This window comes from Vibrio sp. F13, assembly GCF_020806305.2.
Lineage (GTDB): Bacteria > Pseudomonadota > Gammaproteobacteria > Enterobacterales > Vibrionaceae > Vibrio > Vibrio crassostreae_C.
The window spans coordinates 576,142-691,484 of sequence record NZ_CP170176.1 but is presented as its reverse complement, the minus strand read 5'-3'; the positions used below and the strand labels follow the sequence as shown (position 1 = coordinate 691,484).

General features: G+C 45.5%; 102 protein-coding genes and 3 pseudogenes (1 of these 105 running past the window's edge). 48 read left to right on the top strand and 57 right to left on the bottom strand.

Translation table 11 applies throughout. The annotated features are described in order from the left end of the window. Positions 1 to 168: 168 nt before the first annotated feature. Positions 169 to 396 (bottom strand): annotated as a pseudogene (locus tag LMH68_RS18045) (hypothetical protein); the annotation flags it as partial. A 57-nt stretch (positions 397 to 453) separates the two neighbouring features. Between LMH68_RS18045 and LMH68_RS18040 the strand changes: the two are divergent. The 4 genes from LMH68_RS18040 to LMH68_RS18025 all read left to right on the top strand — a co-directional run bounded on the left by LMH68_RS18040 (position 454) and on the right by LMH68_RS18025 (position 2,668). Continuing rightward, positions 454 to 711, top strand: coding sequence for a hypothetical protein (locus LMH68_RS18040; protein WP_229648214.1), 258 nt, complete (start codon positions 454 to 456; stop codon positions 709 to 711). Between the two features lie 337 nt (positions 712 to 1,048). Next, on the top strand, positions 1,049 to 1,405 hold the full coding sequence (hpf, locus tag LMH68_RS18035) for a ribosome hibernation-promoting factor, HPF/YfiA family (RefSeq protein ID WP_017061680.1): 357 nt from the start codon (positions 1,049 to 1,051) through the stop codon (positions 1,403 to 1,405). Between the two features lie 240 nt (positions 1,406 to 1,645). Further along, the gene (locus LMH68_RS18030) at positions 1,646 to 1,801 is read left to right on the top strand and encodes a DUF3012 domain-containing protein (protein WP_017061679.1); all 156 of its coding nucleotides are present in this window, start codon (positions 1,646 to 1,648) and stop codon (positions 1,799 to 1,801) included. A gap of 78 nt (positions 1,802 to 1,879) precedes the next feature. Beyond that, on the top strand, positions 1,880 to 2,668 hold the full coding sequence (locus LMH68_RS18025; RefSeq protein WP_102393449.1) for an HAD-IIB family hydrolase: 789 nt from the start codon (positions 1,880 to 1,882) through the stop codon (positions 2,666 to 2,668). Between the two features lie 94 nt (positions 2,669 to 2,762). Here the strand turns inward: LMH68_RS18025 and dgcA are convergent, their stop codons facing one another. The 5 genes from dgcA to LMH68_RS18000 form a co-directional block, all read right to left on the bottom strand. Then, positions 2,763 to 3,749, bottom strand: a complete 987-nt coding sequence (gene dgcA / locus LMH68_RS18020; protein WP_229648213.1) for an N-acetyl-D-Glu racemase DgcA — start codon at positions 3,747 to 3,749, stop codon at positions 2,763 to 2,765. 57 nt (positions 3,750 to 3,806) lie between these two features. Then, on the bottom strand, positions 3,807 to 4,814 hold the full coding sequence (gene dgcN / locus LMH68_RS18015; RefSeq protein ID WP_229648212.1) for an N-acetyltransferase DgcN: 1,008 nt from the start codon (positions 4,812 to 4,814) through the stop codon (positions 3,807 to 3,809). Positions 4,815 to 4,905: 91 nt separating this feature from the next. Further along, the gene (locus LMH68_RS18010; protein ID WP_229648211.1) at positions 4,906 to 5,796 is read right to left on the bottom strand and encodes a LysR family transcriptional regulator; all 891 of its coding nucleotides are present in this window, start codon (positions 5,794 to 5,796) and stop codon (positions 4,906 to 4,908) included. 95 nt (positions 5,797 to 5,891) lie between these two features. Then, a complete protein-coding gene (locus LMH68_RS18005) occupies positions 5,892 to 6,728 on the bottom strand; it encodes an SGNH/GDSL hydrolase family protein (protein ID WP_065584089.1) in 837 nt (278 codons plus the stop codon). Positions 6,729 to 6,815: 87 nt separating this feature from the next. Further along, positions 6,816 to 7,328 (bottom strand): RNA methyltransferase, encoded by a 513-nt coding sequence (locus tag LMH68_RS18000; RefSeq protein WP_017061674.1) that lies wholly within the window; start codon positions 7,326 to 7,328, stop codon positions 6,816 to 6,818. A gap of 275 nt (positions 7,329 to 7,603) precedes the next feature. On the opposite strand from LMH68_RS18000, the gene LMH68_RS17995 reads away from it, so the two are divergent. After that, positions 7,604 to 9,265 (top strand): methyl-accepting chemotaxis protein, encoded by a 1,662-nt coding sequence (locus LMH68_RS17995; RefSeq protein WP_102332211.1) that lies wholly within the window; start codon positions 7,604 to 7,606, stop codon positions 9,263 to 9,265. Between the two features lie 114 nt (positions 9,266 to 9,379). Here the strand turns inward: LMH68_RS17995 and LMH68_RS17990 are convergent, their stop codons facing one another. After that, positions 9,380 to 10,249, bottom strand: a complete 870-nt coding sequence (locus LMH68_RS17990; protein ID WP_229648210.1) for a LysR family transcriptional regulator — start codon at positions 10,247 to 10,249, stop codon at positions 9,380 to 9,382. Between the two features lie 209 nt (positions 10,250 to 10,458). On the opposite strand from LMH68_RS17990, the gene LMH68_RS17985 reads away from it, so the two are divergent. Beyond that, positions 10,459 to 10,806, top strand: a complete 348-nt coding sequence (locus tag LMH68_RS17985; RefSeq protein ID WP_229648209.1) for a DUF3316 domain-containing protein — start codon at positions 10,459 to 10,461, stop codon at positions 10,804 to 10,806. 174 nt (positions 10,807 to 10,980) lie between these two features. Here the strand turns inward: LMH68_RS17985 and LMH68_RS17980 are convergent. Next, positions 10,981 to 12,619, bottom strand: a pseudogene (locus LMH68_RS17980) (methyl-accepting chemotaxis protein). Between the two features lie 259 nt (positions 12,620 to 12,878). On the opposite strand from LMH68_RS17980, the gene LMH68_RS17975 reads away from it, so the two are divergent. After that, positions 12,879 to 13,304: a DUF3010 family protein gene (locus tag LMH68_RS17975; RefSeq protein ID WP_017061669.1), complete on the top strand. Its 426-nt coding sequence runs from the start codon at positions 12,879 to 12,881 to the stop codon at positions 13,302 to 13,304. 103 nt (positions 13,305 to 13,407) lie between these two features. Here the strand turns inward: LMH68_RS17975 and LMH68_RS17970 are convergent, their stop codons facing one another. Next, a complete protein-coding gene (locus LMH68_RS17970; RefSeq protein WP_102429238.1) occupies positions 13,408 to 14,307 on the bottom strand; it encodes a DMT family transporter in 900 nt (299 codons plus the stop codon). A gap of 124 nt (positions 14,308 to 14,431) precedes the next feature. On the opposite strand from LMH68_RS17970, the gene LMH68_RS17965 reads away from it, so the two are divergent. After that, the gene (locus LMH68_RS17965; RefSeq protein WP_017064936.1) at positions 14,432 to 15,859 is read left to right on the top strand and encodes a PLP-dependent aminotransferase family protein; all 1,428 of its coding nucleotides are present in this window, start codon (positions 14,432 to 14,434) and stop codon (positions 15,857 to 15,859) included. A 114-nt stretch (positions 15,860 to 15,973) separates the two neighbouring features. Here LMH68_RS17965 and LMH68_RS17960 read toward each other — a convergent pair whose 3' ends face one another. The 3 genes from LMH68_RS17960 to LMH68_RS17950 form a co-directional block, all read right to left on the bottom strand. Beyond that, positions 15,974 to 16,522, bottom strand: a complete 549-nt coding sequence (locus LMH68_RS17960; protein ID WP_017061666.1) for a carboxymuconolactone decarboxylase family protein — start codon at positions 16,520 to 16,522, stop codon at positions 15,974 to 15,976. Between the two features lie 236 nt (positions 16,523 to 16,758). Beyond that, positions 16,759 to 17,328 carry a GNAT family N-acetyltransferase gene (locus LMH68_RS17955; protein ID WP_102332217.1) on the bottom strand — a complete coding sequence of 190 codons (570 nt, stop codon included), beginning with the start codon at positions 17,326 to 17,328 and terminating at the stop codon, positions 16,759 to 16,761. Continuing rightward, positions 17,329 to 18,564, bottom strand: coding sequence for a MerR family transcriptional regulator (locus tag LMH68_RS17950; protein ID WP_102332218.1), 1,236 nt, complete (start codon positions 18,562 to 18,564; stop codon positions 17,329 to 17,331). A gap of 490 nt (positions 18,565 to 19,054) precedes the next feature. On the opposite strand from LMH68_RS17950, the gene LMH68_RS17945 reads away from it, so the two are divergent. Next, the gene (locus LMH68_RS17945; protein WP_017061663.1) at positions 19,055 to 20,218 is read left to right on the top strand and encodes an amino acid permease; all 1,164 of its coding nucleotides are present in this window, start codon (positions 19,055 to 19,057) and stop codon (positions 20,216 to 20,218) included. A 121-nt stretch (positions 20,219 to 20,339) separates the two neighbouring features. Here LMH68_RS17945 and LMH68_RS17940 read toward each other — a convergent pair whose 3' ends face one another. Further along, the gene (locus LMH68_RS17940; protein WP_229648208.1) at positions 20,340 to 22,319 is read right to left on the bottom strand and encodes a methyl-accepting chemotaxis protein; all 1,980 of its coding nucleotides are present in this window, start codon (positions 22,317 to 22,319) and stop codon (positions 20,340 to 20,342) included. 495 nt (positions 22,320 to 22,814) lie between these two features. On the opposite strand from LMH68_RS17940, the gene LMH68_RS17935 reads away from it, so the two are divergent. Next, on the top strand, positions 22,815 to 22,988 hold the full coding sequence (locus LMH68_RS17935; protein ID WP_017061661.1) for a hypothetical protein: 174 nt from the start codon (positions 22,815 to 22,817) through the stop codon (positions 22,986 to 22,988). A 139-nt stretch (positions 22,989 to 23,127) separates the two neighbouring features. Beyond that, positions 23,128 to 23,712: a TetR/AcrR family transcriptional regulator gene (locus LMH68_RS17930; protein WP_017061660.1), complete on the top strand. Its 585-nt coding sequence runs from the start codon at positions 23,128 to 23,130 to the stop codon at positions 23,710 to 23,712. Between the two features lie 126 nt (positions 23,713 to 23,838). Here LMH68_RS17930 and LMH68_RS17925 read toward each other — a convergent pair whose 3' ends face one another. Continuing rightward, the gene (locus tag LMH68_RS17925) at positions 23,839 to 25,665 is read right to left on the bottom strand and encodes a fructose-specific PTS transporter subunit EIIC (RefSeq protein ID WP_229648207.1); all 1,827 of its coding nucleotides are present in this window, start codon (positions 25,663 to 25,665) and stop codon (positions 23,839 to 23,841) included. A gap of 338 nt (positions 25,666 to 26,003) precedes the next feature. On the opposite strand from LMH68_RS17925, the gene LMH68_RS17920 reads away from it, so the two are divergent. Further along, positions 26,004 to 26,306, top strand: a complete 303-nt coding sequence (locus LMH68_RS17920) for a PTS fructose transporter subunit IIB (protein WP_136979973.1) — start codon at positions 26,004 to 26,006, stop codon at positions 26,304 to 26,306. A 7-nt stretch (positions 26,307 to 26,313) separates the two neighbouring features. Beyond that, positions 26,314 to 27,087: a PTS sugar transporter subunit IIA gene (locus LMH68_RS17915; RefSeq protein WP_229648222.1), complete on the top strand. Its 774-nt coding sequence runs from the start codon at positions 26,314 to 26,316 to the stop codon at positions 27,085 to 27,087. Positions 27,088 to 27,104: 17 nt separating this feature from the next. On the opposite strand, the gene LMH68_RS17910 is transcribed toward LMH68_RS17915, so the two are convergent. After that, positions 27,105 to 27,944 (bottom strand): helix-turn-helix transcriptional regulator, encoded by an 840-nt coding sequence (locus LMH68_RS17910; protein ID WP_229648206.1) that lies wholly within the window; start codon positions 27,942 to 27,944, stop codon positions 27,105 to 27,107. 379 nt (positions 27,945 to 28,323) lie between these two features. On the opposite strand from LMH68_RS17910, the gene LMH68_RS17905 reads away from it, so the two are divergent. From LMH68_RS17905 to LMH68_RS17890, 4 genes are all read left to right on the top strand, one after another. Then, positions 28,324 to 30,228, top strand: coding sequence for a fructose-specific PTS transporter subunit EIIC (locus LMH68_RS17905; RefSeq protein ID WP_229648205.1), 1,905 nt, complete (start codon positions 28,324 to 28,326; stop codon positions 30,226 to 30,228). 94 nt (positions 30,229 to 30,322) lie between these two features. Next, a complete protein-coding gene (manA, locus tag LMH68_RS17900) occupies positions 30,323 to 31,540 on the top strand; it encodes a mannose-6-phosphate isomerase, class I (RefSeq protein ID WP_229648204.1) in 1,218 nt (405 codons plus the stop codon). Positions 31,541 to 31,799: 259 nt separating this feature from the next. Then, complete coding sequence (locus LMH68_RS17895) at positions 31,800 to 32,240, top strand: PTS sugar transporter subunit IIA (protein WP_102421523.1); 441 nt, start codon at positions 31,800 to 31,802, stop codon at positions 32,238 to 32,240. A gap of 13 nt (positions 32,241 to 32,253) precedes the next feature. Then, the gene (locus tag LMH68_RS17890) at positions 32,254 to 33,678 is read left to right on the top strand and encodes a fructose-specific PTS transporter subunit EIIC (protein WP_229648203.1); all 1,425 of its coding nucleotides are present in this window, start codon (positions 32,254 to 32,256) and stop codon (positions 33,676 to 33,678) included. Between the two features lie 114 nt (positions 33,679 to 33,792). On the opposite strand, the gene LMH68_RS17885 is transcribed toward LMH68_RS17890, so the two are convergent. From LMH68_RS17885 to LMH68_RS17850, 8 genes are all read right to left on the bottom strand, one after another. Beyond that, entirely contained in the window at positions 33,793 to 34,929 is a 1,137-nt protein-coding gene (locus LMH68_RS17885) for an ABC transporter ATP-binding protein (RefSeq protein ID WP_017064948.1), read from the bottom strand. A gap of 56 nt (positions 34,930 to 34,985) precedes the next feature. Continuing rightward, positions 34,986 to 35,720, bottom strand: coding sequence for an HAD family hydrolase (locus LMH68_RS17880; RefSeq protein ID WP_102332227.1), 735 nt, complete (start codon positions 35,718 to 35,720; stop codon positions 34,986 to 34,988). After that, entirely contained in the window at positions 35,710 to 37,197 is a 1,488-nt protein-coding gene (locus LMH68_RS17875; RefSeq protein ID WP_229648202.1) for a CehA/McbA family metallohydrolase, read from the bottom strand. The genes LMH68_RS17880 and LMH68_RS17875 overlap by 11 nt, the downstream gene beginning before the upstream one ends. Positions 37,198 to 37,366: 169 nt before the next feature. After that, positions 37,367 to 38,647, bottom strand: coding sequence for an extracellular solute-binding protein (locus LMH68_RS17870; protein ID WP_229648201.1), 1,281 nt, complete (start codon positions 38,645 to 38,647; stop codon positions 37,367 to 37,369). A gap of 6 nt (positions 38,648 to 38,653) precedes the next feature. After that, on the bottom strand, positions 38,654 to 39,601 hold the full coding sequence (locus LMH68_RS17865) for a carbohydrate ABC transporter permease (protein WP_102428702.1): 948 nt from the start codon (positions 39,599 to 39,601) through the stop codon (positions 38,654 to 38,656). Positions 39,602 to 39,624: 23 nt separating this feature from the next. Further along, positions 39,625 to 40,509 carry a carbohydrate ABC transporter permease gene (locus LMH68_RS17860; protein ID WP_017074494.1) on the bottom strand — a complete coding sequence of 295 codons (885 nt, stop codon included), beginning with the start codon at positions 40,507 to 40,509 and terminating at the stop codon, positions 39,625 to 39,627. Between the two features lie 102 nt (positions 40,510 to 40,611). After that, positions 40,612 to 41,496, bottom strand: a complete 885-nt coding sequence (locus LMH68_RS17855) for a LysR substrate-binding domain-containing protein (RefSeq protein ID WP_229648200.1) — start codon at positions 41,494 to 41,496, stop codon at positions 40,612 to 40,614. A gap of 172 nt (positions 41,497 to 41,668) precedes the next feature. After that, positions 41,669 to 43,294: an ABC transporter substrate-binding protein gene (locus LMH68_RS17850; RefSeq protein ID WP_229648199.1), complete on the bottom strand. Its 1,626-nt coding sequence runs from the start codon at positions 43,292 to 43,294 to the stop codon at positions 41,669 to 41,671. A gap of 144 nt (positions 43,295 to 43,438) precedes the next feature. Between LMH68_RS17850 and mpaA the strand changes: the two genes are divergently transcribed. Then, on the top strand, positions 43,439 to 44,146 hold the full coding sequence (mpaA, locus tag LMH68_RS17845; protein WP_137001686.1) for a murein tripeptide amidase MpaA: 708 nt from the start codon (positions 43,439 to 43,441) through the stop codon (positions 44,144 to 44,146). 219 nt (positions 44,147 to 44,365) lie between these two features. Here mpaA and LMH68_RS17840 read toward each other — a convergent pair whose 3' ends face one another. Beyond that, a complete protein-coding gene (locus LMH68_RS17840; RefSeq protein WP_229648198.1) occupies positions 44,366 to 44,734 on the bottom strand; it encodes a hypothetical protein in 369 nt (122 codons plus the stop codon). 201 nt (positions 44,735 to 44,935) lie between these two features. Next, complete coding sequence (locus LMH68_RS17835) at positions 44,936 to 45,289, bottom strand: DUF2513 domain-containing protein (protein ID WP_229648197.1); 354 nt, start codon at positions 45,287 to 45,289, stop codon at positions 44,936 to 44,938. Between the two features lie 497 nt (positions 45,290 to 45,786). Between LMH68_RS17835 and LMH68_RS17830 the strand changes: the two genes are divergently transcribed. Beyond that, entirely contained in the window at positions 45,787 to 46,917 is a 1,131-nt protein-coding gene (locus tag LMH68_RS17830; protein WP_413756141.1) for an ISAs1 family transposase, read from the top strand. Between the two features lie 470 nt (positions 46,918 to 47,387). On the opposite strand, the gene LMH68_RS17825 is transcribed toward LMH68_RS17830, so the two are convergent. The 4 genes from LMH68_RS17825 to LMH68_RS17810 form a co-directional block, all read right to left on the bottom strand. Continuing rightward, entirely contained in the window at positions 47,388 to 48,356 is a 969-nt protein-coding gene (locus LMH68_RS17825) for a glycosyltransferase (RefSeq protein WP_017065029.1), read from the bottom strand. Further along, the gene (locus tag LMH68_RS17820; RefSeq protein ID WP_017065030.1) at positions 48,349 to 48,603 is read right to left on the bottom strand and encodes a hypothetical protein; all 255 of its coding nucleotides are present in this window, start codon (positions 48,601 to 48,603) and stop codon (positions 48,349 to 48,351) included. Before LMH68_RS17820 ends, LMH68_RS17825 begins: the two co-directional genes overlap by 8 nt. A 745-nt stretch (positions 48,604 to 49,348) precedes the next feature. Further along, complete coding sequence (locus LMH68_RS17815) at positions 49,349 to 49,693, bottom strand: DMT family transporter (protein ID WP_065584843.1); 345 nt, start codon at positions 49,691 to 49,693, stop codon at positions 49,349 to 49,351. Positions 49,694 to 49,910: 217 nt separating this feature from the next. Further along, complete coding sequence (locus tag LMH68_RS17810; RefSeq protein ID WP_229647952.1) at positions 49,911 to 52,079, bottom strand: metallophosphoesterase; 2,169 nt, start codon at positions 52,077 to 52,079, stop codon at positions 49,911 to 49,913. A gap of 508 nt (positions 52,080 to 52,587) precedes the next feature. Between LMH68_RS17810 and LMH68_RS17805 the strand changes: the two genes are divergently transcribed. Continuing rightward, entirely contained in the window at positions 52,588 to 53,736 is a 1,149-nt protein-coding gene (locus LMH68_RS17805; RefSeq protein WP_229647951.1) for an S-(hydroxymethyl)glutathione dehydrogenase/class III alcohol dehydrogenase, read from the top strand. 154 nt (positions 53,737 to 53,890) lie between these two features. After that, positions 53,891 to 54,730 (top strand): S-formylglutathione hydrolase, encoded by an 840-nt coding sequence (fghA, locus tag LMH68_RS17800; protein ID WP_017061633.1) that lies wholly within the window; start codon positions 53,891 to 53,893, stop codon positions 54,728 to 54,730. Between the two features lie 77 nt (positions 54,731 to 54,807). On the opposite strand, the gene LMH68_RS17795 is transcribed toward fghA, so the two are convergent. Further along, a complete protein-coding gene (locus tag LMH68_RS17795; RefSeq protein ID WP_017061632.1) occupies positions 54,808 to 55,890 on the bottom strand; it encodes an aminotransferase class I/II-fold pyridoxal phosphate-dependent enzyme in 1,083 nt (360 codons plus the stop codon). A gap of 306 nt (positions 55,891 to 56,196) precedes the next feature. On the opposite strand from LMH68_RS17795, the gene LMH68_RS17790 reads away from it, so the two are divergent. Together LMH68_RS17790 and LMH68_RS17785 are read left to right on the top strand one after the other, a co-directional pair. Next, entirely contained in the window at positions 56,197 to 56,598 is a 402-nt protein-coding gene (locus LMH68_RS17790; protein ID WP_229647950.1) for a hypothetical protein, read from the top strand. A gap of 224 nt (positions 56,599 to 56,822) precedes the next feature. Further along, positions 56,823 to 57,560 carry an NUDIX hydrolase gene (locus tag LMH68_RS17785; protein ID WP_229647949.1) on the top strand — a complete coding sequence of 246 codons (738 nt, stop codon included), beginning with the start codon at positions 56,823 to 56,825 and terminating at the stop codon, positions 57,558 to 57,560. Between the two features lie 85 nt (positions 57,561 to 57,645). On the opposite strand, the gene LMH68_RS17780 is transcribed toward LMH68_RS17785, so the two are convergent. From LMH68_RS17780 to LMH68_RS17770, 3 genes are all read right to left on the bottom strand, one after another. Beyond that, positions 57,646 to 58,347 carry a DUF1028 domain-containing protein gene (locus LMH68_RS17780; RefSeq protein WP_065584839.1) on the bottom strand — a complete coding sequence of 234 codons (702 nt, stop codon included), beginning with the start codon at positions 58,345 to 58,347 and terminating at the stop codon, positions 57,646 to 57,648. A 21-nt stretch (positions 58,348 to 58,368) separates the two neighbouring features. Next, positions 58,369 to 59,760: a YfcC family protein gene (locus tag LMH68_RS17775; protein ID WP_065584838.1), complete on the bottom strand. Its 1,392-nt coding sequence runs from the start codon at positions 59,758 to 59,760 to the stop codon at positions 58,369 to 58,371. A gap of 121 nt (positions 59,761 to 59,881) precedes the next feature. Then, positions 59,882 to 61,135 (bottom strand): M20 family metallo-hydrolase, encoded by a 1,254-nt coding sequence (locus LMH68_RS17770; RefSeq protein ID WP_229647948.1) that lies wholly within the window; start codon positions 61,133 to 61,135, stop codon positions 59,882 to 59,884. Positions 61,136 to 61,371: 236 nt separating this feature from the next. On the opposite strand from LMH68_RS17770, the gene LMH68_RS17765 reads away from it, so the two are divergent. Next, positions 61,372 to 62,118, top strand: coding sequence for a FadR/GntR family transcriptional regulator (locus LMH68_RS17765; protein ID WP_229647947.1), 747 nt, complete (start codon positions 61,372 to 61,374; stop codon positions 62,116 to 62,118). Positions 62,119 to 62,272: 154 nt separating this feature from the next. Here the strand turns inward: LMH68_RS17765 and LMH68_RS17760 are convergent, their stop codons facing one another. Then, positions 62,273 to 63,793 carry an aldehyde dehydrogenase family protein gene (locus tag LMH68_RS17760; protein WP_229647946.1) on the bottom strand — a complete coding sequence of 507 codons (1,521 nt, stop codon included), beginning with the start codon at positions 63,791 to 63,793 and terminating at the stop codon, positions 62,273 to 62,275. A 324-nt stretch (positions 63,794 to 64,117) separates the two neighbouring features. On the opposite strand from LMH68_RS17760, the gene LMH68_RS17755 reads away from it, so the two are divergent. Together LMH68_RS17755 and LMH68_RS17750 are read left to right on the top strand one after the other, a co-directional pair. Next, on the top strand, positions 64,118 to 65,908 hold the full coding sequence (locus LMH68_RS17755) for a sigma-54-dependent Fis family transcriptional regulator (RefSeq protein WP_229647945.1): 1,791 nt from the start codon (positions 64,118 to 64,120) through the stop codon (positions 65,906 to 65,908). Between the two features lie 109 nt (positions 65,909 to 66,017). Beyond that, positions 66,018 to 67,520, top strand: a complete 1,503-nt coding sequence (locus tag LMH68_RS17750; protein ID WP_229647944.1) for an FAD-binding domain-containing protein — start codon at positions 66,018 to 66,020, stop codon at positions 67,518 to 67,520. On the opposite strand, the gene LMH68_RS17745 is transcribed toward LMH68_RS17750, so the two are convergent. Next, positions 67,489 to 68,340: a LysR family transcriptional regulator gene (locus LMH68_RS17745; protein WP_065584832.1), complete on the bottom strand. Its 852-nt coding sequence runs from the start codon at positions 68,338 to 68,340 to the stop codon at positions 67,489 to 67,491. The genes LMH68_RS17750 and LMH68_RS17745 overlap by 32 nt on opposite strands. Before the next feature lie 98 nt (positions 68,341 to 68,438). Between LMH68_RS17745 and LMH68_RS17740 the strand changes: the two genes are divergently transcribed. Together LMH68_RS17740 and LMH68_RS17735 are read left to right on the top strand one after the other, a co-directional pair. Beyond that, on the top strand, positions 68,439 to 69,086 hold the full coding sequence (locus tag LMH68_RS17740; RefSeq protein ID WP_017069761.1) for a glutathione S-transferase family protein: 648 nt from the start codon (positions 68,439 to 68,441) through the stop codon (positions 69,084 to 69,086). Between the two features lie 143 nt (positions 69,087 to 69,229). Next, positions 69,230 to 70,672 (top strand): N-acylglucosamine 2-epimerase, encoded by a 1,443-nt coding sequence (locus tag LMH68_RS17735; protein ID WP_229647943.1) that lies wholly within the window; start codon positions 69,230 to 69,232, stop codon positions 70,670 to 70,672. Between the two features lie 142 nt (positions 70,673 to 70,814). On the opposite strand, the gene LMH68_RS17730 is transcribed toward LMH68_RS17735, so the two are convergent. The 3 genes from LMH68_RS17730 to LMH68_RS17720 all read right to left on the bottom strand — a co-directional run bounded on the left by LMH68_RS17730 (position 70,815) and on the right by LMH68_RS17720 (position 74,829). Further along, entirely contained in the window at positions 70,815 to 72,260 is a 1,446-nt protein-coding gene (locus LMH68_RS17730) for a sucrose-6-phosphate hydrolase (protein WP_017069759.1), read from the bottom strand. After that, positions 72,257 to 73,216: an aminoimidazole riboside kinase gene (locus tag LMH68_RS17725; RefSeq protein ID WP_229647942.1), complete on the bottom strand. Its 960-nt coding sequence runs from the start codon at positions 73,214 to 73,216 to the stop codon at positions 72,257 to 72,259. The genes LMH68_RS17730 and LMH68_RS17725 overlap by 4 nt, the downstream gene beginning before the upstream one ends. A 173-nt stretch (positions 73,217 to 73,389) precedes the next feature. After that, positions 73,390 to 74,829: a sucrose-specific PTS transporter subunit IIBC gene (locus LMH68_RS17720; RefSeq protein ID WP_229647941.1), complete on the bottom strand. Its 1,440-nt coding sequence runs from the start codon at positions 74,827 to 74,829 to the stop codon at positions 73,390 to 73,392. Positions 74,830 to 75,063: 234 nt separating this feature from the next. Here LMH68_RS17720 and LMH68_RS17715 point away from each other — a divergent pair, with 234 nt between their 5' ends. Continuing rightward, positions 75,064 to 76,050, top strand: coding sequence for a LacI family DNA-binding transcriptional regulator (locus LMH68_RS17715; protein ID WP_229647940.1), 987 nt, complete (start codon positions 75,064 to 75,066; stop codon positions 76,048 to 76,050). Between the two features lie 134 nt (positions 76,051 to 76,184). On the opposite strand, the gene LMH68_RS17710 is transcribed toward LMH68_RS17715, so the two are convergent. From LMH68_RS17710 to LMH68_RS17685, 6 genes are all read right to left on the bottom strand, one after another. Further along, positions 76,185 to 77,558 carry a carbohydrate porin gene (locus LMH68_RS17710; RefSeq protein WP_102320859.1) on the bottom strand — a complete coding sequence of 458 codons (1,374 nt, stop codon included), beginning with the start codon at positions 77,556 to 77,558 and terminating at the stop codon, positions 76,185 to 76,187. A 551-nt stretch (positions 77,559 to 78,109) separates the two neighbouring features. Further along, on the bottom strand, positions 78,110 to 79,024 hold the full coding sequence (locus LMH68_RS17705) for an alpha/beta hydrolase (RefSeq protein WP_229647939.1): 915 nt from the start codon (positions 79,022 to 79,024) through the stop codon (positions 78,110 to 78,112). 14 nt (positions 79,025 to 79,038) lie between these two features. Further along, a complete protein-coding gene (locus LMH68_RS17700; protein WP_372127458.1) occupies positions 79,039 to 80,919 on the bottom strand; it encodes a TonB-dependent receptor domain-containing protein in 1,881 nt (626 codons plus the stop codon). Positions 80,920 to 81,217: 298 nt separating this feature from the next. Further along, positions 81,218 to 82,156: a LysR family transcriptional regulator gene (locus LMH68_RS17695; protein WP_229647937.1), complete on the bottom strand. Its 939-nt coding sequence runs from the start codon at positions 82,154 to 82,156 to the stop codon at positions 81,218 to 81,220. Positions 82,157 to 82,324: 168 nt separating this feature from the next. Beyond that, positions 82,325 to 82,732, bottom strand: a complete 408-nt coding sequence (locus LMH68_RS17690) for a hypothetical protein (RefSeq protein WP_017054885.1) — start codon at positions 82,730 to 82,732, stop codon at positions 82,325 to 82,327. Positions 82,733 to 82,871: 139 nt separating this feature from the next. Next, entirely contained in the window at positions 82,872 to 84,203 is a 1,332-nt protein-coding gene (locus LMH68_RS17685) for a ferric reductase-like transmembrane domain-containing protein (RefSeq protein WP_229647936.1), read from the bottom strand. A gap of 233 nt (positions 84,204 to 84,436) precedes the next feature. Between LMH68_RS17685 and LMH68_RS17680 the strand changes: the two genes are divergently transcribed. The 5 genes from LMH68_RS17680 to LMH68_RS17660 all read left to right on the top strand — a co-directional run bounded on the left by LMH68_RS17680 (position 84,437) and on the right by LMH68_RS17660 (position 87,093). Beyond that, on the top strand, positions 84,437 to 85,126 hold the full coding sequence (locus tag LMH68_RS17680) for a flavin reductase family protein (protein WP_017061618.1): 690 nt from the start codon (positions 84,437 to 84,439) through the stop codon (positions 85,124 to 85,126). 120 nt (positions 85,127 to 85,246) lie between these two features. Beyond that, positions 85,247 to 86,038, top strand: a complete 792-nt coding sequence (locus tag LMH68_RS17675) for a CLCA_X family protein (protein ID WP_017061617.1) — start codon at positions 85,247 to 85,249, stop codon at positions 86,036 to 86,038. Positions 86,039 to 86,224: 186 nt separating this feature from the next. Next, positions 86,225 to 86,482: a type II toxin-antitoxin system Phd/YefM family antitoxin gene (locus LMH68_RS17670; RefSeq protein WP_017061616.1), complete on the top strand. Its 258-nt coding sequence runs from the start codon at positions 86,225 to 86,227 to the stop codon at positions 86,480 to 86,482. Beyond that, on the top strand, positions 86,472 to 86,738 hold the full coding sequence (locus tag LMH68_RS17665) for a Txe/YoeB family addiction module toxin (protein WP_017061615.1): 267 nt from the start codon (positions 86,472 to 86,474) through the stop codon (positions 86,736 to 86,738). The genes LMH68_RS17670 and LMH68_RS17665 overlap by 11 nt, the downstream gene beginning before the upstream one ends. 31 nt (positions 86,739 to 86,769) lie before the next feature. Further along, positions 86,770 to 87,093, top strand: a complete 324-nt coding sequence (locus LMH68_RS17660) for a DUF4144 domain-containing protein (protein WP_229647935.1) — start codon at positions 86,770 to 86,772, stop codon at positions 87,091 to 87,093. Between the two features lie 115 nt (positions 87,094 to 87,208). Here the strand turns inward: LMH68_RS17660 and LMH68_RS17655 are convergent, their stop codons facing one another. Continuing rightward, positions 87,209 to 88,537, bottom strand: coding sequence for an anaerobic C4-dicarboxylate transporter (locus LMH68_RS17655; protein ID WP_010432780.1), 1,329 nt, complete (start codon positions 88,535 to 88,537; stop codon positions 87,209 to 87,211). A gap of 411 nt (positions 88,538 to 88,948) precedes the next feature. Here LMH68_RS17655 and LMH68_RS17650 point away from each other — a divergent pair, with 411 nt between their 5' ends. The 10 genes from LMH68_RS17650 to LMH68_RS17605 all read left to right on the top strand — a co-directional run bounded on the left by LMH68_RS17650 (position 88,949) and on the right by LMH68_RS17605 (position 100,494). Beyond that, complete coding sequence (locus LMH68_RS17650) at positions 88,949 to 89,608, top strand: HAD family hydrolase (protein WP_017069081.1); 660 nt, start codon at positions 88,949 to 88,951, stop codon at positions 89,606 to 89,608. A gap of 196 nt (positions 89,609 to 89,804) precedes the next feature. Next, entirely contained in the window at positions 89,805 to 90,431 is a 627-nt protein-coding gene (locus LMH68_RS17645; protein WP_229647933.1) for an HD domain-containing protein, read from the top strand. Between the two features lie 42 nt (positions 90,432 to 90,473). Continuing rightward, complete coding sequence (locus LMH68_RS17640; RefSeq protein ID WP_229647925.1) at positions 90,474 to 90,971, top strand: GNAT family N-acetyltransferase; 498 nt, start codon at positions 90,474 to 90,476, stop codon at positions 90,969 to 90,971. An 83-nt stretch (positions 90,972 to 91,054) separates the two neighbouring features. Continuing rightward, positions 91,055 to 91,741: a DNA-3-methyladenine glycosylase I gene (locus LMH68_RS17635; RefSeq protein WP_017067459.1), complete on the top strand. Its 687-nt coding sequence runs from the start codon at positions 91,055 to 91,057 to the stop codon at positions 91,739 to 91,741. A gap of 194 nt (positions 91,742 to 91,935) precedes the next feature. After that, positions 91,936 to 92,670, top strand: a complete 735-nt coding sequence (locus LMH68_RS17630; RefSeq protein ID WP_017071662.1) for a GntR family transcriptional regulator — start codon at positions 91,936 to 91,938, stop codon at positions 92,668 to 92,670. A gap of 525 nt (positions 92,671 to 93,195) precedes the next feature. Next, positions 93,196 to 94,584, top strand: a complete 1,389-nt coding sequence (gene xdhA, locus LMH68_RS17625) for a xanthine dehydrogenase small subunit (protein ID WP_017071663.1) — start codon at positions 93,196 to 93,198, stop codon at positions 94,582 to 94,584. Continuing rightward, a complete protein-coding gene (gene xdhB, locus LMH68_RS17620) occupies positions 94,577 to 96,982 on the top strand; it encodes a xanthine dehydrogenase molybdopterin binding subunit (protein ID WP_229647924.1) in 2,406 nt (801 codons plus the stop codon). Before xdhA ends, xdhB begins: the two co-directional genes overlap by 8 nt. A 67-nt stretch (positions 96,983 to 97,049) precedes the next feature. Further along, complete coding sequence (gene xdhC / locus LMH68_RS17615) at positions 97,050 to 97,931, top strand: xanthine dehydrogenase accessory protein XdhC (RefSeq protein ID WP_229647922.1); 882 nt, start codon at positions 97,050 to 97,052, stop codon at positions 97,929 to 97,931. A gap of 59 nt (positions 97,932 to 97,990) precedes the next feature. Beyond that, positions 97,991 to 99,325 carry a guanine deaminase gene (guaD, locus tag LMH68_RS17610; protein ID WP_004732870.1) on the top strand — a complete coding sequence of 445 codons (1,335 nt, stop codon included), beginning with the start codon at positions 97,991 to 97,993 and terminating at the stop codon, positions 99,323 to 99,325. Positions 99,326 to 99,612: 287 nt separating this feature from the next. Next, positions 99,613 to 100,494, top strand: coding sequence for an AEC family transporter (locus LMH68_RS17605; protein ID WP_229647921.1), 882 nt, complete (start codon positions 99,613 to 99,615; stop codon positions 100,492 to 100,494). On the opposite strand, the gene LMH68_RS17600 is transcribed toward LMH68_RS17605, so the two are convergent. The 10 genes and pseudogenes from LMH68_RS17600 to puuE form a co-directional block, all read right to left on the bottom strand. Beyond that, positions 100,491 to 101,015, bottom strand: coding sequence for a hypothetical protein (locus tag LMH68_RS17600; protein ID WP_050632517.1), 525 nt, complete (start codon positions 101,013 to 101,015; stop codon positions 100,491 to 100,493). The genes LMH68_RS17605 and LMH68_RS17600 overlap by 4 nt on opposite strands. Positions 101,016 to 101,352: 337 nt before the next feature. Continuing rightward, positions 101,353 to 101,754 carry a hypothetical protein gene (locus LMH68_RS17595; protein WP_017067014.1) on the bottom strand — a complete coding sequence of 134 codons (402 nt, stop codon included), beginning with the start codon at positions 101,752 to 101,754 and terminating at the stop codon, positions 101,353 to 101,355. A 21-nt stretch (positions 101,755 to 101,775) separates the two neighbouring features. Beyond that, on the bottom strand, positions 101,776 to 102,015 hold the full coding sequence (locus tag LMH68_RS17590; RefSeq protein ID WP_017067013.1) for a hypothetical protein: 240 nt from the start codon (positions 102,013 to 102,015) through the stop codon (positions 101,776 to 101,778). Between the two features lie 97 nt (positions 102,016 to 102,112). After that, a pseudogene (locus LMH68_RS17585) lies at positions 102,113 to 102,202 on the bottom strand (AraC family transcriptional regulator); the annotation flags it as partial. A 47-nt stretch (positions 102,203 to 102,249) separates the two neighbouring features. Next, the gene (locus LMH68_RS17580; RefSeq protein ID WP_017064999.1) at positions 102,250 to 102,522 is read right to left on the bottom strand and encodes a DUF4282 domain-containing protein; all 273 of its coding nucleotides are present in this window, start codon (positions 102,520 to 102,522) and stop codon (positions 102,250 to 102,252) included. Between the two features lie 412 nt (positions 102,523 to 102,934). Beyond that, positions 102,935 to 104,251, bottom strand: coding sequence for a urate hydroxylase PuuD (locus tag LMH68_RS17575; RefSeq protein ID WP_229647919.1), 1,317 nt, complete (start codon positions 104,249 to 104,251; stop codon positions 102,935 to 102,937). A gap of 14 nt (positions 104,252 to 104,265) precedes the next feature. Continuing rightward, complete coding sequence (locus LMH68_RS17570) at positions 104,266 to 104,826, bottom strand: ureidoglycolate lyase (RefSeq protein WP_108192411.1); 561 nt, start codon at positions 104,824 to 104,826, stop codon at positions 104,266 to 104,268. Between the two features lie 14 nt (positions 104,827 to 104,840). Continuing rightward, positions 104,841 to 105,827 carry an allantoicase gene (gene alc, locus LMH68_RS17565; RefSeq protein WP_017086623.1) on the bottom strand — a complete coding sequence of 329 codons (987 nt, stop codon included), beginning with the start codon at positions 105,825 to 105,827 and terminating at the stop codon, positions 104,841 to 104,843. 115 nt (positions 105,828 to 105,942) lie between these two features. Beyond that, positions 105,943 to 106,458, bottom strand: a complete 516-nt coding sequence (gene uraD, locus LMH68_RS17560) for a 2-oxo-4-hydroxy-4-carboxy-5-ureidoimidazoline decarboxylase (protein WP_017067791.1) — start codon at positions 106,456 to 106,458, stop codon at positions 105,943 to 105,945. 21 nt (positions 106,459 to 106,479) lie between these two features. Continuing rightward, complete coding sequence (gene puuE / locus LMH68_RS17555; RefSeq protein WP_229647916.1) at positions 106,480 to 107,418, bottom strand: allantoinase PuuE; 939 nt, start codon at positions 107,416 to 107,418, stop codon at positions 106,480 to 106,482. Between the two features lie 411 nt (positions 107,419 to 107,829). On the opposite strand from puuE, the gene uraH reads away from it, so the two are divergent. The 4 genes from uraH to LMH68_RS17535 all read left to right on the top strand — a co-directional run bounded on the left by uraH (position 107,830) and on the right by LMH68_RS17535 (position 113,228). Next, a complete protein-coding gene (uraH, locus tag LMH68_RS17550) occupies positions 107,830 to 108,183 on the top strand; it encodes a hydroxyisourate hydrolase (RefSeq protein ID WP_017069064.1) in 354 nt (117 codons plus the stop codon). A gap of 513 nt (positions 108,184 to 108,696) precedes the next feature. Continuing rightward, the gene (locus LMH68_RS17545; protein WP_102320845.1) at positions 108,697 to 110,040 is read left to right on the top strand and encodes an NCS2 family permease; all 1,344 of its coding nucleotides are present in this window, start codon (positions 108,697 to 108,699) and stop codon (positions 110,038 to 110,040) included. Positions 110,041 to 110,257: 217 nt separating this feature from the next. Continuing rightward, positions 110,258 to 111,709 (top strand): nucleobase:cation symporter-2 family protein, encoded by a 1,452-nt coding sequence (locus LMH68_RS17540; RefSeq protein WP_017083061.1) that lies wholly within the window; start codon positions 110,258 to 110,260, stop codon positions 111,707 to 111,709. 157 nt (positions 111,710 to 111,866) lie between these two features. Next, on the top strand, positions 111,867 to 113,228 hold the full coding sequence (locus LMH68_RS17535; protein WP_229647914.1) for an 8-oxoguanine deaminase: 1,362 nt from the start codon (positions 111,867 to 111,869) through the stop codon (positions 113,226 to 113,228). Positions 113,229 to 113,314: 86 nt separating this feature from the next. Here the strand turns inward: LMH68_RS17535 and LMH68_RS17530 are convergent, their stop codons facing one another. After that, the gene (locus LMH68_RS17530; RefSeq protein ID WP_229647913.1) at positions 113,315 to 114,751 is read right to left on the bottom strand and encodes an amidohydrolase; all 1,437 of its coding nucleotides are present in this window, start codon (positions 114,749 to 114,751) and stop codon (positions 113,315 to 113,317) included. A 269-nt stretch (positions 114,752 to 115,020) separates the two neighbouring features. Next, positions 115,021 to 115,343: the 3' portion of a TetR/AcrR family transcriptional regulator gene (locus LMH68_RS17525; protein WP_019826185.1), read on the bottom strand. Its footprint extends 286 nt past the window's final position; the window shows 323 of its 609 coding nt (coding positions 287-609); the start codon falls outside the window, past its right edge; the stop codon is at positions 115,021 to 115,023.

Here is a 115,343-nt window from a genome sequence, read left to right as displayed (position 1 = left end):
AGAAAAGTCTGTTTTGGTAATGCGTTTTTTATCAATTACAAAGACAAGCGGCGCATACTAGCACAACGAGTCATTAATTGTCAGAAAAGAGTGAGTTTCGTCATGCTTTGGTGAGCAAAAGAAAAGCGCCCACTAATAAGTAAGGCGCTTTTCTGCAATCGAATCGAGTTACTTAGGTGCTAATTCGTAGTTTTCTTGCATCTCATGAGGGGCAATCCCGTACTCATAATCCGCTAAGTAGCCATCCTTATAGACCTTCATTCCCTTCTCATCCCAGCTCACTTTGATCATCGCCGTGTTGCCATCTTCACTGCCTAACAGCTCCAGCATTTCTGCATCAATCTTAATGGCTTTGATGGTTTTAATACGCTTAAACGGCTTAAATTCAGTGGCCGAGAATACGATGGCCGAGCGATAACGCTTAAGCTTGAGTCCAATCGCAAAGATTCTCGATTGTTGCTCAAACTGCAACATATTGATCTAGGCTCAATTGATGAGTCTCGCATTTCAGAACTTGTGCGATTCAAAGTCGAAACGCCGGTTCGCTATGAAGGTGACATTAATTATTGGCGTCAGGGCGTCGAATTTCCTGTCGATCAACTGGCATCCAATAAAGAAGTCGATATTCGAGCACGCATTACCATACCCGAGTCTCAACTCACAGCAGGAGAGTTTCACTTCAATATGGAGTGGGCAGTTGAGTGTCTATAAATTAGTAACTTAAGCTGAGTTTTTAATCAAAGAAGAAAAAGTGAGTGAGCTGGAAAGAAAATCAATGGAGTGACAAGTTCGGAATTATAAAACCGATAAAGAGAGATTCACTGGGAATTCGCTGTAGGTTAGCGCAAATTATCAAGGATGGAGTTTTTTTGAACACGTCTTTAAAACACGAAACATAATATGCGATCAGTTCATCGGACTTTCAAGGGAGTAACAAGAGAATATTTGATAACACTGAAGTCAATCACACATGTGCTAATTCTCAGTTGGTTAATCTATGCGATGTTTGCTACGTTTAAATGACACAGTCATTGGAAAGGTATGATTTATGAAAATAAATGTTCAAACACATCATGTATCAATTAACGACGAGTCACGCAAAGACATCGAAGGTAAATTCGAGAAGATATCTAACCATTTCCCATCACTGATCAGTTGCGACATCATCATTACTAAAGAACACGGTCAACATCAGGTTGAAGTATTCACCAACTACGAAGGTGTACGAGTAACAGCAAAATCGACAGACGATGTTATGTACCCAGCTATCGCTGCAGCACTTAAGAAACTTGAAGCGGGCCTAAGTAACCGTAAGGGACAATTGAAAGCCGACCTACACGAGAAACCAACAAGCACGAAGCCAGAGATTGCTTCGGACATCATCCAAGAGATGAAATTGGTATAAATCGATAAGTAGTTAAAGCGAAATAACGAATAGAAACTTATTAAGAATTTCAAAGCCAGCATACGTTGCTGGCTTTTTCGATCTTAAAGCCAAGCAAACCTTCGCTTCTTTACCGTCCCTCGAATTCAGCTCAACCCCACATCATTATTAACGCCCTTAAGTTCTTAGCAGCTATAACAATCACTTGTGGGATTTGATACAGTTATAAGCAGAAATTTAGACCACAACGGAATGTTTATTATGAAGAAAATCGCGTTGATACTTTTCCTTGCTACTCAATTAATGGCTTGTACCGAGGTTGGCAGTGAAGCTTGGTGTGCGGATATGAAAGAAAAGCCTAAAGGTGACTGGACGGCTAATGAAGCGGGCGATTTTGCTAAACACTGTATTTTCTAATCACGTTAGCTTCTAATTCTACATTGGGCTGAATTAATACGCTCTGTGTAAAACAATCCATGGAATAAGTGAGTTTTAATGGAACACCAACTAGACAACAACTGGAAGCACATCGAATGGGTATTAACCGACGTCGATGACACGCTCACTTGGCAAGGTTCACTCCCTCCAGAAACCCTGATTGTGTTACAAAAGCTGAGAGACAATGGAATCAAAGTGGTCGCTGTAACGGGAGCCTGTGCTGGTTGGTGTGACCATATTGCGCAGCTCTGGCCTGTCGATGCCGTGCTTGGAGAAAACGGCGCCTTCTTACTAGAGAAGCAAGATGATGCATTACAACTCTCATCTGAAACACCGCTAGAACAAGTGCGTAAGAACCAAGCTAAGCTAAAACAAGAAGTTGAAGCGATCTTGTTGAGTTACCCCGACCTATCGCTAACTTTGGATCAATCTTACCGCTTGTGTGAGGTCGCGATTGATATCGGCCAAAACCGTAAGCCTGTTGATCCTGAAACTGTTCAAGCGGTACTCGAAAGAATACACGCTTTAGGCGCACACGCGACGGCAAGTTCGATTCATATCAACGCTTGGTACGGCGAACACTCAAAGAAAAACGCCGTGCACCGTTTCCTGGCTAATAAAGGCTTATCGCTTGAGCAAATCCACAATCAAGCCTGCTATGTCGGCGATTCAATGAATGATCAGCAGATGTTCGAATCACTTCCACTTACCGTTGGCGTGGCAAACATTCAACATTATTGGGATAAGCTAGAGCATCATCCAAGCAGGGTCATGTCGCAGCCTGGTGGCTATGGGTTTGCAGAATTTGTGGATGCGCTGCTGAGGCTTAAAAGTGAAGTAATTTAGATAATCGCTCAGACTTTGAAGCAAAAATCGCACAAGTTTTCACTCATACGATTTCATTCATGTCATGTCCATCGATTAAACGGGCTCAACGAACTTAGAGAATAATCATCCCATCTCGATAAGTCAGTGATGGTGCTACATCTTGACCAAGTAAGACTGGGCCATCGAGGTCGACGATTTCAGATTGAACGGCGATAGGCAGAGCTGCACGCATCGCCAGCGATGTACCGAGCATACAACCCGACATCAGCGTAAATCCTAGCCTTTGAGCTTCTTCAGCAAGTACCAATGCTTCGGTCAAACCACCTGTTTTATCGAGCTTGATGTTGACCATTTCATATTTGCCTAACAAAGATGAAAGTTGCGAAGTGGTATGACAGCTTTCATCAGCACACAGTGGTATCGGGTGCTTGATGTGCGCCAATGAGGCATCGTGCTGTTGGGGTAACGGCTGCTCGATCATCGCAATATCAAATTCTACCAGTTGATTGAACAACTCTTCGAGATTCAATCCTGTCCACGCTTCATTCGCATCCAATACAATTTGAACATCTGCCGCAGCTTCTCGTACCGCGCGAACACGCTCTACCACCTGCTCGCCGTCAAGCTTCACTTTCAGAAGTTTCGCACCATTCGCGACATAGTCTCGAGCCTGAGTCGCCATGCCTTCTGCCGTGCCAATCGAGACTGTCATTGCAGTCACGATTTGAGCAGGCAACTCAAACAAGCTATTCGGAAACGTCTGGTCGTTCTGCTGAGCTTCAAAATCCCAAAGCGCACAATCGACCGCATTGCGCGCTGCCCCTCCGGTCAATAAAGACTGAAGATGATCTCTTAGCTCTGCCGGATCAGTAACGCCTCGTTCAAACATAGCTTCAAGTGCGCTAGACGCTTGTTGGATTTGCGCTAACACAGACTCCGATGACTCGCCGTATCGTGGGTAAGGCGTGCATTCGCCCTGAGCTCGTTTGCCACCATGTTCAATGTAAACACGAACAACGTGACACTCAGTTCGACTGCCACGAGAGATGCGAAAAGGCGTTTGCATCGCGATAATAATGGGTTCAGCTGTAATCTTCATAATTTCACTCGGTTGATGTTCACTTTAACAAATGGAAACGTAGAAATGATGAAGTCGTTAAAGTGAATGTCGCAAATGATCAGTAATGTGTTGTACACCAAAGCGCACTGGGTCCGTCACTGGCACTTGATAGAGTGTGGTCCATTCTTGGCACAATGTCTCAGCCTCTTCAATGCTAATCGCCGACGTGTTCAAGCAGATACCCACCAGCTTCGCGTCTGGATTAGTCAGTCGCGCCGCTTGCAAGTTGACTTCAATCGTCTGTTCTATGCTTGGTAATTTAGCATGAGGAAGGTTACGAATATGTGGTCGCCCAACTTCATGACACAGCACTAAGGCATCAGCTTGTGCGCCATGTAAAAGACCCAAACTCACGCCTGCAAACGAAGGGTTGAACAAAGAGCCTTGCCCTTCAATGATGTCCCAATCGTGGTCGGTAAAATCAGGGCTAATCGCTTCAACTGCGCCAGAAATAAAATCCGCAACCACCGCATCAATCGAAATACCGCTGCCTTCAATCAAAATACCTGTCTGCCCTGTCGCTTTAAACTGAGCGGATGTTCCCGCTTGTTTAAGCGACTTTTCAATCGCTAATGCCGAGAACATTTTGCCTACTGAGCAATCAGTTCCGACAGTAAGCAGGCGCTTACCTTGACGAAGCTTACCGTTACCAACATTAAGAACACCGTCAAAATGGCGTACATCATGAAGCTTAGTCAATCCTTGTTGCTGCATGTCAGCAAGCGGTAAAAATTCACTCAATCGTTGGTGCATGCCAGATGCAATCTCATATCCCATTTCTGCAGCGGCCATAATGGTTGACTGCCAAGAATCAGGAATAACACCACCCGGATTTGCGGTACCAATCACTAGCGTCTTCGCGCCCTGCGCTTGCGCCTCTTGCAGGGTCATATCCGTTAAGCCCAGTGAAACGGTATCACCCGTTAAACGCAGTTGACCTAGGCAGATTTCTGGTCGCCATTGATGAATACCGCGAGCTGTTTTTGCAGCGAGTGGGTCAGTAACATCCCCAAGAAAAAGAAGGTAAGGTTGAGCGATCGACATGAGTATTCCTAATTAATAAGCCCTTGTATGGGTTTACTTTAATTAAGAACTTCGAAGCTGCCGAATGCCTATTTATGGCGAGCCTATAACCTTAAGTTATAGGGTGGGTATGGCTCTTCAATGAAGCGATAAATTGCTTAACGGAAATCGACTGAGGGGTGTGCTCTGCGCAAAGCATCGATACCGAAAATTGGATGTCTGGTTGAAGCGGCAACACACAGACCGCATCGTCATTTTGATATTGCTCTGCCGTCCACGGATCAACAATCGCAAACCCCGCTTGGTGCTTGACCAGTTCCGCAGCGGCGCTATACCCACGTACAGATATCGGGTGGTGATAATGCTGCTCACGTGCAATAAGGCGTTGATGTAACAGGAGGCCTAATGGATCGCGGCTATCGAGCCCGATGATTGGCAGCGGATAATTGATCAGATCATCTAACGTTAATTCCGCGGGGAAATGATCAACCGTATTGGAAGGAACCAAAACCTTTAGTGATTCGGTTAATAGCGTTTCACTTAATATCGCAGGCGGTGCTTCATCGCCAAACGCGATAGCAATATCAAGCTCATGCTTTAATAACCCAGCACACAGCTCATCACGGTTTGCAGTCAGCAACTCAAAAGAGAGCTCTTGTTCCCGAGACATTTGGGCTATTACCTGAGTTAGTAATTTAGTCGCCAGTATCGGCGGCGCACCAATGCGTAAATGCTGATGGCCTTGCTTCACTTTGTTGGTCAGAGATCGAAATTGCCCCAATTGCTGATACACCTTTTCCGCTTCTGGCAGTAAGGTTTTTGCCTCAACCGTTGGCACCAACCGCCCTTTAACTCGTTCGAATAAGCCAAACCCAAGTTGTTGCTCCGTGTGCGCCAAAATACGGGTCACGTTTGGTTGCGACACATGCAAGCTGCGCGCGGCTCCAGATACGGTTCCGGTCTGCATAATGGCGTAAAAGACTTCCAATTGTCTTAGGTTCACATTGATGTCCTTATGGTTCGCGAAACAAATCTAGGGTTTGGCTTTTCTTGTATTAGCTAAGCTGTTTATCGGTCTAGCTAGCGTTTTGCGTGAGTCTATTTTAGTAGCTCAGCTATCGTAGGTTGAAGTATCTCAGCCCAAGTTTGATAAGCCTTCGCATTCAAATGCAGATCATCACACGAGTACTCGTTCGACAACAGCTTATTAGGTGACAATACTGAATTCACATCTAAGAACGCAATGCCTTGCTGTGTACAGTACTCGCTTAGCTTGCTATTGAGCAGTTCAACCGACGGATTTAAACCTTGCAGTTTAGAGCCAACATAAAGCGTTGATTGCACCAATATGCGAATCTCATTTTCTTGCCACACCTTAAGCATATCAATGTAGTTCTGGTAGATATGGTCGACATCATAACCCTGAGCTAAATCGTTTATCCCTGCCATAAAACACACCAGCTTTGGCTTCACATTCAACGTGGTATCAATACGGCGCAACATGCCAGTTGTGGTGTCACCCGCTAAGCCACGGTTGACCATCGAAACATCGCGAAAGATATCCGCCCACGGGGCCCATTCGGTGATCGAATCACCAAACATGACTAGGTCTGCACTTGGGGAAAAATGGCGATGGTTATCTGATGTCATGATGTAACGGCTCATGCTGTGGCCTCGTTGTTGAATCTCAGACTGAAGAGCAACCGCTTTGAGAATGTCACTATCTGGCGTGGTACTATCAAATTGAGCCAACAACCCTTCGATATGCGGTTTAAAAGGACTAAGACGTGTGCTCAGTTGATGATGTTCTTTAAGGGAAGATAACCTCTCTAGTAATGCATACAGAGAGCAGTTTTGACCAACTTCTTGGAATAACTGATACAGATCGAGGACAGGGTGTTGTTGCAGCGCGGCAAGTAATTGCTTGTCTTCCATGGTGTTATCTAACCCTTCAATTATCTGGTGATGAACTCAAGATAATATCCGATTGCGTACGGGATAGATAACACTAGAAGCAGAGAATTACTTTTCTTTGATTAGCAGATGGTTACGGTTATCACGGCTTTTCTTAATCAGTTCGTTGCTCTCATCCATTTCATCAGATTTAGCAAGACGATCGTAAAGCAGCACATTCACTGTCGCTGCCAAGTTCATGCAGCCAACTGTTGGTACGTACACAACATGATCGGCTCTGTCGGCGACATCTTGAGAAATAGAGCCGTCTTCAGGGCCAAAGATATAAATGGCATTTTCTGGGTGTTTAAAACGCGGTAGTGGTGTTGCACCTTCTGCGAGTTCTACGCAAACGATCTTAGTTTCTGGATCAAGATTGTCTAAAAACGACTCAACACCAGTCAACGGGATAGTACGCGCAGCACTCTTAGTATCGGTGTGGAATTTTGCGGCTTTTTCGTAGCGTTGCCCTGTGTATTTAACTTCGTCGACTTGGTAACAACCAGCCGCACGCATAACAGCACCAACGTTTGTCGGGCTCTTTGGGTTAGTTAAACCAATAGTCACATGGCTTTTGTTCATGAATCTTTCTCACTTAACGAATAGACATAGCAGGGTGCTACAAAGCGTCGCATTCTAACAAAGCAGCGTCGAATTCAAAAGCATCGATACAAACTCACTTTTTCGCGCTTAAGCCTCTAGTTGCAAGGCTTCTCACCCCAAAAACCTAACCGTCATCATATTTATAAAACAAAAACACTCTAGGATAACAATTAAACAACAAGCCCATTTACATTTTGAAACCACATTAATAATGTGTTGAAAATTGCATGAGACAATCACACAGGAAGCGTGACATGACCCTAACCATCAAAAACCGCCTTTATATTCTCTCTTTTATTCCACTGCTACTGATGGCAATTGGGATGATGAGCGTGACGTATATGAAGAGCACCGAGCTAACCGCACAACAAGTAGAATCGACGCGTAGCAATATGATGGCGATGAAAGAAAAGGAACTTAAAGCGTATCTGCAAATGGCTCAATCTTCTATTAGCCCGTTCTTGGAAAGAGGTGCAACATTAGAAGAAGCCTTACCGACATTAAGAACTCTCGAATATGGCGAGTCTGGCTACATCTTTGGCTACGACTCTAAAGGCGTTCGAGTAGTTGTTGGGCAAAATAACGATGGCATTGGTAAAAACTACTACGACCTGCAAGACAAAAAAGGCAACTACCTGATTCGTGACTTGATCAAGAACTCAAAGCTTGGTGAGTTCACCACCTACTACTTTCCAAAACTTGGTCAATCAGAAGCTCTACCGAAACTGAGCTACTCGATATTCGTTCCCCAGTGGGACTTGATGCTAGGCACAGGTTTCTATACTGACGACATCGATGCTGTAATCGCAGAGATGAAAGAGAGCTCGAATGTCGCGTTACAAAGCTCATTGACGGCGATCGCTATATTCTGTGGTTTGATTGCCCTAGTAGTTGCTGCGTTTGCCGTTGCCGTCAACCGCACAATCATGCGACCACTCGAGCAGTTTGATCGTTCAATCAACGCATTCGCGAGTGGCGAAGCCGATTTAACCGCTCGAATGGAAACATTTAAAGCGCCTGAGTTCACTAAGCTCAGCGAGAACTTCAACGCCTTCGTGGCAAGCCTTCAAACCATCATTCGCAGCGTAAGCGATGTCGGTCAGCAAGTCGTAGCCGAGACATCTAGCATGTCTTCTCGCGCTGCGCAGGTCGACGAGATTGCCACTGGTCAGCGTGAAGAGACTGAACAAGTTGCAACGGCGATGACTGAAATGACCACAACGGCGCAAGAGATCTCGAGCAACGCTAGCCAAGCGGCGGATTCCGCTAAACTTGCAGAGGGCAATGCCAAAGAAGCGCAACAGATAGTAAACGCCGCTGCAGATTCGGTGGCAGGCCTAGCGAGCGAAGTATCAGAAGCCAACACTGTCGTGTCTCGTTTAGAAGGTGATGTGCAGAATATCTCCTCTTCGTTGGCGGTCATCCAAGACATTGCCGAGCAAACTAACCTACTCGCGTTGAATGCCGCGATTGAAGCTGCACGTGCAGGCGAACAAGGTCGTGGGTTTGCTGTGGTTGCCGATGAGGTTCGTAAACTGGCAAGCCGTACTCAAGAAAGCACTGGCGACATTCACAAGATGATTGAGCAACTTAAAGCTGCCTCAGATGCTGCTGTGAAAGCGATGGATTCAAGTCAAAACCGAAGTGCGCAAACCGTGGAAGAAGCGAATGCCGCAGCCAAAGCACTGGCGAAGATCCAAGCGTCGATTGATACCATCATGGACATGAACTCGCTTATTGCGACAGCCACTGAACAGCAAAATATTGTAGGACAAGAAATATCTCAACGCATCGTGGTGATTTCTGACCAAAGCTCACAATCGGCAGAACTCGCGAATCAAAACCGTACAGGTAGCCAAAACCTCAACAGTCGTGCAAATGAGCTGTATCACTTGGTGGATCGCTTCACCGTCTAATACATTTTCGGTCTAGTAAGCCGTAATCAAACGATAATTAATCCTAAAACACGCCGGGCTTCAGAATCTCTATTCTGAAGCCCGTTTTTATCGGTGGAGGTTTTAAGCCATACACTAATCCAATTGCTCAGAAAGGAAGTCCACCAGCAGGCGAACCTTTGAAGATAAGTTGCGGTTCTGAGGATAAAGCGCCCAGATCCCTTCTTTGTCATCTCGATAATCGGACAGCACCTCAACCAACTCACCAGAATCAAGGTCTTCACTCACATAGTATTCAGGCAACTGCACCAAGCCAATGCTCTGCTTAGCTGCGTCTAACAAGGCTAAACCACTGTTGCACTTAATGCGTCCGTTAACACGAACTGAGCGAGGGCGTCTATTTTCTTTGAAACGCCAATGTTCAAATCCACCGACTAAACATTGGTGATTATTTAATTCTGATAATGTATGCGGCTCGCCATAACGTTCAATATATTCAGGGCTTGCACATACATAAAGTTGGCGTTGAGACAGCCTCTTTGCCACAAGGCTTGAGTCTTCCAAGCGGCCAAGACGAATCGCAACATCAACACCCGAATCGATAAGATCGAGCTTTTGATTGGTCAGCATCAGATCAAGCTCTACTTGCGGGTGAAGCTTTAAGAATTGATGCAGTATTGGGGCGAGTTGGCGCTCACCATAAGTCACAGGCGCGGTGACTTTCAGTAAGCCTTTGGGTGTTGATTGCATCTGCGTGACCGCAAGCTCAGCAATTTCTAAACCTTCGACCAACAACTTACATTGTTGGTAATAGAGTTGCCCAGCCTCTGTAAGAGACACCTTTCGAGTCGTTCGATTGAGCAGTTTCACTGCGAGTCGTTCTTCGAGGTTTGCTACTCTACGACTGATTTGAGCCACCGACGTAGCGAGCTTCTGCGCCGCACCAGTAAAGCTTTCACGCTCTGCCACTGCAACAAACTCACTTACCCCTTCCCAATTGGCCATGCCTTTACCTTATGCTGAACTTTGGTTACCCATACAGTGTATTGAAGTTAGATATCAGTGTCACCTTGCTTGATATGCGCTGTGCATTAATCTTCGGCACCTATAGTCATTCCCTTACAGAACCATATTTTTGTCCTAACATTAACCTCATCCCCTATTGCTAGGGTGAGAATCTCTAAAACACTGGTACAACAAAGTAAGGTATCCCTTTGAAGAAGTTAATCATACTTGCATCAACTCTTGTACTCAGCACCACTGCGTTTGCAGCAACTAAAACAACAATTCAAGAAACAACGCTAAAATCTGACACATATGCTAGTGAAGTCGAAGCATACGATGCAGGCACCAACCTTATGGATGAGTTACGCGCAAAAACACCTTTTGAGCTTTCAAGAGAACTGCCACAGTTCCAACAGACAACCAAATACGATTCGTTCAAGATTGATGATGTAAATATGGAAGTGAAAAAGATCACTAACATGAACGGCGACATTCATTACCAAGCGAACGTAAAAGTTGACTACCGTTACACATACAAAGACGGTCTTAGCAGCTAACACTGAGTGATTGATCAGGTCTAAAAACTGATCACCTAGTCAAAAGACTGATCACCTAGTCAAAAAGAAAGCCCGCACTCATAGAGTGCGGGCTTTTTGTCGTTCACCGCTGATTAATGGGACTCAATACGAGCAACCATTATCAGCTCATATTCGTCTGTCTAATTTTGAAAATTACACTTCAAACTGAGACACAAGGCTATCTAGCGCTTCACACTGTTCAGCCAATGCCATACATGCATTTTCTGCGCTGCTTGCCATCTCAACCATTTGCATGGTGCTTTCAGCGATGCGTTGAACATTCTTATTCACTTCTTCAGACACTTGAGACTGTTGCGAAGCCGCCGTAGCAATTTGTGTGTTCATGTCATTCATCTTGCCAATTGAGTTACGAATCTCACTCAATGAAGATGCTGCAGTTCCTGCTTGAACAATGGTTTTCTCGCCACTCACTTTGCTTTCAGTCATCACACCAACCGCGTGTTTAGCACCCATTTCTAAGCGTTCAATCATTGATTGGATTTCGCCAGTGCTGTCTTGAGTTTTACTCGCAAGCGCTCGAACTTCATCAGCCACAACCGCAAAGCCACGGCCTTGTTCACCCGCTCGTGCCGCTTCAATAGCCGCATTCAAAGCAAGTAGGTTGGTTTGTTCTGCAATACCTTTGATCACGCCAAGGATTGAGGCGATGTTCTTCACGTCTGTATCTAGTTCTTGAACCACACCACCCGCGTTCTCGATATCTTGCGCAAGGCGTTCAATCGAAGTAACAGTTAAGCCAAGCGTAGTATCGGCCGATTCCACTTCATGGTTTGCAACTTTACTTGCGGTTGCCGCATCTAATGCGTTACCACTCACCACTTCACTGGTTGCTTGCATTTCATGAACTGCAGCCGCGACCACTTCACTTTCTCGCTGTTGATTAGACGAGAATTCAGCAACACTTTGCGTGAGTGATTTGATGTTTTCCATCTCGCCACGTACTGCGTTCGATGTGAGAATAACTTGCTCCACGGTGACATGGATCTTGCCAACAAACTGGTTGAAAGCAGAACTTAAACGAGCGATCTCATCATTACCTTCGACCTTCATACGTTGAGACAAGTTACCGTCGCCCGATGCGATCTCATTCATCGCTTTCTCTACGTTCTGGATTGGCTGAACGATAAAGCGATTCGATAACCACATAGCAAAAAGCGCGGCAAAAACAGCAACTGCCATACCCACTTCAATGATCAACTTGCTTGATTCAATAGAGTCATCGGCTTGCTGGCGAAGCTCTTTCTGTTTCAATTCGATCAGAGTTCGGATATCGCGCAATTGAGTACGAATGATCGCAAACTCTGCGTCAAGCGCTGGTGAGTAATCAATATTGTATTGGTCTGCGTTTGCCGGATCAGCGAACATTGGCTCGTGCAGTGCCACCCACTTGCTCATCGCGTTAACAAGCTTTGATAACTCGCCACGTGAAGATGGATCCAACACGCCCGCTTGATAACAAGGTTTCGACACTTTCAAAACGAGGAACCGCTTTGTAAGCGTTGTCTTTAAATTCAAATTTTTGGTACTCAATCGCCGCTTGGTCTTTCGAGAGTAATAGACCTTGAGCAGAAGCGATAACTTGATAAATGTCACGATACCCATCTTCCAAATTGTCTAACACGGGCTGAACCACATTATTGAGCTCATTATTAATCGCAGCTTGAGCATTTGATCTGATAACGTTGAGCACAGTAACGGTAGAAAAAACAATCACAATCACCAACAGCGGGATCGCGATTTTACTCTTAATCGAAAGATTATTGATATTCATTGGGATTAATAACCACACTTCAAATAGGGATGCGTGCGCAATATACAGCACACATATAAAATCCCGCTAAGCTTTTGTGAGCTTCATCTCATAGAAAACGATACCGTAAATTCGTGTGATGTTTTTTCAATCAAAGGTTAACTTTCGGCGACTAAAATACTCTCTGATTTAGACTTATTTGCTGCTGATACGCGCAAATACTGGAGAAGTGTTAGAAATAACACCATAATGTAGGGCTCTAAAATAAGTAGGTAAGAACATGAAAATTTGTGGTGTTGAAATCAAAGGTAACGATGCAGTCATCTGTCTTCTTTCTCTGTCAGACGGCGTATTTAACATTCCTGATTGCCGAGTTTCTAAGGTTGCGATTAGCGACGCAAACGACACACAGAATATGAAAGACTTTCAATTCTCTTTTGCAAAGTTAATGGAAGATTACCAAGTAGAAAAAGTTGTAATTCGCCAACGTCAGACTAAAGGCAAATTTGCTGGCGGTGGTTTCGGCTTCAAACTTGAAGCAGCAATTCAGCTAATCGACGGCCTAGATGTAACCGTTGTGTCTCCAGCTGAAATCAAAGAAAGCCTTAAGCGCAACCCTCTTATGATGAAGTTCAAAGAGACCGGCCTTAAGCAATACCAAGAAGCACCGTTTACAACGGCTTACGCTTGTTTGATGAAACGCTAATCAAAAGTCGCTAGCCAATATTTTATATAGAAAGAGCCTGAATATTCAGGCTCTTTTTTGTTTCTAGTCATCGATTTTTAGTAGGATGAGTTTGGTATACAAACTACCGCTCTAACACTGTTCGCCTACGAGCCTTAATTAACTCAGGCTTTTTCACCACCAAATAAACCGCCGCAGCAGACAAAGCAAAGCCCATCGCGCCATACATGTCGAACGACTCACCGAAAATAAGCCACGCTTGGATTGCTGTCGTCGGTGGCACCAAGTAAAAGACCGAAGCCACACTTGAAGATGCACCGTGCTCTACCATGTAAAGCAACAATAGGATGGCAACACAAGACAGAACGACCACCAGCCAAATTAGAGTCAACGTGAATTCTATCGTCCAGTTTACTTGCATAGTTTCGTAACGCATTGCGAACGGCAGAAACAACGCGGCAGAAGCCAAATATTGCACCATCGCACCGCCGACCATATCTGTCCCCTGACAGAAGCGCTTCTGATACAAAGTGCCGCAGGTAATACCCACCAAAGAAACCAAACACAATAACGTTGCCAAGCCTTTTTGGTCGTCTGACTGCCATTCAATATTGCCCATCAACACCAAACTAATACCCGCAAAACCAAGCGCTAACCCCAACCACTGTGCAAAATTAAAACGCTGCGAAGTACAGCTGATCATAATCAATGCGGTAAGAATCGGTTGTAAGCCAACAAGTAGAGAACTCAACCCGGCGGGCATACCTATATCAATCGCCAGATAGGTGCCACCAAGGTAGAAACCATGAATCAAGATGCCAACCACACTTGCGTGGAAGAATGCTCGACCACGAGGAATACGACGCTTAAGGATTGCAATCAAAACCAAGAACAGCGCCACGTTGGCTACCATCCTCAATGAAAGTAATGTTGCGGGTTCGGCATATTCAACACCAAGACGTGCGCCGACAAAACCTGACGACCACAATATTACAAACACAAACGGAATCATTTTAATCAGCATTACAAACCTCTGGTCAACTCTTCATCAATGCTGTTACCTTAGTTGGGTACAGATAACTAATAAAGATACAGATATAACACTTTAAATGGTTACAGATTGAGAGTGTACAACGAGGGAGAAACACGTGGAAGCAGAACTCAGCGGCAATAAATACCTTGCTACCGAACAACATATTAAGGCTCAGATCGATAAAGGACTTTTTCATCCAGACGATCGCCTTCCCTCGATCCGCCAGTTAAGCGAACAGCTTGGCGTAAGCAAAAATACCGTAATTCGAGCCTATCAAGAACTCGAAGCAACGGGTTGGGTTTACTCGGTACCTAAATCTGGCTATCGCGTAAAGACACCGAACACCACCTGCTGGGATACACCAAGCCAACCTCAAAAAGTGGACCTCTTATCTGTCACCAAATCGGTACTCTCTCGCCCGAAAGGCCGCCTGAAACTGTTGGCAGGTTCTGCGCACCCGAACATAAACAACCCTGCGATTCGTAGCTTGTATGCCGAGATTGGTCGCCACAGTCGATTACAAACTCAATTGCCTGGGTATTACCAATTACCTCCCGGCGACGAGCAATTAGTAAAGCAATTGTTAAAGATCACCCATGATCTAGGCGTACCTGCGGGATCCAAAGAGATTGCGATTACTCATGGTGCTCAACAGGCGATCAGTTTGGCACTACGTGCGCTCACCAAACCGGGTGACATCGTGGCAGTCGAGTCACCTTGTTACTTCGGTAATTTATTGTTGCTCGAATCACTTGGCTTGCAAGCTTTAGAAATCCCGAGCAGTGTTAGCCATGGCATTGACATTCCATCACTGCAGAGCGCGTTGGACAAATGGGAAGTAAAAACCTTACTGCTAACGCCAAACTTTACTAACCCAACCGGCTCAAGAATGCCATTGGCGAATCGAAAAGCATTACTGGAGATCACCGGATCTTTACCAATTATCGAAGACGATGTGTTCGGTAGCTTGGCGTTCGATACACCAATCGCTAGCCTCAAAGAGCTTGATGACCAAGATAGAGTCATCTACGTCAACTCACTGTCTAAAACCTTAGACTCACGCTTGCGAATCGGTTGGTTATTGTCGGGACGCTACCAACCTTTAGTCGAAAAGTACCTTTTATGCGACAACATGGGCAGCTCAAACCTGATGCAATCCGCGGTAGGGCAATTCCTCACTACCGGTAAATATCGCAGCCACTTATCCAAAATGAAACGGCTCTACCAAACCAACCAAAAGCAATTCCAAAGCCTGTTAATACAAGCACTAGATAGCCACCCACACCTTGTCGGGCAATACCACCTATCAAAACCGGAAGGCTCTTTTTTAAACTGGATAACACTGCCTGAATCGGTCGATAGCTACGCGGTCTATCAAGACTGTTTAAAGCATAAGTTGGGGATTTTACCCGGAACAGTATTTGGCACCAACGACCAATATAAACACTGCTTGCGCTTTACTGTTGCCAACATTGAAGAGAGCAAAGAGTGGAAAGAAGGGGTTGTGACACTAGCGAAAATAATCGCTAAGCACGTGCGTTAGGTTACCTTTCTAATTACCATTTAGACCAAAACAACAAAGCCCCATTCAACTGAGTGGGGCTTTCATCATTATAATATCTTGAGTTGCTTAAATACGATGGTTAGTTAAATACGATTACCCTTGCCAAGCGAACTGTTCAAAAACTTTGTCGACTGGCGTTTTAGCAACGTGGTTTACGTAATTACTGATCACTTTCTGAGACAGGCCAAGAATCACTTCTAGCACTTGTTGCTGACCGTAGCCCGCTTCGAAAAATGCTGCCATTTCACTTTCAGGCACATTGCCGCGGTTACGTACCATGCTCAGCGTAAAATCATGCAGGGCTTGCAGCTTTTCAGTGGGTAAAGCTGTGCGATTACGCAGTGCTTCGGTGATTGCAGGATCAACCTTCATTGAATGTGCAATGCCAGTGTGTGCAGGAACGCAGTAGTGGCATTCGTGTTCAACGTTGATGGTTTGCCAAACAACCGTTAGCTCTTCAGCATCGAAAGATGAGTCACTAAACGCCTGATGAAGCTGAGTGTAAGCCTTAAGTGTGTTTGGAGATTCAGCCAACACACCAAACAAGCCCGGCACTCTGCCCATCTGCTTTTTAGCGCCCTCAAGAATAGGTTGGCTTTGCTCTGGCGCGGATTCTACTGAGTGAATTTTGAAGTTGCTCATTGCTCTATCCCTATCAATTTTCGGTTCTAAAGTTATTCAATCACGGAGCAATTAATGAATGTTCTCCGTTGGTGTAAAAACAATATAGATCAAACAAGAACGATCGTTCAAGTGTTATTTTGAACAGTTGTTCAATTTATACATTGAAGCCAGAAGAATGTCTTCGTTCATAACAAGAAAGCCCAACAGGCAACACCTGATGGGCTTTCTCTTTTTCTCAATTTTTTTGCAAGCGGCTACCAATATTCTGCGTGGGCCAAGCCTTTAACACAGCTCGACTTGCCACTTGTTACTTTAATTTCACCACCAGTCAACGATTGAGCCAACCAACCGTGAGAGAAACTCAATTCAAAGGGCGCAGGGACTTGCTCAACGGTAATTTGCTCAAAGCCCACTTTTGAATAGTAGTTAGGATCACCGTACGTCACTGCAAGCTCAATACCCTGCTCTTTTAGGAGCTGCAAACCGGAGTTAATCAGGCGCTGACCAATACCACGCTTTTGCACCTGAGTGCTCGCCGCGACTGGCGAAAGCAAATATGCCTTGGTTTCATCGTCAAATGAAAGCGACGTAAAAATAATCGAGCCTACAATCGTACTATCCGCATCCGACTCACTAGAATCATCTTCAACAACAAAGCAAAATAGCTCTGTCGGAGCTGTGGTCGTTAAAAGATCGTTGGCAAGCTCACCCAAAGTTTTACCTTCGTTCTCACCTTCTGAATCCGTAAAGGTTTGAGTGAAAACTTGAGTGATCGTTTCGATTTCATTTGAATTATATTGCCTAAATTTCATGGTGTTACTCATTTACTTTAATTTCTTGAGCACAAAGAACTGATAATCAAAATCACGTTGTTCAGAACCTTTCGAAGGCTCTTGACCCAAACCGTTCTTTGATGTGCTGCTATCGAAAAATTGTTTAACTTCATTGTCGCAATCGACGAGCGCTTTTGAGTTCGGCATCGTTGCTTTAAGCGCTTCTATTCGCTTTTGAAAGGGCTGGTAATACGCAAGCCAACCAGCGTCACTCATTGCAAAGTGATCCAAAATTTCATAACCCGCTGCTTTTGCCTGTTTAATACGCTCGGAAACCGTCGTCATGTCCGGGTACTCTTTCTGCCAGAACGCTTTGCTCGATTCGTTAGGTTGTTCGGTATTCCACACCAAATCATTAACGACCAATATGCCGTCATCACTGAGTAAATTTCGCCACTGCTTTAGCGCCTTTTCAACACCCATGATGTAAGCGCTGCCTTCCGACCAAATTAGGTCAAACGACTTAGCTTCAAACGGCAGATCCATCATGCTCGCGCATACGGTTTTGACGTTGCTTTCTAAGCCAAGAACCCGTGCTTGCTGAGTCAGAACATCTAAACTCGGTTGATCATTATCTACCGCCGTTATTTGCACATCCACTTGATATTCTACTAAGGCTTTCGCTAACACAGAGGTGGCAATACCTTTACCACAACCGATCTCAAGCACACGTTTAGGAGAAACCGAAACGTGTACCAACGCCGCTAAAGTATCTTCCGCTGTTCCTGGCCCTAAACGCTGTAAACCCTCAAAGATCACCTCAAAATCCGCCATGTACTGGTCATGATCGTTCATGTCTTTTGAAAGCCATTTCAGTCGCAGTACTTGCTTCTCATCAAAGCCTTGCTTAATGAGCCAATCGAGATGCGCATCAGGCGCCACCTTGTCCATCGATTCATGCCAATCTTGCAAACCACTCTCGCCTAACAAGGCCGATAAAAGATCTCTCGAACGCTGTTTCTGAGCGATCTCTTCGTCCAATTGTTCGAGTCGGTTTTGTAACAAGGAGCGGTCAACCTTGGCATCCAAACACGCCTGACACTCTTTCAACGTCAGTCCACCCGCTTGTAACTGCTGCAACAATTTCACACGCTGCAAGTCGCGTTCGGAATAACTTCGATAACCATTATTGGTGCGTTGAGCTTCTATCAAACCCAACTTTCCATAGTACAAAAGCGTTGAACGGCTCAGGCCAACGAGCTCCGCTAATTCAGATATGCGATACATCCACTTCTCCCTCATTTCAGTAGTAAAGATAAACTATGAAGTTGTAGTCAGGTCAACAGAATTTTCGACACTTTTCTCGTTCTTTACCTATTTACCTTCAAATTGATAAAGCGATCTGAGCGTGTCTTTTACCCATAGAACGGTTAGTCATCGACATTGCCTGAACGGGATTCAGGAAAGGAGAAGTATTAAACTTGATGAATTGAAAACAATTAGCTCATAAACATACTTCTTTTTAACTGAATTTTGCCAATTTCTAAATCATTCAATAATGGACGAACGTTAACTAAACGATAAATAAACTCACCGAGTGAATACTTAAATCAACCACACATATACACCAGAAATTCCTGCTTAAATTTTTTAGAAAAATTCAAAATTTATTAGAAATTAACCCCTAACTTTACTGAGTATTTTGTTAGTCTTGGAAACAATTATTTACAATCCAAACAAAATTTAATTGGATCGCTTGAGGTTGTTTTTCTTGAATATGAAATTATTCGGCAGTTCTTTGATTCTGTCAGGAACTGCATTAGGGGCTGGCATGCTCGCTATTCCCATGGTGTTGGCCCAATTTGGCTTCATGATCAGCTCAGTGCTGATGCTACTTATCTTTATCGGCACCACATACTCTGCACTCCTCCTGGCAGAAGCATGCACTAAAACTAAAGACAACAGTGGCATGAGCAGTGTTGCTTACCTCACTCTGGGCAGCAAAGGTAAACACTTTATCAATGCACTCTTTTACCTGTTGCTAGTATGCATGTTGATCGCTTATATCTTGGGTGTCGGTGACATCATTCATAAGCTACTGCTCGACGTTGGTGTCGATGTATCAGCATCCGTTGCGTATACCATTTTCAGCCTATTGATGGGTGCTATCGTCGTCTCGGGCAAGTCTTATATCGACAAACTGAATCGCGGGCTATTCATCTTGATGGTCGTGATGCTGTTTATCGTTATCGCGTCATTATTTAGCAACATTCGCCTTGATTACCTAACTCAAACCAGCCAATACACGGCCAACGACGTGGTGCAATACAGCGCAGTTATCTTTACTAGCTTTGCCTCTATGGTGGTGATCCCGTCACTGGTTATCTACAACCGTGAAGCAACTCAAAAGCAGATCCGCAATATGATTCTGCTAGGCTCAGTGATTCCATTAATTTGCTACCTAACTTGGTTATTCGCGATTATCGGCAACCTTGGCACAGACGCGATAAGCCAGTTCCACAATATCTCTGAGTTGATCTCTGCGTTCAGCGGCCAATCTGCTTGGTTGAAAGTGGTGATCGCTCTGTTCTCTGCTCTGGCCTTGGTGACTTCTTTCCTCGGCGTGTCGATGGCGCTTTACGACCAAAACAAAGATGCGGTGACCAACAACAAAGCGTTGGCTTATGCGCTAACCTTCATCTTACCTTTGGTATTAGCTGAGCTGTTCGCTAGCCAGTTTGTAAGCATGCTGGACTATGCAGGCATGGTCCTGGTGTTCCTAGCTATCTGGGGCCCACTCGCAATGGTAGTTAAGGTTCGCAGACCTGACTTCCCTCACCTACAAACCGAAGGCAGCTACACAGCAGCCGGTGGCGACACGGCATTAATGGCGACATTTGGTTTTGGTGCGTTGATTTTCGTGTCTTGGTTTATGGGGTAGATCCCCATTGAATGGACTATCTGTTGCCATTTAGAAGACAGCAGATACAAATAGCCCGTTAGTCCTGCTATTAAAAGTAGAGACTAACGGGCATTTTACTTCTTATTGGAGTGCTTGCTAGTTAGCTCTTAAACGTACTCGCAATATCTTTCAATGAAGCTGCTAACTGAGCTTGTTCTTTGGCTGTTGCAGCTATTTGCGTTGCACCTGTCGTAGATTCTGTCGACTTCTGCTCTACTGCCATGACGTTTTGAGCAATATCTTGAGTCACTACCGCTTGCTCTTCGGTAGCGGTTGCGATCTGCTCAGTCATGCTAAAGATCTCGCTCACCGATGCTGAGATACCTTGTAAGGTGTGTTCCACCTCTTTTGAATCCTCAACCGCTTTAGACGACATCTTCTGACTGTTATCAATTACATTAAACGCGGTTTGCACATCAGACTGTAACGAGCTGATGAAACCTTCAATTTCAGCTGTCGACTGCTGAGTACGCTGTGCTAACGTGCGAACTTCATCAGCCACTACCGCAAATCCACGACCTTGCTCACCCGCTCTTGCCGCTTCAATTGCCGCGTTCAATGCTAACAAGTTAGTCTGTTCAGCGACGGACTTAATCACATCAATCACACTGTTGATGTTATTACTGCTCTCGTGTAAGTGCGTGATCTTTTCCGCTAGATCATTAATTTCAGATGCCAGTTTTTCGATAGAGTGGTAAGAGTTTTGAACCGTACTCAAACCTTCTTGAGACTGCTCATCGACCAGTTTAGCGGAACTTGCTGTCTGCTGAGTTTTAGCCGCCACCTCATTTACCGTTGCTGATAACTCTTCTGTCGCCGTCGCAACCAAGCCAATTTGGTCTTGTTGTTGCACTAGCGTGTTCGAATTGTAGTGACAGGTTTGTGAGGTTTCTTCAGCGGCTGAAGCTAAGGTCAGACTCGACTGAGACAGGTTGTCGATAACGTTTGAAAACTTCTCTAGCGTTTCGTTGAGTGCCGAAGAGATCTGTCCAAGCTCGCTGTTGCCAACGAACTTAGCGCGAACTGTTAAGTCGTTGTCATTACGAACCTTAGACAACATCACTGTAAGATCTTTTACTCTCATCGTCAGGTCGCTGATCGCCTTATAGCTCACGAAGGTCGCGAACAAGGTTATCAAAGCAAACAGACCAATACTCATCATCATCGCAGACTGCGCCTCTGACATTTTTTTCTCTGTCAGTGCGATAAGCGACTCTGCTAGGTGGTTTTCTGTTTTCTTTAGCTGAACAATACGAGCGGTAGATTGCGAGAACCAGTACACAGGATCAACATCAAAACCGCTCATCTTAGATTCAGCCAAACCACGAAGCTTTTCTACTTCTGCCACCGAACGATCATTCAATTGCTGTTCAAAGAAACGAACGTTAGCTGGGTTACTCAATACCTCAAAGTTTGAGAAATAGGTATTTTGCTCAGTCACCAAAGAGATGAATTTAACCAACATGCCTGGGCCAAATTCATTTTTAGAGAAGGTATTATTTAGGACAGCACGCTCGATACCCGCTCGCTCTTTACCTTGTAAAAAGTTGTAGTAAGCGATGGTTTCAGTGGTGATGGCAGCATCAGAGCTAAGCTCAGCAATTAACGCCGATACGCTCAGCAGCTTTGCATTAAGTTGGGTGTAGTAACCCAAAGCTTCAGACAGAGGAATCGATTGAGAATCCACTCGATTACGAATAGAAGTGATTTGATTTAGGCTTTGGCTTATTTCAGTGTTCAGCCGAGTGATCTGCGGTAAATCGATTTCAGCAGATTGCCAGTATTCGGTTTTCAGATTACGTCTATTATCTGCACTGGCTCTTTGTGCACGTAGTTCACTGACAAACTTAGTGCCCTGTGAGCCGATAAACCCAGCCGTCATTCCACGCTCTTTTTGTAACTCATGCACAAGTTCACTGTACACAACCGACAAACGGGTAAGTTGGTTTAATGAAGACAATTCACTGGTGGTTTCTACGCCTTTTGAAATCGCAGAAACGCTAAGCCATAGAAATCCCAAGATCGGTAAAATAAGCAAAGCGATGATTTTTTGCTTAAAAGACATATCGGTTAATTTCATTATCATTTCCCTAGCAGCTAACAAATCTTTTCAGTCATCTAACTCGCACACCCTTAATAAGATGCGCCTCAATTGTGACTGTATAATTATTCAACTTGATCAATGTGCATCAATTACCGTGCCACACAGATCGCGATGCGATGAAGGTAACATTTAACCTTACAAAATTCATTGATTTACCGATAAAACTGTTAGCTAAGCGACCTAACGATACCCAAAACACATGCGACAACATTTTATTGACGTAAGCGACTGAAATCTGACACACTTTAACTACCCAAAAGGTGTAGGCCTGCACCAATTATGTGCTCAGAGAAAACGATATATTCAGAACTAACTATAGATTCAACGCTCACCAGCGATTGATTCACAACTAATCAACTCCCTATTCTGCGCTGATTAACTGTCTATTCCTCGTTAACTAAATATGTATAATGCCGAATTATCAAAGTAGAGATTCGCAATAAATATGCGACAACAACTTAGAGATATTGTATGGATTGTCCCGCTTGCGAAGAACATATCGGTTGGGAATGGGTAGAAGAAGCGGCTATTGAACCCAATGAGGAATTCGATTGTCCAGAGTGCGAAGCAACATTGATGTACACCATCGATGAAGGCACCTACTACGGCGCTCAGCACAAGACCGTAGAAGTTATTGATGATTAAGATTATTTCCTGATGATCTGGATGTTTTATTAACTCTTTGATGTTCTAAGCCTGCGCAAAGCAGCTAAACACACCTTTACTAGAACGGGCGTTCAGCATAAAATATTGAACATATGTTCAGATTAATGAAGTAGATGTTATGGCTAAGACCGCTAAGTTCGATAGACAAGACGTAGTAGATAAAGCAACGAACCTGTATTGGGAAAAGGGCTTTCATGCGACTTCTATGCGCAACCTGCAAGACGTGATTGATATGCGTCCGGGCAGCATCTACGCGACGTTCGGCAGCAAAGAAGGTTTGTTTAAAGAGACGCTTGCTCGCTATACCGAACTTGGCATCCTGAATCTGAACCGCTTCCGCAGTGAAACCGAATCGCCTATCAAAGCGTTGGAAAACTTCGTAAAACGTGCGGTTGTCGAATCGAAACAGAGCGCACCAAACGGCATGTGTATGTTGGCTAAAACGGTCGCAGAACTGACTGATGAACACGCAGAACTGTTAGCAGAAGCGAAGAAGTCACTCAAGATAATGGAAGGTGAGTTCGCCAAGCTGATTTCAGAATCACAAGAATTGGGTGAGATCAGCAAAGAGCGCGATCCGACTCAACTTGCTCGTCATGTTCAGGTTCAAATCGCAGGCCTGCGTACTTACGCCAAAACCTGTGACGATATCGATTTGCTCAACTCAATGGTTGAAGACGTATTTAAGTACCACCCTTTTTAAGGGCTGAACTTATACATTAGAAAGCGATACAAAAAGACTCCACTTTCACCTTAACCGGCCTGAGCGGAGTCTTTTTAGTTTTGATCTAGTTAACTTTATAGATGATAAACTTTGCGGTTTAAAGAGTTACACCTTTCTCATGATCAACGCCTGAGCATTAAGCATCGCTTCCTTAGTACTGACATCTAACGTTTTCACGTTCGCAAAGCGTTCTACTTCTTTAATCGCCACGTCGTGAGCAAAGATCACCAGCCTCGCCCTTTCAATATCTTTCTGCGTGATACGATTGCCTATTCCGTTGGCACCCTGCGTTTCGACTTTAATCCGAACCCCAAGATGATGCGCCGCCTTTTCTAAGGATTTCGCTGCTAAGAATGTGTGGGCAACGCCTGACGGACAAGAAGTAATCGCCAATACCTCCGCTTGCCCTTCTTCCGTTACCGAGCCACCCGTGAACTGATTAGAATTCGCTTCGCCTTCGACCACGTTCTTTTTCAGCAGTATTACAATTAAAGCCGTGGTAAGAGCCCCTGCGAGTGTGCCAATGATGTAGCCAATCTTGCCATCCACCACCGGCAGCACAATCCAGCCGACCACGTTACCAACTACGCCACCAGCAACAACAGCAGGCAGAACGCGCGCAGGATCGGCGGCTGCAAAAGGAATCGCGCCTTCACTGATGCCAATCATTCCCATGATGCCTGCGGCTTTTCCGGCTTCGCGTTCGTCGCGTTTGAATTTCTTCGGTGATATGAAAGTCGCCAATGCCATGCCGAGTGGCGGTGTACAAATTGCTATCCCGACACCGCCCATCAACCATGGCTGAGTATTCACCTGCGTTTGAGCAAACAGCGTGGCTACTTTGTTGATCGGGCCGCCCATATCAAAGGCCGTCATCGCACCCAAAATGCTACCCAACACCACTTTCCCTGAACCTGCCATGCCAGTCAGCATCTGGTTCATCTCTAGCATCACTTGGGCAATAGGAGAACCAATCACCCACATCACAGCGCCACAGGTAACAAAGGTGCCGACTAGTGGATAGATGAAGATCGAGCTCAGCGAGATCATGCTATCTGGCAGTTTGATCTTCTTGAGCAGATTCACCACAAAACCCGCAAAGAAGCCGACCACAATTGCACCGAGAAAACCGGTGTTGTATTGATTGACCGCGACCCAAGAACCAATCATACCGGGCGCTAAACCCGGTTTGTCGGCCATTGAATACGCGATGTAACCACCCAGCACGGCGGTAAACAGGGTTAACCCTGCGATGCCCATTTGTGCGATGTCAGCCAAAACGCCACTCTCAGGCACTGCGCCATGACCCGACATCATTACCGACAAAGACAAAAGCACACCACCCGCGACCACGAATGGAATCATGTGTGAGGTGCCGTATAACAAGTGTTCTTTAAGACGATTAAGAGATTGTGCCCAAGGGCTTAATGGTTCGACATAAACTTCATGATGGCTAGAGGCGTAACTATCGAAAGGTTCAAAATTGGCTTCGAGAAACAGCTCTTGAGCTTCTTCGACCGACTCCACCGCCTTTAATTTTGTAACAAAGCCATCTTCGATAAGTCTGGTCGAAATCTGAGCTAGTACCTCGATATGGTGGTCGTCGTGGTTGTTTGGTGAAGCGAGCATAAAGAACACGTCCGACAGCTCGCCGCCGTCTGCGCCATAATCGATGCCAGATCGGCTGATACCTACCGCCACAGCTGGTTTAGCTACGGCAGTACTTTTCGCGTGTGGAATCGCAATACCATCGTCAAAGCCTGTATTACCGATGGCTTCACGCTTCCAGATATCATCAAGGAATTCACGTTTATTGGAGAGCTTACCGGCACGGTCGAGCAGTTCAACAAGCTCTTCAAATACCGCCTGTTTTGAGTCTGCTTGTAAATCTAAGCAGATGATCTCGGGCTCGATAATGTTGGTGATATCCATATGCTGCTCTGCCTCGCCTGATTTCAGACTGAAGTAATTAGTATCTGTTAACCTAGAGATAAGGTTAATAAGATGAAAAGATTAACGGTGTGAAGGCACTCAATATATAGGACGAAAGGTGCATTAACTGGATTATTGTAACCAAGAACTCAGAGTGTGACTTTCACCTTGGAATAAAAAACGCCAATCCATAAAATCCACAGAACCCATAACAATATCGCCCCTCCCTTATGCGAGCTTTCTATACTGGATTTTCCATGCAAGATAGCTTTTCCAAGGTAGCTTCTGAAAGGTAGCTTTTGTAACGTAACAGGGACGAGATTAAGCCGAGAATAATAATGAGAATTGTAGCGGTAACTGCGTGCCCTACAGGCATTGCGCACACCTATATGGCAGCTGATGCTCTAAATAAAACAGCCCCTAAGTTCAACGTTTCAATCAAGGTTGAGACGCAAGGCGCTATGGGTATTGAAAACTTACTGACAGCCCAAGATATTACCCTCGCAGACAAGGTGTTGATCGTCTCTGATATCGACATCGGACAACTAAGCCGATTTGACCCAGCTAAAACCGTATTTGTTCCAATGGAAGAGGTGTTGTTGAGTGTCGATAAAGTTTTTATTAAGCATTGTCGAACTTAAGCTTTTGATGAACGAATACCAGATCACCTTCTTCGTTAACGATCCTGCCGCGAACTCACATGTCGCACAGCCGCTGACTCGCTTAGCGAAGAAGTTCAAAAGCAACATCCGCATTATCAACATCACTCAAAATCGAACCGCTGATCTCTCCAAATCCGTTGCGATGCTGCAAGTAGGTTTACTTCGTGGTGATTTGTGTCAGATAACCGCGGTTGGGATTGATGCGGAGCTGGCCTGTTTCGTTCTCAAAGATGTCATTGCTGAGCATTACGACATGGTTGGCTCACAAGTGAACCATGAATTCTCTAAAGATTTAATCCAGCGAATGCCACAAATATGCCCGCCTTGTGACATCAAATGGCACCACGCTAAGGCGCAAACCCAACTGACCAAATTTGAGTGCTTAAAAGGGCTCGCTCACCTTGTTTATCCAGAAGACCCAGATGAGTTGATTCTGACATTTATTAAGCGGGAGGAACGCTCTTCAACCTGCGTGTCACCAGGTATCGCACTGCCGCATGTGATGTTTGAATCGACTCAAGATCTCTCGATTGCGGTTATCGTCAGTGACGACCCGATTGACTGGGCATCACGTATCGGCGAAGTGCACGTTGCTATTGCACTCGTTCTGCCAACTAAACCACAACGAGAACATATTATTGCGGCGACCAACCTAACTCGAAACCTGCTTCACGATCAGGTCAATGAGCGTCTGCAAAAGACCCGAAGCAGTGTCGACCTGCAAGCCTTGTTGATGTACATCTCGTCACGCCTGATTTGATTACCAGCTCGTTAGTTCTAGATGGATCCTCGATATTCGGTCGGCGTTCTTCCGGTGCGATTCTTAAACACTCGACAGAAGTAGTTCACATCCTTAAAGCCACAACGCACTGCCACTTCATTGAGCTTGAAGTTGTACTTTTTGAGCATGAACTTAGCGCGATCGACCCGCACGCGGGTAATGTACTCTGCTAGCGTCATGTGGCCTTGCTGACGGAACATTCGCGACAAGTGATTGGATGAAATGCTAAAGCGTGAGGCAATGCTGTCTCGGGTGATTTGGCGGTGGAAGTTCTCTTGAATGTAGATACAAATCCCCTGATACACATCCTGTACTCGGCTATGAGATTTTTCTACGGGCGCTTCCAGCATGATTTTACTGTATTGCAGTAGAGCTTGCAGCAATAACTCATCCATCGGCTGCTTGTTACTCTCTCTCGCTAACGAGCTGAGCGCCTCCAAGATGTTATCAATCGCAAACCCAGAGCGAGTCTGAATACTGTGCTTTTGAATATCGTAAAAGCTCTCTTCCCCTTTGCGCTTACTCACCAAACTTAAACCCAGCTGACGACGACCAAACAACATACTCAACACTGAGCAGTCAGTATCCCAGTTAGGTTTATTCCAACAGTTAGGCGAGATGAAAATAGCGTCTCCGGCTTTGGCAATAACGTTAGTGATCTTGCGATCATGACTCTCCATTTCATTAATATACTCTCCGTCTAGCACCAGCTCTAAACGCGGAAAGTTCACCTGATAACTGAATGCTGAAGGCGTGTGAAAATCTCCCGCAAACCAGATGTTATGAAACGGTTCTCGCTCGTTTAATACCGACGAGATTAGGTCATGAAATATCATTGTTTCGAACTCTTATAAGCAGCAATAAGGCTACGGGAATAGATATACTCCTTAGTGAAACATAGCGCTATTGAGCAAAATCACAATTTGAGATCTAGGTTACAAAAATCCAGTAGTGGAAATAAATCTCCAGTCTAAGGCCAGATTTAGAACACTGTTATCATGATAGAAAAATCAATCTAAGCCCTTATCAATAAAAGCGTTATAACCTCATAAAAGCTGTCAACACTCCCCCAAACAGGCACTCCTAACCGATCAAAATCACACTCCATTTATAAGGCAACAATCATCCAGTAAATGCATTTTTTCTTCACTACAGAAGGCAAGCCGTAGATTCCAGAATACCCCTAACAAAATAAAAACAGAGTAGGGGTTCATTATGATCACGACATTGATCAATCAAGATTTGATTAAGCTTTCGCTTAGCGCTAATTCAAAAGAAGACGTATTTAAAGAGCTGATAGACGTGCTTTACGCACAAGGCAGAATCTCAGACAAAGCACAGTTTCTTACCGACATTAAGGCTCGTGAAGAACAAGGTAATACCGGATTTGAAGAAGGTATTGCTCTGCCACACGCGAAAAGCGCTGCGGTGATTAAACCCGCGGTTGTTATCGGTGTCCATCAACAGGGTATCGAGTACGGCGCAGATGACGGCCAGCCATCAAAATTATTCTTCATGATTGCCTCTCCTGATGGCGGCGATAATCACCACATCGAAGTACTGGCAGAACTTTCTTCAAAACTGATTGAAGAAGGCTTTATCGAAAGCTTCATGAATGCTCAATCTGAACAAGAAGCATTAGAACTACTGCTTAGCAAACCTGAGCCTTCAGAAACGGAAAACAACGTTGAGAAACAAGGCTTCATCATTGGTGTGACAGGCTGCCCAGCTGGCGTTGCACACACTTATTTGGCAGCTGAAGCGCTAGAGAAAGGCGCAGCGGCTCTTGGCTATGACATCAAGGTCGAAACCAACGGCTCGATAGGCGTTAAAAACAGCCCGACTCAAGAAGAGATCGAACGCGCAGATGCGATTGTGGTGGCTTGTGATAAACAGGTCGACATGGCTCGTTTTGCTGGCAAACGCGTTGTCTGCACTAACGTAAAAGCACCAATCAAAAACGCACAAGGCTTGATTCAGCAAGCGCTCAATGCACCTAGCTACCAAGCTGAACAAGCACCGACCAACCAATCTGTTGTAGAAAAAGCCTCACAAGCGCGTTCGGACCTTTATCGTTACTTGATGAGTGGCGTATCTCACATGATCCCATTCGTGGTGACTGGCGGTCTTTTGATTGCCCTAGCACTAGCTATTGGTGGTGAGCCGAGTGAATCTGGCATGGCAATTCCTGCTGGCAGCATGTGGAACCAAATCCTAGAGGTCGGTGTGGTTGCGTTCACGCTGATGATCCCAATCTTGGCTGGCTACATTGCTTACGCGATTGCTGACCGCCCTGCCCTAACTCCTGGCCTTATCGGTGGTTGGATTGCTAACAACGGCTCTTTCTATGGCGCTGACGCGGGTACAGGCTTCATTGGTGCAATCATCGCTGGCCTATTAGTCGGCTACTTCGTTAAATGGATTACCTCGTTTAACTACCACAAATTCGTTCAACCACTTGTGCCTATCATGATCGCTCCGATCACTGGATCTCTATTCATCGCGGGTCTATTCATCTTTGTTATCGGTGCACCTATCGCCGGGCTGATGGATGCTCTTACAGCACTGCTAACCAGCATGAGTACAGGCAACGTGGTTCTGCTTGGTATTGTACTGGGTGGCATGGCCGGTTTCGATATGGGCGGTCCATTCAACAAGGTGGCGTTCCTATTCTCGGTCGGCATGATTGCCAGCGGCCAAACTCAATTCATGGGTGCAATGGCGTGCGCAATTCCTGTGGCTCCACTGGGCATGGCTATCGCGACCAGACTTGGCCGTAAATTCGACCTGTTTGAATCTTCTGAAATTGAAGCAGGCAAAGCAGCAGGTGCGATGGGCTTAGTAGGTATCTCTGAGGGTGCGATTCCTTTCGCAGCGCAAGATCCAATGTCGGTTATCCCTGCCAACGTGCTTGGCTCAATGACTGCAGCTGTTATGGCGTTCTCATTTGGTATCACCAACAGCGTTGCTCACGGTGGCCCTGTTGTGGCTCTGCTCGGCGCAATGAACTACCCAATGCTGGCACTGCTGTGCATGGCATCAGGTGCAGGTGTGACTGCGGTTACTTGTATCGCGCTTAAAAATCTACGCAAAGCCAAGCTAGCAACAGCAGCGGCTTAAGCCATTTCAACTCCAATGGCTTGAGCCCACTCTAGTCTCGTATTTTAGTAAATCGAGTAGAGCTCAAGCCATGTTTCCCTTCATGGTGATCTCGATGTCTGATTTTTCTTTAGCGAACGACTCGTTCGTACAACGCTTTTTCTACCCTATGACCAACGTGATTCAAAACTACGCATGGGGTAGCCCGTCTTCGTTTAGCCAACTGTTTGGTATTGATAACCAATCTGGTGAGCCACAAGCGGAGATTTGGATGGGCGCACACCCCAATGGTTGCTCAATGGTGACTGATAACGGGCAACAGACCACATTGTCGAGCTTGATTTCTAAGAACCTAAACTTGTTTCTAAGCGAGAAAGTGGCGAGTCGCTTTGGCGAGTTACCTTATCTTTTCAAGGTATTAGCGGCTGAGAAAGCGCTGTCTGTTCAAGTACATCCAAACAAACAGCAAGCGGAATCTGGCTATGCTCTTGAAGAGCAGCAAGGCATTCCAATGACAGCTGGCAATCGTAACTACAAGGATCCTAATCATAAGCCAGAACTGGTGTATGCCCTAACGGACTACACGGCGATGAATGGCTTTAGGTCGATCAGCGAGATCCTTGAGCACTTCCATTACCTCGATATTCCTGAGCTGCACTCGATGGTTAACGACCTCGCGGGCGATCAAACGCCTAATGGATTAGCCAGCTTCTTCGCGAGCTTATTGTCTTTGCAAGGTGAACAAAAAGGCATGGCGCTGACCATGTTGTTGATGAAGGCGAAGCTTTCTGATGCCCCTGTGTTCCAGTTGATTTCAGAGCTAGAACAACAATATCCGGGTGATGTAGGCCTGTTTGCTCCGCTACTGTTGAACGTGATCACCTTAAAGCCGGGGCAAGCCATGTATCTGGATGCCGAGACACCCCACGCTTACATCAAAGGTACGGGCTTAGAAGTGATGGCGAATTCAGACAACGTACTCCGCGCAGGGTTGACGCCTAAGTACATGGATATCAATGAATTAGTCTCTTGTACTCAATTCAATGAAAAGCCTGCGGATAGGTTACTGCTCAGCCCGATAGAGCAAGGTGATGTGATGGAATACCAAATTCCAGTCGAGGATTTTAAGTTCTCTATCGTGCAAAACTCACATCAGCGACGGATCACTACCGAAGGTGCCGAGATCCTACTACCTCTCGACGAATCTATGGTGCTTACTCACCAGTGCGGCGAAACCTGCGTGATAGAGAAAGGCCAATCGGTATTCATTCCTGCTTATGCTGAGAGCTACAAACTGGACTGCGTTGGCCGAGTAGCGCGTGCTTACAGCTAGCTCCCTTAGAACTCAGTACAAAGTCTTACTGCCCTGCTCATGCGGGGCATTTTTGTTGCTGATGAGGCCGCTCGGCGTGTCAAAAACATAATCAAAAACACCATCAAATATGACCCATCTCACACTGGATGAATGATGCAAATCACACTTAATTTTGCTTGGTACAAATGTACAGTGAAGGGCCTTTATTTGCTATTTCGCGAATGCCGTTAATCCATTAATTTTAATTCAAGAACTTCAATAGTGAATGAGTTAATAAATGGTCACACAGCTAACTAACGTCAACTTAATTAATAACAACCTTCAAGCGAATAATAAAAAAGAACTGTTTGAAGAATTGGCAAGCATGTTATTTGAAAACAACCGAATCAGTAATAAAGAAGCCTTCTTGGCAGACATTGAAATTCGTGAATCTCAAAGCATTACCTCAATGGACGGCATCGCTTACCCACACTCAAAAAGCAAGGCGGTAACTGAGCCAGCAATCGCTGTCGGTGTTAAGCGTAAAGGTATTGATTATGGCGATGAAGACGACATCAATCCAACCGTATTTTTTATGATTGCCTCACCCGACAACGGTGCTGACCATCATATTTATGTACTACAAGAACTATTTGGAAAGTTCAGTGATGAATTTATTCAAAATATCCATAACGCAAAAGATGAACATCAAATCCTTAATATTTTAATTAATTCATAAGGCGTAGAAAATTATGAGCAGCCTAGCAAATCAAGCTACGAATACCAGTAGCAATTCTAATAATAAGAATAGTAGTAGCGACTATAAAAAAATCCTTAGTACCATGAAAGGTCACCTGCTTTTCGGAACCTCACACATGCTACCTTTTATCGTAGCCGGTGGTGTTCTGCTGGCTTTAGCGGTCATGGCATCAGGCAAAGGTGCGGTTCCGGCCGACGGCCTGCTGGCAGACATCTCTAATATCGGTATCAAGGGCCTTGTTCTTTTCCCAATCATTCTTGGCGGCTTTATTGGTTACTCAATTGCAGACAAACCAGCACTAGCGCCAGCGATGATCTCTTCTGGCATCATGGCTGACATGGGCGGCGGCTTCCTTGGCTGTATCGTGGCGGGCTTTATCGCCGGTGGCGTGGTGTTCCAGCTTAAGAAGATCCCGCTTTCTGCGAACATGACAGCGCTAGGTGCTTACTTCATCTACCCGCTTCTAGGCACGTTAATCTCTGCAGGTATCGTATTGTGGGGCATCGGTGAACCAATCAAACTGTTCATGTCTTCTATGAACGAGTTCCTAGCTTCAATGGCTGGCGCATCTAAGATGGTTCTGGGTACAATCCTTGGCGGTATGACGGCGTTTGATATGGGCGGCCCTATAAACAAAGTAGCGACCCTATTCGCTCAAACTCAAGTAGATACGCAACCTTGGCTAATGGGTGGCGTAGGCATCGCGATTTGTACACCACCTCTAGGTATGGCTCTAGCAACGTTCCTATTCAAAAACAAGTTCTCTAAACAAGAGCAAGAAGCAGGTAAAGCGGCTGCAATCATGGGCTCAATCGGTATCTCTGAGGGTGCGATCCCATTTGCAGCGAACGACCCAATGCGCGTACTTCCTTCAATCGTTGCCGGTGGTATCGTGGGCTGTGTATTCGGCTTCATGACAGACGTTCTACTGCACGCACCGTGGGGCGGCCTAATCACTGCGCCAGTATCAAGCAACATTCCAATGTACGTCGTCGGTATTGCGCTTGGCTCGCTAACCACAGCCGTTATCGTAGGCTTCTGGAAACCGGTAGCGGTAGAAACAGAAGAAGACATGGTTGAAGCGCCAGTACAAGCTCAAGCCGCTCCTGCAGCAGGCGAAGGCGAGTACGACATCGTAGCTGTAACATGTTGCCCTTCTGGTGTTGCACACACCTTCATGGCGGCGAAAGCACTAGAAAAAGCAGGTGCGGCAGCGGGTCTGAAAATCAAAGTAGAAACTCAAGGTCAAAACGGTATTCAGAACCGCATCACCGACCTAGATGTGGCGAACGCGAAGCTGGTTATCTTGGCTCACGATATTCAAGTGAAAGACGCTCACCGCTTTGCTAACGCGAACGTGATTGAGTGTTCAACCAAGGAAGCAATGAAGAAAGCCGCGACTATGGTGGCTATCTAAAACCTGAAACAAGTTAAAAGATAAAATTACTACCCCCTAGTAACTAAAATCCCCATTCGCCTAGTCAACGAATGGGGATTTCTTTTTACAGAATAACTCGTAGGAGCAATAGAATCAGCTCTTAGGATCAAGCGTCTCTTCGGTTTCTAAATCGAATAAGTGACATTGGCTGGTGTTGAAATGCAGCACCGTTTCTTCACCACTGTTTGCCGTGCGATCCGCATCAAAAGGCACGCGAGCCACCAGCTTATCTGCACCGAGTTTAAAGTAGAGATACAGCTCATTACCCATCGACTCAACCACATCAAGCCTGTGCGTTTGAGTATTCACTTCCGCCAGCGGCGCATCGTGATTAGCCAGTTGAATGTGCTCTGGACGAACACCAAACCATACCCACTCACCCATCTTTTCACGAGCGATAATCTGCTTGTCTTGTGGCAGTGTCCAACGAGTCCCACTTTCAGAGACCACGTTCATCACGCCATCAATCTCATCCAATCTCACCTTGAGAAGATTCATCGCTGGCGAACCAATAAAGCCTGCGACAAACTTGTTTGCTGGGTACTGATAAAGGTTCATTGGCGTATCGACTTGCATAATCTCACCTTGATTCAACACACAGATGCGATCGCCAAGGGTCATGGCTTCCACCTGATCGTGTGTCACATAGATCATGGTGGCGTTCTGCCCTTCTTGCTTCAGGTTATTGTGCAGCTGTGCAATGCTGACACGAGTCGAAACACGCAGCTTTGCATCCAAGTTAGACAAGGGCTCGTCAAACAAAAACACATCTGGCTTACGCACCATCGCACGGCCAAGCGCCACACGCTGCCTTTGACCACCCGACATTTCACCCGGCTTATTATTTAGCAGATGTTCAATATCCAGAGTCTTGGCTGCATCTTCAATTCGCTCATTGATTTCATGCTTTGGCAGCTTCTGTTGCTTCAGGCCAAAAGCCATGTTTTCGTACACCGACATGTGCGGATAAAGCGCGTAGTTCTGAAACACCATCGAGATACCACGATCTTTAGGTGGCAATTCGTTTACACGCTTATCGCCAATGTAGACATCACCTTCTGAGATATCTTCAAGGCCTGCGATCATGCGAAGTGTCGTGGATTTTGCGCAGCCAGACGGCCCAACAAACACCATGAACTCACCTTCGCGAATATTCAGATCGACACCGTGCACAGCCTTAAAACCATTTGGGTAGGTTTTTTCTACCCCTCTCAGTGTGACTTCAGCCATAACCTGTCCTTAAATCAATTCGTTAAATACTATCTTTGCAATCTGTCGTGGACGTTTTAGCCACGTTCTTGCAGTTGATTGAGCTCAAAATGGGCAACCGATGCGATAACCAGATCCGCTACTGGTTCTAATTCGCTGTGTTGAGCCGTACCCGTCAGCACACCAACATTGCTTGCGCCTGCATTGCGGCCAAATTCCATATCTGAAACCGTGTCACCAAACATGATCACTTCATGTGGCTCAATACCGCATTGCTCACAGAAGGCATTGAGTAGTGCGGGCGCTGGTTTAGGTTCGATATCGCCATCAGAATAACCAACATAATCGAACATCTCGCTCAAACCCGATTGCTCCAGTGTGTAGATGGTCGAGTCTTTGGTGTCTGCGGTCGCGATACCTAAAATCATGCCTTGCTGCTTAAACAGGTCAAGCTTTTCAGCCACACCCGGCAGGGCTTCAATCCAGCTTGGGTTCTCTTCCACTTCATCATTGAAAGCGGCTTTGGTCACCTTAGTGAATTCAGTGAGCGAGACATTCGGTTGCAGCATGTTGAACCACGCTGTTGCGGTATCTTCCACTGGATTTGAGGCTAATAGTCCATAGTTATCAACCACATCACCTTCAACACCGATGGCCAAGAGTAACTCAACAGGTGTGACAGTTTGATTACCTTGGTGTTGGTCACTGTAAGATTTCACACGCTCACAAGCACCACGAGAAACGTTAAGCCACATCTTGTGGAACTCTAACAATGTGCCGTCTTTATCAAATAACATCGCCTTAAACTTCATCACGGCTCATTCGCTCCATTAGTTCTCCCCAAGTACGCACTAGGGGTTGGTTAAATTCTGGTTGTTTGCCGTCGAATACGGCGTTGATGCAGCCTTCAAACTCACGTTCGTCAGATACGGGTTGAGGGCTGTTGATTAATGCAGAAGAAAGTTCTCCACGACGGATATCCACTCGACACCAACGGTAGCCTTCATCAATATGGATACTTTGTAGCTCATCACTCAAAACGATTCGGTCAATAATCTCGCCATCGACCACGCACTCAGCGTAGTAAGGGTTTTCTGAATCAGTAACTGCAATACGGTAACTAAGTGCCTGTCCTTGAGAGTCATTACCCGGTAGCAAGTCGCCTAAGTTGATGTCAAACTTCAGGCCACAGCGGCGCTCTAGGTAAACTTGCCCATTACGCAAACCAGACAAGATGCCTTCGCCGCTCAAACCATGGCTGTAAACGAAAGTTGATGGGTCACCGTAGATAGAAGGTTCATCCGATTTTGGATTGCGTTCATGGGGTTCAAGGTGTGAATCACTGCCGCCAATCGCCGTAATGCGTTGGCCACAATTCCACATGTCATTGAGAACCAATAACGCCTCTTCGGTCGCTTTTGGCGAGGTCGACCACGTTGGGTCGCAGGACACTTCAAACGTAGACACTTGGCTGAGATCCACTTGATCGTAATGCCAATGCCACGGCTTCATCATCGGGTGATTAATGCCAAGGGAACTGTGTCCGCCATTGTGTCCACTTCTAGCTAAGCTCAATCCGGCTTCCATGGTCGCTTGGCTGCTGTGCTCAACGTCTCTAAGGTCTAAAGACTTAACCGGGCCATGCACATTAAAGTGCCCGAGATCGGTCGTCACTTCTAACGCTGGTAAAAACAAACATTGGTTTGAGACAGGCAGTTTAGGCTGGCAGATGTTGTGCTCAGTGAAGAAGAAGAAATCGAGCCCTTGTGATTCCACAATCTCTTTCGCCGCGGCCAAGGTATTGTGACCATCAGAAAGCTGAGTGTGGGCGTGTAAATCACCACGATACCAGCGAGAATCAGAGCTCAACATGTGGCTGTAATCAAACTCGATATCGTGATTAGCGGTGACCGTTGGGTTCAGTTCTAGCTCACTCTCTACTCCGTCAGTACCTAGCTCATCAGAACAAAGCACATCGACTTGATACTGCATCGCGCGTTCAGTTCGAAACTCACCTTCGAGATTGTAAAGTTCTAAGAACCACTCGCCCGATGGAATCGCACCATCAATTGCGCCTAGCCCTGAGTTTTTCGGTTGAATCGTGAGTGACTTGTGCGCCTTTTCAAACAACACCTTGCCACGAAATGCGTGGTTGGCATCGTAGGCCGCTGCGTATAAGAATCCTTTTGTCACCGTCGTACCAATAATGGTTACGCAGTGAGAACCTGCTGGCACATCAAAGGGGATACGCACTCTGCCAAACGGCAGCTCTCCTTGAAATTGGGTCATTGTCTTCACCAAATTCGTCCTAATTGAAGGACTGGGTAAAAAGAGGCCCACCCGAATAGATGGGCCTTTGTTAGTTCATCGTTCGCTATTAATAGCTATTCGCTGTTAACAACTATTCATTGCTAATAACTCTTTGTTTTTAATAAATAAGAGCTAATAACTTTACTGATTAAGAACGATTCGCTCGGTCTAGTGCGCGTTGTGCTTTCTTCGCCGCTTGTTTTAGCGCTTGGTCAGCTGGCACGTTTTGGATTTGAATCTGATCCGCTGCCACTTTCAGAGCGTCCATGATCTTACCGTTGGTAGGGTCTAGGAAGTCTTTGGTCGCCGTGTTCGCTTGCTTCAAAGGAATCAGAGCTTGCGGGTTATCTTTAGTGAACGCTTGGTATTCTGGTACTTCAGAAACGCTGTTACGCACTGGGATGTAACCCGTGAACATTGACCATGCCGCCGTGTTCTTCGCATTGGTGTAGAACTCAACAAACTCGAATGCACCTTTTGCTGCTGCTTCGTCGGTGCCTTTTGGCATCACGTAAACCAGCGCACCCGCTTGTGGTGCAGAAGGGTTTGAGCCCCAACCCGGTTGTGTGGTTGCCGAAAGCTTAGTGAAGTCCAAGTCACCTTGGTCACCCGATGAACCTGTATAACCCAGTGCGTTGTCTTTCATCACGTCATCAATGGTTTTGTACCAGTATTCCCAACCTTGACCGCCGTAATGAATACGCATGATTTGATCGTCGTGGATCCACTTACGGAAACTGTCCCACACCTCAACCCATTCAGCTGAATCGATTAGCACTGTTTTGCCATCATCACTGATGATCTTCGCACCGTTAGAGAAAGCCGCGTCAATCATGTTGTCTTGGCCCCACATCGGCTCCCAGCCGTAAAAGGTCACGTTGCCTTTGTCATCACGTTGAGTAACTTTCTCCGCGACTTTAGCCACGCCTTGCCATGTGTTTAGGTCTTGCTCGGTAAAGCCGTTATCTGCCAATACCTGCTTGTTGTAGTAAAACACTTGAGTCGTACCGTAAGCAGGTAAGCCGATGATGGTGCCGTCGTCTGCCGTCACTTGGTCTTTAAACGCGCCAATGAAATCAGAGAAGTTGAACTCTTCATCCATGAACGGCGTTAGGTCACGGCTCAGACCACGCCCGTGCATCGCTTCCGCACGACCTGAATCTAATAGCACAAGTTCAGGTGCCGTTTTCGACGCTAAACCAGCTTGCAGCTTCTGGTAGGTTTCCGTGTAGTTACCTTGCAATGCAGGCTTCACCACATACTCATCTTGGCTCGCGTTGAACTCTTCGATGAGCTTAGTCATCATTTGCTGTGGCTTAGTACCACCGGAATACCAAAAGTTAACTTCGGTTGCCGCAAGAACACTGCTAGAGAACATCGACGCGCTTGCTGCGCCAGCACACACTAGTGCGAGAGTTTTTAGTTTCATTTCCGTTTACTCTTTTACGCCGTTATCGGCGATACCTGAAAGAATCGTCTTTTGACAAATGACGAATAGAATTAACAAAGGCAATACTGCAATGGTGCTCGCCGCCATAATTTGCGACCAGTTCAACCCATAGTTACCTTCGGCAATAAAGTAGTGACGAATACCAGTAGCGATCAGATTTAAATCCTGAGTCGTAATCACCAGGCTTGGCCACATGTAGCTGTTGTAATTGGTAATAAAAGTGATGAGGAACAGTGTTGCGACTGCTGCTCGGCATTGCGGTAAGATGATTGCCCATAAGATCTTGAGCTCACCTGCACCATCAATTCGTGCCGCTTCAATCAGCGACGGATGCACCTTGATAAACACTTGGCGTAGATAAAACACACCGAAAACCGACGCCGCGTTCGACGCAACTAAGCCCATGTGTGAATCCAACAAACCCAGTTTTGCCAAAGTGATGTAAGACGGAATGTAAGTCACTGCACCCGGCAGCATGTAACAGCCCATCACGATGAAATAGAGCACGGTCTTCGAGCGAAACTTCAGCTGAGTCAGCGCGTATGCAAACATCGCGGAATTCACAATCACCAACAGAGTCGTGAACAAAGCCACGCTAAAGCTGTTGAAGATGTACAAGCCAAACGGCGCGCTGTGGAAGGTTTCGACAAAGGTCTCCCAGCGAAACTGCTCTGGAATCAAGTCCAGTGGGTTAGCAAAGATCTCATCATTGGTTTTCAGAGAACCAGACAACATCCATAAGAACGGGAACACCATAATGGTTCCGCAGGTTGCCAAGAACAGGTGCTTAGCCAGTGCGATAAACGAACGGCGATCCACTGAGCTTCTCTTTGACGCAATCTCTGATTTGGCCGCTTTCGTTTGGGTTGTGACTTTAGATTCAGCCGCTCTTTGATTTAAGACTTGATTGGCATCCAATACTTGCGTGGTCATAATTCTGTCCTTTCAAAAATCGACTAGTAGTACACCCAGCGCTTGCCGATGTAAGTATTAATAAGTGCCAACAATCCAGTAATCAGGAATATCACTAACGATGTTGCGGCCGCAGGTCCCATTTCGTAACGCTCAAACGCTTGTTGGTAGAACAAGTACAACAAGGTACGAGTCTCACCGCCCGGCCCGCCTTGCGTTAGGATCTGGAACTGATCGAACGCCTGCATTGCCGTGATAATGTTGACCACTACTAAGAAGAATGTGGTTGGTGAAATCAGCGGCAACGTTATCTTCAAAAATCGCGTTAAGCTGCTGCAACCATCGATCAAAGAGGCCTCATACAGGGACTCTGGAATCTTGTTGAGCGCACTGATGTAAAACAGCATCGTCCAACCAATCGCCTGCCAAACCGTCACGATAATCACCGCAATCAAGGCTGTGTTTCCGTTCTCTAACCATGGAATTGCGCTAAACCCTGCCGACTCTAATAAGTGGTTGGCCAAGCCTGACTTCGTCTCGAACACCCAAGACCACACAATCGACACCGCGACCGTTGGCGTGATCCAAGGAGAGAAGATCACCGCACGATAGAACTGGCTGCCCTTGAAGTTTTTGTGCAACAACATCGCAAACACAAGCCCAAGAATGATGGTTGGAATCACCACTCCGACAGAGAACCAAAACGTGTTGAGTACTGCTTGAATGAACTCATAGTCCTCAACCATGTACTCGTAATTTTCTAAACCGATGAACGAATAATCTGGCGAGATGTAATCCCAATCGGTGAAGCTGATATAAATTGAGTAACCAAATGGTACGAGCCAAAAAGTAAACAGTGGCACCAACAACGGTGCGGTAAATAACAGTACCTTTAAGCGGTTTTTCATTGGTTGTGAGAAAGCACTCATGGTGACCTCGTCCTTATTTGTATGCGGTTAAACTAAGTGTTTTTTATGACAGGTTAGTAAGAGCGCCCTTCATTTTTTTTATAGCTATCCATAAGAAAATCTTTACTCCAGTTCACCGTCTTCCATCTGGTGATAAAGCCAATCACAGAAGAAATTCACCTTGGCGCTGCGACTGTGTTTAGTAATCAAATAGTGAGCAGATTCGGCAGGCATCGAGGATTCGCTTGCCAATACCAGGTCTTCTTTCTTGAGTAGTTCAGACACCGCGAGCGAACGCACTAGCAACATTCCAATGCCATGTTTAACTGCTTCTAAGGCATGCAGAGAGTTACTCACTTCGAGCAGAACCTTAGGTAATGCCATCTCGAATTGGTTGTGGCCAAGCCATTGCAGCCAGTTCTCTCGGTAGCCTTTCACCTGAACCGTCGGCAGAGCAGCAAAGTCATGCTTACTGAGTAATTCTTGATGCTCAGATTTGAATTGAGGGCTGCACACCAACTGCCAGTGTTCTTGAAACAGTCGCTCACAATGGGTGTCTTCGCTTTCGACCTTGCCGTTAGTCAGTTCGATATCGACATTCTGGCAAGGGTTGGTTGATGGCCAGTCCACCAGCTGAATATCGAGCCTGATAAAAGGGTATTTCTTATAGAAGGCTGGCAGTCGAGGTAACAGCCAGTTATGACAAAAGGTGTGGTTTACGCGCAGGCTCAACACGTCGGTTTCTTTTTCACCGAACAAGATCTGAGTCTGCAATTTAAGGTGAGCAAGTGAACCTGCCACAATCGGTTGATAATGCTGAGCAGCTGACGTCAGCTTTGCGCCTTTAGAGCTGCGTTCAAACAAGGTGGTATCGAGGAAGGTTTCTAAACTTTTGAGCTGTTGGCTAACCGCCGCTTGCGTGACACAAAGCTCTCGGGCAGCCGCGCCAATGGAACCAAGACGAGCAACAGCTTCGAACGCAACAAGAGCGCGTAAAGGGGGTAACATGGCTTCACCTGATTGAAATAAAAGTGAAAAATACTTCAATCAGGTTTCAGTTTTTTGCGGTTACCGTTACAGATTAATGACGAAGGGACGTTGATCAGATATTTATGATCAACGTCCCTTTTCTTCTATTTCATATTGTTATGCGAAATGCCAGAACTCGCATCCGGCCTATCTATTCTTTGATGTAGAGGTCTTTAGAATAGATGCGCCCTTCCACGTTGTTCTTTGCAAAGCCACCCACACTTGGTCGTACTAGACGAGCCTGCATGTAGTAATAGATGGGTGCGATAGGCATATCTTCAGCCAGTAACTGCTCTGCTTGATCATAGAAACCTTGACGATCTTGCTCGTTGGTTGCTGACAGTGCGCTGTCCATAGCAGAGTCGTAGTTGTCATTGTTGTAACGGGCAAAGTTACCTGAAGACTCAGATCGCAATAAGCTCAAGAAGGTCGACGCTTCATTGTAGTCACCACACCAAGAAGCGCGCATCACATCAAAATCACCTTGGCGACGTGATACTAGATAAGATTTCCATTCTTGGTTTTCCAACTCAACTTGCGCGCCTAGGTTGCCTTTGAGCATTGAAGCGATAGCCACAGCAATCGACTTGTTCGACTCACTGGTGTTGTAGAGCAGTTTGAAATCCAATGGGTTAGCTGCATCGTACCCCGCTTCTTTCAACAGCTCTTTTGCCTTTTGGTCACGTTCCTTTTGAGTCCATGTGCTGTATTCAGGCTGAGTCGCATCAAAGCCTGCCGTGTACTCATGAGCAAAGGTATAAGCCGGTAGGTTACCCACCTGAGTGACACCGTTAGTGATCACATCACGCATCATGGAATAAGACACCGCTTTACGTACTCGCGCATCATCAAAAGGTGGTCGCGTAGTATTGAATGCGTAGTAGTAAGTACACAACAGAGGCACTGTGGTAAACGCATCTTGATATTTGCTTTTAAGCTGCTGCGCCATGTGTGTAGGCACGTCCGAAGTAATATCAACCTCGCCCACCGCATAACGGTTAATCGAGGCATTCTGATTCTCAAACGGAATATAAGTTACTTCGGTTAAGTGGGTATCTGAACTGTCCCAGTACGTCGGGTTCTTCTTAAGCTCAATACGCTCGTTCACCACCCACTCGTCCAACACAAATGCGCCATTACCAACAAATTGCTTAGGATCGCTCCACGGCTTGTCGCTACTCTCTAGGGCTGCTTTGTGCACTGGCATCATGGATGTGTGGCCCGTCATCGCCACAAAGTAAGGCACTTTACTATCGAGTTCGAACTTCACCGTGTGTTTATCGACTGCAGAGATACCTAACTCTTCAACTGGCTTTTTGCCTTCGGCTACGTCAGCGATATTGTTGATTTGAGTAAGCTTTAGGTACCACACATTTGGCGATGCCGTTTTAGGGTCTACCGCGCGTCTTATCGCATACACGAAATCATCGGCCGTCACCGGATCGCCATTCGACCACTGCGCGTCTTTACGTAGGTGGAATACAAACGTCTGGTTGTCTTCGGTTTCCCAAGACTGTGCAACACCTGGGGTGATATTGCCATCGCGATCTTGAATCACTAAACCTTCAAATAGGTCACGTAGAATGTGCATTTCTGGCAGGCCTTCTGCTTTCGCAGGGTCAAGCGTCGCCGCTTCTGCATCGTTAGCACGAACTAAATGTTGTTCTTTCGCCAGAGAAGTTCCCGCAGGCAATGTGTCAGCAACGGCAGTTACTGAGATAAAAGGGGTCAATAGAGATGAAATGAGTAAAGCCGTTGAATGTTTCTTAAAATCCATATGTTTTTGCTCTCCTAGCCTATCTTTGAAGCAAGTAATAAAATTAACAATGCGACTGTTGACGAGTTTTAACGCTTTAGTTTATTTAAGTAAGTTTGTGTAATCGTTAATACTTGATAGTACTTGATCAATCAGGAGATAAAGGTGAGTTTAATTCCAAGAACGGAAAGAGCTGCATTTTCAATAAAGCCGCTGTCATATGGAAAATCAGTGTTGGGTGCGCCTTTGCTCTATTTCCCCGCGCAAATAGAAAGCGAGTCTCGCGGGCTGATCTTAGCAGGCACACACGGTGATGAAACCGCTTCTATTGCAGGATTATCTTGTGCGCTGAGAAGCTTGCCAGCCGCCAACTTGAGACACGATGTGATCCTGTCGATGAACCCAGATGGCAATCAATTAGGCACTCGCGCCAACGCCAACCAAGTCGATCTGAACCGCGCCTTCCCAACTCAAAACTGGACAGAAAACGGCACCGTGTATCGCTGGAGCTCCCACACACCAGTCAGAGATGTAAAAGTGAAAACCGGGCAAGCCGAACAACTTGAACCTGAAGTGCAATCGCTCATAAACCTCATCGAACAGCGCCAACCTAAATTCGTCATCTCTTTTCACGAACCACTCGCCATGGTCGATGACCCCGATCGATCAGAACTCACCACTTGGCTAGGTAAGCAATTCAACCTGCCGCTCGTTGAAGACGTCGATTACGAAACCCCAGGCTCATTCGGCACATGGTGTCAGGAAAGAAACCTGCCATGCATTACCGTAGAACTTCCGCCAGTTTCTGCGGATTTAACTATAGAGAAGTATTTGGATGCGTTTGTCGCAGTGTTGGGGTGTGAGGGAAATTAGCGCAACTCATTTTTGGACAAAACCTTGCCAGTGTTTTTTCTAAATTAGAAAACCATCAATAACTACAGGTATGGCAAATTTACTTGTGAAGTGCTAGTGCGGTGAGTAGCATCGCGCTAGCAAAAGTATTGGGTTAGGTGCGCACTAAGTGCCGTTATGGTAAATCACCATCAGAAAGATGTCCCATATTAGTACAAGGTGCTACACGCAAAACCTTCGTTAAACATCTGTTTTTATTTGTATATTTTGCTCTTTCAATTTTTGAACGAATGGAGCAAATTTTGTGTTAACTACTGCGCCCGAGTTAGCTGAACCAAACGAAGATACCGAATAAGTATCTATTTGGATGACTTTCATTTTTACATCTTTGCCTTGAGAGACCTTCACAAAATCGGAGAGTGGCATTACAAGTCTACGAGTTGACCAATCACCATACTTAGTTAATTTGCTGGCCTCTTTTACATTTTCGATGATTTGACCATCAACATTAAATGCAACTCCCATGACATTTGTAATGCCACTCACACCGACTTCAAGAAAGACCACATTGGGAAATTTTTGATTCCATTGAAAACCAAAGTGTGCCATCCTTCAGATAAGCTAGAGGAGGCGCTAACAGGGGGCTGCTCAATACGAAGTGAACCATCAAATTGATCCTGATGGATAGACACAGAAGGTGTCATTTTGTCATTGAAACCTGCACATCCAGAAATCAAAGAAAATACAATTGCGAAAAAAGCTATCTTACTACTCATCTCTCACCTTTATTATAAATCATTGATATTATTATTAAATATAGCTCAATATCGATTCTAGTTTTTTCTTTGCTAATCCCTCAGCTAAATCTTTACTGACTTTAGCGATAGTAGAAAAACTAGCTTCTTTGAAATCACTTTTGATTGAATTCCAAACACTTTCGTCACGAAGGTTGTCGATGAACTCGTGACCATCCCAAGTTAGCTTATAAATACGAACGAATGGTGGTTCAATTCCTCCTAACTCTTTACTTATCGAACCCTCGACTAGCCCTTTCTCAACAAGTAGAGCCTCATGATATCGAACCACACCACCATCATACTTATCGAGTTTATAGTCATTCGGACTTTCTTCTATCGCGAGTAATAATCTGCGAATTAATTCCATATCTCGCTTCAAAGTAACTCTCCAGTAATCAAATAAGCGCATATTGTAATGCATTGACACATCAACATAAAGTCGGTGTTCATTATTCCTATTATGTTCAATCGGCGTGACTCCGTAACGAAGAACGGCTCCCAATTGGGAGCCGTTCTTGTGTCTAAATCTGGGTTCGCACACCAGTACAATGTTCAATACTATTCTACTGACATATTCATGTTTTGTTTGTTTTTGGTTTCTGCAAAATTCACAACGACACCATTTTCTAACAAGATATCAATCGTGTGCGTTGTGATATCGGATGTTGTTTTCATTGTAAAAGCTTGGGATGAAGCACCAGGGCAAGATCATGAAAAACCCATATGGAATAAGGGATGACGTGAAGTCATATTTTCACTAATTAGATACTGAAGTCACAATAACCTCAATACATCCAAGATCGATTTGATGATCAGATTTAGGTGTGATCATATACTGTTTTTTAACAGTAGATATTTAGCCTAATGAACGGATTAAGCCTTTTGGACCATATTTCAGTTATTCGAGACCCTCGCCAAGCTTGGAAAATAGAGCACACGCTAACCGACATTATCTTCTTAACAATTGCAGCAGTGATTGCTGGTGCTGAAGGTTGGGAGGATATTGAAGATTTTGGTGAAGATAACTTGGAATGGCTTAGACAGTATAGTGATTTCAAACAAGGCATACCAGTACACGATACCATTGCCCGAGTTATCAATCTTATTTCCGCCAAGCAACTGCAACGATGCTTTACTGCGTGGATGAAAGACTGTCATGAGGTGACTGAGGGTGAAGTGATTGCTATCGACGGCAAAACTCTCAGAGGCACATACAACAAAGACAAGCGTTGTGGTGCAATCCATATGGTTAGTGCGTTTAGTGCTGCAAATCAAGTTGTGTTAGGGCAGGTTAAAACAGCAGACAAAAGCAATGAAATCAAAGCGATCCCCGAACTGCTTGAAATGCTTTCCTTACAAGGTTGTTTAGTGACGATTGATGCTATGGGATGCCAGAAGGATATAGCTGAAAAGATAGTCGGCCAAGATGCAGATTACCTCTTAGCGGTAAAAGGTAATCAAAAACGATTGGAGCAAGCGATTAGCCAAGTGTTTAATTCTAGTATGCTTAATAGTTTTGAAGGTGATAAATACGTCACTCAAGAGAAAGGACATGGTCGTACAGAAACGCGTTTGAGTATGGTTGTTCACAATACAGATTTCTTAGGCGATATAGCGCTTGATTGGGCGGGACTCTCCACCATTGGTATGGTCGTTTCAATTCGTCAAGAAGGTGATAAGCCAGCAGAAAGAATGCAAATCAAGCACTACATAAGCTCAGCAAAACTAACGGCTAAAGCTTTACTAGAGAGCACGCGAGCACATTGGAGCATTGAAAATCAGATGCACTGGCGATTAGACGTTGGTTTTAAAGAAGATGAATGTCGGATACGTCGAGAGCAAGCCGGTGAGAATTTAGCAGTTATAAGACATATAGCTTTAAATCTGCTGACGGAAGAAATCAGCTTCAAAGCAGGGATCAAAAGAAAGCAGAAAAAAGCGAACCGCAATAACGCTTACCTTTCGCAAGTCCTTGCAGGGCAAGGGGCTTCGTAATCTTGCCCTGGATGAAGCACTACCTCCAGTATAAGAATACACCCACTTTTCACCAGTTTCGCTGATTACTGTTTTTATAGACGGTTCACCAAAAATTCTGATTAGATCATTCTTAGTTGTCACCTTTTTCTCTATTTGAGAAACCTGTTCTTCAGTAAACTTTGTTCCATAATCTGCATATTTCGGAGCATTCCGCTCAGTCATTTCGGGATTATCCGATCACCCATTTCGGTTTAAACCGATCACTGATTCCGCGATTATCCGATCACTTAGAGTAAAAATAAGAAGAGAGAAAAAAGGTAGGATCTGGTGATCGGAATAAACCGAAACAGGCGATCGCAATCACCGAAATACGCAGCTATCTGGGTGTGGTTTGTGTGGTGTAATGCGCTCTACGTCGATTTTAGAGCCTCTAGCATTGATTTTTAATAGCTAAGTAGCGCATTTAACATAAGGGGCATTTCACGCACTTATTCCCACTGCTTTGTTGATGCCTGATCGAGCATTTTGAGATGACCTATTGCCATTGCTGAGGATGAGAAATATTTTATCGCTCTTTCTCTCATTTTTTTCTTATTTAGCTGATGGGTAAGTGACATCGCTTTGATAAATTCGTCTTCATTCTCACACAGAAACCCTGTTTCACCATGTACTATCAATTCACTCATTGCCCCCCTGTTGTATGCTATTACAGGTGTTCCTGATAGCATTGCTTCAATAATTGTTAGCCCAAAAGGTTCTTCCCAAGATATTGGAACAAGTAATGCTTTTGCGTTTCTTAACAAGTCTTTTTTAAAATCACCATTCACAAATCCAACTGGTGTAATTAATGGATGCCATTTAAACCATGTTTCTGGTGAGCCTAGTCGGTGTCCGCCAGCCACAATCAAATTTGATTTTGTTTTCTTTGCTACTTTTATTGCTGTCTGTATTCCTTTTTTACTTCTTTTTACTTTGGCTAAAAAAAGAAAATATCCTTTTTTTTGTTCGTTATATTCAAATTCTGATTCTGGGATTCCATTATAGATGTAATTAAAATTAATTTTATTTTTATTATATTTAGACTGAGATGCGTGGCTTTTTGATACAAACACAGTATTACACTGAATTCCATCTCCTGCGTGGCAGATAGATATAAAGTTTTTATATCTATCTCGTAACTTAAATATTATTTCCGTGGATAATCCTCCATGATATTCTATGTCTGTAATATCTTTGGGGATTAATGTTGAAAGTTTTTGTAAATTACATTTCGCTTCATCTGTCAATGTAATGTGAGTATATTGTTTTGTTGAGTAACCTTCTGGAGACAATACATATATTTTAAATCCCATATTGGATTGTTCTTTTGCTAACCAATCAACCAATCGGTTTGCACCACCACTATTTTTATTTGGTGGTAATGGCTGGGAGTGTATGTGAAGAATACATCTAGTCATGCTTTTTATCCTCTAACGAAAATAGAAGTCTATCACGTTCATTTTTTAAATAAGAATCCAACATTAATAGGATCTTTTGTTTGTACTCGTCATTTTTTGACATCCTATCTAATACCATCGTCCCTAAAAGAATCTTTCGTCTTGTGTCATTCTTTCTGTTTTGAGCTTTAACTCGTTGTGCCTCTTTTTGTATCTGCTCTTTCAGTTGCTCTTGTTTTCGCTTTAGCTTTTCTAGTTTTGTTGTCATGGTCAAATCCTGTTGTTGATACTTGGGTATTTTACCATCACAATGCTGTGAAAACACATTTCTGATTATGAGGAAATGCGCACTTATACATCGTACCGATGTGTGCGAAATCACTTCGTGATTATCCGATCACCCATTTCGGTTTAAACCGATCACTGATTCCGCGATTATCCGATCACTTAGAGTAAAAATAAGAAGAGAGAAAAAAGGTAGGATCTGGTGATCGGAATAAACCGAAACAGGCGATCGCAATCACCGAAATACGCACATAATCAACATTGGATGTATACACACAAGCTGACAACATCGAGGTTGCTAAGAGTAAAAATATCACTCTGAATTTTGCCATTTTTTTCATATCAGACCTAAAAACGCTAAAAAATTAAGGCATAGATAATAACAAAGTTAGTGCATAAACTAGGTGTTCATTATTCCTATTATGGTAAATGTGCGCGTTTGCTATCAGAAACAGCCCTCAGACCACCTCAAACGCTCTTAGCGAAGATTTTAGACACTTGATCAAGGCGGTATGCTTCCATAACGCCTTGTAGGTTTGTGACGCTTTAAGATCGGTTTGTAGAGCAAAAGTCATCGAGTTGCTTTGAACTAAGAACTGCACTCTGATACCCAGTTTACGTTCTTTTTGAGTTTGGGTGTCAGATTAGTTCTATTAGGCCAAAAACCACTCGACTGTGAATGCAGACTTTTTGGCTAAACCAATTTAGGGGCAAAAGCGAGTTAGCCCCTAATGACTCACCGACGTCGAAAACAAGTTAATAATCACGACGCCCACCAAAATCAAAGCGATACCGATGATCGCAAAGATATCGAGTTTTTGCCCGTAGACCAGCCAAGACAGCGCTGCGACTAGCACTATCCCTGCCCCACACCAAACCGCATATGCCACACCTAAAGACATAGTTTGAACCGTGAGAGACAACAGATAGAAAGCAAAGCCATAACCGACTAGCACTGCGGCAGTCGCGGGCAAAGAAGTAAATTGCTGCGTTTTAGGCAATAGAGAAGTCGCGACAACTTCAAATACAATGGCAAGTGACAGCATCACAGGAGGCGAGAGAGATAAAAGCATGTTTAAGTCCACAACAATAAAATACGGCGCTCAGAATATTGTAGTTTTATTTCCGATTCATGCGATTTTCAGCAAGTAATTATTATGATGCACCTTAAAAATTCTTAGGTGTAATTCTCGATTAAACCTACGCTTAGACAAAAAAAGAGCCCACTAATTCGTGGCTAGCAGACCCTTCATCAATCTAATCATCTAATCATCTAATCGGCAAAAGCGCTTAATTTGCAGACGTTGAGCCTCTTAGGATATCGCGCTTCACTTCACCTTTAAGATCGGTCAGGGTTTGCTGGTCGATATCAATCAAGAAGTGGTCACTTGCTTGGCCTGTTGCGAATTTTTCAAGAATCACGAACAAGCTACCGAAACGAGAGCGGAATACCTCTCCCACTGTATATTGGCCAAGATCACCTAGCTCTGAATCCACTGTGCCACCAAACTCGGCAAGCTCGCGGCTTAGCAGTTCGTATTGGCGTAGTTGTGTTTCACCGATATCACGGAACGCCAGTTCGTCTGCATTACGTAGTCGGTAGAAATCGGTTGCTAGTAGCTCACCACTCCACTCTGCAAAGTCAGCTAAGCTTAACCCCTCAGTAGTTGCCAAAACCTCAGCTTCTACTTTGGCTGCCTGCCAATCTTTCTGGAACTGTTCCTCATCAACGACACCATTTGCAGTGCAGCCTTCAACTGGATAACCCAACTTGTCAGCTAATTGACAAACCGTGAACTGCGTTTCTAGTTGAGACATGATCATCATCTCTTCACCGTTCATGTGCATGATCATTTCACGCATTTCGATTGGCCAATCACTAGGAAGGAAACGCAAGCGCGTTAATTCACGGATATGCCAGTCGGTGAGTTCATAGTAACTCTTTGAATCAAGAATATTGATATCCCATATCTTAGCTTCTTCTTCCTCATTACTTGCGTTTGCTGTTAAGTACTCATGCTCTTCTTCGTAGTGACTAAATAGTTCGTTGTAACGTTCAACTTGATCGATAACCACAGTTTCAACTTCGATTTGGTTATCAGGGCGAATGTTCAGCAGCTTGTAAGCTGGGATGTAACCCGCTAACGATGGCGCTTGGATATTAAAGAGCGTGTGCTGAACACCATCGATATTGAAGCTTTTCTTACCAGTATCGTTAAAGTGCATATGACCGCCAACGTGGATATTCAATCCTGTTGCAGCAAGTGTACGACTAGTATTGTCATCTGGTTCACGAGCCAGTTGATGGCTTCCTTCACCAAACAGATCTTCAATCTCTTCAGAGGCACCGTTGTAGAAATCTGTCATTGGGAAGTGCGAGAAGGAAACAAGCGTCTTATTCTGCTCTTTGGCTGCTTTTACTACATCAGAGATCCAATCGATCACATGTTCTTTGTGAGTCAGCATCATGTTGTAGCCAGCGCTGCTTGATCCATCAAACGTGTTTCCGTCTACAGAGCTATCAGACGAATTTTCTTTAGGGCGATAAACATTCGCGTCAATGGCCAACAGCCACAAGCCTTTGACTGGCTCGACTAAGTAACTGGTATCCGGCACTTCAGAACAACTTGAGTAGCCATTCTCTTTATAACTACCACCTGTTCCTTCATAACAGATCTCGTACATGCGCTTATCAAAAGCTGCTTCTTCTTTCGCTAATTCATAGCTGTAGTTGGTACGAGCTTGCGCACTGCTATAAGGGGTTTCAAAGTAGAGATAATCTTGCTGAGGGTAGAAGCCGTGAGTACCAAGGATACTCATGATCTCTTCATAGCCCCACTCACGCACTTCTTCAGTACAGATGGTTGCTAGGTTATCGCCGTCACCGGGAATGGTTGTCCACTCATCTTCATAGCCAACACACTCTTCCTTACCCCGACTATAAATACGTTGGTTCTTACCCCCTTCTCCCAAAAAGTCCGACTTACCCGCAGGTATAGTAAATGGCCTCACTGGATCGTGGTTGCCAGGCGCTGCAAAAAACTCAAGGCCGTACGTGTCACGATAGTGGTCAAAAATGCTCACTAATCCACGCATATGTACTGGCTGACCGTCGTCACTGAAGTCCCCCGGCAGTGCTACGTACTTCACTCCGCGCTCAACCACATCATCAAGCGCTGCGATCATCGCGAAATAGTTTTCGTTGAATAGACGGGTAGAGTTCATCTGAGACTCCATCGTTCTGATCGTTGCATTCTTACCACTGATTGCATTCGGCAACCCTGCGAACGAGCCATCCTGAAAATCACCGTAAACATCATGGAAATGGATATCAGGCATGAACGCCACTTGCACTGCGCTATCCATATTGCCGCTGTCATCACTTGGCGAACTTGAATTGCAACCGACCAAAGCTGTTGCTATCAAGCCTGACAGTACGGTCAATGTACTCTTTTTCATTTTCTCTTCCCAAAAAGTTAGAACTCAAAATTTGGCGAGGAGATTAGATGAGAAAAATGACACTATTGTTTCTGATATCTTACAAAACGTCGCATACAGAGTGCTTATGCGACATTGCTTCAATCCTTAAAATTCAATTAGTTAGTAATGATCATGAGTATTGATGACTCTATCGTACGAATCAGTTATTAATATATAAGCCGCCATAAGACAACCCCTCAAACATCAATGACAACTATGCATTCCGACTATTTGAATAAGTAGCCCTCCATCAAAAACCGGCTCGATCCGAATAAAGTAATCACAGGGAAAACAGATCAGCTCTCCATACTTATTATTACAAATAAGTAATAATCATTTTCTATTTAAGGGGATTATCAAAACATGCACTCACACCTATACTAGCTCCAACAAAACGAGAGAGCGGAAACAATTAAGCTCAACTACGCTTAACGGGTTGAATTTAATTGCACAGTTATCCGCTGTACTGACATATAGGAAACATCCAATGACAATCGAAATTAAACCTGGTCAAACGCATATCAAATCAAAAGCAATGGTTGCATGGGCAGCTGGCGAGCCACTAAAAATGGAAGAAGTTGATGTACAACTTCCTAAAGCTGGTGAGGTTCTAGTTCGCATCGTTGCTACTGGTGTTTGTCACACTGACGCATTCACATTATCAGGTGACGATCCAGAAGGTATCTTCCCTTCAATTCTTGGTCACGAAGGTGGTGGTATCGTTGAGATGATCGGCGAAGGCGTTACAAGTGTTGAGATTGGCGACCACGTTATCCCACTTTACACAGCTGAATGTGGCGAATGTAAGTTCTGTAAATCTGGTAAAACTAACCTATGCCAAGCGGTTCGTGAAACGCAAGGTAAAGGCCTAATGCCAGACGGTACAAGCCGCTTCTCTATCAATGGCGAAACAATTTTCCATTACATGGGTTGCTCTACTTTCTCTGAGTACACAGTACTTCCAGAAATATCTCTAGCGAAAGTAAGCAAAGAAGCACCACTTGAAGAAGTTTGTCTTCTAGGTTGTGGTGTAACTACGGGTATGGGCGCGGTACTTAACACAGCTAAAGTTGAAAAAGGCGACAACGTTGCTGTATTCGGCCTAGGTGGTATCGGTCTTTCTGCAATCATTGGTGCTCGCATGGCTGGTGCTGACCGCATCATCGGTGTTGATATCAACGAGAGCAAATTCGAGCTAGCGAAACAACTTGGCGCGACTGACTGCATCAACCCAATGAACTACGACAAGCCAATCCAAGACGTTATCGTTGAGATGACAGACGGTGGTGTTGAGTACTCTTTCGAGTGTATCGGTAACGTAAACGTGATGCGTCAAGCACTTGAGTGCTGTCACAAAGGTTGGGGCGAATCAGTCATCATTGGTGTCGCAGGTGCTGGCCAAGAGATTGCAACTCGTCCATTCCAACTAGTGACTGGTCGTGTATGGCGTGGCTCTGCTTTCGGTGGTGTTAAAGGCCGCTCTGAGCTTCCAGAAATCGTAAACCGTTACATGGCGGGTGAGTTTGGCCTTCAAGAGTTCATCACTCACACAATGGGTCTGCAAGACGTAAACGAAGCATTCGACCTAATGCACAAAGGTGAATCTATCCGTACTGTTCTACACATGGATAAGTAACACATCTTGGCCTCGATTCTTTCGAGCATCGAGGCCACAGCTACAAATGAATAGCAACAAACTGTCTTCACCACCTCCTGCCCGGTGGGTGGTGAAACTTTATGTAATATAGACAAATTTACTCCCAAACCATCAACCTAACGGAGCACAATAGATGACAATCGAAAACATTAGCCAAGCAAAGGTTGCTGGTGGTTGGCACAAACAATACACCCACTTTTCTGCAACGCTTGACTGCAACATGCGTTTTGCGATTTTCTTGCCACCTAACGCAAGCAAAGAAAACCCAGTTCCTGTTTTGTATTGGTTGTCAGGCTTAACCTGTACCGATGAAAACTTCATGCAAAAAGCCGGCGCTTTCAAAGCCGCGGCTGAGCAAGGCATCGCGATTGTTGCACCAGACACTAGCCCACGTGGCGAAGGTGTTGCCGACGATGAAAATTACGATCTCGGCCAAGGTGCAGGCTTCTATGTGAATGCCACTCAAGCGCCATGGGACAGCCATTACCACATGTACGATTACGTGGTAACAGAGCTCCCTGCATTAATTGAGTCGTTCTTCCCTGTTACATCCGTAAAATCGATTTCTGGTCACAGCATGGGCGGACATGGTGCCCTAACGATTGGCATTAAAAACGAAGATAGCTACCGTTCTATCTCTGCATTCAGCCCAATCACCAACCCAATGCAATGCCCTTGGGGACAAAAAGCCTTCAACCAATACCTAGGCTTGGATATTGAAGAGTGGAAACACTACGATGCCTCTGAGCTTCTAAAAACCAAAGGCACTAAACTGCCAATGTTGGTCGACCAAGGTGAAGCCGATAACTTCCTGATTGAACAGCTTAAACCTGAGCAATTAGTCGAAGCCGCTAAGGTAACCAATGCCGATTTAGATCTACGTATGCAGCCTGGTTACGACCACAGCTACTACTTCATCTCTAGCTTTATTGATGAACACATTGAGTTCCACGCTGCTTACTTAAACAAGTAGCCAGATGAATTTAGCCCGCACTTTGTAAACGCAAGGTGCGGGCTTTTTTATGCCTACTGATTTTATAACGGTTGCTTTTATAACTGCTTAATACGCTGCTTTAACGCTTCTAAATCTATATCATTGCCAACAATTCGTAATCGAACATACTCTTCAGTCATCGCGTCGCACGTAATAGCAAAATCGACACCCGAACATGTCTTAATACCGATACTCTCAAATAGCTTTGAAAGGTGAGTTCCTCTCTTTTTCAACAACATAATGGGCGTCGATATTGACGTGCCAACCACCTCAATATTGTTCTCAGACAACAAGCCGATCATTTGCTGCTTAAAGTATTCAGTTTTGCTGCGGTTCATTTCTAAGAAGTGTTTTGCATTGGGTAAGGTCGCCGATGCGATTTTTATTGAGGGGTAAGTCGGCGTAAACACACTCACCGCAGCTTCGATTGCAGAAGTCAGGTTTTCACTGCTGGCTAAGTAACCGAGTCGAATCCCAGCGAGCCCTAAACCTTTAGAAAAGGTTCGTAAAACTATTAAGTTGTCCAAGACTAAGGTCTGATCGAGCATAGACTGCTCAGGGGTCAGGTATTCACCATATGCCTCGTCGACAATCAAAATAGCGCCAGAACGCTCACATACTCTCGCTATCTCGACCAGATAAGCTCTGTCGTAGATTCGACCCGTTGGGTTGTTGGGATTATCGATATACACCAAGGCAGGATTTTGACTGCTTATTTTTGATGCCAACACACCGAACAGATCCGACTCGTTTTGATAATCAAACATGTTGATGGACTGGTACTTCCCGCCCACCAAAGTGAACTCTGATACTGCTTCAACAAACTGAGGGCCAATGCCTATCATGGTGCGATTGTTGTGATCGATAAGTTTATTGAAGATAAGTTCTAGCGCCCCAAGAGAGCCCGTGGTGTACGTAATACGACAATCTTCAATCCCAATAAACTGGCGAGTCAGATAAGTCAGCTCCGAAAGCTCCCTGTGGCAATAGTACTTATCAATACCGTAGATAATATCTTTGATCACATGTTCAGGAATTTCTGGTGCGCCAAATGGATTGGAGCCAAGTGAACAATCGATACGAAATGAGTGATCGACATAAGAATGGTATTCGCCACTTAACCGTGGATTTAAATGCATAAGAAAACGCTCAAAAAATATTCATGCGCTATTCTTATCGTACTGAATTTTATCTATATAGGTCATTTCGCGACAGTTCTTCGCCTTGTTTCGAGAGACTGGTTAAAAACCAAGATTGGTTCAAATAACGAATTCTCTTAAGCCATAATCAAGAGTTAAGCACTCGTGTTTACATTTCGAGTTAACCGAACCGCTTTCTTTGCGCTAGATTAAGCTGAGATAAGATAGGGTAATAACAGAGCTTGCATCTTTACTCTCCCTAGTTACCATAGCCCCATTAACATCCCCCATATTTTGAAGGTTGCTATGAAAGCAATTAAGACTCTTTTCTTCCTGATGGTTTTATTGAGCGGTCTGTTTACCGCTTGGCTGTTTATTCCAATTCCAGCGACCATGGACAAGCAAACGCTCGACGTTCCATTAACGGAACCATTCAAGCTTGTTGCGTATCGCAGCAACCCGAATGATGCGAGCAAGCCGCTGACTTACCACTACTATGTGATTTCAGATGTGGTTGGTGTAGACGACATGGACCCATTCCTGATTACCACGGACCAGTTCGTGAAGCTTGGCGAATTCGACGAGAACACATTCAACCTTACGGTTAACGGCAAGATTGATAGCTACACCAACGATTTGTGGATCAAGAAATCTGATGGCAAGCTTCAACACTGGTACGTGAGTATTAACGCGAACTATATTCATTAAAATCGAACTGCAATAAACCTCATTTTAAAACTGCGCTTTGGCTTCCAAGCGCAGTTTTTGTTTCTAGCAACACCCTCCACTTATCCCGACCCGTTCGACATAAACTGCATTGCCTACTTTTGATTCACTGCTGCCCTTGCTCTCAAGGTGTTATAAGCTCTTTAGATACGATAAGCTCAGACCATGCTCGACGCCCAATAAATCAAAATAATAAAGGATCACCCGTGGAATTTACGCTCGACAAATTTAACGGCATCATCATTGACCCAGCAACAGCCCCTCACGATGTTGACTCATTCAATGCCGAACTCAGCGAGATCACCGAATTTTCAAAGCAGAATAGCAAAGGCATTATTTGGATTAGCTTACCTATTTCACTCTCGCACCTTATTCCGGTGGCGACTGAGCTTGGCTTTGTGTTTCACAACTGCTTAGAAGACGAGATTACGCTGATCCACAAATCCGAGATTGTAGAGTTTGTGCCTTTCATTCCGACCCACACCTTGGGTGCTGGTGCGTTAATCACTAACGAACACAATCAAGTTCTGATGATCAAAGAGCACGGCATGACGGGTTACAAATTACCGGGCGGTCATATTGAGTTGGGTGAAGGCATTGAAGAATCGGTGGTTCGTGAAACCTTGGAAGAAACCGGTATCGAGGCAACGTTCGTTTCTGTGGTTGGCATGGCGACGAGACACCCGTATCAATTCGGAAAGTCTAACCTCTACTTTGTTTGTCACCTTATCGCTCAAACTCAAGAGATTGCGATTCAAGACACAGATGAAATTGCAGAAGCTAAATGGATTGATGTTGAAGAGTACATTAACAACCCCGACAGCTACCCGTTCAACCGTCAGATGGTCGCTTCTTTGGTCGGCAAACAAGGTTTGCAGCTGACTCAACTCGAAGGCAATTCAGGTCCAACTCATAAGCCAGAAATTTTCTTTTCGAAGCACTAACGCACAGTCGTCTCAAAGATTGCAAAACAAAAAAGCCAAGTGATTTGAATCTCACTTGGCTTTTATTTCGATGAAACCTTCATCATTAATGGTTTGGTAGATTGTTTAGAAAATCTTGAAAGCCTGCCTCGCGGACACGCCCCAGCACTTTTCGTAATTCACTAATTAAGCACCCATCAGCCCAATCAACACGAATATCAATCGGCGCTTTAGTCAGACTTTCTACCCGGAGTGATGCGGAAAAAGTTCCTCGTTTATCTCCTCCCGCTTGCAACGCTGCTTCCAAGGCTGTTATCAATATTTCTGGTAGCTCTGCTTCATAGTTATCTCTATAAACAGGCGAGTCATCTTCTAAGATTGAGCTCGGATTCTGCGTCGTTTGAGCGATAAAGCTGTCTGAAAAGGCCTGTAAAACCTTGTCACTTTCTAGCATGTTCCCAGCAACGGCAATCGTAGGATAAGCAATCGCGCCAACATAAGGGATGTTGTCATCCCCATGAATGAAAGCGCTGTCGCCATTTTTATCCATCACCATACATTGGCGCTTTGAATATTCGGCATCGCCCGCTTTTAAAGACTCGACAACCTGATCAGCCGTCTTACCAAGAATAAATAACTCACGCGCTTTGTCTGCATACCAAGGGTTAGTAAATAACCCTTGAGTTGCACACGCCCCGACACCTCGCCAGCTATGGTTTACATAGCCTCCGACAGACACACCTCCTGTCGCAGAGATAGAAGCCGACAAACCGGTATTTGGGTTAACGTGAATAAGTGAAATTGTCATAGATGTTCAACACCAAAAAAACTAGTAACCAATCATTTGTCCAATGAACAGCGCCACCCAACATAGGGCATAAACCACCAACATAAATGGCACAATCGCCTTCAACCACTGCTCGTAAGAGACTCGACCCAGCGCAAGCATCGCTAGCGTGCCGCCAGAGGTTGGTACAATAAGGTTTGTTAGGCCATCACCTACTTGGAATGCAGTAACCATCAGCTGGCGACTCATACCTGCTAAGTCAGCAACCGGAATCATGATCGGCATGGTCACCATCGCCTGACCAGAACCACCAGGAATGAATAAGTTGATGATGCCTTGAACCACACTCGCCACAATGGCAGCTAACGCGATTGGCATATCTTGAATCAATGAACTCAGTGCATTAACGATGGTATCGATAATTGACGCTTGGTTAAGGATCACTTGAATAGAGGCAGCAACACCGATTACCAATGCTCCAGAGGTAACGCCCGACGCACCTTCCATCATCTGCTTCACAATAGCGTTTGCACCCAAGCCGTTCACGATACCAATCGCAATCGCCATCAATAAGAAAAGACCCGCGATCTCGTTGATGTACCAACCGTTAGCGAACACTCCATAAAGCATGATACCTAAGCCAATAAGAAAAACGCCCAAGGTCATTTTGTCTTTCTTATTGAGTTGGTATTCAGAGATGTCTTTGCTCAGGCCACCAGCTGTTTCAGGCTCTTTGAACTCCATTTTAGTAACACGAGAACAAATGTAGTAAGACAGTAGTGCCAAAGAGGAAAGCACCATAACAGTACGTAACCAAGCACCAGAGAAGATTGGCAGCTCCGCGATACCTTGTGCAACACCAACCGTGTACGGGTTAATCGGTGACAGAGCAAAACCCACGCCGATACCACCTACTGCCATCACTGTGCCAACTAGGCTCGAGTATCCAACCGCAGCAGAGATCAGGACCGCAACTGGCACTAGGGCGATGTTATTTTCAAAGCCAACCGCTACACCAAAGAAACCATAGATGAACGTGCCTATCGTAATGATTAGATTACGGTTTTTAATTCCAGCTTTGTTTACAGCCACACCAATGGCATTTTCTAATGCGCCTGTGCGTTGCAAAATATGGAATAGACCGCCCGCAATAAACACAATAAACAAGTAAGGTGCTGCGCTAATCAACCCTTTAGGAATAGAGACGAAGATATCGAAGAAATGTACCGATGGAACACCTTCAATATAAGTAAATGAATCAGCAACAACCGTTGTTCTGCCATCAACGACAACGCGCTCAAACTCACCAGCCGGCACGATAAAAGTAAGAAGGTAAGTGGCTACCAGTATAAAAAAGATAAGAACCATCGGGTCTGGTACGTTTTTATACCACGCCCTCTTCTCTGCTGTTTCCATTTTCTCTGTCATATCCATAACCAAATCTCTCCTTAGTATAGGGAGCGCCCGGGAGCTGCGCTCTGTGGTATTTGTAGCAGGCAATAACCAGAACTTTGTTCAGATACCGTTAAAGACTGCTACTAAAATCTCGAATCGTTTATTCTTGCTCTGCTTTCATCAATAGACAGAAGTGGTTTAACACTTCGACTGCAGCAACCAAATCTTGTTGAAGAATGGCTTCGTCTGGGTGGTGGCTAATGCCATCAGTACAACGCATAAACAGCATCGCAATATCGGTAAGCTTACTCACAGCTAAGCCGTCATGACCTGCACCGCTGTATAAGTGTTTCGGCGTAATACCCGACAAACTTACCGCGTTACTTAAAACTGACGATAAGGAATCAGCACAAGTCACGGCTGATTGCTCATAAGTCTGTTCATGACGGTAAGCCAAGTTGTATTGATTCATCAGGCTATCGATATCTGCCAACATCTCTTCTCGCGCTTTAACACGAGAAGCGTCATTTGGTGAACGAAGCTCAATAGTAATGTCTGTTTGTTGAGGGATAACGTTGACGCCATTCGGATAGTTAGCAATTTTGCCTACAACACCGACTAGGTCTTCTTCTCGCTTACAAAGCTGATCAAACATGTGGATCACTTGAGCTGCACCTACCAACGCATCTTGGCGTAGGTTCATTGGTACTGTGCCCGCATGGCTCGCTTTGCCAATGATCGACAAGGTATGGCGCTCAATCCCAGTCATTGCCGTCACAACCCCTACAGGTAGGTTGGCTTGCTCTAACTGTGGGCCTTGCTCAATGTGCAGTTCAACAAAGCCAAGAACGTTGTCTTTTTCATAAGCGTCTTCACTAATGAGGTCTGGATTGCAACCAAAAGACACCAAAGCATCTCGCATGCTTACGCCGTTTGCGTCTTCAGCTGTCAACATCGCGGGATCGAAGATGCCTGAAATCGCTTTTGAACCTAAGAGTGTCGATTGAAAGCGCGTGCCCTCTTCGTCACTAAAAGCAATCACATCAATATGAAACGGGAACTCTAACTGGTTGTTGTGAAAGTAATTAACCAATGCGATTGGCAGTATTACACCCAAGATCCCATCATATTTGCCCCCATTAGGCACCGAATCTTGGTGTGATCCAAAGATCAGTGTTTTAGCATCTGGATTAGCACTTGGGTAAAGGCCAATTAAGTTAGCCGCATTGTCCATTCGAACCTCCATACCAGACATCATCATCCACTTATGCAGCTTTCGGTTTGCCTCTTCATGCTCTTTAGACGCACATAAACGCGTAACCCCTTCTTTATCGGGATCGGATGTTTGGCTGCATTGAGCAATAGACTCTAGCCATTCCCACGTTAAGCTGGCGGTTTCTTCGAATTTACCCATCTAAAATCATTCCATTCTGATCATGTACACCTAGGCAATTTATCATGATAAATATCAAATAAAAGCTATTTATCATGATAAATAAATATTTTGTGACTAAGATTCGATCAATAATCGGAGTGTTTCATAACTCACACTCCGACTTTTCCGGGGTTTTTAGGGCAAGAAAACAGGTGACATTCAGAGGAATTCCGTCAGAATTCAATAGGTAAGGATAACACCCCAGCGAGGATAATGTGGTAAAAAGCGCGAAGAGACGTAGAACACAAGAATTAGCAGAATCGATCAAGAACTGGATCGTTGAACAAGCACTTCAGCCTGGGGATCGTTTACCTAACGAGCTTGAGGTCATGGAAAAGTTTGACGCTTCAAAAGGAACGGTTCGTGAAAGTATGCGAATCTTGGAAGCGCAAGGCATTTTGTCGACCAAAACCGGCCCGAATGGCGGTGTGTTCGTGAGTGAGATGACCGAAAACAAAGCGCAATCACTCTTAAGTAACTACCTGTTTTTTAAGAACACTTCGATATCAGATTTGTACCAAATGCGTTTATCGCTTGAGCCGGAGATCGCGGCTTCCCTGGCGGGGAGACTAAGCGAGTCGCAACTGCAGGCACTGAGTGACCAAATCGACAAGTATCAAACACCACCGGAAGATATCTATCAAGAGCGCGAACACCACATCGCATCGCTAGAGTTCCACAGCTTACTGGCGAGCTATTCAGATAATGAGCTATTAAAGTTTGTGGTACGTTTTACCGCGCAAATGCTTACTGAGCTGACGATTTATCACAAGCTTTACGAACCAGGGAACCACAAACTGTGGCGTACCGGTGTACAAAGCCAACGCGACCTTGTACAAGCGCTGAGCAAAAGTGATGCAGTAAAAGCGAAACAAATCATGCAGCAACATATGCTGACAGCGCACCAACTTATGATTAAACAAGAAGCACAAATCGCTAACAGCTTTATCGCCGAAGAATAAGTCCGAGCACGTTCAACTTACCTAGTACATCTCGCACACACTAAAAACGCCAAGCTCATAAGAACTTGGCGTTTTGCTTTTCACTTTACTTAGATTGTTTTAGCCAACTCGTTTCTAGTGAATGCTTGATCGAGCGTTCCAAAGCATATCTATTTTAGAAGAAGCCTAGCGGATTAGTATCGTAGCTGATCAGTAGGTTTTTGGTGTTTTGGTAGTGATCGAGCATCATCTTATGTGTCTCACGACCGATGCCTGATTTCTTGTATCCACCAAAGGCCGCGTGTGCTGGGTAAGCATGATAACAGTTCACCCAAATACGCCCCGCTTCAATGTTGCGACCCATGCGGTAAGCAAGGTTGGCATCACGCGTCCATACACCAGCACCCAAACCATATTCGGTATCGTTGGCAATCTCTAGCGCTTCAGCCTCATCTTTAAAAGTAGTCACCGCGATAACTGGGCCAAAGATCTCTTCTTGGAAGACACGCATCTTATTGTTGCCTTCGAGCATGGTTGGTTGAATGTAGTAACCATTACCCAGGCCGTCTGGCTGCTGCGCAATCTCACCACCAGTCAGGACTTTCGCTCCCTCTTGGCGACCAATCTCTAGATAGCTAAGAATCTTATCGAACTGCTCTTGAGAGGCTTGTGCGCCAACCTGAGTGTCTGTATCTAGCGGGTTACCTTGTTTGATGGTTTGAGCACGCTCGACCACTTTCGCAATGAACTTGTCATATACCGATTCATGAATCAGCACACGAGAAGGACAAGTACACACCTCACCTTGGTTAAAGAACGCCAGCAGCATACCTTCAACACACTTGTTTAGGTATTCATCTTCATGATCAAAGATGTCTGGGAAGTAGATGTTTGGAGACTTACCACCCAGTTCTACGGTTGATGGAATCAAGCTTTCAGCCGCACATTTTAGAATATGATGACCAACCTCAGTTGAACCAGTAAATGCTAACTTAGCAATACGATCACTAGTTGCTAACGCTTGACCTGCTTCGCTACCAAAACCATTCACGATGTTGACCACACCTGCTGGTAGAAGGTCGGCGATCTTCTCCATCATAACCAAAATAGATGTTGGTGTTTGCTCGGCAGGCTTCATCACCACACAACAACCTGCGGCCAGTGCAGGTGCCAGTTTCCAAGCCGCCATCAAGATTGGGAAATTCCAAGGAATGATCTGACCGACTACGCCAATTGGCTCTGGGAAATGGTAACTTGCAGTGTTTGAATCGAGCTCGGCTGCGCTGCCTTCTTGCGCTCGAATACAACCCGCAAAGTAACGGAAGTGGTCGACAACCAAAGGAATATCTGCCGCTAAAGTTTCACGAACTGGTTTGCCGTTTTCCCACGTTTCAGCGACTGCGATCTCTTCTAGGTTTGCTTCAATACGGTCAGCAATTTTAAGTAGGATGTTCGAACGCTCTGTCACACTGGTCGCCGCCCAACTTGCACGAGCTGCATGTGCCGCATCGAGCGCTAAGCTAATGTCTGCCTCGGTTGAGCGCGCCACTTGGCAGTACACCTGACCATTCACTGGTGAAGTGTTATCAAAATACTCGCCGCTGACAGGCTTCACCCACTCACCACCGATAAAGTTATCGTATTGAGCTTTAAAGTTCACCACTGCATTGTCACTACCCGGCTGTGCGTAAATCATAGTTAGATCCTTCTTAAATTTGTTGTTCGTTATTGAGCGAGAGCTGTCTTTTTTTGGCGACTTCTCCTGAGAAAAGAACTCATAACAAGACGCCCATGTTTATGCTTTCTGTTTAAAACACTGATACTTCGTGCTTTCTTCACAACAAGAACAACGCAAATCACACGCCACAACCTCAAAACTTGTTGTTAATAAATTGTAAAACTATGATTACCAAACATTTACAACCCAAAGTGAGTTGGCATTGAACGGCCGTATGGAAACCACTCCAGTGTTCAACTGTTCCAATTTGGTACACTCTCACTGTTACGACATGGAACAGTCATGCACCTTCAACAAGCAAACACATCAGATTGGCTTTCATCTTCTTGGCACCGCAGCACAGAAGCGGGACTAAAACAGAGACGTCTTCCCGAAGATATTCGCCTACCACAGTCGATTCTTAAGCAGCGACGTCATCAGTCATCGAGCTTGATTCAAATCGTCGAGCGCAATGCACTGCCTCTGTTCAACCAGATGTTTGCACGTACCGACAGTCGTTTGATCTTGACTGACATTGAAGGGGTGATTCTGGCTAGTTGGGGACAAGAGCGGTTTAGGGAAAAACTGACTTCGATTGCACTCAGCTCTGGTGCGTGTTGGCAGGAACAACTCAAAGGCACCAACGCCATCGGCACGGCGATTGTAGAAGCTAAACCCGTGACTATCATTGGTGAACAGCACTTCATCCACCAGCATCGATTTATCAGTTGTTCAGCAAGCCCAGTGTTTGATCATAAAGGGCAAATGGTTGGCGTATTGGACATTACCAGTGAGCAGCAGCAACACGATAGTTCGGTGCAACTGCTCGTTCAAAACATGATTCAGCTTGTTGAGAACCAGTTATTGAGCCATATACCACAAGGCACGACTCGCATTGATCTCGCGTGTGAGAAATCGCTACTTCATAGTGGTTGGCAAGGGATTGTGATAGCCAACGAAGCTGGAGAGGTAGTCGCGCATAATCAAGTCGCTTCACAACTTTTAGATCAAACCTCGATCGTCGGTGAGAGTATCGATACCCTCTTCAACCGAACCTCATTAGACACGCCTTTTGTATTTGAGAAACAACACCTCAAACAACCAACCACCAAACGCACGCGCTCCATTTCAGCATCGTGTGATTTGCACCATGGCGAGCAACAAATCGAACACGCTTGGCAGCAAGCCAACAAGGTAATCGATAAAGGGATCAGTTTGTTGATCTTAGGAGAAACAGGAGTTGGCAAAGGCGAGTTTGTTAAAGCGCTGCACAAGCAAAGCCAGCGTAAGTCTTCGCCCTTGGTAGCGGTAAATTGTGGCGCGCTGCCTAAAGACCTTATCGAATCTGAACTGTTTGGTTACGCGCCGGGCGCCTTTACGGGAGCAAGCCACAAGGGCTTCCAAGGTAAGATCCGTCAAGCAGATAAAGGGATTCTATTTCTAGATGAGATCGCCGACATGCCTTTAGAAGCTCAGTGCCGACTACTGCATGTTCTGCAAGACAAATCCGTGGTGCCAGTTGGTTCTAATCAAAGCTATCAAGTCGATTGTCAGATCATCGCTGCAACTCACAAAAACCTCGAGCAGTTAGTCGCAACAGGTGAGTTTAGGCAAGACCTGTATTACAGACTCAATGGCTTAGCCTTCACCTTGCCAAGCCTACAACACCGACAAGACAAGCACGCTTTAATCGAGCACATTCATCGTAAATACGCCGAAGACGAACAGACAATCTGCCCGCACTTGATGAGCTTACTGTGCGCCTATTCTTGGCCGGGTAATATCCGCGAATTAGACAACTTACTTAAGGTTGCTGCTCTATTAGCAAGTGATGAACCCCAACTCACACTCGAGCATGTGCCCAGCCACCTTGCTCAACATCTCACGTCATTAGCACACGATAATCAGCATCAACTCACGCCTCCTAATACCACCAAAGGTACAGCGAGTAACGATTTAAGAAGTACCGTTGAAGAAACCTTGCTGCAAACCTATCAAGCCAACCAAGGCAACATAAGTAAGACTTCGAGAATACTCGGTATCAGCCGCAATACCATTTATCGAAAATTGAAAAGCTTGGGAATCCTCCAATAATCAACATGGATGATCCTGGCCCGCTCTTTCGTTATCAATAAATAAATTCACTTCTAGTGAGACATTTTGCCCTCTAACTCGTAGTGCTTCAAAACGAACGAGGGCTCAGATGCAAACAATCAACATAGTGTGGCTAAAGCGCGATTTAAGACTCACCGACCACGCACCTTTACGACACGCTTTATCAGATCAACACCCAACGATATTGCTCTACATTTTCGAACCCATGCTGTTAAACAATGCCCACTATTCTGAGCGACATTGGCGGTTTGTTTGGCAATCACTGCAATGCATGAACCAGTCATTAAGAGAGCATGGACATGAGGTTTCAATACTTCATGGCAGTGCGATGGACTGCTTCAAAGCGATCCAATCTCGTTACCGCATCAAAAACGTCTTCTCTCATCAAGAGATAGGATTAAATTGCACTTTTGAGCGTGACAGAGAACTCTCTGCTTGGTTTACAGATCACAACATCCCATGGCAAGAGTTCGCACAGGGCGCCGTTGTAAGAGGGTCAAAAGATCGAATCGGTTGGGACAAGCACTGGAACAGGCTCATGCGTGCTCCCATAGCACAAAGCCAGTTGACCACAGAGTCGCTGTATACCCTTGATGCTGAAGAACTTGGTTTGGCAATAAATCCTCCACAAGCATGGTTAACCAAAAGTAACGGCATACAAACGGGCGGCAGCGCACTGGCTTGGGAAACTTTGCATGACTTCTTTGAACGCCGCGGTCGCGATTACTACCGCAGTATCTCAAGCCCAGAAGCGTCACGCCATGCCTGTACTCGCCTATCTCCGTATTTGGCTTGGGGCAACATATCGCTGCGTGAAGTTTATCAACATCTGTTGGGACACTGGCACGTTGCAGGGTTTCGTCGCAGCCTAATTGCCCTTTCTTCAAGGCTTCATTGGCACTGTCATTTCATGCAGAAGTTTGAATCGGAATGCGAGATGGAATTTCGCTGCATCAACCACGCCTACGAGACGTTATTGCAGAATGAGACGGTAAAAGATCCAACACGTTTGGAGGTATGGAAGGCGGGATTAACAGGCGTGCCATTGGTCGACGCCTGTATGCGCTGCCTGCATCATACGGGCTATATTAATTTCCGTATGCGCTCAATGCTGGTGAGCTTTCTCACTCATCATATGAATATGGACTGGCGTGATGGCGTCACTCACTTAGCGCAGCTGTTTCTCGATTTTGAACCTGGTATTCACTACCCACAGTTTCAGATGCAAGCTGGGGTTACAGGAATCAACACTATCCGAATTTACAATCCGACTAAGCAAGCGCAAGAGCACGATTCAGATGGAGACTTCATTCGTAAATGGGTGCCAGAACTTTCAGACATACCCACTCCACTTTTGTTTGAGCCTTGGAAGATGACGCCTATGGAAATGATGATGCATGAGCTCAAACCAGATTCCCCTTACCTGAACCCAGTCGTCGATCTCGACACTAGTGCCAGAGAAGCCCGGGTGCGTTTATGGTCGTGGCGAAAACTGACTGAGGTAAAACAAGAACGTAGCCGTATTTTGGTTCGCCATGTCAGGCCATCGAAGAAGAAGCCTAATCAGAATCCAACTCCACAAGTTGATTGAGCACTTCTTTATCCAATACCGGGTGATGCTTGGTCGCTAGGATCAGCACAATATCGACCGAAGGCAACGGTGGCATATCATCGAGGATTCTCAAATCTGAAGTCACGCTCAGCTTACCCATCGCGCCAATGGCTAATCCAGCTTTAACGATCGCTCGCTGCGCTGAAGCAGTATTGCTACACGCCAATAACTGATAAGGCGTGCCCTGCTTGGTTAAGCCATTCACTGCCGCGGCGTGGTACTTACAATCGGTCTGAAACAAGGCTAATGGCACTGGTTTAGACTCATCGAACACATAATCAGGGCTGCTTATCCATACTCCGATATCATGAGTGAGCCAGTAACCCTCTTCACTATCGGGCGCTCGGGTGACAATCGCCGCATCAAGCCTGCCGTCATCCAACCACTCTCTCAGCGTAATGCTGGGCAGGCTGAATATTTGGATTGAACAGGTGGGTTCTGCTTTCTGCAACAGGCGAATCACTTTCGGCAGAATGGTGTCATTGTAGTCTTCAGGGCAGCCGAGTCGCAGAGGTTGTTTGTCTTCGTAACGCTTTACTTGCTTAAGTGCGGTATTGTGAAGGGCCACCAACTGTTCGGCATGAGATCGCAGCGCTAAGCCAGCTTCAGTCAGTATTAAATTACGTCCTTCTTTCTGGAAAAGAGTGACGTTGAGTTCTTCTTCCAACTTACGCATCTGAGCACTGAATGCCGATTGGGTGCGATTTATCTGTTTCGCTGCACGAGTGAAACTACTGGTTTCTACAAACGCGAGAAAGCCTCGCAAAGCATCAATATCCATATTGAAATCACCACCCATCGTTTTTGTTAATGTATTGCATCAAAATTATCCGTTAGTGCGCCGCAATACAATCCCCTAATCTCAAATGCATGCCCACCAAACGCAAGGAAGCAACGATGCAGCTTTATATTGGAAACCAGAACTACTCAACTTGGTCACTGCGCGCATGGCTAATATTCGACAACTACAACCTGAATGCAGAAGTCATCAAGCTCAAGCTGTTCACCTCTGATTTTTACGACACTCTGGCGAAAGTGACGCCAACGGCCAAGGTTCCAACCCTAGTTGATGGTAATGTTGCGGTGTGGGATTCATTGGCGATTCTCGAATACGTTAACGATGCCTATTTGGACGGTGCAGCGTGGCCTAGCTCAGTGAAAGAACGCGCCCATGCCCGAGCAATTTCCGCCGAGATGCACTCTGGGTTCTTTGCCGTCAGAAATGAAATGCCAATGAACTGCCGCGCACAACGAAAGCTCACACTGAGTGAAGACGCACTGAAAGACATCGCTCGTATTGATGCAATATGGTCTGCACAAATGGAACAATACCCAGAGGGATGGTTATTTGGTGAATGGTCGATTGCCGATGCGATGTTTGCACCCGTCGCATTGCGCGTAGAAACCTATGGAATACAACTTTCCGAAAAGGCATCGCAGTATCAACAACGTGTGCTTAACAGTCCATCGATACAAAAATGGCTGGCAGAGGCAAGCTTAGAAACCGATGTGGTTGAAGAAGATGAGGCGGGCAAGCCAGTATAAAATACAAGACACCCTTCCAAAGCTCACTAGTCTGTGAGCTTTTATCTAAACCTTATTAATTTGGTCGATTGTGATCGCCTAATCACAATGTGCAGATGTGATTGTTTATATTCAAATAAATTCAAATAGTTAAGATAAACATCATGTTACGAGCAACGATCGCATTACTCAGTATTACTAGCTTCGCCGTATCTGCCAACGCCCATCTTCCTTCTGGAGAAGAGTGGCTCAACCATGCGACTGAAGGGCTTGCACCTTATTGGTTAATGCCTAGCGCTCAAGGAGAACCGGTAGGAAACTTCCCTACTTTCCGCTGTGATGACGGTACCTTGCTCGATGTTTCTGATGTGTGCCATGAACTAAACAAAGGCTGGATCACGCCACACTTTGGCAAAGAGTTTACGCGGATGAAGTCACGTCAAACTTATGCCTATGGCGTGCTCTACCACCTTAGTGGCGATAAGCAGGCTTTAGCGCTTGCCAAGCAAGGAGCCTACTACATCATTGATCAGCTAGAAGATAAGCAAAACGGCGGCTTTATCGGCTACACAAAAGAGGGAAAAGTAGGCCAAAATTGGCAGCAGCGTACTTCTCAAGATCAAGCGTATGCATTAGTTGGCCTTGCCATGTACTACTACCTGACTCAAGACAAAAAGGTAGAAGAAGCACTCATCGCACAACAAGCTTTTATCTTTGATAAATATCGACTTAGCGACAACAGCGGTCTTGCTTGGGTACTTGCGGATGGTGAAGATGGCAAAGCCACACAGCGTGAACTGGTCGCGCAACTTGATCAGATTAACGGTTACATGCTGTTAGTCGCTCCCCTGCTAAAAGAGCCCACCAAGACAAGATGGCTTGATGATCTAAGTTGGCTGACACAAACCATGGTCGAGCACTACCACTCTGAAGATGAACAACGCTTCTACGGGGCCATTCACAGCAAAGCCGCCAAGATGCCGAATGCTAATCACAACGATTTTGGGCACACCATCAAAGCGTATTGGATGACTTACCTTACAGGCCAAACATTGAATAACTCTGAATGGAAAGAGTTTGGCATCAAAGGGATGAAACACACTCTCGTTCATGCGCAATATCAGAAAAATTTCGTGAGTGTATCCCAATATTATGGCGAAGAACTTCAGAAAGCGTGGAAAGGACAAGAGATAACTGGCTGGCAAAGCAGACCAAACACAAATTGGGCGTCATCATGGGAGTGGGCGGAGCTTGATCAAGCAGCCATGACGGTTTCGCTTGTCGATGGTTCAATGAAAGACGTCCTGCAATACACCCTACCGACCTTTCATGATGTATGGGTCGACCACAAATACGGCGGTGTCGGGCTTGACCCAAAACGCACCAAAGCTTTCCATTGGGGCAACGGTTATCACCAGTTTGAACATGCGCTGATTGGCTATTTGTTCGCTCAGCAAGTTGACGCGAAGCCAGCAGTATTGCATTACGCAAGGCCGACCAACAGCGAGGTGCCAATGGAACCGTATTACTATCAAGGCGATGTGGTGGAGCTATTGAATAAAGATGACGGAACGCAGAAGGTCAGTTTCAATAACATTCGACCTTAGCGTTGGTTGTTTGTTCTAAATGGACTTGAGATTCAGGGCTACGGGGAATGGACAAGGTCAAAGAGTTAGCACAATAGTGATGTCGCAGACCAAACAAAAGCCGCTGTTGATCAGCGGCTTTCTTGATGGAGATAAGCGGAGGTTAGTTGTCCAACCCTTTAATTGGGTTCATCGAGTGATAAACGGTGTTCACGTCACCAGTCATCGACAATGAACTCAAGTCATCAATGAAGAAACGGCTGGTCATTGTGTGCTTACCGCCATTGATAAAGATTTCGATCACTGACTTATCAACATAAACCTCGATGGTTTGCTTGGTGCTCAACCTCGGTGCTTTTCTCACTGAGCCAAACTCTTCCGCGTAGAGCTGAGACATCTTACTGCGATCAAGCATGAACTCCTTTTCTGTAGCACTGAACACGATGTTATCACCCGCAACGTTAGCAAGTGTAAACTCAAACTCGTCAGTATCAGTTTCGAGCTCAACCATGAAGCTGGTTGTATCCAATTCAAGAGCATTTTCAACCACCACAGCTTCACCCTGTAGCGCTTTCAATTCAGGTAAAGCAGACTGAACAAGATAGCCATCTTGGATTTGAAGTTCGCGTGGTAACGACAACATGCCCGCCCACTGATACTCATTAGATGGTGTATTAATCTCAGGCAGACCAATCCAAGCAATCAGAATACGGCGGCCTGTATCATCTAAATAAGTCTGTGGTGCATAGAAATCGAAGCCATAATCTGGTTGCGCAATATCTTGGTGGTTTTCCAGTTCTACCGAATCGAGATTTAGGCGGTCACCGACGATATAAGCCACCGAGTAGATATTTTTGAAATCGTATGGATTTTCGCTAGACACACCTTGTGGAGAAAACAGCATCACCGACTGATTCTCTATTTCAAAGAAATCTGGGCATTCCCACATATAGCCAAGGTTGTTGTAACGAGTTTGAATTGGACCTTTGTGCTGCCAATTCATCAGGTCTCGGCTGCAATATAGCGCCATAGAGCCAGTATTTTGAGGCGTTTGAGCACCCACAACCATCAGATAATCGCCGCCCTGTTTCCACACTTTTGGGTCTCGGAAATGTTCGGTGTAGTGATCGTTTTCGATAACCACGCCGTGCTTTTCTATTTTGCCGTCAGCAGACATCTTGGCAAAACATTGAGTTGGCACTCGCAACCAATTTCCATCGCGCTTGTTACCTGTAAAAAACAACAATGCATTGTCGTTTTCAACCAATGCACCACCAGAGTAAACACCGTGAGAGTCGTAATCTTGGTCTGGGTGCAAGCCAATGCCGTGGTCTTCGAAATGAACGAAGTCTTTGGTAGAAAGGTGGTACCAGTACTTCATACCATGGACGGGGCCAACTGGCGTCCATTGGTAAAATAGGTGGTGTTCACCATTAAAGAAACACAGACCATTCGGATCATTAAGCAGACCAAACTTAGGCGCAATATGGTAGCTTGGATAGCCAGAGTCTTGTTTGCGAAGCTCTACCATCGCATCAATACTCTCTAGAGAAATATCTTCTATACGGCGATATCTTTGCTCTACTGTCCAGTTCGAGTTCAAACTCATACACTCTCCTCTACGGCATTCGTATTTGAAGAGTCTTTTTGAATAAACTGAGTAAGAGCTTCTTGCGTTGGAAGTGCGGTCATTGCGCCTTTTTGCGTGGTCGCCAGTGCACCACACCCATTCGCCCACTGAATTGCAGAATCGACGACTTGTTGATTGTTCCACTCATCATCTTGAGAAAGCTTTGCAAGCAAACCGCCAACAAAAGCATCGCCTGCACCCGTGGTATCCACTGGCGTCACTGAGCGACCTGAAATCAACACACCTTGGTTTTCAAATACTCGCCAAACGCCTTTCGCGCCCTGCGTAACCAGAACAAGCGTGTTGTTAAGATCTGCAATGTTAGCCAAACCTTGTTCCATCGAAGTTGAATCGGTTAAGAAATCCAGTTCTTCTTCAGAGAATTTAACCACATCCGCCAACTCAACCGCTTTCATGACAACAGATTTTATTTCAGATGGGTTGTGCCACACTTCATCGCGAAGGTTTGGATCGAAACTGATGTACCCGCCTGCGGCTTTCATGCGTCGAATGGCTTCAAAGGTACTGCTTCGGCTTGGTTCATTAGCCAAAGAGATTGAGCAGACGTGTAGCCACTCGTTTTTCTTAAATTCGGGAATGTCTTCAACAGACATAAACTGGTCGGCACTTGGCTTAACCATAAACGTAAAACTGCGCTCGCCTTGGTCATCAAGATCAACCACCACGGTTGATGTACGTTGTTCAGGGTCCTTCACCAAACGCTCGGTATTCACACCTTCCTTTTGCAGAGTCACTTCCATAAAAGTGCCAAACGGATCGTTACCCACTCGGCCGAAAAAGGCGCTTTTGCCTAAAAGGCGAGAAATCGCAACCGCGACATTGGCAGGAGCACCACCCGGACATTTCAATAATGTCGCGTCAGTCTCCGGAATGAGGTCGACGACGGCGTCTCCAGTTACCCAAACTTGATTCATCTTTCTTACCTTAAAACTGAAAATCATGACAACCGAAAGCAGTAGCAACCAAAAGCAAGGTGACACTTCACGCTATCATGTAAAAATATAAAAAGGCTAGCTAAGCTAAATCACCTAGCTAGCACCCCAAAGCTTAGGAAATGAAAAGGGGGCTTCACTTCTAGGGATAAACGTTAAGCTGTTGCTTTAATGTTTTGCTTACTGCTCTCACGCAGACCTAAAACAACGGTCAGCGCAAAGGCAGTCACGAACGCGATAATCATACCTACCACGTAGTAGCCAATTTTTTCTGGCGATATTGAGATGATGCCAGGAATACCCGCCGCACCCAGTGCTTGTGCTTTCACATTGAACATGGTGATAAATGCGCTTGAAACCGCAGCAGCACAAACCGCAGCAATGAATGGATAGCGAAGCTTCAAGTTCACACCGAACATTGCAGGTTCAGTAATACCAAGCAAGCCAGTCACACCAGAAGGAATCGCGATACCTTTCATTTTCTTATCTTTACTCATGAAACCAACCGCCAGTGCCGCTGCACCTTGTGACACGTTAGACATCGCCGCGATAGGGAAGATGAACGTACCGCCAGTCGTTGCGATATCCGCAAGCAGCTGAGTTTCAATAGCAATAAAGCTATGGTGCATACCAGTAATAACAAACGGCGCATAAATCAAACCAAACACCGCACCGCCAATGAAGCCAGCACTGTTGTATAACCAATTTAGGCCGTCACCAAGCAGGAAGCCGATATCACGAGTCAATGGACCAACAACGGTGAATGTGAGTAAGCCTGTCACAAAGATAGCCAGTAGCGGCGTTAGCAAGTTATCCAGAACTGAAGGCACGACTTTACGCAGGCCAAGTTCAATTTTCGCGAGAATAAACGCAGAAACGAGAACTGGCAGTACAGAACCTTGATAGCCAACCTTCTCTATCTCGAAACCTAGAATGTTCCAAACCGGAATATTGCCTGCCACCGATGCGCCACCGAAGCCCCAACCGTTAAGAAGGTCTGGGTGAACCATCAACATACCTAAAGCTGCGCCAAGGTATGGGTTACCACCAAATTTCTTGCTCGCTGAGAATGCTAATAAAATAGGTAAGTACACAAAAGGTGCATTAGCAAATGTGTTGATCATGTTTGCTAGGTCGGTCAAACCCGGGTTAGCGTCAATTAAAGATTTGCCATCAATGAACAAACCTTGAGCCGTCAATAGGTTGTAGATACCCATCAACAAACCACCAGCTACAATCGCAGGAATAATTGGTACAAAAATATCAGACAGGCCTTTAACCGCGCGCTGTATGATGTTTTGGTTTTCAGCCCCTGCAGACGCCACATCGTTAGTCGACATCTCTGTCATCTCAGTCAGCTTTGCCATCTCAGCATAAACTTGATTGACGATGCCTGAACCAAAGATGATTTGATATTGACCGGCTACTTTAAACTGGCCCTTGACCCCTTCTAGGTTATCAATCGCCTGTTCATCAATTTTATCTTGGTCTGCGACAGCAAGACGCAGACGAGTCGCGCAGTGTGCGAGTGCGGTGATATTACTTTTACCACCTAATAGAGAAAGCAGCTCTTTTGCTATTTTTGGATAATTCATTACATACCCCATTGGATTATCATTTGAGCTTTTGAATTTTCGGGAACGTTTGCAAAACAAATTTTTGCCTAGAAATAACAAATGATCAAAGATAACTGCTCAATAATGTGAGAATGATCTTCAAATTATCTCCCTAGGATAAGAAGACAGGGTTAAAATCCCCTAATAACAGGTAAATTTGATGCTCTGTTTGCAAACAATCCCAAAACTAAAATTACAATTGGATAATGAATAATGGCTAGTCTTCATGATGTCGCTCGTCTCGCTGGAGTTTCCAAGTCGACGGTTTCAAGAGTAATCAATGATGAGTATGGCGTAAAAGACGCGACCAAGGTGAAGGTGCGTAAAGCGGTTGAAGAGTGTGGCTATCTCCCAAACCAAGTCGCTAAAGACTTAAAGTCCCAAAAAACCAACCTGGTTGGCGTGATTGTTCCTAGGGTTTCTTCCCATGCCACCTCTCAGGGTGTCGATGGTTTAACCGCCGTCTTAGAGCAAGCGGGCAAGCATGTATTATTAGCGAGCACACACCAAACACACCATAAAGAACTTGAATATATTCAGATATTTAACCAGAAGCGTGTTGAAGGCATCATCCTGTACGCGACCCACCTCGACAACCAATTAGTCAAAGCGATTCAAAGCTCTGCCGTACCCGTGGTATTGGTTGGTCAAGACGGGTCAATGTTTAACATCCCAAGCATTGTGCACGACGACACTCGCGTAGGGTTTGAAGCGGGTAATCGCCTCATAGCGAAAGCTTGTAAGCATATGGGATTCATCGGTGTGCAAGGTGATGATATTGCGGTTGATAAGATGAGATCGGAAGGCTTCGCTCAATCGCTTCAATTTAACGACCTCACACTGCAATTTCACGCCCGTGGCGACTTCACCATAGAATCAGGTTACCAACTGGCGAAGCAGTATCTCAAGGAGCACACCAAGCTCGACGGCCTATTCTGCGCCACTGACCGTATCGCAATCGGTGCGATCAGAGCCATTCAGGAAGCAGGGCTCGTTCCAGGAAAGGATATATTGGTGCTCGGTGTAGGTGACGATGAGCTCGCTTCAGTATGCACACCAACGCTGTCTACGTTTAACTATGCGTTTGATAAAGCGGGAGAAAATGGAGCCAAGCTGCTACTCGACCGTATTGAGAAAAAAGGCTTTGAAATGAGCAAGATGGTGTTGACCTTCACCACTATTGACCGAGAGTCTTGCTAGCGATTTATTTCAGAGATCAGGTTATCCCAAGATAAAAAATGCCAACCTTCGAGTTGAAACGATAAGGTTGGCATTTGCTGATGCGACTATCACATCATGAGTAACACTCTCTATCTAAACGATATATCAAGCAATTAGAACCAAGTTTCCATCTGCAGTGCAAACAGAACCTCGCCGCCCTCTCCCATCGTTGCAGCATCTGCTTCAGTGCTGATCGAGTAACCATTTAGGTCTTCACTCCAATCCACATAGCTCACAGCGAAACGCAGTTCTGGTCGGTCAAAGAAACCAGTGCTAGTTGAAAGCTTGAGTGTTGGTGCAACTGTCGCTTTGTAGAAACCGCCGCTCGCTTGCTCTGTCGAGTTGTCTAAATCCATGTATTGCAATGAACCTTCGTAAACCATCTCAAAGTTCTCTGTGAACTCTTGAGCTAATCGAACGTTTAAAGAAGCCCATGTGAACTCGTCATTCTTCTTCAAACGGTCTTGGCTATGCTCTGCCATTAATGCAGGTGCTAAGCGCCAGTTGTCGCCAATGCGAGTGACACCGTAGCTAAACAGGCGAACGGCTTTCGCGTCATCCAGTAGATCACCATTTGAACCGATGCCTTTTAGCTCTGCACCTAGGCCACTACCCACTAACATACCCGTTTTAGAGAAGCCTTCGCTCAGACCAAAGAAGTTGTCTCCATGGTACGCAAACATTGCGTGTACACCGCTTTCAGCTGCGCCATTTAGGCGGCTATCGTTGTCTGCTGAGGTCATACCGCTCAACATCACTTGCCATTGGCCAATACGGTTATTCATGGTTGCAATGTAGTTTTCTACATCTGTTGACGAGCTATCAATCTCACCAAAATCTCGGCCATAAATAGAGAAATTCGCTTTCCAGTTGTCGCTCATCTGAACGTCATAAACGCCCGCACCAGTACCTGATAAGAAGACAATATCCGAATCGAAAAAGTGAATATCAAAGTTGTCGCGATCGAATCGTTTACCCGCCCAAAACGTTGCTTCAGAAAACGCTTCAGATTCAGAGAACATGCTCAGACGGTTCAGTTCTGAATACACTTGTCGCACATTCAACTGGCTTTCGCTGGCAGTCCACTCGTTATTTGTCTCAGTACTGTCGGCCAACATGATGCGAAACAAAGCACTAGAGCCATCGTCTGCAAATCGCTTATGAATCAAGTTCGCTTCAACGTAATGATCATCTTCAACACCAAGACGTCCAATTGGAGCTCCAATGGCACCCGCCGCTGTCATGTAAGGACCAGTACCTGTCGCGCCGTTTAGGTCGTCGTTGATCAATAACCCAGAGCGAGCATAGCCGTGAAACTCAAACGAAGAAGCCTTTTCATTGGCCTCGGTAGAGACCTGCTCTGTTTGTGCAACCCTTTGTTCTAATTCATTAATACGTTGCTCTAATGCTGCAACGTCTTCACTTGCTAATACCGATGTAGTCATTAGCCCCATTGTTACAGCAACCGCTAAAATGTGTCGTTTCATTCTGATGTTCTCACGTTAATTGTTTTGGATTATTTGCAAACGTTCCCAAAACAATTCGTAAGCACATTTCGGCTTATACTTTTGATGTATAAGCTCTATATCGAAGAAGAAATAGAAATCAGTCGTGTTGATTACTTCACTTTTGTATCTGAGTGGATGATAGATCGATAATTTCGGGAACGTTACCGAAAATGCATAATTCTGATAACTTTGTCACAAGTGAAATTGATTAATGGGCGAAAAATAGTGTATCGCGCACATTGAAGCCTTTATCAAGGTCGTCGATAAGCTAGAGTCAGTTATGAACAAAGCGTGATGAAACACACAATAACCACCACCTTTAACTGATGAATAACTCGATTATCGAAGGTGAACACGGTTTTGTTCGATCTAATAAATGACGATCGAATCATAAAAGGGAAGTTAGAAATGACTCCAGATACTTATGAAAGCTTCCAATAAAAAAGCCAAGTTGAACCTTAGTGATCAACTTGGCTTTAAATGGCTCAATGAATGCTTTCTAGCGCGTTGTAACGTCACAAAAGTAGAGATTATTTAATTGGATAATGTCGCTTTAAAAACGCAATCACATGCGGTACATACTTATCGGTATCAAAAATTGGAGCACTATGACCAACACCCTCCTCGATAAACAGCTGATTCTCAATGCCGTACTTGTCCAAAGCATGTTTGAGGATCTGGCTTTGCGCTAAAGGCACTCGCTTATCCAGTGTTCCATGGAACTGAATGTAAGGCGGAGCATCACTGTTTATATAACTGGTCGTTGAAGCTTGTGCCGCTAGCTCTGGTACTTCACTCGGGATATCACCTAAAAAGCGTGACACCGACGACTTTTTACTGGTTGGTCTGTTCCCTTTATTACCTAGTTCCAGCAGGTCCGTCGGGCCAAAAAAGCTTACAACTCCAGCCACTCGATACTTAGGTTCTGAGTAAAAGCTAATGTCACCGTACGTATTACTTGCGCCGACCAATCCCGCTAAATGACCACCAGCTGAACGCCCCATCATAACCACGTTATCGGCGGCAAGATTGTACTTGTTAGCATGGTCATGAAGATAGTTAATAGCATCATTAATATCCGCGACTGGTTTTGGAAAAGTTGCTTCGCCACTTAAACGATAATCGACCGCAGCCAACGCATAACCTTCATCCAAAACAGAATTAAGCAACAACGGGTTTTTAGTCGGAATATCGTCTTTAGTGCCACGCTTCCACGCACCGCCATGTACCCAAACGAGCAACGGATATTTTCCATCAACCTTTGCTTCTGTTTTGGGAAGGTAGAGATCAAGCTTGATCTCTCGTGCTTCTACCGTCTTAAACAAGATGTCCTTTTCTACTGTGTATACCGCATTAGCATTAGCATTAGCATTAGCATTAGCATTAGCATTAGCAGCCGATAATCCAACAAATGAAAGCATCAGTAATTTTGTTATCTTTTTCATTATGAACCTCTTATCTAGAATGACGCTTCTGCTGCTAACCAGTAACGACGACCATCTTCAACGTAGCCAAACTCTTCGTAATCGGTTTGTTCATCAAATAGGTTGTAGATACCAGCCATCACCTTAAGGTTCTTTTGCACATACCAGTTGGCACCTAAGTCAACATAAGTAATTGATGGCGCTTCGTATTGTGTTTTTGAACTACTCGTTGTCGGTTCTGACTCTTTGCCACGGTATGTCACTCGTATCCAAGATTGGACATCATCACGTACTTGCCAATCTGCATTTACGGTAGCTAAATGCTCAGGAATTTGCGTTAGTGGCTTACCCTCATCTTCACCGGACTGCTTCTCAGTATGTGTATAGGTATACGTCGAACCGACAGAAATCGCCTCGGTAATGCCTTTATTTATCGTGTATTCAGCACCGTAAGTAATCGCGTCTTCAATGTTCACGTAGGTAGAATCACAACCACGTCGGCCACAGTTAGTGCTCAGCTCTTTCTTGTCGATCTTGTCTTTAAAGTCACTGTAGAACACGGTGAAGTTCGAGCTTAAATCGGCATCGCCAACAAAGTACACGCCCATTTCACTGTTCACTGACGTCTCGGCTTTTAGATCAGGATTACCGTAAACCGAGCAGTCGCCACCACAACTTTCTTGCGCCCAACCCGCTTCCATCTCAGTTAAGCCTGGTGCTCGATAACCCGTTGAAACACCGCCTTTCACTGTCCAATATGAGTCGACACTCCACACACCATAAACGCGAGGGCTCAGATGAGACTCGAACACGTCATTTTGATCAAATCTGAGGCCAGTTGTTAGAGCAAAAGAATCGGTGATGTACCATTCATCTTCCGCAAACAGTGACCATTGGTTATTTTTGAAGACATGATCTTCTGCAGAATCTGTCAGCTCCTGACGTGTATAGTTGAAGCCGATAGTTAGGTAGTGCGCCTCAAGCACAGGCATAGACCATTGTGAGTTCAGAGTCAGGTTTTCCACTTCCATTTCTCCGCCTTCATTCTCAACCGTTTCATTGTTGATGTATGAAGTGCCCGAGCCCCAGTCGTAGTTGCCTGAGTGAGATAGGCCCAATGATTGACGATTGTTCACACGCTCAGAATCTGTGGTTTTCGATTTTCCATCCGTCGTCACTCGTTCTTGATCGTGATAGGTGTAATCAAACGAGAAAGTATCGTCATCCGTAGGCGTCAAGTGTAGTGCGCCACGGTAACTCTCTAATGTTTTGCCTCCGTATCCGTAAAGAATCTCATCTTCCTTACGCTCTTGATATAAACCAGAGAAAGAAGCACTCAACAAGCCATCAATAAGAGGGCCCGCTAGATGCACTTGGCTTTGATATGAATTGCCCGAGTCTGAGTTCTCTTGCAGTGTTGTTTCACCACGTACGCTGCCATACCACTCTTGATAATCTTTACGAGTGATAATGTTGATCACACCGCCAATCGCGTCTGAACCGTAAAGCGTCGACATTGGGCCACGCACGACTTCAACTCGCTCAATCGCGCTTAGAGGTGGTAGCCAATCTTGCTCAAAGCCACCACTGCTGTTTTGTTGTGTTTCACGGCCAGACTGCTTGCGTCCATCGACCAAAATCGCCGTGTATTCTGCAGGCATACCACGTATTGAAATGTCTTGGCTCGAACCACCACCTGTCACTATCACACCAGGTACATCACGCAGCGCGTCTGTCAGATCTTTATACGATCGGTTTTCCAGCTGCTCACGAGTAATCACGCTGATCGACGCTGGCGCTTCAGTGACAACCTGCTCATAACCAGCTGCTGTCACAACCATGGTTTCCATAGTCGTCGCTTCAATGGTCAAAGCTTCGGTATCAACTTGATTTACTTGTTCGTTAGCAAAGCCCATCACAGGGAATACAAAACACGCAGCAGCTATAGACTTAGAAAGGGGGGAACGAGTAAACGTTTGAATAGTGTTCATCTTGGCTCTACTTAAATTGAGATTGCATTTAATAATTATTCTCAATTAGAGCGGCGTAAATCATTCGCTTCAAGCATAATGCTATCGCCAAAATAGAATATCGCTATCCGCCAGACGGATAGTTACCTTCATCTTATGCTTGATATGAAACTGATGATGTTGCGAATAACGGCTCTCAAATCACTCAGACTTCGGTGCTTACTTAACTAGAAGTCACTCTCTTTTAAGAGTACGTATCTTTGCCTACATAGAGGTCTTTGAATATTTCACGTACCCATTCACACATCGGGTCATCATGAAATCGCTTGTGCCAGTACAAATAAACTTCTTGAAAGCTCAAGTGGAGTTCTTCTGGGACTTCTCTGGTGATCAGGCGGGGATCATGACACGCTGCTTCTGCAAAAGGTGTTGGAAGGTGAAAGATGATGTCGGTTTCAGCAGCAATACTTGGCGCCGAGCTGAAGTTACTCAACTGCACAGGTGCAGACAGGCGCTGCTTTTTATTGGCTAAACCGAGTTCTTGGTATTTGTGTTCGAAAGAGAGCCTTTTCTCACCTTGTAGAGAGACTTGGCCAAAATCATATTCCGCCAGCTTTTGTGGGGTCAGAGTTTCATTCGCCAATGGGTGCTCTCGGCTCATCAACAAACGGAACGTGCGCTTCGCCACTGTCATACGATAGATATTTTGCTCAGCAGAAGGTGGCTGATGCGAAGATAAGGCAAAGTGCACATCACCTGCGACCAAGGCTTCGAAATGACGCTTGGGCGCAGAATCTAAACTCACGATCATGTTCGGCGATTCTTTGCGGATCTTAGCGATCACCTTGGGCATTAAGGTATTAATTTGAGGCAGTAAGCCATAAAATTTCACAGTACTATCAACCTTGCTTGGGTCAAACGACTGCTTATGAACCAACTTTTCCAGGTTAGTAATAACGGTGTTGATATCGTTTTTAATCGACTCTGCTTTTGGGGTCAGCTCATAGCCATACTTCTTACGTACCAGCAGCTCATCATCAAAGAAGGTACGCATTTTTTGTAGCGTACGACTTACCGAAGACTGGCTCATGTTCAGAGACATTGCGGTATTAGAGACGTGTTTTTCTTCGAGTAAATGCTTAAGAACGAAAAGAAGATTCAGGTCAATCTGGGAGAGGTTCATGAGTGCGTCACCAAAATAATGAGGGCATCGTTGAGACAATACGCCGCGCTCAAACCACGGCAATGCATATCAATGATTGGGGTTCAAGATACCGAGTTAACGGCTCTGCGAGCATGATTTAAAGTTCAATAGAAAAACGACTAAATCAAAAAATAGAAATAGAGATCGCTACTTTCTCTTACCCTGCTCCACCAACTTTTCATTCCATGCCGTATTGCCGTCACGCTTAGAGACATCGTACTCCGCACAGAACTGAGATATGGTCATATTGTTATCGCCAGTGGCAAGCTTGAGAGCCAACTGAACTTGTTGAAGCTTGCTTTGCAGTCGCAAGATTTGACCAGCATTTGGGCTTTTCTCTTTGGCGTATTTTAAAGCCGCATGCTTACGTTCTGCCGCGCCCGCTCGGCGATCTGCTTCTGATAACAGATACTTGAGTTGAGCAACACTCTTGCCTTTCTTGAAGGCAGGATCAAGCAACTCAACGCATTCATCAAACGATGGATCGATAACGTATGGGTCAACTTTATGAGCTTGTTGGCGCATCCATTCGAGTGCGAGTTTTTCATCTGACATAATTACATCTTTACCAAAGAAACAGCCCTATATGGTATCGCTCAATAGCAAACCGCTGCAATAACAAATTGAGTGACTTTACGCCTTTTTACACTGTGCCGATTGACTAATTTAACAATCACAGCTCCAATAGTTGGCTTTAACGCATCACAAACAGCTCTTCGTGGTAGTGCTTTTCAATATCAAATTGATAGGTGTCTAATTCTTTTTTCAGTGATGTAGAGAACAACTCCGGCCCGCAGAAATACATCTCGTACTCGTTGAGGTCGCCACATTGATTGACAATTCTTCCGGCGTTTAGCCGCGGTGAGTGCAAGGTATCTATCACGGTCAACTTCACACCAACCGCGTGTGCTAGGTGCCACAACTCATCGATTAATTGCTTATCAACACCGCGAGTACAATAAAACAGTTGAATACGAGGATGATCTCGTTCTGTTTTGAGCGCTTCAAGTGTTGCAAAAAACGACGCTATTCCGACACCACCAGCAATCCAAATTTGTGGCTTGTTTAGGTCAAACTCAAGTCGACCATAAGGCCCTTCCACCGTAACCGCATCGCCCGCATTAACTCGTTCATAAAGACCATTCGTAAAATCACCCAACTCTTTAATCAAGAAACGCAGTTCTGAATCTTCGCTTCCCGAAACAATGGTAAACGGGTGCGGGTCTTCATTACCGAAGCGTAAGTAAGCAAACTGCCCTGCTTTGTGTCCTCGCCATGATGTACTTGGCTTTAGCACTAACTCCATCACTTCAGCTTTGGGAAAGTAGCGAGTGGAAACGACAGAAGCAGAATGACGATTACGACGCCCAACCAAGCCCAACAAACTGTAAATCGCTGCGATAGACCCAGCCAAAGCAAATGCCACAGTTAGATAATAAATAGGTTCTCCCCAATACGCTCGTTTAAGCAGGATTACTGAGTGGAAAGCGATAAACAGGTACGCAACCGACATCAGACGGTGCGACAATTTAAACGGTTTGTACTTCACTGCCGCCCATAGTGACGCCACCAGTAAAATGAGCAACAAGTAGAAGCCCCACTCGCCAATACTCTGAGCAATACCGCGTAATTCATTGACCCATAACTCCCATCCAGTCAAAACAGCTTGCGGCCCTGAACCATCGTGTCGAACAGGCTTATCTAACACACCAGACACCACCAATGACTTAGGTATTTGGTACCACAACCAGTGTGTCACACCCAGTGCAACACCACCGATACCGAGCCATTTATGGACTCGATATGCTTTATCCATACCTTTCAGCCAATTCTCAACCATAGGCAAACGCATCGCCAAGATCATTGTGATGGACATTAACACCAGAGACAAAATACCTGAGTACTGAATCATGGCTGAGCGCCATTCAAAGACATCGCTTGAAGCGAATAATTGCGGTTCCATCGCAAACCAAAAGGCTGACATTGTGGCAATCATTGCCCAAAGGATATTGCGGACTGTTTTCATTTGTTAACACTCATAAAGACGACATCATTACTTTAGCTCCTGTGATGTAAAGGGACGTCAACGTACGTAAATCTATGCAAAGGATCTCGTTCATTGTGCTGTAGCAGAGATAAAAGAGACAAACTGCCCACGGCCAATAAGCGCTCTTTGATCGATAAAAGCGGATTCTTCGTACATATAAGTCCGTTAGTGAGCATGCTCGAAGATAACAATAAATGAGAAGAAGAGAAGATATGAAGGACATGACCCTTTCTAAACAAGATATCCAAACAATGGACCCGCGCCACCGCATTCGTTTGGTTAACTCCCTATCTGGATTTAAAAGCGCCAACCTAATTGGTACTTGTGATAAACAGGGGCTTGAAAACCTTGCGATAGTGAGCTCTGTCATTCACCTAGGGTCTGATCCCGCGCTGCTTGGTTTTATTGTTCGCCCAGATAAAAGCCGACGTCATACGCTAGAAAACATCCTAGAAACTAAGTACTTCACCGTTAACAGCATTGGTGCTGACTTTGTTAAAAAGGCCCATCAAACCTCGGCTCGCTACCCTAAACCAGTCTCAGAATTCAACGCGGTCGGCTTAACGGCCTATTATGACGACACATTCCCCGCTCCCTTCGTCTTGGAGAGCAGTTTAAAGATAGGGTTAGCGTTCAAAGAACAGATAACAATCGAAAGCAATCAAACGCAAATGTTGATCGGTGAAGTTATAACGATTCACGCACCCAAACGCGCCGTGATGCCGGATGGCTACCTTGATTTAGAAGCGTTGGATTTGGTCACGGTATCAGGGCTTGATAGCTACCACGTAACTCAAAGACTGCACCGATTAAGCTATGCAAAACCACAACAGCCACTCTTTCCACTCACTCGTGAAGGTAACCCAACTTCATGGGAAGCTTTCGAACTCAATCTAAACTAATTTTGTTCGGCAATTTGCTATCAAAAGTGCTAACGTCCTTTAATTCCAAGAGATGCATCTCACACAGGCGCATCTCACTGAGCACACTATTCATTCTTACGTCTGTTTCCAAGGACCCTTTTGAAGTTAACTCACTTTAAATACAAAACGCGCGAAGGCCCAGACTACCGACATGGCGATCAGGTGTCATTCATGGACATCAAACAAACCTTCGGTATGGGCAGCATTCGTGTGGGTGCTTGGGTGACGAAAGAAGAAAAAGAGTTGGCCGCAAATCTAATATTCGATTCGCTAGCCGACTTGGCTTACATCTTGGCTTTGCCACCAGAAGCGATTGGCCTTCGCGGCACATTAGGCTTAGCGTTCGGCAGTGGCGGCAGAAAAGGCGTACAAGCACACTATGCCCCGAACCAACGAGAATTAGCCCTCGCGAAGAATGCCGGAGCTGGCGCGCTCGCTCACGAGTTTTGGCATGCATTTGACCACTATATCGCTGAGAAAGCGTTTGAAATCGGCGATACCTCTGGCCCTCGCAAGCAGATCCTGTTCGCCAGCGACTGTTGGTTGCACGATAGAACAGTGCGACCTCATCCATTAAACGAAAGTTTGATGTCTCTGTTTGATGCCACACTGCTTAGCGACAATAACTTGGACAAACACGATTATGTGGCTCGCAGTGTGATTGCCGACAAAGCGATGTCTGCCCGTTACTTCTCACTACCCACAGAGATGATGGCGCGCGCTTTTGAATCCGTGATTGAATCGTGTTCCGATATCAAGAACGCTTATCTAGTGGATGGCACAACCAAGCCTGATATGTACCCCGTGTATCCTGATATGGCGCACCGAGAACAGATATACCAAGCCCTGCAAGGTTACTTCGCACCATTAGGCCGATCTTTGAGTAAATAGCATTTTGAGTCAGTAACTCTCTGCATATTTACAATGAATGACATGTACCATAAGTTGATCATGTGTAACCTCTGATATAACATGTACAACAAGCGGAACATGTAGAATAGTTAATTCATGAATGATTAACTATTCTGTGTATATAGAAAGATTAAACATATCCAAAAACAACAGGGTAAATAAGTGATGAATATTGTTTCTTTTACTGAGGCCAGAAATAGCCTTAAGTCTGTGCTCGATAGAGTGGTAGACGATTCTGATGTTACGGTAATAACCAGACGAGATTCAGAAGATGCAGTGGTCATGTCTCTTGATCATTTTAATTCAATGCAAGAAACCTTGTACCTAATGAGCTCGCCTAAAAACGCTGAAAGATTGGCTGAATCTATTGCTCAACTCGAAGCCGGAAATACAACCGTTCGAGAATTGAATAATGACGAATGATCGAAAGATTGTATTTACAGATAATGCTTGGGAAGATTACCTATACTGGCAAACCCAAGACAAGAAAACGCTCAAGAAACTAAATAAGTTGATTGAAGCCGCCAAAAGAACGCCCTTTGAAGGGATTGGAAAGCCGGAGCCACTAGTCGGCAACCTGTCTAGCTTTTGGTCAAGACGAATCGATGACAAGAATCGATTAGTGTATAAAGCAGATGACGATAACTTTTATATAATTGCTTGTCGTCACCACTATTAAAAGCAGTAAGCAGCACATAGAAAGGGCAGTAATGATCAGTTGGCCATCTTTGGTAAAACTCGACGGTGATGATGAGCTTATTTACGTCGCATCCGAACACGAATTTCAAGCAGAATGCTCAGACATGATCTTGGGCGAAGATGATTACCTCATCGATTCAGTTGGCGACAGCTACTCGCTGCAATCAAGCTCAAATCAACTGTCTCTAGCTAAACTAGCAGACCAGTATTCGGTTGAGAGCGTGACCAAACTGATTCGAAATCACGAGTTCCAGAAAGCCGAAGTGTGCCTAATGAAGATCCACTTCCTAACTATCGAAGAAGCGATTCAGTCTTTGGCTTTTGAGGCTCGCTAATACTGCTTAAGAGCTCGTATCAAAGCGAATCCCCAAGACAGATTAAACAAAAACAGCGCCAATTTAGGCGCTGTTTTTGTTTGTTGTCTTAGCTATCTCAAAGAAAGCTAATACATTAAGCGATAAAAATCTGTGCCAGTGCGTAGCCTAAGCAACATGCGCCTACTACACCGATTAAACCAACCGACATGAATGAATGGTTGAAGTACCACTTACCAATCTTGGTGGTGCCAGAGACATCGAAGTTCACCGTTGCGATATCTGATGGGTAGTTCGGGATGAAGAAGTAGCCGTAAACCGCTGGCATCAAGCCGATAAGCAGGGCTGGGTCTAGTCCTAATCCAAGGCCAACCGGTAGCATCATACGTGCAGTTGCTGCTTGAGAGTTCACCACAACCGATACGATGAATAGCGCTAGTGCGAACGTCCATGGGTAGTTGGTCACCATTTCCACGATGCCAGACTTGAACTGAGGCATTGCGTATTGGAAGTAGGTATCCGACATCCAAGCGATACCGAAGATAGCAATCGCCGCCACCATACCCGATTTGAATACCACGCCGTTTGGCACATCACGTGGGTCAGTTTTGGTCGCCAGCAAGATGATACCGCCGAAGCAGAGCATCATCATTTGGATGATCACCGACATCTTGATTGGCTTGTCTCCGTCAACGATGGTTCTGATTTCAGGCACCATCGCCACGATAACAATCACGACAATCGACAATAGGAAAATCAATACCGCATTACGAGCCGAAGTTGGAAGCACTTCATCCAAAGACGTCGCCGTGGTGCTTTCGATACGCTTTTTCCACTCAGGATCTTTTAGACGAGCTTGGTATTCAGGATCGTCGTTCAGTTCTTTGCCGCGTTTCAGGCTGTACAAAGAAAGCAAAAACGTACCAAACAGCGTTGCAGGCACCGTCACCATCAAAATGGAAAGCAGTGTAATAGAGTGTTGAATATCAGAAAGCTGCGCGAGGTAGTACACCACAGCGGCTGAAATTGGTGATGCGGTAATAGCTAGTTGAGACGCGACAGACGCAGCTGCCATTGGACGCTCAGGACGAATCCCGTTCTTCAATGCCACATCACCGATGATAGGCATAATTGAATACACCGCGTGACCAGTGCCCAATAGGAAAGTCATCGAGTAAGTCACGAACGGAGCTATCAGGGTGACGCGTTTCGGGTTCTTTCTTAGTACCCTTTCCGCCACTTGGAGCATGTATTTTAAGCCACCGGCCGCTTCGAGGATCGAAGCACAGGTTACCACCGCGAGAATGATCAGCATTACGGTGACAGGTGGAGAGGTTGGTGGCATCTTGAAGACAAACACCTCGATAACCAAACCAATACCAGAAACAACACCTAAGCCAATACCGCCATACCGAGATCCGATATAAAGGACGACTAATAAAAATAGAAACTCAAAATACAACATAAGCAACCCTGCTAAAAATGTGGACTAATGTTATTTTCTCCCTAAGCTCAGCCATTTACTTATTGCTTGGTCACACTATGATTGCAGGCTCCCGGTAATTGTTTTTTATAAGATTATGGTCACGTAAACCGACCTGTAAGTTTATGAAATGTAATAAGAAGCCAGACGCACAAGCTAGATTTGTTATGTGGAATAATCATAATTGTTTCTGTTAGATCTGGATGGCCTATAAAACACAAGGCTCATAACTGAACGATATTATTTCAACCACAATCAATCACATTTAAAGTCATGCAGAAGCATATTGCCGAGCCGATTGGATATATTCTTACTGAACGTTGACTCGCCTATCACTAGACACTATGTCAAAATACCCGCCCTCACGATGACAACACATTAAGAACCACGGATATGAATTTTCAAGCTGCTATTTTTGATATGGATGGGCTGCTGCTCGACACCGAGCGACTTTGTATGCAGGTTTTTGAAGAAGCATGTCACGCGCAAGGTGTTCCGTTTTTGCAAGATGTCTACCTAGGCATCATTGGTTGTAACGCAAAAACCATCGAACAGATTTTTCGAAATGGTTACGGTGAAGGGTTAGATTACCCAGCGCTGAATAATGAATGGCGCACGCGCTACAGTGCAATTGTTAAAAACCAAGCAATCCCAGTAAAAGATGGCGTGATTGAGCTGCTTGAATGGCTAAAATCGAATGACATTCCAATCGCGGTGGCGACCTCCACTCAGCTTGATATCGCAAAGAAGAAGCTTGAGCTGGCTGGCCTAGATTCGTACTTCACCTCATTAAGCACAGGCTGCGAAGTGACTCACGGCAAGCCTCACCCAGAGATCTACTTGCTGGCGGCTGAACGCCTAGGTGTTGCGCCTGAAACCTGCCTAGCGTTCGAAGATTCGAACAACGGAATTCGCGCTTCTATGGCAGCCAACATGATCAGCTTCCAGATCCCTGATTTAGTAGAGCCATGTGACGAAGTGAAAGCGCTTGGACACACCATCAGCCCTTCTCTGCATGATGTGCTAGCACAGCTTCAACAAGCTGCAGCTTAAGCTCTGACTGCCGTTGATAATGCTTTTATCAACGTAGACAAGCCCCTCTATTAAGCCGACTCACAGAGTCGGTTTTTTTGTTGATATACTTTTTATAAAAGATAAAAACTCGCGCTTGAAACTGTTAAAGTCGATTTGGGATAAATGCTAAGTAATCAGCAAGATTGCTAACGTCTAAATATGGAGACAGAGACGCGTGAAGGAAAAGTTTGAAGACCAACTGCTTGATTTTGCACAGCAAGAAATGACACAAGATGCAGCACACGACATCAGCCATATTAAGCGTGTCGTCAAAACCGCAAAAGCTTTGTGCGATCAAGAACAAGCTAAGCTTGAAGTCGTGTTACCTGCTGCTTATCTTCATGATTGCTTCACCTTTCCTAAGAACCACCCAGACAGGGCCCAAAGCTCAACAATGGCAGCAGATAAGGCGATCTCTTTCCTCAAATCTATCGACTATCCCGCGTCCTATCTTGATGAGATCCATCATGCCATTGTCACGCACAGCTACAGCGCCAACATCACACCTGAAACCTTAGAAGCTCAGATCGTCCAAGATGCGGATCGCCTTGATTCTCTCGGTGCAATTGGTATCGCTCGCTGTTTGTATGTGGGTCAGAGCTTTAACGCCGAGCTGTATAACCACGAAGACCCGTTCGCTGAACATCGTGACTTGGATGACAAGCATTACAGCGTCGACCACTTCTACGTGAAGCTGTTTAAGCTAGCAGAAACCATGAATACAGAATCAGCCAAGTTAGAAGCCAACAAGCGCACCGATTACATGCGTGGCTTTCTTGAGCAGTTGGGCACGGAAGTTTAGCGGTTTAGAAAAAGAGACACGCGATAAGGAAGAGACAAGGATATGGAAATAAACCGCTTTAAAGCCTCCGATGCCAATGAGATCGTCACTTGGTTCACATCACTCGAAGACTATGTACTGTGGGGCGGACGAACCTTTGGTTGGCCGTTAGAAGCCGCCTCCATCATTGAACGTTCTCAAGAGCCCCATGTCGAGCTTTACACATTCTCCACATCTAGCACTAACTCGAATGCTAATGACTTGCTCGGTTTTATGGAGTTTCAACGTATGTCAGACAGTGAACTTCGTTTCTGCCGAGTTGCGATTCACCCAAACCAACGAGGCAAAGGGCTTGGGCAATCAATGATAGAAAGTGCATTAGACGCCGCGAAACAAATACCTGATGTCACCACCATCAGCTTGGCGGTATTTCAGCAGAATATCGGAGCAAAACGTTGCTACGACAAAGCCGGCTTTCAGGTGGTCGACAAAGAGCCGAGCGTCAAAGAGTTCAATGGCAAAACGTGGCCCTTGTATCAGATGGAATTAAAGCTCTGCTAGTTCGTTTTAATTACTAGATTTGACCCCATATCATTAAGCATTGGCTACATACTCAAGATACACAGATGTAATTTGGAACCTTCATGACCCAAGAAAAATTCGATACTATTTACCAACGTGCAGCTCACCGCAAAGGCGGAGCGGCCGAACTCGAAAAAATTGTTCGTGCGCCCCTTTCACAAGCCGAGCTATCACAAATCACCGACGATCGTTGGCTAGCCGCCTTTACTGAAAAAGTATTCCAGTGTGGTATTTCATGGAATGTAGTGAGGAAGAAATGGCCGCAATTTGAAGAAGTGTTCTTTGAATTCAATATCGAAAAAATGCTGATGCTGCCGAATGAAATGTGGGAACAAAAAGCGCAAGACCCGCGCATTATTCGCCACCTCACTAAGGTGATGACCATCCCTGCCAATGCCACCATGATCCACAATGCTAAGCGTGAGGCGGATTCCTTCTCACAAATGGTTGCCGACTGGCCATCAGAACGTATCACTGAACTTTGGGATTATCTGAAGAAACACGGCAAGCGATTAGGCGGTAACACTGGTGCCTACACTCTGCGCCAAATGGGTAAAGATACCTTCATCTTGTCATCAGATGTTGAAGCACACCTACGCAGCACAGACGTGGTTGATAGCGGTCGTAACACCAAGCGAGCACAACTGGCAGCGGGTAAAGCCTTCAACGAATGGCAGCAACAGTCAGGTCGTAGCCTGAGCGAAATCAGCCAGATCGTGGCGTACAGCTGCGGCGATAATCGCGTCTAGTTTTAGGGCGAATGACTTAAAGCTCAAGATTGCACACAGTTCCCTGCAAACTAAATGTTATAAGTCATTAACAAATAAGCGTGCATCGCACTTTCATCCAGTGGCATTGTATAGATAAATGTATACAATATAGAGTAATACTCATGAATTATTCTCGACCAACCCAACTCGACTAAACAAGGGCCCTTATCTCTATGACAGCTCTCAAAAATTCTGTCTCCAAAGGTGTAAAAACAAAAGTAACAGGCCAGACTCAAGACGATGTTGTTTACTGCCATATCTTCGACGCGATACTAGAACAAAGGCTGCCACCAGCCACCAAATTAAGCGAAGAAGCGTTAGCAGAAATCTTTAGCGTTAGCCGCACCATTATCCGCCGTGCCTTACTGCGTCTTTCTTTAGAACAAGTTGTGGTGATCCGTCCTAACCGAGGAGCCGTGATTGCTGCGCCAACGGTTGACGAAGCCAAACAAATCTTTAAAGCACGTGAAGTGATGGAAATTGCTATCACTGAGCTGGCGGTGAAAAACGCAACCAAAGCTCAAATAGAAGAATGCAGAAAATTAGTCGCGAAAGAGAACTGTGCTTTCGACCAAGGCGATTACGGCTCTGGCCTACGTTTGTCTGGTGAGTTCCACATCAAATTGGCTGAAATGGCAGAGAACGCGCCACTGCTGGCTTTCCAACGCAGCTTGGTATCGCAAACTTCACTGCTGATCGCTCAGTACGAAACGGGCAACCACTCGAACTGTTCTCTAGACGAACACTCAGGCTTACTGGATGCGATAGAGTCAGGCAATGAACAACAAGCCGTAGAGTTGATGCAAGAACACCTAAGCCATATTCGTTCGAAGCTCAACCTAGACAGCAGCACAGCTTCTAGTGATCTGCATGTCGTGTTCTCAGATCTTCTTAAGAGTAAGTCATAGACGATTCAACAAACGATTGATAACCATCGGTTAACAACTTTTTGTTAACAGCTTTTCGTTAACAAAATTGGAGAGAAGTAAGCCTTCGTGTTTACTTCTCTTTTTTATGCCCTCTCCCCTAAAAATAAATACGACGATCGACTCACATCCATCTAAAAATACAGTCTATTCTGCCCTCAACAACGATCTTAGCCTCTACAGAATCACTCCCAACAGTGCCATAAATCTTGTCTTTATCTTGTATACATAGCTATCCATTCATTCACACCATAAAACTGTTCAATCTCAATCCAAACCCTTATAGAACAGACGACTATGACCAAAATTAAATTGTATACAATTCACAACAAGCCATCTTTGTTACATTTCTGTAAATAAATAGTTGACCGCAGGGTCAGGATGGATAATTATTGACCTAGAAGTCAAAAAGAATACACATGGAAATATGTCGATTTACAAGGAGGTCTCTTGATTACTTTTTTGCTCAATCAGGAAATAAGACGCGAAGATAATCTGTCGCCAAATATGACAGTGCTCAACTACCTTCGTACCAAGATAAATAAGACGGGTACAAAAGAAGGTTGTGGGTCGGGCGACTGTGGCGCATGTACGGTAGTTCTGGGTGAAGTGGTTGATGGACAACTGCAATACCGCTCGGTGAACTCTTGCCTTACGTTCGTTTCAGCGCTGCATGGCAAGCAACTGATCACAGTAGAAGATCTGCAAAATCGAGATCGCTCATTGCACCCAGTGCAAAAAGCGGTGGTTGATTTTCACGGTTCACAGTGTGGTTACTGCACGCCGGGCTTCATCATGTCGATGTTTGCGCTAGGCAAAAACAAACCCGATGCGAGCAAAGAAGACGTCATGGAATCACTGGCGGGTAACCTATGTCGTTGTACAGGCTACCGACCAATTGTTGATGCTGCGATGTCACTTTCAACAGACCAACCTTTGATCGACCAATTTGCTGAACTTGAACGCAACACCATCAAGAAGCTAGAAAGCATTCAAGACACTGAGGCCAACTTACGCCTTGGTCACCTCACCGCTTTTTCCCCAAAAAGCACCGATGAGTTGGCCAAGCTTTTTCAAGCCCACCCAAACGCTAAGCTGGTTGCTGGCGGTACGGATTTAGCGCTGGAAGTGACGCAATTCCATCGTGAGATTGAAACACTGATCAGCGTGAACCTTGTTGAAGACATGAAGGTATGTGAAGAGACCGACACCGATCTAATCATTGGTGCCAACCTGCCTATCAGTGATTCTTACTCACTATTGAAAAAACACTACCCAGATTTTGGTGAACTGCTGCATCGCTTTGCTTCACTGCAAGTGCGTAACCAAGGCACCATCGGCGGTAATGTAGCGAATGCTTCGCCTATCGGTGACACCCCTCCTCTGCTGATTGCCCTTAACGCAAAGATCAAACTTCGTTGCGGTGACGAGTCACGCACCATGCCGATTGAAGATTACTTCATCAGCTACAAAGTGACGGCGCAAAAAGAGAGTGAGTTCATTGAACAGATCATCATTCCTAAGCCAACTAACGACAGCTTCCGAGCTTACAAACTGTCTAAACGTTTAGACGACGACATCTCTGCGGTGTGTGGTGCGTTTGATATTCAAATCGAAGACGGCAAGGTTTCTTACGCTCGTATCGCTTTCGGCGGTATGGCTGCAACACCTAAGCGCGCGGCGCGTTGTGAAAATACGTTATTAGGCAAACCATGGACAGACGCTAATATTAAGTTAGCGATGCAGGAACTGTATAACGACTTTGAGCCGCTATCTGATTTCCGTGCCAGCCAAGAATACCGTTCATTGTCGGCAGCCAATATGTTGCGTCGTTACTTCATTGAACAGCAGAACAAAAACAACCAAATCGAAACAAGGGTAACGTCTTATGTCTAAATCAAATTCCTCTGTTCACAAGAGCAATGCGATGACCCACGAAGAGATGGTTACCATTGCAAAACAAGACCTAAAAACTGGCGTAGGTAAAAGCGTAAAACACGACAGTGCAGCCAAGCAAGTCACGGGCGAAGCGGTATACATTGACGACCGCCTAGAGTTCCCAAATCAGCTGCACGTCTACGCACGCCTGAGCACTCAAGCACACGCGAACATTACCAATATAGATTTATCACCGTGTTACGAATTTGAAGGCGTGGCGATTGCCATTCAAGCCAAAGACGTACCAGGTGAATTGGACATTGGTGCAATCCTACCGGGCGACCCACTGCTTGCCGATGGCAAAGTAGAATACTACGGCCAACCTGTGATTGCTGTGGCAGCTAACGATCTAGAAACCGCACGCAAAGCCGCGCACGCAGCCGTTATTGAATACGAAGAGCTACCAGCCATTCTTGATGTGAAAGAAGCGCTGGCAAAAGAGCACTTCGTAACAGAAAGCCACACTCAACAGCGTGGTGACTCAAAAGCAGCACTGAAAAAAGCGAAACACGTGATCTCTGGTGACCTAGAGATCGGTGGCCAAGAGCACTTCTATCTAGAAACTCAAATCAGTAGTGTAATGCCAACCGAAGACGGCGGCATGATCGTCTACACCTCTACACAGAACCCGACCGAAGTTCAAAAGCTGGTTGCGGAAGTGATTGGCGTGCCGATGCACAAAGTCGTGATTGATATGCGTCGTATGGGTGGTGGTTTCGGTGGTAAAGAGACTCAAGCAGCCTCTCCAGCCTGTATGGCTGCGGTGATTGCCCACCTTACAGGCCGACCGACCAAAATGCGTCTGCTGCGTAATGAAGACATGCAGCAAACCGGTAAACGCCACCCGTTCTACAATCAATATACAGTCGGTTTTGACGACAACGGTGTGATTCAAGGTGCCGACATTACCGTTACAGGTAACTGTGGTTACTCACCAGACTTATCAAGTTCTATTGTCGACCGCGCGATGTTCCACTCAGACAACGCTTATTATCTAGGCGATGCAACTGTGGTCGGTCATCGATGCAAAACCAATACCGCATCGAACACCGCTTACCGTGGCTTTGGTGGCCCGCAAGGCATGATGACGATTGAACACATCATGGACGAGATTGCGCGTTACCTGAAAAAAGATCCTTTGGAAGTACGTAAAGCGAACTACTACGGCGAAGAAGGCCGTAATGTGACCCATTACTACCAAACCGTTGAAGACAACTTTTTACCTGAGATAACCGAACAGCTTGAACGCAGCAGTGACTATCACGCACGTCGTAAAGAAATCGCTGAGTTCAACAGGCAAAGCCCTATCTTGAAGAAAGGCCTTGCTATCACACCAGTGAAATTCGGCATCTCGTTTACTGCGACTTTCTTGAACCAAGCAGGTGCGCTCATCCATATCTACACCGATGGCAGTATTCATTTGAATCACGGTGGTACGGAAATGGGGCAAGGCTTGAACATCAAAGTGGCACAAATCGTTGCACAGGAGTTCCAAGTCGATGTCGAACGTATCCAGATCACCGCTACAAACACAGACAAAGTTCCGAACACATCACCAACCGCAGCCTCATCGGGCGCCGACCTCAACGGTAAGGCCGCGCAAAACGCCGCAATAACCATTAAGCAGCGCCTGATCGACTTCGCTTCTTCGCACTTCAAAGTGTGGCCTGAAGAAGTGGTGTTTAAAAACGGCATGGTGCAGATCCGCGATGAGATCATGACCTTCAACTCATTTGTTGAACTGGCTTGGTTCAACCAAATCTCGCTATCAAGCACTGGCTTCTATCGCACTCCGAAGATCTATTACGATCACGAGAAGGCGCGTGGTCGTCCGTTCTACTACTACGCCTATGGTGCTTCTTGTTCAGAAGTCATCATCGATACCCTGACTGGCGAGAACAAGATTCTGCGTGTCGATATTCTGCATGACGTAGGCGCTTCATTGAACCCGGCGATTGATATCGGCCAAGTCGAAGGTGGCTTTGTACAAGGTGTCGGTTGGTTAACAACGGAAGAGTTGGTGTGGAACCAGCAAGGCCGCTTAATGACCAACGGCCCTGCAAGCTACAAAATCCCTGCGATTGCTGATATGCCAATTGATTTCAGAACGCACCTTTTGGAAAACCGCAGCAACCCAGAAGACACAGTATTCAACTCGAAAGCCGTGGGTGAGCCACCTTTCATGTTGGGTATGTCGGTATGGAGTGCATTGAAAGATGCGATTAGCTACGTGGCCGTTGATGGAGCGATTCCTAAGCTCAACACACCAGCAACGCCAGAGCGTATTTTGATGGCGATTCAGGAAGTCTCTGAAACAGCCCCGACTTCGGTCGATGCTCAATCAGAAACGGCTTAGAGCTGACAGATATGGCATAGGGCGTAATAAACAGCTTAGGAAGCACAGAAGGGATTTAGGAGGACATATGTTTAATGATAATTGGATTCACGAACTGGCAAAGCTGGAAGAGAGCTACGAACCATGTGTCATGGTGACAGTGCTTGAAGACAGAGGCTCAGTGCCACGTGATGCGGGCACCAAGATGCTTGTCACTCGTGACCGAATCATCGCTACGATTGGTGGTGGTCACCTTGAACATGTGGCCACTAAAATGGCTCGAGAGATGCTGATTGCCAGTGAAAAGTCGCTCAAAGTGGAACGTTTTAACCTAGGCGCTCGTTTGGGCCAGTGTTGTGGCGGAATGGCAACATTAAGCTTTGAACCGATTGGCACTCAGCAAAACCACCTTGTGCTATTCGGCGCAGGCCATGTTGCCAAAGCGCTGCTGCACATTGTCGCAACCCTGCCTTTCCGCGTGACTTGGATTGACGAACGTGAAGAAGTGTTCCCTGAAGCGCTACCACACGGTGTGAAGAAGCTTGTCTCAGACGATCCGGTTGGCGAAGTGAAACACATGCCACCGAACAGCTATTACCTCGTGATGACACACAACCACCAGCTCGATTTTGACCTAACTAAGGCCATTATTGACCGTGAAGACAGCCGTTACTTTGGCATGATTGGTTCTCTGACTAAGCGCAAGAAGTTCGACTTCCGCTTAGAGCAACGCGGCTATAGCCAAGAACAAATTGAAACCATGCTTTGCCCGATTGGTATAAGTGCGGTGAATGGCAAACACCCTGCCGAAATTGCGGTGTCGGTTGCTGGTGAACTGATCGCACACTATCAAGGCCAAGCACTTGAACAAAAGCGCCCAACCAAACAATATCGAAATCAGGATTTGACCGTGCAACACAGTCAACCAAGCGACGTAGGCGAACCACCATTGGAAGAGAAGATCGCCTAATAAAAGTCGCAAAGCTTCAGTGGCCATAACGTCGCTGAAGTCATTAAAAGGAAGTAAACATGACAACGCAACGCAAAGCTTATCGCGCCAGCATTTTACACAGCGTCGCCGACCCAAAAGATGTCGGTATCGATGAGTCTTACGACTATTTTGAAGACGGTGTTTTAGTGGTTGAGAACGGCCATGTCGTCGACTTAGGCCATGCCGATGAGGTATTGGCTCGCCAACCAAAAACACTCGAAGTAAAAGAATACAAAGACAAGCTGATCACCTCTGGCTTTATTGATACGCACATCCACTACCCTCAAACAGGGATGATCGCGTCTTATGGTGAGCAGCTACTAGATTGGTTAGAGAACTACACCTTCCCAGAAGAAAAGCGCTTTAAAAACCCAGTCTACGCACACAAAGTGGCGAAGCTATTCCTAGACGAATTAGCAAGCAACGGTACCACCACTGCACTCGTGTTCGGTACCGTGCACAAAGAGTCGGTTAACGTGTTCTTTGAAGAAGCTGAGAAGCGCAACCTACGCATGATCGCAGGTAAGGTATTGATGGATCGCAATGCGCCTGATTACCTTACCGACACACCAGAATCTGGCTACGCAGACTCCAAGGAACTGATTGAGAAATGGCACAACCGCAGCCGACTACTTTATGCTGTGACGCCTCGTTTTGCGCCAACCAGCACACCAGAGCAACTTGCCACTGTCGGTAAACTGCTAGAAGAATATCCAGACGTGTACATGCACACTCACCTTTCTGAAAACGAGAAAGAGATCGAGTGGGTGAAATCGCTGTTCCCAGAGCGCGACAGTTACCTAGATGTGTATGACCATTACGGACTACTTCACAAACGTTCGGTATTTGCTCATGGTATTCACCTTTCTGATTGTGAATGTAAACGCCTTGCCGATACTGAATCTGCCATCGCCTTCTGCCCAACTTCTAACCTTTTCTTAGGCTCGGGTTTGTTCCGATTACCAGAGATGGAAGATCACGGTATTCGTGTCGGCGTGGGTACTGATGTAGGCGCAGGAACCAGCTTCTCAATTCTTCAAACCATGAGTGAAGCGTATAAGATCATGCAGTTACAGCATAAGAAGCTGCACCCGGCTAAATCGCTGTTCTTGGCAACACTAGGCGGTGCACGTTCACTGCATCTAGAAGACAAGATTGGTAACTTGGAAGTCGGAAAAGAAGCGGATTTCGTGGTGTTGGATCTACACGCAACTCAGCTGATGCGCTTTAGAATGGAACAAACCACCAAGCTTGAAGAAAAACTTTTTGTATTGATGAGCTTAGGTGACGACAGAACCGTTAGCGAGACTTACATCTACGGCGAAAAAGCTTATGACGTGAATTTCAAAGATTACAAAAAGCTCGTTAGTTAGGCTTAAAACCGAGTAACAATCGCTAGACAGCGACAAGCCGTCGTTAATTAAAAATCCGTCCAGATTTATCTAGCCTTTAAAGACCAGTTGCTGATGCCACTGGTCTTTTTTGTGCTTCATTCAAAGAAATATAAATTAACCGCTCACAGACAACGATCTTCGGTGACGCCAAGTCATTATATTGATAGGTTAATGTTTATACATCTCGACTTTATGCTTCGTTTGGCGTCTCTCTAAAACATTCGTTTCTCAGCTAAATGGAAGCACTAAATCTAGAAAGGAATTCTATGTTCGAACAGGTCGTCAGCATTCTGTTTCCCGTTTTTGCTTTAGCCAGTGCTGGCTTTGCGGTAGGTCGTTGGCTCAAGCCCGATTTCAAACCGATCAATCGTATCAACATGGATGTGTGTATTCCTGCTTTGGTGTTTGCATCACTGACCACCATGCCCCTCGACACCGAGCAACTGCCACTCATCACCGCTTCTTTGGTTTCGGTGTTGGTGCCCGCTTTATTGATGATTCCAATCTGTAAGATCTTTAAACTCAACTTCAAAGCTTGGGCTCCGCCACACATGTTCCGCAACAGTGGCAACCTTGCGATTCCTCTGTTCACGTATACCTTTGGCGAAAGCGCGTTAGCCCCTGCGGTACTGCTGTTTGTGGTATCGGCTTGCGTGCACATTAGTGTTGGCTTGGCGCTGTTGAGTGAAGGTAATCCGATCAAGCAGATCCTCAAGATGCCGATATTCTTAGCCGCAGCATTAGCGATGACGCTCAACCTGTCTGGCATTGCAGTATGGAATCCAATCTACGAAGCAACATCGCTACTCGGCCAAGCAGCCGTGCCCATCATGCTGTTGTCGTTGGGTTCGCAAATGGTGAACTTGAAGCTAAGCGGACTCAAAGTTGGCTTGCTGTGTACGGCTCAATCGCTGTTCACAGGAGCCATCGCCTTTGCCATCATCTATTTCTTTATCCCGCTGCCTACGTTGCACCTACAGATGATGGTGCTGTTCACCATGCTGCCACCCGCCGTGATGAACTACCTGTTCGCAGAAAGGTTCAATGTCGAGCCTCCCAAGGTCGCGTCTATGGTGTTGTTCGGTAACTTCCTAAGCGTGGTTACCTTGCCTATTTTGCTGTCGTTCGCGCTGTCTATGTCGAACTAATTATTTGCGCACTTATCCAGTTTAAGCTCTGCCGTCACTTTAGTAAGGCGCAGAGCAATAGCGAAACAGACTAAGTAAGGACTTACATACCAGAAGAGGCTTTCTAGTGGCTGCTTCACCTGCGCTTCTCTGGTTTTTATGTATTGGTTTTTCTGCTTCTCATACTGACTCAGCATACCATCCACCCACACGGCATCGCTTTCAACCAGCGACACGCTCGGCGCAGGAACCGTAAAATCCGATGCGTTGGGTAACAGGGTAAAATCGACATCTTTGAACGTGATTGCCGTATTCAAATACCACAAACACGCTTCGTGGTGCTGAGCGTGACTATCTAAAGATGGCTGGCCGGTGCAGGTATCACTTCTTAATTTATCCAAAGAAAACTGCTGAACCGACTCTAAAATCGCCACCGCTCTGGTTTGTTCTGTTTCAACCCAATCACCCGCTACTTTCGCACGAATCTCAGACACTGCGCCCAGCATCCCGATACCCGCCAAGAACGGCCATAAATAATCCATAAGCTTCCATTTGCGTCGGCTCAAGTTGAACCCACACCAAATCGGAAGATGAAAAAGGAGCGTTAGCCCAAGCGATAGCAAAACGAAATTCAAAGAGCTAGAGAGCATGAGTTCGCTATCAAAGAAGTTCTTCATAATGAGAGACTTGCCTGTATAACAAAGAGAAATTTGATACTAGGTTCGATATTTGAAAAGAGTGTAAGAGGAAAGTAAAAACAGCATTAAGAATTGGCGTTAGTGCTGTTTATTTGAGCGTATAGCTACCGATGGCAAGGCTCAACCACTCATTACTCAGCGAATGCTCAGTTGTTCACGATAGACAAGATGCTAAAGGTTCTCACGCGCCAGACTTGAGATAGATACCGACTTCTCTTAGCTGTGCTTTAATGTCTAGCATTTGGACGTGAGACAATATTAATTGGATCAAATTAAATACTGCCACCGCAAACATCAAACCCGCGACGTAGCCAGACCATGCTTGGTGAGTAACTTGATACAGAGTATTGAACGAAAGAACGAAGAAGATGAGACTGGAAAAACCAATAGCATATTCATTACAGTTGTAGACGTATGAATTCGTCGCGTAGTCGTATTTAATTTTTACCTTTCCACCAGCTCTGCCTAGCTTAAGGTTAAGAACATTTCCGCTCACTTCATATTCCAACCCGTTAATCGAAGCAATATTCTGAACTTTCTCAAGCATGTCTTTTTTGTCCGTATTATTTTGAATACTATCCATGGCCACACTCAATTCCGTCGCCTAAAAACTATTGAACACACCAATTGCTAACAGAAACAATACGATGCTAATCGCCCCGACATAAGAAATTCTGGTTCGCTCTTTTTCAATTGGAATCAATGGGGGAAAGCGCCCTAATGTGAATACTTTACAGACTATCCAGCCAGCTCCGTAACCAATGAACTCAATCAATATCGACTGAAACAGATACCTAAAAAATGAGCTCAATGCCCTAAAATACGCGACAATCAAGTCTTCCATTTTTTTGTCCTAACTAAAGCCAATTTGGACTAAAAATGCCATGGGTAGAGATTCATATCAAGAACCTTATACAGGACTGCGCACGCAATGAATCAGTTTAAACGTAAGTACTCACTACCGACATGCAATGACTCACAGAGTCTTCTTTCTCACCAACAGGCGCAACATAGTGAATTGCAGCTTCGGCATGTTAGACAGCTAACATCGAAGTGTTAGCTGTCACGCATCTGAATACTAGGCTTCAGTCTCGCCTTTTAAGTCCTTTAGAGACTGCAGGTTTTCATTAATTTTGAAGATAACTATCATCAATTCACACCAAATTCTCGCACCTATAGCGCCGCCTAATATCGTAAACGCACCAAGAATAAACTTCTCAAATGTTACGCCTCCATATCCTCCAAACATGGTTGCTAGTCCTGAAACTACAGCGATTAGCAACAACAACCAATATAGGCCAGTAACTAACTTAGGAGTTAACATTGAGTCGAACGAAAAAACTGATTTCATTACTATATTTCCTTATTTTTTATGAAATTTATACTTGGGTATCTAACTAGTTCTTTGTGAATATTCGCAATCAAAAGCTTTGAATTTCAACAAGCTTTCCTTTCAGAACATACACATACCAAACATACAGCCTAAATTTCATGACCAACAACAATTTATATGCAACTAAATATGTCATGTAACGCAAATATCGAACTCACGTCGGTGGGTTCATAAAACTATTAAGGATGCATACTAATAAAGTTTCTAATATGCCTTTGTCCAAAAACAACAAAAAGCCCCGGTTATAGGAACCGGGGAAACAGGGTAGGATGAGTTTGGCGCGTGCCCGTAAACCAAACTCTCCCCAAGCCTCACCTAAGACTCATGCTCTTAGGTAAAGGATGCTGAGTACTTTTATTACAAAGTATGATTATTGAAGCGTAGCGCCTTGCTCTACCCAAGTACCGATGAGTGCGCGTTCTGCATCGGTCATTTGAGTCATGTTGCCAAGCGGCATCACCTTGGTTGTTACGGTTTGAGCAACAATTCTTGGTACGTTGGCTTTAATCTCTTCTGGGGTATCAAACATCACACCGGCTGGCGCAGCAGCAAAAGCGGCGTGGCTCGGGGTTGAGGAGTGACACACAGAACAGCGCTCTTGAATGACTTTGTTGATGGTTTCAAAGCTGACGCCTGCGCTAGCAGGTTGCGTTGCATGCGCTGGAGTCTCTTGAGCGTCAAGCACTGCCGAAGCCGTTCTGTTCGCAGCAAGATCTTCTGGAGTCGATTCTGTCGCACTAACTTGCACTTCTTGAACCACTGGCACTTGCACAACCGGAGTCATCTGTTTTTTGGCGTAAGGCGAGGTAACAAACGCAAGCGTGATCATACCCAATGCCGCGACTGGCACTGTCCATGCAAACTTCTGACTACCGTGACGGGTATTGAAGTAGTGGCGCACCAAGATACTGAAAATCGCTAGCCCAGCAAGGATCAGCCAGTTGTATTCCGAGCCATAAGTGCTTGGGAAGTGGTTACTGATCATGATGAACAGCACTGGCAGGGTCATGTAGTTGTTGTGACGAGAACGCAGTAGACCTTTCGCTGGCAATGCCGGATCCGGTTCGCGCTTCTCTTCTATCGCTTTCACCAAGTTACGCTGCGCAGGCATGATAACGCGGAATACGTTACCCACCATGATGGTACCAATGATCGCACCAACATGGATGTAAGCGCCACGACCACTGAACACTTGAGTTAGGCCGTACGTCGCAGCGACGAGCAGCACAAACAGCACAACGCCAAGCAACACGGGGGTTTTACCTAATGGTGAGTCACACAGTAAGTCGTAGATAAACCAGCCGGCAACGAATGAACCAATACCAATCGCGATTGCGGTTGTTGAATCAAGGCCAGAGCCCGGTGCAATCAGGTAAATCTCCGCGTTGAGGTAGTAAACCACACCCAGTAGACACACACCTGTGATCCACGTGAAGTAAGCTTCCCATTTAAACCAGTGCAGGTGCTCTGGCATCTCTGGTGGCGCAAGTTTGTACTTCTCTAGGTGATAAATACCACCGCCGTGAATTGCCCATAAGTCGCCTGAAAGGCCCGTTTTTGGGTTTACTCGGTTAAGGTTGTTCTCTAACCAAACAAAGTAAAATGATGCGCCTATCCACGCAACACCAACAATCATGTGAGCCCAGCGTATTGCTAAGTTCAACCACTCTGTAATATGCGGATCCATAATAAACTCCTGTATCACAACGCTTTAGCTAAGCGTTGCTCTTCCTTATTGTCGTCCGTTGGCAGATCGTCCAAATGCAATGCCACTCGATCGCTGTCGAAATAAACTTCGTCACAGTTGTGCCCTTCGCCGCCTCTATCGACGATCAAGAACTGGTCTTGATCAGTAAGCGCAAGAACTGGGTGATGCCACACCCCTTTGTGATAGTTCACTCCTTGACGGCCGTTGCTCAAGAAAGCTCGGCTATTGGCTAATGTTGGATCGTCGCCTTTTGGCGCAACAACAATTAAATAGGGTTGACCAAGTAATGGAATGAATGCCTGAGAGCCAAGTGGATGGCGCTCTAACATTTTGATGGTTAGTGGGTAGCTCAACGGTGTGGCTTGGAAGATGCTGATGATGGCTTCTCCGTCTTGGTCTTTCACATCCGTTGTCGCTAGCTTGTGGTAGCGACGTGTTGATCCACTGTTGATCATGAAGAAATCACTATTATCGGACTCGATAACATCGCCAAACTCTGCAAAAGCCTGCTTGGTTAACGGTTCGATGGATAAACGACGTATTCCATTACTCATACTCATTTCCTTACCTATTTCGCTTTCGTACCAAACAGACGCAAACGGCTGATACCACCATCTGGGAATATGTTTGCACGTACGTGAGTAATCGCTCCAAGGTCGTTTACCTCAGAAATGAATTCGTGAATCTCGTGCGCTTGCAGCTTTTGTGCAGGCAACAATTCACGCCAGAATAGGCTTTGTGTTTCTACTTGATCGTCGGTACCACCTTTCACGTAAGCCGCTTGAATTGAGCAGCTGTCTGGGTAGTTACCTTTGAAGTGGGCGGTGTCCACTACGATACGTTCGATGTTACCTGGGTGGCCTAATGCCACAATTACCCAGTCGTTACCCGGTGTACGACGACGCGCTGTTTCCCAGCCATCACCCATGTTTTCACCGCGGCCAGGACCTAAGATGTTGGCTTTGTTGCCGTAGTGCTCATCGCTACATGCCAATGCTCGACCACCGTGTTCAACCGATGCTAGGTCGACCTGTTGCTGAGAATCAATTGCTTCCCAATCCACACTTGGTCGGCCATAAACACGTAAGCGCGCTACACCGCCATCTGGGTAGATGTTCAAACGTAGATGAGTAAATACTTGGTCACTTTCAATCGCTTCAAGATGATGATGATCACCTTGTAGTGCCATTGAAGGCAGAATTTCTTGCCACTCTGTTGCGTCTGTTGGCTCACCTTGTGGTGAATAACACGCGTCAATTGATGCCGAAGGTGGGAAGTTACCTGTGAAGAATGAGGTATCAATATCAACGCCAGCAATAGTGCCAGCTAGGCCAAGGCGAACGACACAGTAGTCGTAACCTTCGCCGCGTTTGCGTCTGCTTTCCCAGCCGTCCATCCACTTGCCGTTATCGTCGTATAAGTCGTCTTTCCACTCTGGCGCTGCATGGCTGAGAAGACGGCTTTTATCCGCGAAAAAATCGTCTGTTGCGAAGATAGCTTCTGCACCGAGTTTTTCGTCTGCAAGGTTTATGTATTGTTCAAATGTTTGGGTCATGTCCGTGTAATCCTATCCAATTAATCAAGTAATAATAAAATGAGAACTTAGTGGCTTATAAAGCGAGCTCTTAGCGCACTAAGACTGGGCTGAGATAGCTGTTAACTCCGTTAACTTACATATCCCAGAGACGAAACATCGCGATCTTGTTGATCTCTTGAATCGCCGTAGCAAACTCAGTTTCACTATCATTTCCTAATCGCATCTCGAACGACTCAAGAATTTGGTAACGATTGGCTCCCTTCACCGCCATGATAAAAGGGAAATTGAAGCGACTTTTGTAGCTGTTGTTGTAAGAAGTGAATTTTTCAAATTCTTCGGCGTTGCACTGGTCGATGCCCGCCCCCGCTTGTTCTTTGGTCGACGACTCGGTGAGTTCGCCGTTTACTGCTGCTCGACCGGCTAAATCCGGGTGAGCGTTGATCAAAGCCAACTGTTTGCCTTGGTCTGCACTTAACAAGGTCGATGCCATTTTCAGATGAAGATTCTCGATATGATCGTCTTCGGCATTCAAACCTTGGTCATACACCACTTCTGCAACCCATGGGCTGTGTTCGTAGACATCAGCAAAGTGAGCGACAAAGGTATCGCGGTCCATGGTTGTTGGTTGGCATGATCGAAATTCAGTCACGTAAGCCTCCTTGCTTCACTGCTACTTTTGCTGTTGATGATTAGCGTTATTTGGTTGATATGGATGATGTTGGTGCCAGTGGTTGGCGATATCGATTCGACGACATAACCACACGCTGTCGTGCTGTTTTACGTAATCTAAGAAACGTCTCAATGCAGCAATACGACCGGGGCGACCAATCAGACGACAATGCAGCCCAACCGACATCATTTTCGGTGCGGTTTCGCCTTCCATATAAAGGGTGTCAAACGTGTCTTTCAGGTATTGGAAGAACTGCTCACCAGAGTTAAAGCCTTGCGCCGTTGAAAAACGCATGTCGTTCACATCAAGTGTGTAAGGGATCACCAATTGCGGATGACCAGTCTCGGTGTGCCAATAAGGCAGGTCATCATCATAGGCATCTGAGTCATAAAGAAAACCGCCCTCTTCTGCAACCAAGCGACGCGTATTTGGCCCAGTTCGACCTGTGTACCAACCTTTTGGGCGTTGACCCGTCACTTGTTGGATGATCTCGATCGCTTTGGTCATGTGGTCGCGCTCTTCAGATTCATCAATGTATTGATAGTCTATCCAGCGGTAGCCGTGGCTACAGATTTCGTGACCCGCTTCGACCATGGCTTTGGCTACTTCTGGGTGACGCTCAATCGCCATTGCGACAGCAAATACGGTCAGTGGGATTTCATATTCATCGAACAAGCGAAGAACACGCCACACACCCGCACGGCTACCATATTCATAGATGGATTCCATGCTCATGTGACGTTCGCCTTTAATCGGCTGTGCTGACGGGATCTCTGAAAGAAAAGCTTCAGACTCGTCGTCTCCATGTAACAAACAACGCTCACCGCCCTCTTCATAGTTCAATACAAAAGAAACCGCGACGCGCGCATTACCTGGCCATTGAGGGTTTGGAGGGTTAGCTCCGTAACCGATCAAATTTCTTGAATAATCCTTATTCATCCAAGTACTCCTAACATAAGTGGTTGGCTTAGCCGCTCTTTAAGTAAGTCACCAAATGATTCAACCAAATGGATTCTCGATAAACAGAGCAACCTTACCCCTGTACATTTATTGTATACAATTATTTATCTCAATGTAAAGATTTTGTTATTAAAGTTAAATTTACGCACTATTTAAAATTAAAAACAACAACTTAACAAAACAAAAACTCACCAAAAAACGATAATCAAGATCTATAAAGTCAGAAAAAACGACACAATAGTTAACATTTTTCCAACAATTAGCTTTACTAATTGTGTACAGTTCGTACATAGTTAGTGATAACAAAGTGACCAGTTGCATTCTTTGCAAGGTCGAAACAGACAGATAAACCACGGAACAGAGGAGCGCCAAAAGCGCTATTAAAGGACTATGGGAAGATTAACAACACACGTATTAGACACGACTCACGGCTTACCGGGTGCAGAGATCAAGGTAGAGCTTTATAAGGTCAATGAAGACTCAACAGAAAAGTTGGCGACGGTAATTACTAACTCCGATGGCCGAACCGATGCGCCGATTCTGGCAGGGAATGATTTCCGACCGGGGAAATATCAATTGGTGTTTTACGTAGCCGATTACTACAAAAGCAAAGGTGTGGAATTGGATGGTGTGCCTTTCCTAGACGATGTGGTTATTCGTTTCGGCTTAGATGATCCCGATGCGCACTACCACGTTCCGCTTTTAGTCTCACCATACAGTTTCTCGACTTATCGGGGCAGTTAGTCCCGATGCTTAGAATCCCGATCTAGGCTCTATCACCCAATAATAAACAGATTCATGCGTGCATCTAAAAAGATGCGCGCTCAGTAGGGTCTGTTGACCTTTCGAGCTGATTTTTGCAGCGCTTTGTGGAAAATTTCTACAAGGCAGAGGCTTTGATGTGTAGCTAGCCTACATGAGAAGCCGATAACGCAGTAGAAATGAACCACAAAGGCTGCCCGAAGGGTTCGGCTAGAATCGTTTTATGCTTTGTTAAGAAGTATTTACTTAGAGTGACTAGGCTACATACTCCTTGCCGCGCCTAAAACGATTCTATCTCGAACAAAATTTAACCGCGAAAGGTCAACAGACCCTCAACACGCTCATATAAAAATACTAATAACGTTATTAGTTAGAGAGTTGATGACTAATCAACTGATAGCTAAAGAAATAGCGGCTAGGAAAAAACCTTAAAACTTAATATTGAAATCTCGCTGTATTCAATAAATGGATCACAACATAAAAGGACTTGCTGACATGAGTGAGAGTAAAACAGAAATACTCAACCAAGATGCGAATAACGGAATTTTAGAGAAACTCTTTAAAATTAAGGCCCACGGAAGCAGTGTGAAAAATGAGTTGGTCGGCGGTGTCACCACCTTCGCAACCATGGCTTACATCATCTTCGTTAACCCACAAATTATGGCCGCATCGGGTATGGATGCAGGAGCGGTATTCGTCGCAACCTGTATTGGTGCAGCTATCGGTTGTTTGTTAATGGGGTTATTTGCGAACTGGCCTGTCGGCCTTGCGCCGGGCATGGGCTTGAATGCCTTCTTCTCGTTCACGGTAGTAAGCGAAATGGGCTACAGCTGGGAAGTGGCACTGGGTGCGGTGTTTATCTCCGGCATCTTGTTTGTCGGGATGAGCTTCTACAAAGTCCGCCAATGGATAATTGAAAGTATCCCAGTGAGTCTACGTTATGCCATGACAGCGGGTGTTGGTTTGTTCTTAGGTCTAATTGGCCTTAAAACAGCAGGTATCGTCGTCGAAAACCCAGCAACACTGGTATCATTAGGTGACTTCACTAAACCTGAAGCGCTACTGGCCGCTATCGCGTTCCTTATCATCGCGGTTCTCAGTGAACGCAAAGTGTTTGGTGCGGTGCTAATCGGTATTTTGAGTGTAACTCTGGTCGGCATGATGCTTGGCTTAGTGCATTACAACGGCTTCTTCGCAGCTCCACCAAGCTTAGCGCCTACGTTCCTAAAAATGGACATTATGGGCGCTCTCGATGTTTCAATGATCAGCGTTATCTTAGCTTTCCTTTTTGTAAACATGTTCGATACCGCGGGTACTTTGATGGGCGTGGCCGAGCGTGCAAACCTAACTAACCCTGAAACAGGAAAAATTGAAGGCCTGAGCAAAGCGCTCAAAGCCGACAGTATCTCAAGTGTGGCAGGTGCGTGTGTGGGTTGTCCGCCAGTAACCAGTTACGTAGAAAGTGCAGCGGGCGTTGCAGCAGGCGCAAGAACAGGCCTATCTGCGATTGTGGTTGGGGTGTTGTTCTTAGCGGCAATTTTCCTATCTCCACTTGCAGGCATGATCCCAGCTTACGCAACCTCTGGCGCGTTAATTTACGTAGCGTTCGTGATGATGAGCAGCATGCAGCACGTTGATTGGAAAGACTTCACCAACGGTGCTCCCGCAGCCATTACAGCGTTAATGATGCCTCTGACCTTCTCTATCGCGAATGGTATCGCACTGGGTTTCATTACCTACACAGTGCTGAAACTGGCGACAGGTAAAACAAAAGACGTCTCTATTTCAATGTACTTCTTAGCGGCTATTTTTGTCGCGAAGCTCGTGTTCATCGGTTAATCACCCAACGTAACTATCGCTTGGCTTGTTCGCAGGCCGAGCTATCAAGACACATGCTAGAACAACATTTTTAAGAAAAAGCTAATTGTGCTAATCAGCGGAACACACAAATATCCGCTCGGTTAGTGCACCTTTTTTATGACCCTACGCAGTTTGTAGAAGTCATTATTTGACCGCCAATCGCCTGTAAACGGAAACACAGGCAGAGGAATATCAAATGAAACTTCTGTACACCCTAAATGAAAGACCGCCTCACGGCTTAACCTTCCTACTCGCATTACAGCACATGCTCGCTTCGATTGGTGGCATTGTTGCTGTCCCCCTTATTGTTGGCGCTTCTATCGGCCTACCTAACACCGAGATCGTTTCGCTGATCAATGCTGCGCTGCTGGCGTCAGGTATTGTAACCGTCGCTCAATGTCTCGGCTTTGGCCCTGTCGGCATTCGACTACCTGTGGTGATGGGTTCGAGCTTTGCCTTTTTAGGTGTCGCTATCTCAATCGGTAACGAAGGTGGTGTCGCCGCTATCATGGGCTCGGCGCTTATCGGCTCGTTTGTCGTGATTGGTGCCAGCTTCTATATGGACAAGGTTCGGAAGCTGTTCCCAACCGTGGTAAGTGGTGTTGTGGTTACCCTAATCGGCTTAACCATTTTACCGGTTGCCATGAATTGGGTCGGGGACTCCCCAGCCAATACGGAACAGTTCGCCACACTACCAAAGCTGTTTCTAGCACTGATCTCTTTGGGGATTGTGGTTGGCGTATCGGTTTACTGTAAAGGGGCGGTTGCCGCTTCGGCCATCGTGATTGGTTTAGCGGGCGGCTACATTGTGGCGCTGTCACTCGGCATGGTCGACCTTGAGCAAATCAGCTCTGCCGCTTGGGTTGGCGGACCTGAACCCTTCAAATATGGCTTTACCTTTTCTGCTAGCGCCATCATCAGCATGAGTTTGGTGTACATCGTGGTTATCGCCGAAGCAACCGGCGACTTCATGGCGTTGGGCAACAACTGTCAAACCCAAGTCAGTGGTAAAGATCTAAAACGTGGATTACTCGGCGATGGCCTTGGTAGTACCTTATCTTCGATTTTAACCGCGATGCCATTGGCGTCATTCAGCCAAAATGTCGGTATTGTTGGTATCACAGGTGTAGCAAGTCGATATGTTGTGGCTGCAACCGGTGGTTTACTAATTTTAGGCGGTTTATTCCCGAAATTAGCCGCTATTGCCGTCACGATTCCGAAACCTGTTCTAGGTGGTGTGGGCTTTGTGATGTTCGGTATGATTGCTTACGCGGGCATCCGCATGTTGATCAAAGCCGCAGACACCAAGCGAAATGCCTTGGTAATCTGTGTTGGTTTAGCGTCTGGCTTAGCCGTCACTTTCGAACCAAGATTGCTGCAACACTTGCCGCATGATCTAGCGAACTTTCTTCACTCAGGCATCACTACCGGTACTATCATGACGGTGCTATTGAACCTTGTTTTACCAAAGTCTTCACGAGCAGAAGAGCAAGAAGCACTGGCCGAAAGCCAAGCGCAAGTTGAGCTAGAAATGAAAGAGCAAGCTGAAGAAGAACGACACTCAGACGAGCAATTAGAGATTCAGCAAGCAAGTACAGAAGCAGACGTTCAAGCAGCATCAGATGACCCTGAGCCAAAAACGAACTAGCTGGTTCACTGACTAACGTAAAACCGATTTCCGTAGGATCAGGGCTGATTAGAGCATTGAACGTTTTAACGCCCTGATTCGAATTTATCTTTCAACAGCAAATACCAATAAAGACCCTCTTCCCTGAAAAGGCTGAGATGGCTAAGGACTACTATGAATGGAAACAATCTGGATTAAGAATCCTCTCGCAATCTACACTGGCTCACTGGCTGATGCAGAAGGCGGTATTGTCATTAAAGGTAATACAATCATTGAGCTGGTTGGCAAACACAAAGAGCCAATCTTACCCGTAGATTACAGCGTCGACGCCTCTCGTCATGTTGTGACTCCTGGGCTTATCAATGCGCACCACCACTTCTATCAAACCCTAACGCGTGCCTACCCCGGCGCACTGAATAAAGAACTCTTCCATTGGCTACAAAGCCTCTATCCAGTTTGGGCCAACCTCGATTCGGAGATGATGAGCCTTGCCACAGAGTTAGCTCTGGTTGAGTTGATGATGTCGGGCTGTACCACAGCGTCAGACCATCATTACTTGCTGCCAAACGGGCTAGAGCACGCCATCGATTTACAAGTTGAGGCCGCAGAGAAACTAGGTGTAAGAGCGATATTTACGCGCGGCTCCATGAGCCTAGGGGAAGATGAAGGTGGGCTACCTCCACGACACACCATTCAAACCGAACAAACCATTATCGATGACAGCCAACGCTTGATTCGCGATTACCACCAGCGCGATGAAGGAGCGATGATTCAAATCGCACTCGCGCCTTGTTCGCCGTTCTCGGTCACCACCGATCTAATGAAAGAGACCGCCAAGATCAGTGAGCGTGAGAACGTGATGATGCACACTCACCTATGCGAAACGCTCGATGAAGAGGACTTCTGTATCGAGAAGTTCGGTCTACGCCCTGTCGATTACCTAGAAGATGTGGGCTGGCTGAATGAACGCACTTGGCTTGCACACGGCATTCACTTCAATCCAGAAGAGATCAAGCGCTTGGGTAAAGCAGGCATTGGCATCAGCCACTGCCCTACTTCCAACATGATGCTGGCTTCTGGTATTTGTAAGAACAACGACCTTGAAGCCGCTGGCGTAAAAGTCGGGCTAGGTGTAGATGGTTCCGCCTCAAACGATGGCTCAAATATGATTGCTGAAGTGCGCATGGCGATGTACTTACAGCGCCTGCAGTATGGCTCTGCCAACGTTTCACACTTTGATGCACTGCGCTGGGCGACATCAGGATCGGCACGAGCAATGGGCAGAACGGATATCGGTACACTAGAAGTCGGAAAACAAGCCGACATCGCGATGTTCAAACTCGATGATATTCGTTTCTCTGGCAGCCACGATCCGCTGGCAGCACTACTACTCTGCGGCGCTCAACAAGCGGATAAAGTGATGGTAGCCGGAAAATGGCGAGTTAACGATGGAGCAGTAATTGGAGTAGACATGGAGCAACTGATGCACCGCCACCATGCTGCCGCCATGAAGCTCGGTAAGCTGGCGATGAATAATTAAATACTCTCTAACTAGAAAAGCGAAAAAAGGCCGACGTGATGTCGGCCTTGTTCATTCAGTTCGATTTTTAGAAACCGATTTACATCTTAATCCATCAAGCTCTTCGACTTAATCGCCTTCTTAGAAAGCTCTTTGGCAAAGGCTTTGATATCTGTTTCAAACTCATCGACGCTTTGGCGGATTTCATCCAGTTGAACGGTTTGCATTAAACGGTTTTCCATTACGATTTGGCCGTTCACAATCGTCGTGTCGATGTTGCTTGGGTTCGCTTGGTAAACCAAGGTCGCGTAAGGGTCGTAATTTGGCATCATGTTCGCTGATGTTGTCTCTACAATCACGATGTCTGCCTTCTTACCCGCTTCAAGAGAACCGATTTGATCTTCCATGTGTAGGGCTTTCGCGCCACCTAATGTCGCCATCTCGATAACTTGCTCAGGAATCATGATAGTGCGGTCAGAATGCTTTAAACGTTGCATGTTCGCTGCGTAGCTTAATGTGCGCATGATATCGACTTGGTTAGAGCTCATTGGGCCATCTGTTCCTAAGCCTACTCGCATGTCAGCACGGTACATATCCCATGCTGGTGCGATGCCAGTTGCACCTTTAGCGTTCGCCATTGGGTTGTATGAGATCCCTGCGTCAGCTTGCTTTAGAAGCTTTTGATCGTTCTCCGAAAGATGGATACCGTGAGCAATGACTACGCGCTCGTCCAGCACACCAATTTCATCCATGTATTCGACTGGCGATGTTGCCTTAGTTTCATCTTTGATGCGTTTCTCTTCATTTGGGAATTCAGCAACGTGAATCAGCACCGGCACATCGTATTGAGCAGACAGCTTGTTGATTTCTTGCAGCTTATCTTTGCTCACGGTGTACACCGCATGTGGCGCATAAGCAGGCGTGATTAGCTCATCGTTTTTGTATTGTTCGATAAAGCCTTTGGCGTATTCAATGCCGCCGTAAGGTTCTTTGGCATCGACCACTGGGAACTTAATCACGGTTTCGCCGAGCACAGCGCGTAAGCCGACTTCTTTGGTCGCCTTGGCCATCTCATCCATGTGGTAATACATATCGGCATAAGTGGTCACGCCGCTTTGTGCTAATTCGATGCTGCCTAGCTTAGTTGCGTTGTAAATCAGTTCACGGCTCAGCTTTTCGGCTTCTAGCGGGAAGAAATAAGCGAACAGACGATTCGAAATACCCTCTTCACCCAAACCACGGAACGCTATCATAGGTAAATGGTTGTGAGCATTGACCATGCCCGGCATAACGATTCCATCTTGAGCGTCAATCACCTTTTCAGCGCGGTATTGAGTAATCAAATCCTCGTTACCAACAGCGATGATCTGGTCATCTTTCACCACAACCACACCGTCTTCAATCACATCCATTTCTGAATTGATTGTTAGAACCTGTCCATTGGTGATGATCAGATCGGCGTTGTATGTTTGCGTCGCGACTGTCGAACCACAGCCTGCCAGTAGAACTGCGCTGATGGTGCATGCCAAGCTTTTGAGCGTCATTGCTAAACCTATATGTTGTGCGTGTAATTTTGTTAATAGCTTCACTTTGGTGTTCTGATCTATTCACTTCTAAAAACAATAAGTGCCGCTAATTTTTGCGACACTATAACCTGTTATTTAAATGAAATGGCATACCTAATCGAACCAATTTCAAGTTAAATGAGTTATTGCACAACGGGTCACAAAAAGTGGCTTTACGCTTGTCGTCGCTCATGTGCAAAAACGAAAAAGGCCTGCAATCGCAGACCTAAATAAACGTTCAAATAACGTTAGCTTTTCACTCCACACCCTTTAATCACTAACTGGGTGATGAATTCAGCGGCATCTTCATAGTCTTTGTCATCGAGCTGATCTTTCTGCATCACGCTACAAATCTGCCAGCCAAAATCGGCGTAAGTTTGAGTGGCCGCCCAAATGGTAAACATCAGGTGGTGTGCAGGAACGTCATCCATTAAGCCTTGTGCTGACCACGTTGAGAACTTATCAAGGATCATTTGGGATTGCTTATACAGCTCATCACCAATCTCTTTCGGCAATACTTTAGCGCCAGACATCACTTCGTTAGCAAATACCTTAGAGGCGTGCGGATGGT

What these genes read in the sequence shown, in the direction of transcription:
- LMH68_RS17605 (WP_229647921.1), top strand. Translation starts at nt 99,613, where the DNA reads ATGTTCGAACAGGTCGTCAGCATTCTGTTTCCCGTTTTTGCTTTAGCC.
- LMH68_RS17640 (WP_229647925.1), top strand. Translation starts at nt 90,474, where the DNA reads ATGGAAATAAACCGCTTTAAAGCCTCCGATGCCAATGAGATCGTCACT.
- LMH68_RS17720 (WP_229647941.1), bottom strand. Translation starts at nt 74,829, where the DNA reads ATGAATTATCCAAAAATAGCAAAAGAGCTGCTTTCTCTATTAGGTGGT.
- LMH68_RS17990 (WP_229648210.1), bottom strand. Translation starts at nt 10,249, where the DNA reads ATGGCCAATTGGGAAGGGGTAAGTGAGTTTGTTGCAGTGGCAGAGCGT.
- LMH68_RS17910 (WP_229648206.1), bottom strand. Translation starts at nt 27,944, where the DNA reads ATGATATTTCATGACCTAATCTCGTCGGTATTAAACGAGCGAGAACCG.
- LMH68_RS17685 (WP_229647936.1), bottom strand. Translation starts at nt 84,203, where the DNA reads ATGAAAACAGTCCGCAATATCCTTTGGGCAATGATTGCCACAATGTCA.
- puuE (WP_229647916.1), bottom strand. Translation starts at nt 107,418, where the DNA reads ATGAATAAGGATTATTCAAGAAATTTGATCGGTTACGGAGCTAACCCT.
- LMH68_RS17700 (WP_372127458.1), bottom strand. Translation starts at nt 80,919, where the DNA reads ATGGGCTTTGCTAACGAACAAGTAAATCAAGTTGATACCGAAGCTTTG.
- LMH68_RS18005 (WP_065584089.1), bottom strand. Translation starts at nt 6,728, where the DNA reads ATGGAAGACAAGCAATTACTTGCCGCGCTGCAACAACACCCTGTCCTC.
- LMH68_RS17740 (WP_017069761.1), top strand. Translation starts at nt 68,439, where the DNA reads ATGCAGCTTTATATTGGAAACCAGAACTACTCAACTTGGTCACTGCGC.
- LMH68_RS17590 (WP_017067013.1), bottom strand. Translation starts at nt 102,015, where the DNA reads ATGGAAGACTTGATTGTCGCGTATTTTAGGGCATTGAGCTCATTTTTT.
- LMH68_RS17795 (WP_017061632.1), bottom strand. Translation starts at nt 55,890, where the DNA reads ATGCATTTAAATCCACGGTTAAGTGGCGAATACCATTCTTATGTCGAT.
- LMH68_RS17580 (WP_017064999.1), bottom strand. Translation starts at nt 102,522, where the DNA reads ATGAAATCAGTTTTTTCGTTCGACTCAATGTTAACTCCTAAGTTAGTT.
- LMH68_RS17955 (WP_102332217.1), bottom strand. Translation starts at nt 17,328, where the DNA reads ATGAGTAACACCATGAAATTTAGGCAATATAATTCAAATGAAATCGAA.
- LMH68_RS17535 (WP_229647914.1), top strand. Translation starts at nt 111,867, where the DNA reads ATGGAAACAATCTGGATTAAGAATCCTCTCGCAATCTACACTGGCTCA.
- dgcN (WP_229648212.1), bottom strand. Translation starts at nt 4,814, where the DNA reads ATGTCGATCGCTCAACCTTACCTTCTTTTTCTTGGGGATGTTACTGAC.
- LMH68_RS17875 (WP_229648202.1), bottom strand. Translation starts at nt 37,197, where the DNA reads ATGACCCAATTTCAAGGAGAGCTGCCGTTTGGCAGAGTGCGTATCCCC.
- LMH68_RS17915 (WP_229648222.1), top strand. Translation starts at nt 26,314, where the DNA reads ATGAACGAATACCAGATCACCTTCTTCGTTAACGATCCTGCCGCGAAC.
- LMH68_RS17635 (WP_017067459.1), top strand. Translation starts at nt 91,055, where the DNA reads ATGACCCAAGAAAAATTCGATACTATTTACCAACGTGCAGCTCACCGC.
- LMH68_RS17630 (WP_017071662.1), top strand. Translation starts at nt 91,936, where the DNA reads ATGACAGCTCTCAAAAATTCTGTCTCCAAAGGTGTAAAAACAAAAGTA.
- LMH68_RS17855 (WP_229648200.1), bottom strand. Translation starts at nt 41,496, where the DNA reads ATGTTACCCCCTTTACGCGCTCTTGTTGCGTTCGAAGCTGTTGCTCGT.
- LMH68_RS17570 (WP_108192411.1), bottom strand. Translation starts at nt 104,826, where the DNA reads ATGAGTAATGGAATACGTCGTTTATCCATCGAACCGTTAACCAAGCAG.
- LMH68_RS17530 (WP_229647913.1), bottom strand. Translation starts at nt 114,751, where the DNA reads ATGACGCTCAAAAGCTTGGCATGCACCATCAGCGCAGTTCTACTGGCA.
- alc (WP_017086623.1), bottom strand. Translation starts at nt 105,827, where the DNA reads ATGACCCAAACATTTGAACAATACATAAACCTTGCAGACGAAAAACTC.
- LMH68_RS17975 (WP_017061669.1), top strand. Translation starts at nt 12,879, where the DNA reads ATGAAAATTTGTGGTGTTGAAATCAAAGGTAACGATGCAGTCATCTGT.
- LMH68_RS17680 (WP_017061618.1), top strand. Translation starts at nt 84,437, where the DNA reads ATGAAGGACATGACCCTTTCTAAACAAGATATCCAAACAATGGACCCG.
- LMH68_RS17695 (WP_229647937.1), bottom strand. Translation starts at nt 82,156, where the DNA reads ATGAACCTCTCCCAGATTGACCTGAATCTTCTTTTCGTTCTTAAGCAT.
- LMH68_RS17745 (WP_065584832.1), bottom strand. Translation starts at nt 68,340, where the DNA reads ATGGGTGGTGATTTCAATATGGATATTGATGCTTTGCGAGGCTTTCTC.
- LMH68_RS17890 (WP_229648203.1), top strand. Translation starts at nt 32,254, where the DNA reads ATGAGCAGCCTAGCAAATCAAGCTACGAATACCAGTAGCAATTCTAAT.
- LMH68_RS17905 (WP_229648205.1), top strand. Translation starts at nt 28,324, where the DNA reads ATGATCACGACATTGATCAATCAAGATTTGATTAAGCTTTCGCTTAGC.
- LMH68_RS17925 (WP_229648207.1), bottom strand. Translation starts at nt 25,665, where the DNA reads ATGGATATCACCAACATTATCGAGCCCGAGATCATCTGCTTAGATTTA.
- LMH68_RS17950 (WP_102332218.1), bottom strand. Translation starts at nt 18,564, where the DNA reads ATGTATCGCATATCTGAATTAGCGGAGCTCGTTGGCCTGAGCCGTTCA.
- xdhB (WP_229647924.1), top strand. Translation starts at nt 94,577, where the DNA reads ATGTCTAAATCAAATTCCTCTGTTCACAAGAGCAATGCGATGACCCAC.
- LMH68_RS17545 (WP_102320845.1), top strand. Translation starts at nt 108,697, where the DNA reads ATGAGTGAGAGTAAAACAGAAATACTCAACCAAGATGCGAATAACGGA.
- dgcA (WP_229648213.1), bottom strand. Translation starts at nt 3,749, where the DNA reads ATGAAGATTACAGCTGAACCCATTATTATCGCGATGCAAACGCCTTTT.
- LMH68_RS17970 (WP_102429238.1), bottom strand. Translation starts at nt 14,307, where the DNA reads ATGCTGATTAAAATGATTCCGTTTGTGTTTGTAATATTGTGGTCGTCA.
- LMH68_RS17595 (WP_017067014.1), bottom strand. Translation starts at nt 101,754, where the DNA reads ATGGATAGTATTCAAAATAATACGGACAAAAAAGACATGCTTGAGAAA.
- LMH68_RS17775 (WP_065584838.1), bottom strand. Translation starts at nt 59,760, where the DNA reads ATGGATATGACAGAGAAAATGGAAACAGCAGAGAAGAGGGCGTGGTAT.
- LMH68_RS17760 (WP_229647946.1), bottom strand. Translation starts at nt 63,793, where the DNA reads ATGATTTACGCACAGCCGGGTAGTGACAATGCAGTGGTGAACTTTAAA.
- LMH68_RS17600 (WP_050632517.1), bottom strand. Translation starts at nt 101,015, where the DNA reads ATGGATTATTTATGGCCGTTCTTGGCGGGTATCGGGATGCTGGGCGCA.
- LMH68_RS17725 (WP_229647942.1), bottom strand. Translation starts at nt 73,216, where the DNA reads ATGAATCAAGTTTGGGTAACTGGAGACGCCGTCGTCGACCTCATTCCG.
- LMH68_RS17540 (WP_017083061.1), top strand. Translation starts at nt 110,258, where the DNA reads ATGAAACTTCTGTACACCCTAAATGAAAGACCGCCTCACGGCTTAACC.
- LMH68_RS18025 (WP_102393449.1), top strand. Translation starts at nt 1,880, where the DNA reads ATGGAACACCAACTAGACAACAACTGGAAGCACATCGAATGGGTATTA.
- LMH68_RS17865 (WP_102428702.1), bottom strand. Translation starts at nt 39,601, where the DNA reads ATGACCACGCAAGTATTGGATGCCAATCAAGTCTTAAATCAAAGAGCG.
- LMH68_RS17770 (WP_229647948.1), bottom strand. Translation starts at nt 61,135, where the DNA reads ATGGGTAAATTCGAAGAAACCGCCAGCTTAACGTGGGAATGGCTAGAG.
- LMH68_RS17730 (WP_017069759.1), bottom strand. Translation starts at nt 72,260, where the DNA reads ATGAGTTTGAACTCGAACTGGACAGTAGAGCAAAGATATCGCCGTATA.
- LMH68_RS17995 (WP_102332211.1), top strand. Translation starts at nt 7,604, where the DNA reads ATGACCCTAACCATCAAAAACCGCCTTTATATTCTCTCTTTTATTCCA.
- LMH68_RS17750 (WP_229647944.1), top strand. Translation starts at nt 66,018, where the DNA reads ATGCAAACAATCAACATAGTGTGGCTAAAGCGCGATTTAAGACTCACC.
- LMH68_RS17650 (WP_017069081.1), top strand. Translation starts at nt 88,949, where the DNA reads ATGAATTTTCAAGCTGCTATTTTTGATATGGATGGGCTGCTGCTCGAC.
- LMH68_RS17945 (WP_017061663.1), top strand. Translation starts at nt 19,055, where the DNA reads ATGAAATTATTCGGCAGTTCTTTGATTCTGTCAGGAACTGCATTAGGG.
- LMH68_RS18000 (WP_017061674.1), bottom strand. Translation starts at nt 7,328, where the DNA reads ATGAACAAAAGCCATGTGACTATTGGTTTAACTAACCCAAAGAGCCCG.
- guaD (WP_004732870.1), top strand. Translation starts at nt 97,991, where the DNA reads ATGACAACGCAACGCAAAGCTTATCGCGCCAGCATTTTACACAGCGTC.
- LMH68_RS17715 (WP_229647940.1), top strand. Translation starts at nt 75,064, where the DNA reads ATGGCTAGTCTTCATGATGTCGCTCGTCTCGCTGGAGTTTCCAAGTCG.
- LMH68_RS17670 (WP_017061616.1), top strand. Translation starts at nt 86,225, where the DNA reads ATGAATATTGTTTCTTTTACTGAGGCCAGAAATAGCCTTAAGTCTGTG.
- LMH68_RS17920 (WP_136979973.1), top strand. Translation starts at nt 26,004, where the DNA reads ATGAGAATTGTAGCGGTAACTGCGTGCCCTACAGGCATTGCGCACACC.
- LMH68_RS17860 (WP_017074494.1), bottom strand. Translation starts at nt 40,509, where the DNA reads ATGAGTGCTTTCTCACAACCAATGAAAAACCGCTTAAAGGTACTGTTA.
- LMH68_RS17870 (WP_229648201.1), bottom strand. Translation starts at nt 38,647, where the DNA reads ATGAAACTAAAAACTCTCGCACTAGTGTGTGCTGGCGCAGCAAGCGCG.
- LMH68_RS17825 (WP_017065029.1), bottom strand. Translation starts at nt 48,356, where the DNA reads ATGACTAGATGTATTCTTCACATACACTCCCAGCCATTACCACCAAAT.
- LMH68_RS17705 (WP_229647939.1), bottom strand. Translation starts at nt 79,024, where the DNA reads ATGAAAAAGATAACAAAATTACTGATGCTTTCATTTGTTGGATTATCG.
- LMH68_RS17690 (WP_017054885.1), bottom strand. Translation starts at nt 82,732, where the DNA reads ATGTCAGATGAAAAACTCGCACTCGAATGGATGCGCCAACAAGCTCAT.
- LMH68_RS17815 (WP_065584843.1), bottom strand. Translation starts at nt 49,693, where the DNA reads ATGCTTTTATCTCTCTCGCCTCCTGTGATGCTGTCACTTGCCATTGTA.
- xdhA (WP_017071663.1), top strand. Translation starts at nt 93,196, where the DNA reads ATGACAGTGCTCAACTACCTTCGTACCAAGATAAATAAGACGGGTACA.
- LMH68_RS17805 (WP_229647951.1), top strand. Translation starts at nt 52,588, where the DNA reads ATGACAATCGAAATTAAACCTGGTCAAACGCATATCAAATCAAAAGCA.
- LMH68_RS17960 (WP_017061666.1), bottom strand. Translation starts at nt 16,522, where the DNA reads ATGAGCAACTTCAAAATTCACTCAGTAGAATCCGCGCCAGAGCAAAGC.
- LMH68_RS17895 (WP_102421523.1), top strand. Translation starts at nt 31,800, where the DNA reads ATGGTCACACAGCTAACTAACGTCAACTTAATTAATAACAACCTTCAA.
- LMH68_RS17735 (WP_229647943.1), top strand. Translation starts at nt 69,230, where the DNA reads ATGTTACGAGCAACGATCGCATTACTCAGTATTACTAGCTTCGCCGTA.
- fghA (WP_017061633.1), top strand. Translation starts at nt 53,891, where the DNA reads ATGACAATCGAAAACATTAGCCAAGCAAAGGTTGCTGGTGGTTGGCAC.
- xdhC (WP_229647922.1), top strand. Translation starts at nt 97,050, where the DNA reads ATGTTTAATGATAATTGGATTCACGAACTGGCAAAGCTGGAAGAGAGC.
- LMH68_RS17930 (WP_017061660.1), top strand. Translation starts at nt 23,128, where the DNA reads ATGGCTAAGACCGCTAAGTTCGATAGACAAGACGTAGTAGATAAAGCA.
- LMH68_RS17835 (WP_229648197.1), bottom strand. Translation starts at nt 45,289, where the DNA reads ATGGAATTAATTCGCAGATTATTACTCGCGATAGAAGAAAGTCCGAAT.
- LMH68_RS17880 (WP_102332227.1), bottom strand. Translation starts at nt 35,720, where the DNA reads ATGAAGTTTAAGGCGATGTTATTTGATAAAGACGGCACATTGTTAGAG.
- LMH68_RS17655 (WP_010432780.1), bottom strand. Translation starts at nt 88,537, where the DNA reads ATGTTGTATTTTGAGTTTCTATTTTTATTAGTCGTCCTTTATATCGGA.
- LMH68_RS17665 (WP_017061615.1), top strand. Translation starts at nt 86,472, where the DNA reads ATGACGAATGATCGAAAGATTGTATTTACAGATAATGCTTGGGAAGAT.
- LMH68_RS17850 (WP_229648199.1), bottom strand. Translation starts at nt 43,294, where the DNA reads ATGGATTTTAAGAAACATTCAACGGCTTTACTCATTTCATCTCTATTG.
- LMH68_RS17790 (WP_229647950.1), top strand. Translation starts at nt 56,197, where the DNA reads ATGAAAGCAATTAAGACTCTTTTCTTCCTGATGGTTTTATTGAGCGGT.
- LMH68_RS17780 (WP_065584839.1), bottom strand. Translation starts at nt 58,347, where the DNA reads ATGACAATTTCACTTATTCACGTTAACCCAAATACCGGTTTGTCGGCT.
- LMH68_RS17820 (WP_017065030.1), bottom strand. Translation starts at nt 48,603, where the DNA reads ATGACAACAAAACTAGAAAAGCTAAAGCGAAAACAAGAGCAACTGAAA.
- LMH68_RS17830 (WP_413756141.1), top strand. Translation starts at nt 45,787, where the DNA reads ATGAACGGATTAAGCCTTTTGGACCATATTTCAGTTATTCGAGACCCT.
- LMH68_RS17710 (WP_102320859.1), bottom strand. Translation starts at nt 77,558, where the DNA reads ATGAAACGACACATTTTAGCGGTTGCTGTAACAATGGGGCTAATGACT.
- manA (WP_229648204.1), top strand. Translation starts at nt 30,323, where the DNA reads ATGTCTGATTTTTCTTTAGCGAACGACTCGTTCGTACAACGCTTTTTC.
- LMH68_RS17940 (WP_229648208.1), bottom strand. Translation starts at nt 22,319, where the DNA reads ATGAAATTAACCGATATGTCTTTTAAGCAAAAAATCATCGCTTTGCTT.
- LMH68_RS17935 (WP_017061661.1), top strand. Translation starts at nt 22,815, where the DNA reads ATGGATTGTCCCGCTTGCGAAGAACATATCGGTTGGGAATGGGTAGAA.
- LMH68_RS17575 (WP_229647919.1), bottom strand. Translation starts at nt 104,251, where the DNA reads ATGGATCCGCATATTACAGAGTGGTTGAACTTAGCAATACGCTGGGCT.
- LMH68_RS18030 (WP_017061679.1), top strand. Translation starts at nt 1,646, where the DNA reads ATGAAGAAAATCGCGTTGATACTTTTCCTTGCTACTCAATTAATGGCT.
- LMH68_RS17810 (WP_229647952.1), bottom strand. Translation starts at nt 52,079, where the DNA reads ATGAAAAAGAGTACATTGACCGTACTGTCAGGCTTGATAGCAACAGCT.
- LMH68_RS17885 (WP_017064948.1), bottom strand. Translation starts at nt 34,929, where the DNA reads ATGGCTGAAGTCACACTGAGAGGGGTAGAAAAAACCTACCCAAATGGT.
- LMH68_RS17660 (WP_229647935.1), top strand. Translation starts at nt 86,770, where the DNA reads ATGATCAGTTGGCCATCTTTGGTAAAACTCGACGGTGATGATGAGCTT.
- LMH68_RS17755 (WP_229647945.1), top strand. Translation starts at nt 64,118, where the DNA reads ATGCACCTTCAACAAGCAAACACATCAGATTGGCTTTCATCTTCTTGG.
- hpf (WP_017061680.1), top strand. Translation starts at nt 1,049, where the DNA reads ATGAAAATAAATGTTCAAACACATCATGTATCAATTAACGACGAGTCA.
- uraH (WP_017069064.1), top strand. Translation starts at nt 107,830, where the DNA reads ATGGGAAGATTAACAACACACGTATTAGACACGACTCACGGCTTACCG.
- LMH68_RS17840 (WP_229648198.1), bottom strand. Translation starts at nt 44,734, where the DNA reads ATGGCACACTTTGGTTTTCAATGGAATCAAAAATTTCCCAATGTGGTC.